The 114,010-nt window shown below is 53.5% G+C and carries 114 protein-coding genes and 1 pseudogene (1 of these 115 cut by a window edge); 84 read left to right on the top strand and 31 right to left on the bottom strand.

Annotation, left to right across the window (positions count from 1 at the left end):
- The 8 genes from rpoB to QN359_RS02995 all read left to right on the top strand — a co-directional run.
- Positions 1-128: the 3' portion of a DNA-directed RNA polymerase subunit beta gene (gene rpoB, locus QN359_RS03030; protein ID WP_322249962.1), read on the top strand. 3,979 nt of this gene lie to the left of the window's left edge; the window shows 128 of its 4,107 coding nt (coding positions 3,980-4,107); the start codon falls outside the window, past its left edge; the stop codon is at positions 126-128.
- Positions 129-357: 229 nt separating this feature from the next.
- A complete protein-coding gene (gene rpoC, locus QN359_RS03025; RefSeq protein WP_322249961.1) occupies positions 358-4,584 on the top strand; it encodes a DNA-directed RNA polymerase subunit beta' in 4,227 nt (1,408 codons plus the stop codon).
- Between the two features lie 90 nt (positions 4,585-4,674).
- Positions 4,675-5,493 carry a biotin--[acetyl-CoA-carboxylase] ligase gene (locus QN359_RS03020; RefSeq protein ID WP_322249960.1) on the top strand — a complete coding sequence of 273 codons (819 nt, stop codon included), beginning with the start codon at positions 4,675-4,677 and terminating at the stop codon, positions 5,491-5,493.
- A gap of 10 nt (positions 5,494-5,503) precedes the next feature.
- Positions 5,504-6,271 carry a type III pantothenate kinase gene (locus QN359_RS03015; protein ID WP_322249959.1) on the top strand — a complete coding sequence of 256 codons (768 nt, stop codon included), beginning with the start codon at positions 5,504-5,506 and terminating at the stop codon, positions 6,269-6,271.
- 17 nt (positions 6,272-6,288) lie between these two features.
- The gene (locus QN359_RS03010) at positions 6,289-6,966 is read left to right on the top strand and encodes an SPOR domain-containing protein (RefSeq protein WP_322249958.1); all 678 of its coding nucleotides are present in this window, start codon (positions 6,289-6,291) and stop codon (positions 6,964-6,966) included.
- 85 nt (positions 6,967-7,051) lie between these two features.
- On the top strand, positions 7,052-7,807 hold the full coding sequence (locus tag QN359_RS03005) for an IclR family transcriptional regulator (protein WP_322249957.1): 756 nt from the start codon (positions 7,052-7,054) through the stop codon (positions 7,805-7,807).
- 28 nt (positions 7,808-7,835) lie between these two features.
- Positions 7,836-8,627: an N-formylglutamate deformylase gene (gene hutG, locus QN359_RS03000; RefSeq protein WP_322249956.1), complete on the top strand. Its 792-nt coding sequence runs from the start codon at positions 7,836-7,838 to the stop codon at positions 8,625-8,627.
- On the top strand, positions 8,624-9,994 hold the full coding sequence (locus tag QN359_RS02995) for a formimidoylglutamate deiminase (protein WP_322249955.1): 1,371 nt from the start codon (positions 8,624-8,626) through the stop codon (positions 9,992-9,994). The genes hutG and QN359_RS02995 overlap by 4 nt, the downstream gene beginning before the upstream one ends.
- Here QN359_RS02995 and QN359_RS02990 read toward each other — a convergent pair.
- The gene (locus QN359_RS02990) at positions 9,971-11,041 is read right to left on the bottom strand and encodes a 3-deoxy-7-phosphoheptulonate synthase (RefSeq protein WP_322249954.1); all 1,071 of its coding nucleotides are present in this window, start codon (positions 11,039-11,041) and stop codon (positions 9,971-9,973) included. The genes QN359_RS02995 and QN359_RS02990 overlap by 24 nt on opposite strands.
- A 161-nt stretch (positions 11,042-11,202) precedes the next feature.
- On the opposite strand from QN359_RS02990, the gene QN359_RS02985 reads away from it, so the two are divergent.
- Together QN359_RS02985 and sodC are read left to right on the top strand one after the other, a co-directional pair.
- Positions 11,203-11,988 carry a phytanoyl-CoA dioxygenase family protein gene (locus QN359_RS02985; RefSeq protein ID WP_322249953.1) on the top strand — a complete coding sequence of 262 codons (786 nt, stop codon included), beginning with the start codon at positions 11,203-11,205 and terminating at the stop codon, positions 11,986-11,988.
- Between the two features lie 14 nt (positions 11,989-12,002).
- Positions 12,003-12,518, top strand: coding sequence for a superoxide dismutase [Cu-Zn] SodC (gene sodC, locus QN359_RS02980; RefSeq protein WP_322249952.1), 516 nt, complete (start codon positions 12,003-12,005; stop codon positions 12,516-12,518).
- 20 nt (positions 12,519-12,538) lie between these two features.
- Here the strand turns inward: sodC and lysA are convergent, their stop codons facing one another.
- Positions 12,539-13,780, bottom strand: coding sequence for a diaminopimelate decarboxylase (gene lysA / locus QN359_RS02975; protein ID WP_322249951.1), 1,242 nt, complete (start codon positions 13,778-13,780; stop codon positions 12,539-12,541).
- A gap of 130 nt (positions 13,781-13,910) precedes the next feature.
- Between lysA and QN359_RS02970 the strand changes: the two genes are divergently transcribed.
- Both QN359_RS02970 and QN359_RS02965 read left to right on the top strand, forming a co-directional pair.
- Positions 13,911-14,369 carry an Lrp/AsnC family transcriptional regulator gene (locus tag QN359_RS02970; RefSeq protein WP_322249950.1) on the top strand — a complete coding sequence of 153 codons (459 nt, stop codon included), beginning with the start codon at positions 13,911-13,913 and terminating at the stop codon, positions 14,367-14,369.
- A gap of 34 nt (positions 14,370-14,403) precedes the next feature.
- A complete protein-coding gene (locus QN359_RS02965) occupies positions 14,404-14,925 on the top strand; it encodes a TlpA disulfide reductase family protein (RefSeq protein ID WP_322249949.1) in 522 nt (173 codons plus the stop codon).
- 77 nt (positions 14,926-15,002) lie between these two features.
- Here the strand turns inward: QN359_RS02965 and QN359_RS02960 are convergent, their stop codons facing one another.
- Both QN359_RS02960 and QN359_RS02955 read right to left on the bottom strand, forming a co-directional pair.
- Entirely contained in the window at positions 15,003-16,127 is a 1,125-nt protein-coding gene (locus tag QN359_RS02960; RefSeq protein WP_322249947.1) for a beta-ketoacyl-ACP synthase III, read from the bottom strand.
- Between the two features lie 286 nt (positions 16,128-16,413).
- On the bottom strand, positions 16,414-17,520 hold the full coding sequence (locus QN359_RS02955; protein WP_322249946.1) for an S-(hydroxymethyl)glutathione dehydrogenase/class III alcohol dehydrogenase: 1,107 nt from the start codon (positions 17,518-17,520) through the stop codon (positions 16,414-16,416).
- A 175-nt stretch (positions 17,521-17,695) separates the two neighbouring features.
- On the opposite strand from QN359_RS02955, the gene QN359_RS02950 reads away from it, so the two are divergent.
- Positions 17,696-18,694 (top strand): GlxA family transcriptional regulator, encoded by a 999-nt coding sequence (locus QN359_RS02950; protein ID WP_322249945.1) that lies wholly within the window; start codon positions 17,696-17,698, stop codon positions 18,692-18,694.
- 5 nt (positions 18,695-18,699) lie between these two features.
- On the opposite strand, the gene QN359_RS02945 is transcribed toward QN359_RS02950, so the two are convergent.
- Together QN359_RS02945 and QN359_RS02940 are read right to left on the bottom strand one after the other, a co-directional pair.
- Entirely contained in the window at positions 18,700-19,329 is a 630-nt protein-coding gene (locus QN359_RS02945; protein ID WP_322249944.1) for a YitT family protein, read from the bottom strand.
- A gap of 126 nt (positions 19,330-19,455) precedes the next feature.
- Entirely contained in the window at positions 19,456-21,459 is a 2,004-nt protein-coding gene (locus tag QN359_RS02940; protein ID WP_322249943.1) for a site-specific recombinase, read from the bottom strand.
- A 249-nt stretch (positions 21,460-21,708) separates the two neighbouring features.
- On the opposite strand from QN359_RS02940, the gene QN359_RS02935 reads away from it, so the two are divergent.
- From QN359_RS02935 to QN359_RS02925, 3 genes are all read left to right on the top strand, one after another.
- The gene (locus QN359_RS02935; protein ID WP_322251037.1) at positions 21,709-23,007 is read left to right on the top strand and encodes a hemolysin family protein; all 1,299 of its coding nucleotides are present in this window, start codon (positions 21,709-21,711) and stop codon (positions 23,005-23,007) included.
- 68 nt (positions 23,008-23,075) lie between these two features.
- Positions 23,076-26,708 carry an EAL domain-containing protein gene (locus QN359_RS02930; protein WP_322249942.1) on the top strand — a complete coding sequence of 1,211 codons (3,633 nt, stop codon included), beginning with the start codon at positions 23,076-23,078 and terminating at the stop codon, positions 26,706-26,708.
- 174 nt (positions 26,709-26,882) lie between these two features.
- A complete protein-coding gene (locus QN359_RS02925; RefSeq protein ID WP_322249941.1) occupies positions 26,883-28,175 on the top strand; it encodes an HD-GYP domain-containing protein in 1,293 nt (430 codons plus the stop codon).
- A 5-nt stretch (positions 28,176-28,180) separates the two neighbouring features.
- On the opposite strand, the gene QN359_RS02920 is transcribed toward QN359_RS02925, so the two are convergent.
- A complete protein-coding gene (locus QN359_RS02920; protein WP_322249940.1) occupies positions 28,181-28,825 on the bottom strand; it encodes a GntR family transcriptional regulator in 645 nt (214 codons plus the stop codon).
- A 215-nt stretch (positions 28,826-29,040) separates the two neighbouring features.
- Between QN359_RS02920 and dctP the strand changes: the two genes are divergently transcribed.
- The 11 genes from dctP to QN359_RS02865 are packed head-to-tail and all read left to right on the top strand — an operon-like array spanning position 29,041 to position 38,823.
- Entirely contained in the window at positions 29,041-30,066 is a 1,026-nt protein-coding gene (gene dctP, locus QN359_RS02915; RefSeq protein ID WP_322249939.1) for a TRAP transporter substrate-binding protein DctP, read from the top strand.
- Positions 30,063-30,629 (top strand): TRAP transporter small permease, encoded by a 567-nt coding sequence (locus QN359_RS02910; RefSeq protein ID WP_322249938.1) that lies wholly within the window; start codon positions 30,063-30,065, stop codon positions 30,627-30,629. Before dctP ends, QN359_RS02910 begins: the two co-directional genes overlap by 4 nt.
- Complete coding sequence (locus QN359_RS02905) at positions 30,626-31,975, top strand: TRAP transporter large permease (protein ID WP_322249937.1); 1,350 nt, start codon at positions 30,626-30,628, stop codon at positions 31,973-31,975. The genes QN359_RS02910 and QN359_RS02905 overlap by 4 nt, the downstream gene beginning before the upstream one ends.
- Positions 31,975-33,639 (top strand): malonate decarboxylase subunit alpha, encoded by a 1,665-nt coding sequence (mdcA, locus tag QN359_RS02900; protein WP_322249936.1) that lies wholly within the window; start codon positions 31,975-31,977, stop codon positions 33,637-33,639. Before QN359_RS02905 ends, mdcA begins: the two co-directional genes overlap by 1 nt.
- A 10-nt stretch (positions 33,640-33,649) precedes the next feature.
- Positions 33,650-33,964, top strand: coding sequence for a malonate decarboxylase acyl carrier protein (gene mdcC / locus QN359_RS02895; protein WP_322249935.1), 315 nt, complete (start codon positions 33,650-33,652; stop codon positions 33,962-33,964).
- Entirely contained in the window at positions 33,961-34,857 is an 897-nt protein-coding gene (locus tag QN359_RS02890; RefSeq protein ID WP_322249934.1) for a biotin-independent malonate decarboxylase subunit beta, read from the top strand. Before mdcC ends, QN359_RS02890 begins: the two co-directional genes overlap by 4 nt.
- Positions 34,857-35,576 carry a biotin-independent malonate decarboxylase subunit gamma gene (mdcE, locus tag QN359_RS02885; RefSeq protein ID WP_322249933.1) on the top strand — a complete coding sequence of 240 codons (720 nt, stop codon included), beginning with the start codon at positions 34,857-34,859 and terminating at the stop codon, positions 35,574-35,576. The genes QN359_RS02890 and mdcE overlap by 1 nt, the downstream gene beginning before the upstream one ends.
- A 47-nt stretch (positions 35,577-35,623) precedes the next feature.
- Complete coding sequence (mdcG, locus tag QN359_RS02880; RefSeq protein ID WP_322249932.1) at positions 35,624-36,310, top strand: malonate decarboxylase holo-[acyl-carrier-protein] synthase; 687 nt, start codon at positions 35,624-35,626, stop codon at positions 36,308-36,310.
- Positions 36,310-37,230 (top strand): triphosphoribosyl-dephospho-CoA synthase MdcB, encoded by a 921-nt coding sequence (gene mdcB / locus QN359_RS02875; RefSeq protein ID WP_322249931.1) that lies wholly within the window; start codon positions 36,310-36,312, stop codon positions 37,228-37,230. The genes mdcG and mdcB overlap by 1 nt, the downstream gene beginning before the upstream one ends.
- Positions 37,223-38,170 (top strand): ACP S-malonyltransferase, encoded by a 948-nt coding sequence (locus QN359_RS02870; protein ID WP_322249930.1) that lies wholly within the window; start codon positions 37,223-37,225, stop codon positions 38,168-38,170. The genes mdcB and QN359_RS02870 overlap by 8 nt, the downstream gene beginning before the upstream one ends.
- A gap of 29 nt (positions 38,171-38,199) precedes the next feature.
- A complete protein-coding gene (locus QN359_RS02865) occupies positions 38,200-38,823 on the top strand; it encodes a carboxymuconolactone decarboxylase family protein (RefSeq protein ID WP_322249929.1) in 624 nt (207 codons plus the stop codon).
- Positions 38,824-38,910: 87 nt separating this feature from the next.
- Here the strand turns inward: QN359_RS02865 and infA (QN359_RS02860) are convergent, their stop codons facing one another.
- Entirely contained in the window at positions 38,911-39,174 is a 264-nt protein-coding gene (infA, locus tag QN359_RS02860) for a translation initiation factor IF-1 (RefSeq protein ID WP_322249928.1), read from the bottom strand.
- A 539-nt stretch (positions 39,175-39,713) separates the two neighbouring features.
- Here infA (QN359_RS02860) and QN359_RS02855 point away from each other — a divergent pair.
- From QN359_RS02855 to QN359_RS02840, 4 genes are all read left to right on the top strand, one after another.
- The gene (locus tag QN359_RS02855; protein ID WP_322249927.1) at positions 39,714-40,556 is read left to right on the top strand and encodes a creatininase family protein; all 843 of its coding nucleotides are present in this window, start codon (positions 39,714-39,716) and stop codon (positions 40,554-40,556) included.
- Between the two features lie 26 nt (positions 40,557-40,582).
- A complete protein-coding gene (locus tag QN359_RS02850; RefSeq protein WP_322249926.1) occupies positions 40,583-41,839 on the top strand; it encodes a YncE family protein in 1,257 nt (418 codons plus the stop codon).
- Positions 41,840-42,113: 274 nt separating this feature from the next.
- On the top strand, positions 42,114-45,254 hold the full coding sequence (locus tag QN359_RS02845) for an Ig-like domain-containing protein (protein ID WP_323493554.1): 3,141 nt from the start codon (positions 42,114-42,116) through the stop codon (positions 45,252-45,254).
- A 688-nt stretch (positions 45,255-45,942) separates the two neighbouring features.
- Positions 45,943-47,556 (top strand): methyl-accepting chemotaxis protein, encoded by a 1,614-nt coding sequence (locus tag QN359_RS02840; RefSeq protein ID WP_322249924.1) that lies wholly within the window; start codon positions 45,943-45,945, stop codon positions 47,554-47,556.
- On the opposite strand, the gene QN359_RS02835 is transcribed toward QN359_RS02840, so the two are convergent.
- The 4 genes from QN359_RS02835 to QN359_RS02820 form a co-directional block, all read right to left on the bottom strand.
- Positions 47,553-49,262: a DUF2339 domain-containing protein gene (locus QN359_RS02835; protein ID WP_322249923.1), complete on the bottom strand. Its 1,710-nt coding sequence runs from the start codon at positions 49,260-49,262 to the stop codon at positions 47,553-47,555. The genes QN359_RS02840 and QN359_RS02835 overlap by 4 nt on opposite strands.
- 533 nt (positions 49,263-49,795) lie before the next feature.
- Positions 49,796-50,791 carry a lipoyl synthase gene (gene lipA / locus QN359_RS02830; RefSeq protein WP_322249922.1) on the bottom strand — a complete coding sequence of 332 codons (996 nt, stop codon included), beginning with the start codon at positions 50,789-50,791 and terminating at the stop codon, positions 49,796-49,798.
- Positions 50,792-50,816: 25 nt separating this feature from the next.
- Positions 50,817-51,476 (bottom strand): lipoyl(octanoyl) transferase LipB, encoded by a 660-nt coding sequence (gene lipB / locus QN359_RS02825; RefSeq protein ID WP_322249921.1) that lies wholly within the window; start codon positions 51,474-51,476, stop codon positions 50,817-50,819.
- Between the two features lie 91 nt (positions 51,477-51,567).
- Entirely contained in the window at positions 51,568-51,879 is a 312-nt protein-coding gene (locus QN359_RS02820) for a DUF2917 domain-containing protein (protein WP_322249920.1), read from the bottom strand.
- A gap of 209 nt (positions 51,880-52,088) precedes the next feature.
- Here QN359_RS02820 and gcvA point away from each other — a divergent pair, with 209 nt between their 5' ends.
- Positions 52,089-53,024 (top strand): transcriptional regulator GcvA, encoded by a 936-nt coding sequence (gene gcvA / locus QN359_RS02815; RefSeq protein ID WP_322249919.1) that lies wholly within the window; start codon positions 52,089-52,091, stop codon positions 53,022-53,024.
- Positions 53,025-53,039: 15 nt separating this feature from the next.
- Here the strand turns inward: gcvA and QN359_RS02810 are convergent, their stop codons facing one another.
- A complete protein-coding gene (locus QN359_RS02810; RefSeq protein ID WP_322249918.1) occupies positions 53,040-53,834 on the bottom strand; it encodes a DeoR/GlpR family DNA-binding transcription regulator in 795 nt (264 codons plus the stop codon).
- Positions 53,835-54,007: 173 nt separating this feature from the next.
- On the opposite strand from QN359_RS02810, the gene glpD reads away from it, so the two are divergent.
- From glpD to QN359_RS02795, 3 genes are read left to right on the top strand one after another with little or no spacing between them, the layout of a single operon-like run.
- A complete protein-coding gene (gene glpD / locus QN359_RS02805) occupies positions 54,008-55,570 on the top strand; it encodes a glycerol-3-phosphate dehydrogenase (RefSeq protein WP_322249917.1) in 1,563 nt (520 codons plus the stop codon).
- Complete coding sequence (glpK, locus tag QN359_RS02800; RefSeq protein WP_322249916.1) at positions 55,548-57,062, top strand: glycerol kinase GlpK; 1,515 nt, start codon at positions 55,548-55,550, stop codon at positions 57,060-57,062. The genes glpD and glpK overlap by 23 nt, the downstream gene beginning before the upstream one ends.
- 23 nt (positions 57,063-57,085) lie before the next feature.
- On the top strand, positions 57,086-57,820 hold the full coding sequence (locus tag QN359_RS02795) for an MIP/aquaporin family protein (RefSeq protein ID WP_322249915.1): 735 nt from the start codon (positions 57,086-57,088) through the stop codon (positions 57,818-57,820).
- Here QN359_RS02795 and QN359_RS02790 read toward each other — a convergent pair.
- The 11 genes from QN359_RS02790 to QN359_RS02740 form a co-directional block, all read right to left on the bottom strand.
- Complete coding sequence (locus QN359_RS02790) at positions 57,813-58,088, bottom strand: DUF493 family protein (protein WP_322251036.1); 276 nt, start codon at positions 58,086-58,088, stop codon at positions 57,813-57,815. The two genes, QN359_RS02795 and QN359_RS02790, sit on opposite strands and share 8 nt — an antisense overlap.
- A gap of 71 nt (positions 58,089-58,159) precedes the next feature.
- Positions 58,160-59,005: a D-amino acid aminotransferase gene (locus tag QN359_RS02785; protein ID WP_322249914.1), complete on the bottom strand. Its 846-nt coding sequence runs from the start codon at positions 59,003-59,005 to the stop codon at positions 58,160-58,162.
- Positions 59,006-59,143: 138 nt separating this feature from the next.
- The gene (locus QN359_RS02780) at positions 59,144-60,292 is read right to left on the bottom strand and encodes a D-alanyl-D-alanine carboxypeptidase family protein (RefSeq protein ID WP_322249913.1); all 1,149 of its coding nucleotides are present in this window, start codon (positions 60,290-60,292) and stop codon (positions 59,144-59,146) included.
- A gap of 73 nt (positions 60,293-60,365) precedes the next feature.
- A complete protein-coding gene (locus QN359_RS02775) occupies positions 60,366-61,022 on the bottom strand; it encodes an alpha/beta hydrolase (protein WP_322249912.1) in 657 nt (218 codons plus the stop codon).
- A complete protein-coding gene (locus QN359_RS02770) occupies positions 61,019-61,345 on the bottom strand; it encodes a (2Fe-2S) ferredoxin domain-containing protein (protein WP_322249911.1) in 327 nt (108 codons plus the stop codon). Before QN359_RS02770 ends, QN359_RS02775 begins: the two co-directional genes overlap by 4 nt.
- A gap of 72 nt (positions 61,346-61,417) precedes the next feature.
- Entirely contained in the window at positions 61,418-62,566 is a 1,149-nt protein-coding gene (locus tag QN359_RS02765; RefSeq protein ID WP_322249910.1) for a VanZ family protein, read from the bottom strand.
- Complete coding sequence (locus QN359_RS02760; RefSeq protein ID WP_322249909.1) at positions 62,563-63,150, bottom strand: ABC-type transport auxiliary lipoprotein family protein; 588 nt, start codon at positions 63,148-63,150, stop codon at positions 62,563-62,565. Before QN359_RS02760 ends, QN359_RS02765 begins: the two co-directional genes overlap by 4 nt.
- Before the next feature lie 11 nt (positions 63,151-63,161).
- Positions 63,162-64,103 (bottom strand): MlaD family protein, encoded by a 942-nt coding sequence (locus tag QN359_RS02755; RefSeq protein WP_322249908.1) that lies wholly within the window; start codon positions 64,101-64,103, stop codon positions 63,162-63,164.
- A 7-nt stretch (positions 64,104-64,110) separates the two neighbouring features.
- Positions 64,111-64,905 carry an ABC transporter ATP-binding protein gene (locus QN359_RS02750; protein WP_322249907.1) on the bottom strand — a complete coding sequence of 265 codons (795 nt, stop codon included), beginning with the start codon at positions 64,903-64,905 and terminating at the stop codon, positions 64,111-64,113.
- Complete coding sequence (locus QN359_RS02745; protein WP_322249906.1) at positions 64,905-66,029, bottom strand: ABC transporter permease; 1,125 nt, start codon at positions 66,027-66,029, stop codon at positions 64,905-64,907. The genes QN359_RS02750 and QN359_RS02745 overlap by 1 nt, the downstream gene beginning before the upstream one ends.
- Before the next feature lie 59 nt (positions 66,030-66,088).
- Positions 66,089-67,894, bottom strand: a complete 1,806-nt coding sequence (locus QN359_RS02740) for a phosphoethanolamine transferase (RefSeq protein WP_322249905.1) — start codon at positions 67,892-67,894, stop codon at positions 66,089-66,091.
- Positions 67,895-68,358: 464 nt separating this feature from the next.
- On the opposite strand from QN359_RS02740, the gene rpsL reads away from it, so the two are divergent.
- From rpsL to QN359_RS02565, 35 genes and pseudogenes are all read left to right on the top strand, one after another.
- Positions 68,359-68,742, top strand: coding sequence for a 30S ribosomal protein S12 (gene rpsL / locus QN359_RS02735; protein ID WP_322251035.1), 384 nt, complete (start codon positions 68,359-68,361; stop codon positions 68,740-68,742).
- 143 nt (positions 68,743-68,885) lie between these two features.
- On the top strand, positions 68,886-69,356 hold the full coding sequence (gene rpsG, locus QN359_RS02730) for a 30S ribosomal protein S7 (protein ID WP_322249904.1): 471 nt from the start codon (positions 68,886-68,888) through the stop codon (positions 69,354-69,356).
- Between the two features lie 128 nt (positions 69,357-69,484).
- The gene (gene fusA, locus QN359_RS02725) at positions 69,485-71,590 is read left to right on the top strand and encodes an elongation factor G (RefSeq protein ID WP_322249903.1); all 2,106 of its coding nucleotides are present in this window, start codon (positions 69,485-69,487) and stop codon (positions 71,588-71,590) included.
- 73 nt (positions 71,591-71,663) lie between these two features.
- The gene (gene tuf, locus QN359_RS02720) at positions 71,664-72,854 is read left to right on the top strand and encodes an elongation factor Tu (RefSeq protein WP_322249902.1); all 1,191 of its coding nucleotides are present in this window, start codon (positions 71,664-71,666) and stop codon (positions 72,852-72,854) included.
- A gap of 127 nt (positions 72,855-72,981) precedes the next feature.
- Complete coding sequence (rpsJ, locus tag QN359_RS02715; RefSeq protein WP_183554295.1) at positions 72,982-73,296, top strand: 30S ribosomal protein S10; 315 nt, start codon at positions 72,982-72,984, stop codon at positions 73,294-73,296.
- Between the two features lie 198 nt (positions 73,297-73,494).
- Positions 73,495-74,151: a 50S ribosomal protein L3 gene (gene rplC, locus QN359_RS02710; RefSeq protein WP_322251034.1), complete on the top strand. Its 657-nt coding sequence runs from the start codon at positions 73,495-73,497 to the stop codon at positions 74,149-74,151.
- Positions 74,152-74,154: 3 nt separating this feature from the next.
- Positions 74,155-74,778 (top strand): 50S ribosomal protein L4, encoded by a 624-nt coding sequence (gene rplD / locus QN359_RS02705; RefSeq protein WP_322249901.1) that lies wholly within the window; start codon positions 74,155-74,157, stop codon positions 74,776-74,778.
- The gene (rplW, locus tag QN359_RS02700; RefSeq protein ID WP_322249900.1) at positions 74,775-75,089 is read left to right on the top strand and encodes a 50S ribosomal protein L23; all 315 of its coding nucleotides are present in this window, start codon (positions 74,775-74,777) and stop codon (positions 75,087-75,089) included. Before rplD ends, rplW begins: the two co-directional genes overlap by 4 nt.
- A gap of 2 nt (positions 75,090-75,091) precedes the next feature.
- Positions 75,092-75,919: a 50S ribosomal protein L2 gene (gene rplB / locus QN359_RS02695; protein ID WP_322249899.1), complete on the top strand. Its 828-nt coding sequence runs from the start codon at positions 75,092-75,094 to the stop codon at positions 75,917-75,919.
- 10 nt (positions 75,920-75,929) lie between these two features.
- On the top strand, positions 75,930-76,205 hold the full coding sequence (gene rpsS, locus QN359_RS02690) for a 30S ribosomal protein S19 (RefSeq protein ID WP_008113170.1): 276 nt from the start codon (positions 75,930-75,932) through the stop codon (positions 76,203-76,205).
- A 6-nt stretch (positions 76,206-76,211) separates the two neighbouring features.
- Positions 76,212-76,544: a 50S ribosomal protein L22 gene (rplV, locus tag QN359_RS02685; RefSeq protein ID WP_322249898.1), complete on the top strand. Its 333-nt coding sequence runs from the start codon at positions 76,212-76,214 to the stop codon at positions 76,542-76,544.
- A 9-nt stretch (positions 76,545-76,553) separates the two neighbouring features.
- A complete protein-coding gene (gene rpsC / locus QN359_RS02680; RefSeq protein ID WP_322249897.1) occupies positions 76,554-77,384 on the top strand; it encodes a 30S ribosomal protein S3 in 831 nt (276 codons plus the stop codon).
- Between the two features lie 2 nt (positions 77,385-77,386).
- Positions 77,387-77,806 carry a 50S ribosomal protein L16 gene (gene rplP, locus QN359_RS02675; RefSeq protein ID WP_322249896.1) on the top strand — a complete coding sequence of 140 codons (420 nt, stop codon included), beginning with the start codon at positions 77,387-77,389 and terminating at the stop codon, positions 77,804-77,806.
- 12 nt (positions 77,807-77,818) lie between these two features.
- On the top strand, positions 77,819-78,010 hold the full coding sequence (rpmC, locus tag QN359_RS02670) for a 50S ribosomal protein L29 (RefSeq protein ID WP_322249895.1): 192 nt from the start codon (positions 77,819-77,821) through the stop codon (positions 78,008-78,010).
- An 11-nt stretch (positions 78,011-78,021) separates the two neighbouring features.
- Positions 78,022-78,294 carry a 30S ribosomal protein S17 gene (rpsQ, locus tag QN359_RS02665; RefSeq protein WP_322251033.1) on the top strand — a complete coding sequence of 91 codons (273 nt, stop codon included), beginning with the start codon at positions 78,022-78,024 and terminating at the stop codon, positions 78,292-78,294.
- Positions 78,295-78,532: 238 nt separating this feature from the next.
- Positions 78,533-78,901, top strand: coding sequence for a 50S ribosomal protein L14 (gene rplN, locus QN359_RS02660; protein ID WP_016836029.1), 369 nt, complete (start codon positions 78,533-78,535; stop codon positions 78,899-78,901).
- Positions 78,902-78,910: 9 nt separating this feature from the next.
- Entirely contained in the window at positions 78,911-79,222 is a 312-nt protein-coding gene (gene rplX, locus QN359_RS02655; RefSeq protein ID WP_322249894.1) for a 50S ribosomal protein L24, read from the top strand.
- A gap of 4 nt (positions 79,223-79,226) precedes the next feature.
- Positions 79,227-79,766 (top strand): 50S ribosomal protein L5, encoded by a 540-nt coding sequence (gene rplE / locus QN359_RS02650; RefSeq protein WP_322249893.1) that lies wholly within the window; start codon positions 79,227-79,229, stop codon positions 79,764-79,766.
- A gap of 7 nt (positions 79,767-79,773) precedes the next feature.
- The gene (gene rpsN, locus QN359_RS02645; protein ID WP_322249892.1) at positions 79,774-80,079 is read left to right on the top strand and encodes a 30S ribosomal protein S14; all 306 of its coding nucleotides are present in this window, start codon (positions 79,774-79,776) and stop codon (positions 80,077-80,079) included.
- A gap of 14 nt (positions 80,080-80,093) precedes the next feature.
- Complete coding sequence (rpsH, locus tag QN359_RS02640; protein ID WP_322249891.1) at positions 80,094-80,489, top strand: 30S ribosomal protein S8; 396 nt, start codon at positions 80,094-80,096, stop codon at positions 80,487-80,489.
- Positions 80,490-80,501: 12 nt separating this feature from the next.
- A complete protein-coding gene (gene rplF, locus QN359_RS02635) occupies positions 80,502-81,035 on the top strand; it encodes a 50S ribosomal protein L6 (RefSeq protein WP_322249890.1) in 534 nt (177 codons plus the stop codon).
- A 12-nt stretch (positions 81,036-81,047) separates the two neighbouring features.
- Positions 81,048-81,410 (top strand): 50S ribosomal protein L18, encoded by a 363-nt coding sequence (rplR, locus tag QN359_RS02630; RefSeq protein ID WP_322249889.1) that lies wholly within the window; start codon positions 81,048-81,050, stop codon positions 81,408-81,410.
- Positions 81,411-81,422: 12 nt separating this feature from the next.
- Entirely contained in the window at positions 81,423-81,941 is a 519-nt protein-coding gene (gene rpsE, locus QN359_RS02625; protein ID WP_322249888.1) for a 30S ribosomal protein S5, read from the top strand.
- Between the two features lie 10 nt (positions 81,942-81,951).
- A complete protein-coding gene (gene rpmD, locus QN359_RS02620) occupies positions 81,952-82,134 on the top strand; it encodes a 50S ribosomal protein L30 (protein WP_322249887.1) in 183 nt (60 codons plus the stop codon).
- A gap of 28 nt (positions 82,135-82,162) precedes the next feature.
- Entirely contained in the window at positions 82,163-82,594 is a 432-nt protein-coding gene (gene rplO, locus QN359_RS02615; protein WP_322249886.1) for a 50S ribosomal protein L15, read from the top strand.
- A gap of 25 nt (positions 82,595-82,619) precedes the next feature.
- Complete coding sequence (secY, locus tag QN359_RS02610) at positions 82,620-83,957, top strand: preprotein translocase subunit SecY (RefSeq protein WP_322249885.1); 1,338 nt, start codon at positions 82,620-82,622, stop codon at positions 83,955-83,957.
- Between the two features lie 27 nt (positions 83,958-83,984).
- A pseudogene (infA, locus tag QN359_RS02605) lies at positions 83,985-84,202 on the top strand (translation initiation factor IF-1).
- Between the two features lie 32 nt (positions 84,203-84,234).
- A complete protein-coding gene (gene rpmJ, locus QN359_RS02600; RefSeq protein ID WP_014004415.1) occupies positions 84,235-84,348 on the top strand; it encodes a 50S ribosomal protein L36 in 114 nt (37 codons plus the stop codon).
- A gap of 28 nt (positions 84,349-84,376) precedes the next feature.
- Complete coding sequence (rpsM, locus tag QN359_RS02595; protein ID WP_322249884.1) at positions 84,377-84,742, top strand: 30S ribosomal protein S13; 366 nt, start codon at positions 84,377-84,379, stop codon at positions 84,740-84,742.
- A gap of 31 nt (positions 84,743-84,773) precedes the next feature.
- Positions 84,774-85,178 carry a 30S ribosomal protein S11 gene (gene rpsK, locus QN359_RS02590; RefSeq protein WP_110255932.1) on the top strand — a complete coding sequence of 135 codons (405 nt, stop codon included), beginning with the start codon at positions 84,774-84,776 and terminating at the stop codon, positions 85,176-85,178.
- Between the two features lie 208 nt (positions 85,179-85,386).
- Positions 85,387-86,010, top strand: a complete 624-nt coding sequence (gene rpsD / locus QN359_RS02585; RefSeq protein WP_322249883.1) for a 30S ribosomal protein S4 — start codon at positions 85,387-85,389, stop codon at positions 86,008-86,010.
- 102 nt (positions 86,011-86,112) lie between these two features.
- On the top strand, positions 86,113-87,090 hold the full coding sequence (locus QN359_RS02580) for a DNA-directed RNA polymerase subunit alpha (RefSeq protein WP_322249882.1): 978 nt from the start codon (positions 86,113-86,115) through the stop codon (positions 87,088-87,090).
- Between the two features lie 122 nt (positions 87,091-87,212).
- Complete coding sequence (gene rplQ / locus QN359_RS02575) at positions 87,213-87,608, top strand: 50S ribosomal protein L17 (RefSeq protein ID WP_322249881.1); 396 nt, start codon at positions 87,213-87,215, stop codon at positions 87,606-87,608.
- A gap of 259 nt (positions 87,609-87,867) precedes the next feature.
- Positions 87,868-89,673: a protein-disulfide reductase DsbD gene (gene dsbD / locus QN359_RS02570; RefSeq protein WP_322249880.1), complete on the top strand. Its 1,806-nt coding sequence runs from the start codon at positions 87,868-87,870 to the stop codon at positions 89,671-89,673.
- Between the two features lie 142 nt (positions 89,674-89,815).
- Complete coding sequence (locus QN359_RS02565; protein ID WP_322249879.1) at positions 89,816-90,454, top strand: peroxiredoxin; 639 nt, start codon at positions 89,816-89,818, stop codon at positions 90,452-90,454.
- A 67-nt stretch (positions 90,455-90,521) separates the two neighbouring features.
- Here QN359_RS02565 and QN359_RS02560 read toward each other — a convergent pair whose 3' ends face one another.
- The 5 genes from QN359_RS02560 to yihA all read right to left on the bottom strand — a co-directional run bounded on the left by QN359_RS02560 (position 90,522) and on the right by yihA (position 95,948).
- Positions 90,522-91,304 (bottom strand): hypothetical protein, encoded by a 783-nt coding sequence (locus QN359_RS02560; protein ID WP_322249878.1) that lies wholly within the window; start codon positions 91,302-91,304, stop codon positions 90,522-90,524.
- An 89-nt stretch (positions 91,305-91,393) separates the two neighbouring features.
- Positions 91,394-92,824 carry an exodeoxyribonuclease I gene (sbcB, locus tag QN359_RS02555; protein WP_322249877.1) on the bottom strand — a complete coding sequence of 477 codons (1,431 nt, stop codon included), beginning with the start codon at positions 92,822-92,824 and terminating at the stop codon, positions 91,394-91,396.
- A 45-nt stretch (positions 92,825-92,869) separates the two neighbouring features.
- Positions 92,870-93,973, bottom strand: coding sequence for a magnesium transporter CorA family protein (locus QN359_RS02550; protein ID WP_322249876.1), 1,104 nt, complete (start codon positions 93,971-93,973; stop codon positions 92,870-92,872).
- A gap of 50 nt (positions 93,974-94,023) precedes the next feature.
- Entirely contained in the window at positions 94,024-95,037 is a 1,014-nt protein-coding gene (gene hemB, locus QN359_RS02545) for a porphobilinogen synthase (protein ID WP_322249875.1), read from the bottom strand.
- Positions 95,038-95,210: 173 nt separating this feature from the next.
- Positions 95,211-95,948: a ribosome biogenesis GTP-binding protein YihA/YsxC gene (gene yihA / locus QN359_RS02540; protein WP_322249874.1), complete on the bottom strand. Its 738-nt coding sequence runs from the start codon at positions 95,946-95,948 to the stop codon at positions 95,211-95,213.
- A 216-nt stretch (positions 95,949-96,164) separates the two neighbouring features.
- Between yihA and QN359_RS02535 the strand changes: the two genes are divergently transcribed.
- From QN359_RS02535 to QN359_RS02515, 5 genes are all read left to right on the top strand, one after another.
- Entirely contained in the window at positions 96,165-96,833 is a 669-nt protein-coding gene (locus QN359_RS02535) for a c-type cytochrome (RefSeq protein ID WP_322249873.1), read from the top strand.
- Between the two features lie 80 nt (positions 96,834-96,913).
- The gene (locus QN359_RS02530) at positions 96,914-99,058 is read left to right on the top strand and encodes a cytochrome c biogenesis protein ResB (protein ID WP_322249872.1); all 2,145 of its coding nucleotides are present in this window, start codon (positions 96,914-96,916) and stop codon (positions 99,056-99,058) included.
- A gap of 52 nt (positions 99,059-99,110) precedes the next feature.
- On the top strand, positions 99,111-100,292 hold the full coding sequence (gene ccsB, locus QN359_RS02525) for a c-type cytochrome biogenesis protein CcsB (RefSeq protein ID WP_322249871.1): 1,182 nt from the start codon (positions 99,111-99,113) through the stop codon (positions 100,290-100,292).
- A gap of 111 nt (positions 100,293-100,403) precedes the next feature.
- A complete protein-coding gene (msrP, locus tag QN359_RS02520; RefSeq protein WP_322249870.1) occupies positions 100,404-101,384 on the top strand; it encodes a protein-methionine-sulfoxide reductase catalytic subunit MsrP in 981 nt (326 codons plus the stop codon).
- 34 nt (positions 101,385-101,418) lie between these two features.
- Positions 101,419-102,036, top strand: coding sequence for a protein-methionine-sulfoxide reductase heme-binding subunit MsrQ (locus QN359_RS02515; RefSeq protein WP_322249869.1), 618 nt, complete (start codon positions 101,419-101,421; stop codon positions 102,034-102,036).
- 7 nt (positions 102,037-102,043) lie between these two features.
- Here the strand turns inward: QN359_RS02515 and lptM are convergent, their stop codons facing one another.
- Positions 102,044-102,211: an LPS translocon maturation chaperone LptM gene (gene lptM / locus QN359_RS02510; RefSeq protein WP_322249868.1), complete on the bottom strand. Its 168-nt coding sequence runs from the start codon at positions 102,209-102,211 to the stop codon at positions 102,044-102,046.
- 65 nt (positions 102,212-102,276) lie between these two features.
- On the opposite strand from lptM, the gene cyaY reads away from it, so the two are divergent.
- Positions 102,277-102,588, top strand: a complete 312-nt coding sequence (gene cyaY, locus QN359_RS02505) for an iron donor protein CyaY (protein ID WP_322249867.1) — start codon at positions 102,277-102,279, stop codon at positions 102,586-102,588.
- A 1-nt stretch (position 102,589) separates the two neighbouring features.
- On the opposite strand, the gene QN359_RS02500 is transcribed toward cyaY, so the two are convergent.
- Entirely contained in the window at positions 102,590-104,905 is a 2,316-nt protein-coding gene (locus tag QN359_RS02500; protein WP_322249866.1) for a penicillin-binding protein 1A, read from the bottom strand.
- A gap of 357 nt (positions 104,906-105,262) precedes the next feature.
- Between QN359_RS02500 and QN359_RS02495 the strand changes: the two genes are divergently transcribed.
- The 8 genes from QN359_RS02495 to QN359_RS02460 all read left to right on the top strand — a co-directional run bounded on the left by QN359_RS02495 (position 105,263) and on the right by QN359_RS02460 (position 113,916).
- Complete coding sequence (locus QN359_RS02495; RefSeq protein WP_322249865.1) at positions 105,263-106,339, top strand: pilus assembly protein PilM; 1,077 nt, start codon at positions 105,263-105,265, stop codon at positions 106,337-106,339.
- On the top strand, positions 106,339-106,968 hold the full coding sequence (locus QN359_RS02490; protein WP_322249864.1) for a PilN domain-containing protein: 630 nt from the start codon (positions 106,339-106,341) through the stop codon (positions 106,966-106,968). Before QN359_RS02495 ends, QN359_RS02490 begins: the two co-directional genes overlap by 1 nt.
- A 23-nt stretch (positions 106,969-106,991) precedes the next feature.
- Positions 106,992-107,642 carry a type 4a pilus biogenesis protein PilO gene (locus tag QN359_RS02485; protein WP_322249863.1) on the top strand — a complete coding sequence of 217 codons (651 nt, stop codon included), beginning with the start codon at positions 106,992-106,994 and terminating at the stop codon, positions 107,640-107,642.
- Positions 107,639-108,178, top strand: coding sequence for a pilus assembly protein PilP (locus QN359_RS02480; RefSeq protein ID WP_322249862.1), 540 nt, complete (start codon positions 107,639-107,641; stop codon positions 108,176-108,178). Before QN359_RS02485 ends, QN359_RS02480 begins: the two co-directional genes overlap by 4 nt.
- Positions 108,179-108,210: 32 nt before the next feature.
- Positions 108,211-110,352, top strand: a complete 2,142-nt coding sequence (gene pilQ, locus QN359_RS02475) for a type IV pilus secretin PilQ (RefSeq protein ID WP_322249861.1) — start codon at positions 108,211-108,213, stop codon at positions 110,350-110,352.
- Between the two features lie 52 nt (positions 110,353-110,404).
- Complete coding sequence (locus QN359_RS02470) at positions 110,405-110,986, top strand: hypothetical protein (protein ID WP_322249859.1); 582 nt, start codon at positions 110,405-110,407, stop codon at positions 110,984-110,986.
- A gap of 126 nt (positions 110,987-111,112) precedes the next feature.
- Positions 111,113-112,765 carry a bifunctional shikimate kinase/3-dehydroquinate synthase AroKB gene (gene aroKB / locus QN359_RS02465; RefSeq protein WP_322249857.1) on the top strand — a complete coding sequence of 551 codons (1,653 nt, stop codon included), beginning with the start codon at positions 111,113-111,115 and terminating at the stop codon, positions 112,763-112,765.
- A 2-nt stretch (positions 112,766-112,767) separates the two neighbouring features.
- Complete coding sequence (locus QN359_RS02460; RefSeq protein ID WP_322249855.1) at positions 112,768-113,916, top strand: deoxyguanosinetriphosphate triphosphohydrolase; 1,149 nt, start codon at positions 112,768-112,770, stop codon at positions 113,914-113,916.
- Positions 113,917-114,010: the final 94 nt, after the last annotated feature.

Below are 114,010 nucleotides of genomic sequence, written 5' to 3'. Positions count from 1 at the left end.
GTACCAAAGTGTATGAAAACTTGGTCAAGGGCGACCATGTGATCGATGCCGGCATGCCGGAATCGTTCAACGTCCTGGTCAAGGAAATCCGTTCGCTCGGTATCGATATCGATCTCGAACGTAACTAAAGTAAAGGGGTGGCGTAAGCCACTCCAGCAGTACCCAGCCACCGCCCGAATTCGCTTCGGGCGTTGGTCATTAGGCCGGCAGTTTAGAAGCAGTTCTTCGTTCCCGGTATCAGCGGAACCAAGGTCATCCGACCTGGCTCTCCCGTTGATGCGAACAGGGTCAGACGAGAGCGTTTCTGTTGCAGCACCATAAAGTCAGCGTTTCACGACGCTTTACTGGAGTGAACCCATGAAAGCCCTGCTCGATTTATTCAAGCAAGTCCAACCGAACGAACAGTTTGACGCGATCAAAATCGGTCTGGCATCACCAGACAAGATCCGTTCGTGGTCCTACGGCGAAGTTAAAAAGCCGGAAACCATCAACTATCGTACTTTCAAACCTGAACGTGACGGCTTGTTCTGCGCCAAGATTTTTGGTCCTATCAAGGATTACGAATGCTTGTGCGGCAAATACAAGCGTCTCAAGCATCGCGGTGTGATCTGCGAAAAATGCGGCGTTGAAGTTACTCTGGCCAAAGTTCGTCGTGAGCGCATGGGTCATATTGAACTCGCTTCGCCAACTGCCCATATCTGGTTCCTCAAGTCGCTGCCATCGCGTCTTGGTATGGTGCTCGACATGACATTGCGCGATATTGAACGCGTACTGTACTTTGAAGCATATGTCGTCACCGATCCAGGCATGACTCCGTTGAAAAAATGCCAGATCATGTCGGAAGATGATTACGCTGCCAAATACGAAGAACATGGCGACGAATTCACTGCCTTCATGGGTGCCGAAGGTATCCGCGAATTGCTGCGTTCTATCGATATCGACCGCGATGCAGAAACTCTGCGCGTGGAATTGAAAGAATCGAAATCCGAAGCCAAGATCAAGAAATACGCCAAGCGCCTCAAAGTGCTGGAAGCCTTCCAACGTTCCGGCATCAAACCGGATTGGATGATCATGGAAGTCTTGCCGGTCTTGCCGCCGGAATTGCGTCCCTTGGTGCCACTCGATGGCGGCCGTTTCGCGACTTCCGATCTGAACGATCTGTATCGCCGCGTCATCAACCGTAACAATCGTCTCAAGCGTCTGATGGAATTGCGCGCACCGGAAATCATTACACGTAATGAAAAACGGATGCTGCAAGAAGCCGTCGATTCGCTGCTCGATAACGGTCGTCGTGGTAAGGCCATGACGGGCGCGAACAAGCGTCCGCTGAAATCGCTGGCTGAAATGATCAAAGGTAAGGGCGGCCGTTTCCGTCAAAACTTGTTGGGCAAACGCGTCGATTACTCGGGTCGTTCCGTGATCGTCGTGGGCCCGCAATTGAAATTGCATCAGTGCGGCTTGCCGAAACTGATGGCTTTGGAATTGTTTAAACCGTTTATTTTCAACAAGCTGGAATTGATGGGTCTGGCAACGACTATCAAGGCGGCGAAAAAACTGGTTGAGATTCAAGAGCCGGTAGTCTGGGATATTCTCGAGGAAGTCATCCGCGAACATCCGATTATGTTGAACCGCGCACCGACTTTGCATCGTCTTGGTATCCAAGCGTTTGAACCGGTATTGATCGAAGGTAAAGCGATTCAGCTGCATCCGCTGGTCTGCGCCGCTTTCAATGCCGACTTTGACGGCGATCAAATGGCGGTCCACGTTCCTCTGTCGATTGAAGCACAGATGGAAGCGCGCACCCTGATGCTGGCTTCGAACAATATTCTGTTCCCATCCAACGGCGAACCGTCGATTGTTCCATCGCAAGATATCGTCTTGGGTCTGTACTACGCTTCCCGTGAAAAAATCAACGGTAAGGGTGAAGGCATGATGTTCCCTGATGTGTCAGAAGCGATCCGCGCCTGGGACAACAAGGAAGTCGAACTGAGCACACGGATTACCGTGCGGATTACCGAGTTCCCGAAAGATTTGGAAACCGGCGAATTCGTTAAAACCATCAAGCGTTACGAAACCACGGTAGGCCGTGCGATTTTGTCGGAAATTCTGCCTAAGGGCTTGCCCTTCACCGTGCTTAACCGCGCCTTGAAGAAAAAAGAAATTTCGAAACTGATCGATACCTCGTTCCGTAAGTGCGGTCTGCGCGCCACGGTCGTGTTTGCCGATCAATTGATGCAAATGGGTTTCCGCCTCGCGACGCGCGCCGGTATCTCTATCTGTATCGATGACATGTTGGTACCGCCACAAAAAGTCACCTTGTTGGCTGCGGCCGAACACGAAGTCAAACAAATCGAACAGCAATATGCGTCCGGTTTGGTAACTGCCGGCGAGCGTTACAATAAAGTGGTCGATATCTGGGGCAAGACCGGTGATGAAGTCGGCAAGGCGATGATGGAACAACTCAAAGTTGAACCGGTCACCCGTCGTGACGGCAGCGTCGGCACACAAGAATCGTTCAATGCCATTTACATGATGGCCGACTCCGGCGCGCGCGGTTCCGCAGCGCAGATTCGTCAGCTCGCCGGTATGCGTGGTCTGATGGCGAAACCGGATGGTTCCATCATTGAAACGCCGATCACCGCGAACTTCCGCGAAGGTCTGAACGTGTTGCAGTACTTTATTTCCACGCATGGTGCGCGGAAAGGTCTGGCCGATACCGCGCTCAAAACCGCGAACTCCGGTTACCTGACGCGTCGCCTGGTCGATGTGACCCAAGATTTGGTGGTGATCGAGGATGACTGCGGCACTTCCAACGGTTCATCGATGAAAGCCATCGTCGAAGGCGGTGAAGTCAATGTACCTTTGCGCGAACTGATACTCGGTCGCGTTTCGGCCAATGACATCGTCAATCCGGAAACGCAAGAAACACTGTACGCAGCCGGTACTTTGCTCGATGAAAATTCGGTCGAAGAAATCGAACGCCTCGGCATCGATGAAGTCAAGGTCCGCACCCCGCTGACTTGCGATACACGCTACGGCCTGTGCGCCATGTGTTACGGTCGTGATCTCGGTCGCGGCTCGATGGTCAATGCCGGCGAAGCAGTCGGCGTGATCGCGGCGCAGTCGATCGGTGAACCAGGTACACAGCTGACTATGCGTACCTTCCATATCGGTGGTGCAGCGTCGCGTGCGGCAGTGGCCTCGTCGGTGGAAGCGAAATCCAATGGTGTCATCCGTTTCACGGCCACCATGCGTTACGTTACCAACGGCAAGGGCGACCAGATCGTTATTTCCCGTTCCGGTGAAGTGTTGATCACCGACGACCACGGTCGTGAACGTGAACGTCATAAAGTACCGTACGGTGCCATGTTGATCGTGAAAGATGGCATGGTCATCAAAGCCGGTTTTGCTTTGGCGACTTGGGATCCATTGACCCGTCCTATCATTACCGAATACACCGGTACCGTTAAATTCGAGAATGTCGAAGAAGGCGTGACGGTTGCCAAGCAGGTTGATGAAGTGACAGGCTTGTCCACTCTGGTGGCGATCGATGCGAAACGTCGCGGCAGCGCCGCAGGTAAAACCCTGCGTCCGCAAGTCAAATTGCTCAATGAGCAAGGCGAAGAAGTCAAGATTTCGGGTACCGAGCATGCGGTAACGATCGGCTTCCAAGTCGGCGCGCTGATCACCGTCAAAGATGGCCAGCAAGTGCACGTTGGTGAAGTCTTGGCGCGTATTCCTACCGAATCGCAAAAAACACGTGATATTACCGGTGGTTTGCCACGGGTTGCCGAGTTGTTTGAAGCGCGTTCGCCAAAAGACGCTGGTATGCTGGCGGAAGTGACTGGTACGGTTGCCTTCGGTAAAGAAACCAAGGGTAAGCAACGGCTGGAAATCACCGACATGGATGGCGAGAAGCATGAATTCTTGATCACCAAGGACAAGCAAGTCTTGGTTCATGATGGTCAAGTTGTTAACAAAGGTGAGATGATTGTCGACGGCCCGGCCGATCCGCAAGATATCTTGCGTTTGCTCGGTATCGAAGCTTTGGCGCGTTACATCGTTGACGAAGTGCAAGATGTATACCGTTTGCAAGGCGTGAAGATCAATGACAAGCACATTGAAGTGATCGTGCGTCAGATGTTGCGTCGCGTCGTCGTTGTCAATCCGGGTGATGCCAACTACATCGTCGGTGAACAGGTTGAGCGTTCGGAATTGCTTGATGAAAATGATCGCGTCGCTGCGGCCAACGGTATCCCTGCAACATATGAAAATATCTTGCTTGGTATTACCAAGGCTTCCTTGTCGACAGATTCCTTCATCTCTGCGGCATCGTTCCAAGAAACCACACGGGTTCTGACGGAAGCGGCGATCATGGGTAAAAAAGATGGCTTGCGCGGTTTGAAAGAAAACGTCATCGTCGGTCGTCTGATACCTGCTGGTACCGGTTTGGCCTTCCATCGTGCACGCAAGTTGAAAGAAACTTGGGAAGCCGATGAACGTTTGGCTATGCTCGAAGCTGAGAAAGCCATCTTCGCGCCTATGCCTGAAGTAGTCGCCAGCGACATCGAGGGTGATGCGTAAGCCTTGCTGAAATTTTCAGCAACGTAAGTAAGACGGCACCGTGGCAGTATTCGCGGTGCCGTTTTTTTTTGTGTTCAAACATAGTCCTCCATGTCCGAATTTCCTCCTCCTGTTCCTTCTGCCGCCTTAGGCGTGGCCGTGAATGCCGCCGCGATTGCGGCCTTGCTTCCCAGCGAGTTCCGAGCGCTGCAGATAGAAGTCGTCGCCAGTACCGGTTCGACCAACGCCGATTTGATGGCGCGCTTGCCCGAACTGGAGACTGCCGTTTTACGTTTGGCATTACAACAAACTGCCGGGCGCGGCCGCGCCGGTCGCAGTTGGCTCAGCGAGGGCGGTGAATTGTTGACCTTTTCACTGGCCTGGCGTATGCGCCAACCAGTGCATGGCTTGCTAGGCTTGCCCTTGGCAATCGGGGTCGCACTGGCCGAAGCCTTGATCGAACTCGATGTGCAGGTACAATTGAAATGGCCGAATGATGTGCTGCGCGAGCGAAAGAAGCTCGCCGGAATATTGATCGAAAGCACGCAGGCTGAAGGCGGCGGTAGTTGGGTCGTCGTTGGTATCGGCTTGAACTTGATCGTGCCGGATGAACTGGAAGCGCGCATTGGCAACGCGGTTGCCGACGCCCCGTGGTTAGCGCGGATGGATAGAAATGCACTGATGGCGCAACTGATTCGCCATCTGGCTGCTAGTTGCGAGCAATTTGATCTGCAAGGCTTTGCGCCGTTCTTGCCACGTTGGAATCGCTTGCATGCGTATGCGCAGGAAGCCGTACAGATCATCGATCATGGTCGGGTATTGCATCTAGGCATAGCGCTCGGGGTCGATTTGGCTGGCTGCTTGGTGTTGCAAACTGATAGTGGTCAAGTGACGGTCTGGGCCGGCGATGTGTCGCTGCGCCCTGTTTAAGAAAGTACTTATGTTATTAGTCATTGACGCTGGTAATACCCGTATCAAATGGGCTATCCCGAGTCCGACTGCGCAGCCTGATGTGGTGACGCTGTGGTTGGCGATGGATTCCTTGGCACACGCGGAGCTCGATAGCTTGCCGGCCGCCTTGGCGGCGTTCCCAGTTACGCGTATCTTGATTTCCAATGTGGCTGGCCGTGCGATCCAAGCGCGTCTGACCGATGTGCTCGGGCAAGCCTTTCCTGCGCTGACGCCGCACTGGTTTACCGCACAGGCGGCGTTGGCCGGGGTACGCAATTGTTATGATCATCCGACACAACTCGGCTGCGACCGCTTCGCTTCGGCACTGGCTGCGCGTGCGCTGTACCCGCGGCAGAATGTAGTGATTGCTACCTGCGGCACGGCGACCACGATCGATGCTTTGACGGCCGAAGCCGATTTTCTCGGTGGCATGATACTGCCGGGCTTGAAATTGATGGCTGAGTCGCTGGCTCACAATACGGCGCAATTGCCGCAGGTAGCCGAAAGCCTGAATGTGGCGCATTTATTTGCCAGCAATACCGCTGCGGCCATCGTCAGCGGCTGTATCCATGCCCAGGTTGGGGCCTTGAGTTTGGCGCGGCAAGCTTTGATCGCGCGTAGCGCTGGGCCAGTGATCTGTCTGATTTCCGGTGGTGCCGCAGGCTATCTGTTGCCGCATCTTGGTTTTGAATGTGAACACAGTGCTAATCTTGTATTGACCGGCCTGTTGGTCGTGGCACAATCGAGCCCGGACTGAATTGAAAGAGTTTCATCATGCTGCGATTTTTTTTCTGGGGCTTACTGGTATTGAATGCGTTTTTACTGGCATTCAACTTGGGTTATCTCGGCCATTGGTCGTGGGAGACGCATGAGCCGAGCCGCCTTAAAATGCAACACCACGTCGAGCAATTGCTGCCGTTGACGGCCGCTGCCGCGCTGGCGAGCGCGCCAGCGCCGGTGAAAAAGGCTGAGCTGATCGCTTGCCTCGAACTGGGGAATTTTTTACAGAGCGAGGCGGCAAAAGTTGAAGAGCAGTTGCAAACCTTGGCTTTGGGCGACCGCCAGTCGCGCCTCAACGTCAGTGATGTGGCTTCGCATATGGTCTATATTCCTTCGCAGGGTAGCAAAGAGGGCGCAGACAAAAAAGTGGCCGAATTGCGCCGCATCGGCGTGGCCGATTTTTTTGTGATGCAGGAAAATACCGCGCTGCGCTGGGGTATTTCGCTAGGCGTGTTCAAGTCTGAGGAAGCGGCTAAGCAGCATCTGCTTGCGCTCAGCAACAAAGGGGTGCATACCGCGCGTATTATGCCGCGCACGGCGGCGACCAGTAAGTTCGCCTACCAGCTGCGCGCACTCACGCAGGACGAGAAAGCGCGCTTCGATCTGATCACGGTGGCCTACCCAAACCAAGAAGTGCGCACTTGTCAGAATGCCGCCTACCGTAAAAACTGAGTCGTATTCTCACTGAGTGGGAATCATCGCTTGCAGATTCTCAGCTAAGTGCTAGCATGAAGTCTTTCCTGCTTAAGTTGGCGCGATGACTACTGCTCCCGTCCCTCAGAATGAACGCCAGTTACAGTTGCTGTCGTGCATAGCCCGCCACGGCCAAGCGCTGTCGGCGCGCGACTTGGCGGCGCAAACCGGGCAGCCTTTGAGCACCGTCTATCGGCAATTGCTGGCCTTAAAAAAATGGGGTTTGGTGCAGGAGCACCAGCACTCCGGTCATTACGAAGCCGGACCGCTGGCCTTGCAATTGGCCTGGAGTTACGATCAGCATTCTTGGCTTATTGCCGCGGCGCGTTCTGAAATCGATAGGCTGGTAGAGCGTTCCGGTGAGAGTGTGGGCTTACTATGTCATCTCAATGGCCAAGTAATGTGCATTGCCTTACAAGATAGTCCGCAGGCTTTACGCTGTTCGTTTGCCAAAGGGCGTGCGCATGTCACAGTGCGTGGCGCCTCGGCCAAAGCCTTGCTGGCTTACTTGCCAGCAGATTCGCAACAAGAGCTGATCACGGCCGATTTTCTCAGCCAAGTGCCGCAGAGCGCAGCGGCACTTGATGCGCTGCAGGCCCAGTTGCAGCAAATCCGTCTGCAGCGTTACGCCACCAGCGAAAGTGAAGTCGATGCCGGTATCTGGGGTGTCAGCGTACCGGTTTTTTCAGCGCATCAACAATTGCAAGCGACCCTGTCTTTGATGGCACCGCTACAGCGTAGCTTGGGCCGTCAGCCAGAATTAATCACGCTGACCTTGGCTGCGGCTGATCGCCTTAGCAGCCGCTTGCAGCAAACTTAATCTGTGTTTCTTTTCAGTGAGCCGACCGATGAACAGTTTTGAATTTCACCCAGGCAGTACCGCGTTGCTGATTTCCATGCCCCATGCCGGCACGGTGATCCCGCCCGAGATCGGCGCGCAGATGTTGCCAGTGGCTCAGCTCAAGGCTGATACCGATTGGCATTTGCCGCAGCTTTACCACATGGCGCAAGCGCTCGGAGCTTCTACCCTCAGCGCCAATTATTCACGCTATGTGATCGATCTCAACCGCGCGCCTGACGATGCCAATTTGTATCCGGGCCAAGATACCACCGGACTATGCCCAGTCGATACCTTTGACAAACAAGCCTTGTATGCGAAGGAAAACTTGCCGGATGAGCGAGAAGCAGCACAGCGCATCGCCACTTACTGGCAACCATATCACCGGCAATTACAAGCTGAGCTGGCCCGTTTGCTGGCCTTGCATGGTCGGGTAGTGTTGTGGGAAGCCCATTCGATTGCTTCGCAAGTACCACGGTTTTTCGCCGGCACCTTAGCGGATTTGAATTTCGGCACGGTCGATCAGCAATCGTGCGCAGCCGGGTTACAGCAAGCACTGGCCACTTGTCTGGAACAAGACGGCAGGTATAGCCACGTTTTCAATGGCCGCTTCAAGGGCGGTTACATCACGCGGCAATATGGCCAGCCTCAGAAGGGTATCCATGCGGTACAACTGGAGATGAGTCAGTGTGTTTATATGAATGAAACTGCGCCGTTCGCGTATCGTCCTGATTTGGCGGCACAAGTGCAGCCCTTGCTTGGTCGCTTACTGCGTGCGAGTTTGGATTGGGTGGGCGCATGAGACGCTTAGACAGTTTGTTTGCCCACGCCGCCTTGCTGCCGCAAGGCTGGACCGAACGGGTACGGCTGCAGTTTGATGCGGCCGGTGACATCGTGGCGCTGGAAACGGCAGCCACGCCACAGGATGGTGAGCGTCAGGCTGGGCTGGTGTTGCCTGGCATGACAAATTTACATTCGCATGCGTTTCAACGTGCTCTGGCCGGGATGACCGAAGTAGCCGCTACCGCGGGGGATAGTTTTTGGACTTGGCGTGACTTGATGTACCGCTATGCGCTGCAATTGACCCCGCAACAAATGCAGGCGATTGCGGCGCAAATTTACAGTGAATGCCTGCGCCATGGTTACACCTCGGTGTGTGAATTCCATTATTTGCATCGCGCGCCCGATGGCGCTTGGTATCCGGATCAGGCTGAAACGGCGCGCCGCGTGATTGCCGCGGCGGCAACGGCCGGCATCGGCATGACCATGCTGCCGGTATTGTACAGTCACGCCGATTTCGCCGATGTGCCCTTGCGTGCAGACCAGCGCCGCTTTGCCACCGAGGTCAGCGATGTGCTTGCTCTGGTGGCTGCACTGGAACCGTTGCGTAGTGCGGCGCTCGAAATCGGCGCAGCCCCCCATTCGCTACGGGCGGCGAATCTGGCACAAATCACCGAGCTGCATGCAGGCATGCCGGCGGGGCGACCGATTCATATTCATATCGCCGAGCAAACCAGGGAAGTCGATGCTTGTCTGCGTACGACTGGCAAGCGCCCGGTCGAGCTCTTGCTCGCGACGGGTTTGGTCGATCAGCATTGGTGTTTGGTACATGCCACGCACTTGAATGCGGACGAAGTCACGGCGCTGGCCGCCAGTGCTGCCGTGGCCGGTATTTGTCCGAGTACCGAGGGTAATCTCGGTGATGGTTTCTTTGATTTGCCTGCCTATCTGGCCGTCGGCGGTCGCTTTGGCATAGGCAGCGACAGCCATGTCTCGCATAGCCCGGTGGAAGAATTGCGCTGGCTCGAGTATGGTCAGCGCTTGCGCTTACAGCAAAGAAATATTGCCCGTGATGAAAAACAGCGCCGCGTCGGCGATTATTTATGGAATGCCGCGTTGCAAGGCGGGGCGCAAGCCAGCGGCCGTCGCGTTGGCCAACTACAGGTCGGCTGGCGTGCCGACTTGCTGGTGCTGGACGAGTGCCATCCGAATTTGGCTGGCTTAGCTCTGGACGATGTGCTCAATACCTGGTTGTTTTGCGGCAATGATAATCTGCTGCGCGATGTGATTGTCGGTGGCCAATTAGTGGTGGAAAACGGCCGCCACCATCAGCAAGCCGCCATCGCTGCCGATTACATTGCCTGCTTACAGAACCTGCGTGCGCTGTGAGCGCAGTCGATCGGCCGCACTGCGCAGCATCTGTTCCGTGCTCGACCAATCGACACAAGCATCAGTGACCGAGCAACCGTAGACCAATTGGCTCAAGTCGGCTGGAATCGCCTGATTGCCGGCCAGCAGATTCGATTCGATCATGACGCCGACGATGGCTTGGTTGCCGTTGACAATCTGATTGACCACATCGGCCATCACCAGCGGTTGCAACGCGGCTTTCTTGTAACTGTTGGCGTGCGAACAATCGATGACGATGTGCGGCGGTAATTTTGCCTTGATCAGTGCCTGCTGCGCCATCGCGACTGAAACGGTATCGTAATTCGGTCGGTCACCGCCGCCGCGCAAGACTACGTGGCCATGCTGATTGCCGCGGGTACGCACAATCGCGACACGACCTTGATCGTTGAGGCCGAGGAAGGAATGTGGATGCGAGGCTGATAAAATAGCATTGATGGCAATGCTGATATCGCCATCGGTACCATTCTTGAAACCGACCGGTGTCGATAAGCCTGACGACATTTCGCGGTGCGTTTGCGATTCAGTGGTGCGCGCACCGATGGCGGTCCAGGCGATCAGATCACCGAGATACTGGGGCGAGATCGGGTCGAGTGCTTCGGTACCGGTCGGCAGACCGAGTTCACAGACATCGAGCAGGAAACGGCGCGCTTTTTCCATGCCGACATCGACGCGGAAAGAATCATCCATGTCCGGGTCGTTGATGTAACCCTTCCAGCCGGTGGTGGTGCGCGGTTTTTCGAAATACACGCGCATCACCAGCAACATCACATCCTTGACTTCTTCTTGCAGTGCGACCAGGCGGCGTGCGTACTCGAGCCCAGCCAGCGGATCATGGATAGAGCAGGGGCCAACGACGACGAACAAGCGCTTATCCTGGCCTTCGAGGATGGCGCGCAGTGCTGCTCGGCTGTGCTCGACCGTGTCGGCAGCGCGCTCGCTCAGTGGCAGGCGGGCATGTAATTCGGCCGGCGTGGGCATGGTGTCGAAGGAACTGACGTTGATGTTTTCTAGAATGGCGAGTGTCATGGTGTTGTGAAAGTGAATTTGCTGCCATTATCGCGCAATTTGTCGACTTGCCGCAGGGCATAGATGGAATTGTTGTCGTCGGGTGTGGCGTGATCTGTATCGTTCGTGTTGCGGCAGACATGGCACAATAGTGTTTTGTGATTTTTTGAATGGCTCGTGTCATGCTCAGTTCTGCCCAATTGAATGATTTTCACACCCATGGTTTTCTGATACTGCGGCGGGCCGCCGATGCGGCATTCTGTCAATCTGTGATCGCGTATGCCGAGCACGAACTTGAACAAGCGCACGGGCCGCTGGAATTGGAAGTCGACACCGCCTACCCGGGCGCACCCAGCGCAGTCGATGCCGCCGGTGGCCACACGGTACGGCGCTTGTTGCAAGCCTATGCGCGTGCACCAATGCTACAGCAATGGGCCGACACCGCGCTGGCGGGGCCGCTGCAACAGTTGCTCGGACCAGGGGTGATGCTTTCGCAAGCGCATCACAATTGCATTATGACTAAGCAGCCACGCTATTCAAGCTTGACCGGCTGGCACCGCGACAGTCGCTACTGGCATTTTGCCCGCGCCGAGTTGGTGTCGACTTGGTTGGCCTTGCGCGATGAAACGCTGGAAAATGGTTGCTTGTCGGTGATCCCCGGCTCGCAGCGCTGGGAGTTGTCCGCGGAGCAAACCGATTCCGCGCAATTTTTACGCAGTGATTTTGCTGGAAATCAATCTTTGCTGGCGCAAGCGCACACCGTGCCTTTGCAGCAGGGCGATGCATTATTGTTTCACAGCAATTTGTTCCATGCCGCTGGCCGCAATCAAACTGCTGCCACCAAGTTTTCGTTGGTGTTCACTTACCGCGCACCCGACAATTTCCCCGTGGCGGGGTCGCGCTCGGCCAGTTTGCCGGAAATCCCGCTGTTTGAAAAAGCAGGTATAGTGGGCGGCCCTACAGCATAATTTTAGGAGTTACTATGTTAAAGAATTTGAAACTGGCTCTGGTAGCCTGCAGTTTGTTCGCCGGCCTGGCGCAAGCACAAACCGTTGCTTTGCAATTTGTCGATGCCAGCGGCAATCTCGGCCCAGCCGGCACGGTCACCTTGAGCGATACCCCTTACGGGCTCTTGATCACCCCAGCCTTGACCGGCTTGCCGGCCGGCGCACACGGTTTCCATGTGCACGTTAACGCCTCTTGCGCGCCTGCCGACAACAAAGGTGTGATGACGGCCGCCTTGGCAGCCGGCGGTCATTGGGATCCGGAAAAAACCGCTGTCCATCTCGGCCCTTATCAGAATGGTCATCGCGGTGATTTGCCGGCTCTGGTGGTCGCCGCCGATGGCACGGCCACTTATCCGCTGCTGGCACCGCGCCTGAAAGCGGCTGATTTGGTCGGCCATTCCCTGATGGTGCATGCCGGTGGTGATAACCACAGCGACCACCCGGCACCACTCGGTGGTGGCGGTGCGCGCATGGCTTGCGGCGTGGTGTAAACCAAGACAGGAGTGGCGCCTCAGAGTTCGAGCGCGATCAACTCCTGCACGGTCTGACGGCGGCGAATCTGTGTGATTTGCGCGCCGTCGACCAATACTTCCGGAATCAGCGGGCGCGAATTGTAATTCGACGACATGCTCGAACCATACGCGCCGGCATCATGAAATACGAATAAGTCACCAATTTCGCAGCTCGGCAGCGCCTGACTGCTGACCACGCCGCCTTCCTCTTGAGTAAATACATCACCTGATTCACACAAGGGGCCGGCCACCACGGTGGCCCGTAGCGTATTGCTGCGCGGCGTACCATCGGGCGCATGCGCGCTGATGCGATGGAAACTGCCATACATGGCGGGCCGCGCCAAATCATTAAAGCCGGCATCGACGAAACTGAAAAAATTACTGCCGACTTGTTTTTGCGCGCGTAATTCAGAAATCAACAAGCCTGATTGCGCCACCAAAAAACGTCCCGGTTCAATTTCCATGCTGATGCGATGGCCGAGATGCTCCTCGATGCGGCGACGGGCTTGCTCCCACATAGCAAAGTAATGCGCGGTATCGACTTCGGCTTCGCCACTTTGATATGGAATCGACAAACCGCCGCCGATGGAGATGGCTCGCAGGTCGCGTCCAGCGGTGTTAACTTGGGCGATCATGGCATCGCAGACACTTTGCAAGTGATCATAGTCGACACCGGAACCGATATGCATGTGCAAGCCGTGCAGTTGCAGACCGTATTGATCAATCAAGCGCAATGCCGCCGGTAATTCTTCAAACCAGATGCCGTGCTTGCTCTGCTCGCCGCCGGTATTGGTTTTGCGGCTGTGCCCGTGTCCGAAGCCGGGGTTAATCCGCAGCCAGACTTGATGGCCGGGGTGGGCTTGGCCCAATTGCTCCAGCATTTGCGGGGAACCGCAATTGACTGGAATATTGAGTTCGACCACGCGTTTGAGGGCATGGCGGTCGAGCAAATCGGCGGTAAACACGATCGGAGCATGTACCTGGTCCGAACCCGGTACATAGCCGGCCGCCAGCGCCCGTTCCACTTCACCGAGCGATACCGCGTCGACCAGCACGCCTTGTTCACGCATCAGGCGCAGCAGATGAATGTTGCTGGCGGCTTTTTGCGCAAAGCGGATCACATCGAATTGTTTGAGACGGGCGATTTGGGCGCGAATCGTGGCCGCATCGTAGGCCCAGCAAGGGGTGGCATAGTCTTGCGCAATCTGCGCGATTTGAGAATTGCTGATGTGATTGGCCATGAGTACGGTCGCTTCTGGGTTGATTAGTGTAAGCTCTACTTTAACAAGCTTGGTGCTTGAAATGAAGGTGCTTCCATAAGAGATATGCCTCCATGCAATTGAATTGAATCGAAAATAATGCGAAATGCTTATGAATTCTAAAATTGATCAGTTTGACCGTAAAATTTTGCTGCTGCTGCAGCAAGATGCACGTATCTCGCATGCACAAATCGGTCGTCAGGTTCACCTGAGCCAGCCGGCCGTTTCAGAACGGATCAAGCGACTCGAAGCAGCGCAGGTGATACGCGGCTATCGCGCCGATATCAATCCCAAGGCGCTCGGCTACCAGATGACGGCCATGATACGGCTATCGACGCAGCAAGGGCGGCCGTATGCCGACTATGTGGCAGCCTGTCCTGAGATCATCGATTGCTATACGGTGACCGGCGAAGACGGTGCCGTCATGCGTGTGCTGGCCACCGATGTCGAACATTTGCAGCGCATCATCAATGAACTCAACGCCTACGGTTCGACCTCGACCGCCATCGTATTGACCACGCATGTGGCTGGCAAGCCGATAGCCGCACCGGCGTGCTTAGAAAACGTATAATGGTGTTCGAATCTATTTTGCACTGGACAGTTTGATGTTGGCACCTTCTTCACCGCGTAAATTCCTGGCTTTCGCGCTGGTGGCCGCGCTCGCGCTGGCCGGCTTGGGCGGCTTGTTTTATCAATCGCTGGCGAGTAAAAACCACATGCCGCAGGTGGTATTTACCAACCTCAAGGGGGTAAAAATCGACAGCGCCAATTTGCGCGGCAAGGTAGTGATGGTCAACTTTTGGGCCACCTCTTGCACTACTTGTGTAGCTGAAATGCCGCGCATGGTCGAAACGTTTAATCAATACCACGCCCAAGGTTTGGAATATGTCGCCGTGGCGATGAGTTACGATAGACCCGATTACGTCGTCAATTTTGCCGAAACGCGACAGTTGCCCTTCCATGTGGCACTCGACCTCGATGGTAAGTTGGCGCGCGCCTTCGGTGAAGTCAAACTGACCCCGACCACGTATGTGATCGACAAGCAAGGCACTATACTCAAACGCTATATTGGCGAACCTTCGTTTGCTGAGTTGCATACTTTGTTGGAGCAAGCACTGGCGGCGTGACTGAGCGCATTGTCCAGCAAGAAAAAAACCTGCCCTGAGCAATTGCGGCAGGTTTTTTTTCGACTAGATCAGGTCTGTCAAGCGCGTTTTTTGACCACCACGCAGCCGATCGAATAGCCGGCACCGAACGAGCAAATCACGCCGACGGCACCGGCCGCCAAATCTTCCTGATGCTTGTGGAAGGCGATGATCGAACCAGCCGACGAGGTATTGGCGTAGGTGTCGAGAATGGTCGGTGATTCGGCCGCTGTGGCATCACGCCCGAGTATCAGGCGGGCAATCAACAAATTCATGTTCAAATTCGCTTGATGCAACCAGAAACGTTCGACCGCGGCAATCTCGATGCCAGCTGCTGCCACCGTGCTGCTGATCATGTTTGCCGCCATCGGGCAGACATCTTTGAAAACTTTGCGGCCCTGCTGGCGGAACAGTTTGTCGGCTTGGCCGATGCCGCTCTCGTCGGCACGGTTGAGGAAGCCGAAATTATTGCGGATATTATTGGAAAACTGGGTTTTTAATTTCAATCCGACGATTTCAAATTGGTGCGGTGAACTCGCGCAGTCGGCGCGTTCGAGCAGGATGGCGGTGCAGGCATCGCCAAAAATGAAATGGCTGTCGCGATCACGCCAGTTCAGATGGCCACTGGTGATTTCCGGACTCACGACCAGCACGGCGCGCGCCTGGCCGCTTTGAATCGCGCTGACCGCAGCTTGAATGCCGAAGGTAGCCGAAGAACAGGCCACATTCATATCAAAACCATAGCCATCGATCCCGAGCGCCGCTTGAATTTCCACGGCCATGGCCGGGTAAGCGCGCTGCATATTGCTGGCTGCGCAAATCACGGCATCGACATCGGCGACCGTGCGGCCGGCCCGTTCGAGTGCTTGACGCGCAGCCACCACGGCCATCTCGCACATCAGCGAGGCTTGCTCATCGGGGCGTTCGGCCAAGGTGGGCACCATGCGCGCAATGTCGAGCACGCCCGACTTGTTCATTACATAACGCGATTTGATGCCGGAAGCTTTTTCGATGAAGGCAACACTCGATTCTTCCAGCGCCGTGACGGTCGTTGCGGCAATCTCGGCGGCATGGTCGGTATTGAATTTTTGAACATAGGCGTTATAGCAGGCGATCAATTCTTCATTACTGATCGATTCCGTCGGCGTGTAGAGGCCGGTGCCGCTGATGACTACTTGGTGCATCGTTATCTTTCTTGTACCGGACAGCGCATGCGCTGTAGAGGGATGTCTGGTGAATGCGCTCAATGCGCGACTGTGTCCACCGATTCTACACAGAAACGCCACCACCGGACTGCCGTGGTTCAAGAAATAGAGTACTTATTCGGAAATTTTTAAATCGGCTCAGTAGCCGGCTTATTGATGATATTTCGCATGCTGATAAGAGCAAATAAGAACAAATAAGCAATCACATCGCGATTGCACTCATTTGGCAAGCGCGCTTGTCGCGCTTGCTATGGTGCTGCTCGCCTTAAAAAATCACTACTGAGCGTATTGATTCCCCGCTTTTCATCAAATCGAAACCTTCATTGATGCGCTCGAGCGGCAAGCGATGCGTGATCAGGTCATCGATGTTGAGCTTGCCTTCCATATACCAATCGACAATTTTCGGCACATCGGTGCGACCGCGTGCGCCACCGAATGCCGAGCCCTTCCACGAGCGACCGGTGACGAGTTGAAACGGCCGTGTGCTGATTTCTTCACCGGCGGCGGCGACCCCGATGATGAATGATTGGCCCCAACCTTTGTGGCAACATTCCAGTGCTTGCCGCATCACTTCGGTGTTGCCTATGCATTCGAAAGAATAGTCGGCACCGCCATCAGTCAGTTGCATGATGTGATCGACCACGTTGGCGTGCTCGCGTGGGTTGATGAAGTGCGTCATGCCGAAGCGCCGCGCCATCTCTTGGCGCTGCGGGTTGATGTCGACGCCGATGATTTTATCGGCGCCGACCATGCGCGCCGCTTGAATCACATTGAGGCCGATGCCGCCCAAGCCGAACACCACCACATTGGCACCGGCTTCCACCTTGGCGCTGAAGACGACCGCACCGACGCCGGTGGTGACGCCACAGCCGATGTAGCAAATTTTATCGAACGGTGCATCTTCGCGCACCTTGGCGACGGCAATTTCCGGCACCACGATGTAATTCGAGAAGGTTGAGGTGCCCATGTAATGAAACAGCGGGCTACCATCGAGCGAGAAGCGCGAGCTGGCGTCGGGCATCAGCCCACGTCCTTGGGTCGAGCGTATCGCCTGGCACAGATTGGTTTTGCGTGACAGGCAGTATTTACATTGGCGGCATTCCGGCGTGTAGAGCGGAATCACGTGGTCGCCGGCGCGTAAGCTGCTGACACCCGGTCCGGTGTCGACCACCACGCCGGCACCTTCATGGCCAAGAATGGCGGGAAATAAACCTTCAGGATCGGCACCCGAGAGCGTGTAGTAATCGGTATGGCAAATGCCGGTGGCTTTTATTTCTATCAAGACCTCGCCTTCGCGTGGCCCGGCCAGATCGACTTCTTCGATGCTCAACGGTGCTCCGGCTTTCCAGGCGACGGCGGCTTTGGTTTTCATATGCGCTTTCTTGATGTGACAGAGGTGAATGAGCTGATGCACGATTGTCTGTGATATAAGTGCTTCAAAGCACAATTGTCGAATTATTTGGCTGCATTCGCAGTAAAATTGGCCGCTTTTGTCGGCTATGGCGAAAGCGTCTATGATGCTGGAATATTGCTTTAAGGAGATTTTTATGTCAGCTACGTCGTTGCCCGCAGCACGCACGGTCGATCTGATCGTCTACCCCGGTTTCAAGGCGCTCGAGGCGATCGGGCCGATGTCGGTATTTGAATATGCCAACGTGCACCGCCGCCGGCAAGGTTTACCAGCGGCTTACGATGTTCGTATCGTCGCGCAACGTTGCGGCACTGTGGCTTCCGATACCCTGATGAGTTTGCAGGCTGATAAAGCCCTGTCTTTATTGGCCTTGCCCGATGATGCCATCATCGTCGGCTCGCGCCAGATTGCCAGCGCACTGAGCGATAATCCGGCACTCATCGATTGGTTGCGTGAAGCCGCCGGACGCATAGGACGACTGGCCGGCTTGTGTTCGGGAGCATTTTTTTTGGCCGAAGCCGGTTTGCTCAATGGACAGCCTGCGACCACACACTGGAGTGTGGCGCAACAGTTTGAGCAAGATTATCCGGCCGTCAAGGTCGATGCCGATGCGATTTTTATTCGTAGCGGCAATATTTGGACCTCGGCGGGCGTGACTGCCGCGATTGACTTGGCACTGGCCTTTGTCGAAGCCGACTGCGGTCACGCGCTCGCGCTCGAAGTGGCCAGTGATTTGGTGGTGTATCTGAAACGTCCGGGCGGACAATCGCAATTCAGCAGCCACTTGCTGAGTCAAAAAACCAGCCAGTGGCAAGTGCGTGATTTGCAGCAATGGATGTGTGCCAATCTACAGCACGATTTGTCGAATGCGCGCTTGGCGGCTTTGTTGGACATGAGCGTGCGCAATTTCAGTCGCCATTTTCTGGCCAAAACGGGAATGACACCGCAAGCCTTCGTCGACGATGCTCGCGTCGAATTGGCGCAACAATTGTTGGCCGCCGACGGCGCGCAAAAACTGGCACTCAAAGCCATCGCCGCACGCTGTGGTGTCGGCAGTGCCGACCAGTTACGACGTTTGCTGCAAAAGCACGGCCATCTGTCACCGCGCGCCTATCGGGCGGCACTGACCGGATAGCCGCGTCAAACCGCCACGTAACGGCCGGGACGGTGGTTGAGGCTGATGGCCAAGTTAAGCGCGAAGGCCCCGAGTATCGAGGCCCCGAGCGCGAGCGGCGAGACCACCGCCAGTGAGGCCAAGACGATGCAGAAATCGAGCCCCATTTGTAGTTTGCCGGCGCGAATGCCGCGGGTTTGTTGCAGGTACAAGGCGAGAATATTGATGCCGCCCAGACTGGCTTGATGACGGAACAAGACCACGAAACCCACCCCCATCATGATGCCGCCGACCACGGCAACATAAAACGGCGTGTACAGATTACCATCAATTAAATGGATTAATTTCGGGTGTATGCCCGAGAGCACAGATACCAAGGCGACTGCGCAAAAAGTCTTGAGCGTAAATTGCCAACCCATGCGTTTCCAGGCCAAGTAATAAAACGGCAAGTTGATCAGAAAAAATACGCTGCCGAACGACATGCCGCTGCGGTAATGCACCAGAAATGCCAAACCGGCCGTGCCACCCGTGAGTAAGCCGGCCTGATTGAATAAGGCAATGCCGAGTGAGACAAACAGCGTGCCGGTGAGGATGGCGAGGATGTCTTCGATCACGCTGTGGGCAAGATGGCGTTTGGACTGAACGGTGTGAGTCATGGCGTGGCAATCGATAAAGGGAGCCTATTTTACTGCGTGTCGGCGGGCAACAGTATGGCTCTGAGGGGTGCTTGATGTTAATTAACTTGGCCCCGCAGAAAATAAAGTAGTCGTGCTCTGGTGTAATTACTGCGTGGGCGGCTCTGCCTCTTTTTTTGCCGGTAAAAAGAAATCGCGTGTGCCGCCGCAAAAACGCCGCCACAGCAAACGGATCAAGGTGCCTCCATGCACAAAGCTGACGCGACGCGAGCGCAATGCAACCATCAAAGCCAAGCTGAAACTGACACCGAGATTGACCAAGCCTATGCATAAGATGCCGAACAGGCTGTAGAGCGCCGTTTGCCAAGGCATGACATTGTCGAGTGCCGCCAAGGAAAAGGCAAAATTGGCGCTGGAAAATGTGATGTGGCGTATGTCGACAGGTAAGCCGAAAAAGTTGCCGAATTGCCCGATTGAGCCGAGCATGATACCGAAAAAGAAATTCCCGGCCAGCGCGCCCAAATTATTGCCTATGTATTCAGTGACGTGCTGTAGTCTGGCTTGACCAAGCAAGCGTTTCAGCCATTTCAGTTGCCGCAAACGCGCCGGAATATTTGAATAACTGGCTTTGTTATCGTAGTAACCGGAAATCAAACCGGATAAAAACAGGCAGACGCCGGCAATCGCCGCATGCGGCAGCGCTAAGCTGCGCAAGGGGTCGAGGTCGTGCAGCAGGTGACCGGCCTTCTCGACCGTCACCAAATGATGACCGGTGATGCCGTACCAACTCCAAGCGATCACAAACGCCGTCGGCATGGCCACGCCGACATTACCGATGATGGCAATCCATTGGGAGCGAAACACCCGAACCACGAGTTCGGCGAGTTCGTCGAGCTGTTGCTTACCTTCATCAATGGCGCGCGCGATCAGGGCGGCCGTCATGGCCGGTTGCTTGGTAGCAATGGTCCAATGCAATACATGCACGAGCATGAACCCGGAGGAGTAATTGAGGCTGTACAAGAGCGCGTAACCGAACGGTGCCAGGGCGATGCCGCCCGCCAAGATTTTAATCAGCGCCATGAAGCCGACGATGAACCCGGCCCCCATCGCTGACTGCAACATGGCAAACCACTCGGCGCGCGTATTGGTGACGTAGTGTTCACCACTCTTGCCGGCGCGATCAGTGACCTGCAAGGACAATAATTCCGTACTGGTCTGCATCAATTCGCGCAAGCTGTGGCGTTGGTTGTCGGCGCTGACCAATTCTTTAAACAACTGTATCGTGATTTGCGCAGTTTCCCGCCAATTACGGCTATCCAACAAGCCCAGTAATTGACGCAGGCGCGTGATGCATTGTTTTAAACGCAGCAATAAGCGCGTCAGACTGACCGAGACACCGGAAACGGCGGCGGTGCGGCGGATGCGACTGGCGATCTCTTCGCATTGGCTGAGTAAAATATCGATGTGTTTGGCATCGTCGCGTGCCGAGTTGCGGTCCAGCATCCAGGCCCGATAGCTCGTCACATAGTCATTGATGGCATCGTTCTGGCGTAGAAACGGCGACTCGAATTTTTCTATATCGGGATGATTGCGCACCAATTCGGCTTCCAGACCAATGTTGGTGATACGGTAAGACAGTACCTGTAAGGCGCTCAGCAATTGCTGGGTGATCACGGCATGGGTATGGCGTGCTTTACGGGTGCGAAAACCTATGCTTTCGAACAGTTCTTGCCAAGCGCCATCTTCGACGGCGTTGACCCAGATGTAGTCTTGGTGGTGATCAAAAATTTGCCCGAACACATCTTTGATATAGTCATCGTTGACCAGTGGCGGCAGGAATTTGTTCATCAGTCGTTCTGCGCCGGCACCCCAGAAACCGTTGTTGAGCGTGATGCCGGTGTCGGTGAGCAAATGAACGAGTTGGCGGCTGACTAAGATTTGTATCAGGTAATGCCGCAGGGCTTGGCGCCAATCCGGATGGGTGTGCAGCACATAGCATAGCGCGCGCAGATTATCGGTGGCGCGTTGGCTGTCATGCGCTTGCTGTGGCCGTATGGCTGCTACCAAGTCGCGCAAGAGTGCGATATCGTTGCTGTGGGGCGCGGCGTGGGTACGTAATTGTATTTCTAATAATATCAAGTCTAATGACAAGGACTGCTCCTGGTTTTGCTTTGCTGTTAATCAGCAACATGTGTTGAGATCTGGTCTAGGCCCGAAAGTCGTGTTGCTTTTTGCGCGATGCGCTGTGTCGATTGCGACGGCAGTATGGCCGTGATGTACAATTTGATCATATACGACTTGCTCTGGTTCCCACATTTTTCTATTCTCTGCGCCAATCATGAGCACGACTGGTGAAAATTAGTCTAAAGTATGACGATCTCTACTACGAAGGTTGATGCGTTGGATAATTTTTTACTTGTTGTTGCCGCCTTGCTACTCGTGTTGTTAAACGGGTTTTTTGTGGCGGCCGAATTCGGTCTCGTTAAATTGCGCCAGACACGTGTCCGCAGTATCGCCAAGGTATCTGGATTACGCGGTCGCTTGCTCACAGAAGTACACCAGCATCTCGACACGTATTTGTCTGCTTGTCAGCTTGGCATTACTTTGGCTTCACTCGGTCTGGGCTGGATCGGTGAACCTGCATTTGCAAGCATATTGAAGCCGGTGTTCCCGCTGATCGGCGTCAGTTCTGCCGAAATCATACACGGCGTGTCGTTTTTCTTTGCATTTTTCGTCATTTCTTTTTTACATATCGTCATCGGCGAATTAGCCCCCAAGTCGATGGCTATTCGTATGCCGGAACGCGTGTCCTTGTGGACGGCCCCGGCACTGTACGGTTTTTATTGGCTTATGTTCCCGGCAATTTGGCTGCTCAATGCCAGTTCCAATAAAGTGTTGAAGTGGGTAGGGCTCGATGGCACGCATGGCAATGAAAATGCGTACTCCCATGAAGAGTTGAAGCTAATATTGCGTGGCAGCCATGGTAGCGGCAAAGAGTCGGGCGATGAATGGGGCATCATGGCCCAAGTACTGGATTTCGGCGGCTTGGAAATTTCTGACTTGATGCGGCCTATCAATGAAGTTGCTGCCATGTATAAAGACCGCAGTCTCGAAGAAAATATGGCAACGGCCGCACGCAATCGTTTCAGTCGCTATCCGTATTTTGATGAAGATGAAAAAACCGTACTCGGTATGTTACATCTGAAAGATTTGTTTCTGGCTCAGCAGGCCGGCAAACACCTCGACGATTTGAGCCATCATTTACGCCAGGTTGAATATGTGCCGCCGACCATGCCGGCACTCGAATTGTTTCGCCGTTTTCGTAAGGGTGCCCCGCATTTCGCGATTGTTGGCCATAAAGGCAGTAAGCCCTTGGGTTTTTTGACCTTGGATAATTTGCTCGGCGCCTTGATCGGACAAATTCGCGATGAATTCAGACAAAACGAAAATGACTGGACCTTGCTCGACGACGGTACCTTGATAGGCAAAGGAAGTTTGCCCTTGTACACCTTGGGGATGGCACTCGGGTTTGATCTCGATAATGATGAAGTCGAATCGATCGGCGGCTTGATCATGCAACAATTGGGTGATTTACCGAGTGAAGGGCAGAAGGTCGCATTCGATCAATTTGATGTGGTGGTGAAAAAAATGAATGGCCCGCGCATCGTGCTCGTGAGGGTATACCCGAAAAAACACTGAGCGCTTGGGCCAGGCAGCGTCATGCTTGGTCCTTGACGTGCCTTTAAAAAAAAGTTTGATAGGAATGTATGCGTTCGCACCGAAGCTTATCAACTTACTCGCGTAATTTTTCCCTGCTGCTGACGGCGGTATTGTCGTTCGGCTTGATTTTTGCATTTTATTTGCATTCCGAACGCGCACTCGAAATGGTGCGCGAACTGCGCACCATTTCGTACGCACTGTCAGATGAATTACGTCAGTCATCGGCCGATCTCACGCGCCTGGCACGCAGTTATGTCGCCACCGGAGATCCGGTCTACAAGCGCTCTTACCACGATATTCTGGCTATTCGCGAAGGCAAGCAGGCGCGCCCGGCTGAGGCGGTGCGCCTCGATGGCAAACGGATGACGCTGCCGAGTGCCGCGGCACCAAGCGACACCGTTACCGGGACGAAGATCGCGCTGCTTGATTTGATGCGCATGGCCGGTTTCAGCGATGCCGAGTTCGCCAAGCTGGTCGAAGCAAAAAATAATTCCGATACCCTGACCGCGACCGAATTGAGCGCCATGCATTTGATTGAAACTTCGGTCGATTACACTAGCTCGGATCGCGAAAAAGCCACGCGTATGTTGTTCGACGGACCTTATCTGAGTGCGAAAGCAGCGATAAAAAAGGCGATTGACGACACCTACATCTTGATGGACCAACGCACGGCACAACTGGTATTGCAAACCGAAAAACTCAATGAGTACTTGCGCGCCGGATTTATGTTCATTGGCATCCTGTTCCTGTTTCTGTTATGGCGCTCCTACCGCGCCTTGCTCACTACCATGGGTGCTCCGTTGGAGGAAATTTACTACTCGCTGACACAATTGGGTGGCGACAGTGCCTCCGATTCGTTTGTCGTGCAGCAAGAAACCGAAACCAGTATCAAAGCATGGATTGTTTTGGCGCAGAAAAAACTCGCCAAAACAGCCGCGGAAAATCAGGAAGTCCGCGCGAAAAACCTGCGCCTGACGCGGCTCTACACCATGTTGAGCCAATGTAATCAAGCGATCGTGCGCAGCCATAGCGAACAAGAATTGTTTGACATCATTTGTCGCGATGCCGTGGTGTTCGGCGGCATGAAAATGGCATGGATAGGCATGCAGGATGAGCAAAGTTTGGAATTCAAAGCCGTGGCGCATTTCGGCGAAGGCGCGCATTACATGGCGGAATTGACGATCTCGCACGAACCCAATGAACAGGGTGTGTTAGGGCCAATCAGCAATGTGCTGCAAACCGGCACCGCCTACTGGTGCCAAGACATTGCTAAAGATCAAATTTATGCGCATTGGCATCGTCGCAGTCTCGCTGCAGGTTGGCAGTCGATGGCGATTTTGCCACTGCACAGGCATGGAAAAACACTCGGGAGTTTTAATCTGTTTCTTGATCAAGTCGATGCCTTTGATGATGCTTCCTGTCATTTACTGTTGGAAATCGCGCTCGACATCAGTCATGCCTTGAATCGTTTTGAACTCGAAGAAAGCCGCCGCCTGTCCTTGCAAATGGAAGGCTTGCGTACCTATATGTTGGAGCGCATTACCAGCGCTTCGGCCTTGCCGGAAATCTTGCGCGATGTGGTGCTCAAGCTGGAATTGTTAATGCCCACGAGTATATGCTCGATCGTTTTAGTGGATAAGGATGGTCGCCATTTGCGTACCGGCGCGATGCCCAATGCGCCGGAGTTTTTTGTGAAAGCCATCGATGGAATCGAGATTGCTGCCGGCGTTGGTTCCTGCGGCAATGCCATCGCCACCGGTCAGCGCACCATCGCGGCCGATTTAAGTCAGCATCCGTTTTGGGTCAACTATACCAGTTTGACGGCGGCGGCCGGACTCGGTGCTTGCTGGTCGGAACCGATTTTCGCCGCCAACGGCCAAGTGCTTGGTGCTTTCGCGATTTATCATCGCCAGCCCGGCATGCCACAGGATATACATTTACATTTACTAGAAATGGCAGCGCATTTTATTGCCATCGTAGTTGAGCGCAAGCAATCTGAAGAGTCCTTGCGCAAACTGTCACAGGCGGTGGAGCAGAGCTCCAACGTCATCATCATTACCGACCAGCGCGCGCGCATCGAATATGTCAATGCTGCGTTCTTGCGCAACAGTGGCAAGGCGCTGCACGAAGTGCTGGGGAAACGGCCGATTCTGGGCTTGCCCGGCCGTTCGCTCTGGAGCACTTACAAGGAAATGTTTACCGAACTCAAACGCGGCCAGTCATGGCAGCGCGAGCTCAGCCATATCGATCAACTCGGTGTCGAACGTATCGATGCCATTGATGTCTCGCCGATTCGCGATGCCGCTGGCGGCATCACGCATTTCCTGTTCGTCGAGGAAGACATCACGGAAAAGAAACGCAGCGAAGAACGGATTCAATACCTCGCCCACTTCGACCCCTTGACCGGACTGGTCAATCGCAGTCTGCTCGAAGAGCGTGCGCGTCTGGCCATTGCCCACGCCGCCCGCGCCCAACAGCAGTTGGCCGTGCTGTTATTCGATCTCGATCACTTCAAGGATATCAACGATACGCTCGGGCACAGCAGTGGTGATGCTTTGCTGGTCGAATTGGCGAAGCGCTTGACGGCCAACTTCCGTAGCGAAGATACCATTGCCCGTCTTGGCGGCGATGAATTCGTCTTGATTTTGCCGGGTATTGATGGCAGCGGTGTCGAAGCGGTGTTGGAGAAATTAATGCCGGTCATCAGCGACACTTACCGTATTGGCGGGCACGAGCTCAACGTCACGACTTCGATCGGTATTGCGATTTATCCCGATGATGGGGGCGACCTCGAAACCCTGTCCAAAAATGCCGATGCTGCCATGTACCGCGCCAAGCGCGAAGGTCGCAATGCCTATCGTTTCTTTACTCAGGAAATGCAGGCACGTTCGGCGCGCCATCTCGATCTGGTCAACGCCATGCGGCATGCTTTGGCACGCGAACAGTTTTCATTACATTATCAACCGCAGCTGGCGATCGCCAGCGGTGCCGTGATCGGTGCCGAAGCGCTGCTGCGTTGGCAGCATCCTGCTTTGGGTATGATTGCGCCATCCGAGTTCATTCCCCTGGCCGAAGAAAATGGCATGATATTGGAGATCGGCGAGTGGGTCATACGCAGCGCGGTGTGGCAGCTTAAGGCTTGGCATGAACGCGGGTACAGACAACTGCGTATCGCAGTCAATTTGTCGGCGGTACAATTCCGTCATGCCGATTTACCTGCTTTGATTACCCGGATACTGCAGGCGGCACAATTAGCCCCGGAATTTCTCGAGCTCGAACTGACCGAAAGCGTCGCCATGCATGATCCTGACGGTGCCATCGCGATCATGAATAATCTCTCTGCGCGCGGCGTGCGCATGTCTATCGATGATTTCGGAACCGGCTATTCTTCACTCAGTTACCTGAAGAAATTCAAAGTCTACAAATTGAAAATCGATCGCAGTTTTGTACGCGATATTCATACCGATCCGGAAGACAAAGCCATCGTCAGCGCCGTCATCGGTATGGCGAAAAGTTTGGGTCTGACCACCATCGCCGAAGGCGTGGAAACCTCGGAACAACTCGATTTTCTGCGTCAGCAAGGCTGCTTGGAAGTGCAAGGGTATTTGTTCGCTCGCCCGATGGCGGCCGAAGCCTTCGAACAATTCATGGCAAGCCGTCGCGATCCGCAAGCCTTGTAAGCTTGCGCTGCGCGCTCAGAATTGATGGATAACAGTCTGTGTATGGCTGGTCTTGTTGGCCGTGACGGCCACTGCGCTGATATCGACCGGTCTCGCGTAGATCTTGATACCTGAATGCAGTCGGCGACGCTGTCGTGCTGTTAAAATGCAGGGTCTTTTTTTACAATTACTCTTATGTGCTCAACAGCCGTCACCATCGATGTCCCATTAGCGCAATTGTGTGTGGGCTTGTATGTGCATCTGGATTTGTCATGGCTCGATCATTCCTTTGCATTGAACAGTTTCAAGATCAAGTCGGAACAGGAATTATCGGCGCTGCGCCAGCTTGGCCTCAGCACTATTCGCGTCAATCCGGCCAAATCGGATTGTCGTCCACTTACCCCGCAGGCAGTGCAGGCACGGGCTGTCGAGGCCGTGCCGGAGTTGGCCCAGTCCAGCGCGGAAGAGCAGGCCACGATACGCGAAAAACGCCAACGCATCGAGCGCATGCTCAAAGAGCGTGCCGCTATTTCTCATTGTGAGAAACAATTGCTCAAAGCGGCAGGCACGCTGAAAAGCATTAATCGTAATTTATTTTCCCGGCCCCAAGACGCACTGCGCCAAGCCGATGAAATGATAGAGCAAATGCTCAGTTCTCTGCTCATCGACAAAGATATCGCGATTCACTTGATGAACGATAAAATCGTCGGCGAAGAAACCTACTACCACTCACTCAATACCGCCGTGTTGACCATGATGCTGGCCAAGGCACTCGGTTTTCCGCCGGGCGACATCAAGTTGCTCGGTATGGGCTGCGTGTTTCATGACATCGGCAAGATAGAAATTCCTGATCGCATCGTCAATAAAGGCAGCGACTTGACGCGAGCCGAACAAAACTTACTGCAGCAGCATGGCCATTACGGCTTGCAGATCGCCGACAAACTCGGCTTGCCGAAAGCGGTTCGAGACATCATCGCTCAGCATCACGAATATGCCGATGGCAGCGGTTATCCGCTGGGCTTGAAGAGCGAACAAACGTCCGCGCTCGCACGTATCGTCGTCATTACCAATACCTACGATAATTTATGTAATCGCCCGAATCCGGCCGACTCGATGAGCCCGCACGAAGCGATGTCACATATGTTTGGCAAAATGCGCAAGCAATTCGATGCTGCCGCGCTCGCCTTGTTTATTCGTTGTATGGGTATTTATCCACCGGGGACGCTGGTCAAATTATCCGACGGCAGCTTGGGCATGGTGATAGCGGTCAATTCCGGGCGGCCGTTACGGCCCAGTGTCTTGATTTACGATCCGGCCGTGCCTGTTGCTGAAGCCATCATTCTCGATTTGGAACACGAGCCGCTGCTCGAGATCAGTGCCAGCCTGAAACCGGCACAACTGAGCCCGGAAGTGTATGCCTACCTGAGTCCGCGCAAACGCACCACCTACTTTTATGATGATGCCAAGCCGAGCTTGAAGTCATCCTGAGATTGTCAGCGTGGCAGCGCCGCGATCAGGTCGGCGAAACGTTCACCCTGAATCGTGATGTGCGCACGCAGCAGCAGTGCGGCGCGATCGGCATCACCAGCTAAAATCGCCTGCACCACCTCGTCATGTTCGTGAAACGAGGTGTTGACGCGGTCACGCACGCGCAGTTGCAAGCGTCGGTAAGGGCGCAAACGCCGATGCAGATTATTGGCTTGCGAGGCGAGAAAGCTGTTGTGGCTGCCACTGTAAATCAGGCTGTGAAAAATTTCGTTCTGATAAAAATAGGCATCGGCATCGGCCGAATCGGCCGCCTCCTGGCAGGCTTGATGGGCCTCTTTGAGTGCCAGTTGTTCCGGCTTGGACATGCGGCGCGCCGCCATGCGACCGCACATTGCTTCAAACTCCGCCATCACCTCAAACATTTCCACCAATTGCCCGGCATCGACGGTGGCCACGTAGGCACCGCGCCGTGGGCGCATGTCGACCAAGCCCATCGACGCCAGTTGGATCAAGGCTTCGCGTATCGGTGTGCGCGACACGCCGAATAAGCCGGCCAATTCGGTTTCATCGAGGTGCTGGCCAGGCGGTAGCTTGCCCATGGCGATCATTTCTTCGATTTCTTCGCGCAGGGTGGTGGAGCGGTTCTTCATGGTTTGTTGTTCTGGATGGAGTGGTTATTTTGTCTAAGTATATATCACTCTTGACTTTGAATGCAAAATAGCAGATCTTGTATACAAGAATAGAAATAAACGACGGGGCGCGCCTATTTTTTTATGTAAACTAACCGTCACATGCAGAGCTCTTCAGTCGGCAAGATAGCCGACGGTGAGCAATCTGATTCATTCCAGCCCGTCCAGGAGACACCATGAACGACACCACCCGCAGAACCCTGCTGCAAGCACTCGCTGCCGCCCCATTTTTGTCACTGCTATCGCCGGCTGCTCAGGCCGAGGCGCTGACTTTAAAAATTTCCCATCAATTTCCCGGCGGTACAGTCGACAGCGGCGATTTTCGTGATCGCCTGTGTCGCCTGTTTGCGGCCGAGGTGCAGAAGCGCAGCAATGGCGGCATGAAGTTCGAAATTTACCCGGGTTCCTCGCTGATGAAGACGAATGCCCAGTTCTCGGCCATGCGCAAGGGTGCACTCGACTTGTCCTTGGTACCCTTGTCGTACGCCGGTGGGGAAGTACCGGAGGTGAATATCGGCCTCATGCCCGGACTGGTCCCCTCGTATGAAATCGGGGCGGCTTGGAAGACGGCCGAAGTCGGCAAAGAACTCAACCGCATTTTGCTGGAAAAAGGCATCGTCATCGTCAGCTGGATTTGGCAAGCCGGCGGCGTCGCTTCCCGCTCCAAGGCGGTGATCGACCCTGAAGATGTCAAGGGGATGAAAATCCGCGGCGGTTCGCGCGAAGTTGATTTGGTACTCAAAGCTGCCGGTGCGGCGGTGGTGTCCTTGCCATCGAATGAGATTTACGCCGCCATGCAAACCGGCGCGATGGAAGCGGCCATGACTTCCTCGACTTCTTTGATTTCTTTCCGACTCGAAGAAGTCTCGAAGTTCCTCACCAGTGGCCGTGGTCAGAGTTACTGGTATATGTTTGAACCTTTGATGATGTCGAAAGCAATTTTCGATAAACTCAGCCGCGAGCAGCAAAGCTTGATCATGACAGTCGGTGCCGAGCTCGAACAATTCGCCATCAAGGCCGCCAAACAAGATGATCTGGCAGTGGCGACCGTGTATGAAAAGAAGGGCGCGAAAGTCGTCGATTTGAGCCCGGCCAGCGTGAAAAAATGGCAGGCCATCGCGCGTACGACGGCGTGGAAAGACTATTCAGACCGCAATGAAAGCTGCGCCAAACTGATGAAACTGGCGGAGAAACTGCTATGAGTCATGGCTTTGAATTCGGCCCTGCCAATGCGCTACAGTTACCGGCACAACCGCTGTTGCGCGCCTTGGTACAAGCGCAGCAGTGGCTCAACCGGCAAATCGTGCGCCTCAGTATGTTTGCCATGTTACTGACCGCGCTCATTCTCAGCTATTCGGTGGTGAGCCGGTATTTGTTCAACGTCCCCACCGATTGGCAAGATGAAGCGGCGGTCTTTATGCTCATCGGTGTGAGCTTTTTCACGGCCGCGTATGTGCAGTCTTTACGTGGACACATAGGCATTGAAGTGCTGTCGGCGATCTTGCCGGCGCGGATAGATCGTTGGCGGCGTTGGTCGGTAGACTTGATCAGCCTGGCATTCTGTGCTTTTTTCTCATGGAAATCTTGGACCCTGTTTCATGAAGCCTGGGTAGAAGGGCAAACCACTTCCTCGACTTTCGCACCGCCATTGTGGATTCCCTATGCCATGATGGCCGCTGGCATGACGCTATTGGCGCTGCAAATCCTACTACAATTGTTGTGCGCCTTGAGTGCGCCACCGGCAGCCGCAAAGGAGCTCACATGAGTCCGCTCACACTTGGTGTCTTGTACGGCATCGTTACTTTGGTGGTGATGTTTTCCGGTATGCCGATCGCGTTTGCGCTCGGCGTGGTCGCCACCAGCTTCATGTATCTGTTCATGCCGGCGGCTTCGCTCGATACGATTACCCAGAACGTTTATGAAGAAATGGCTTCGATCACGCTGCTATCGATTCCGCTGTTTATTCTCAAAGGTGCGGCCATCGGCAAGTCACCGGCCGGGCGCGATCTGTATTCGGCGATTCACGCATGGTTGCATAAAGTACCGGGCGGCTTAGGCATTGCCAACGTCTTTGCCTGTGCCATGTTTGCTGCTATGGCGGGCTCCTCGCCGGCGACTTGTTCGGCCATCGGCTCGGCCGGTATTCCGGAAATGCGTCGACGCGGCTATTCTCCCGGTTTCGCTGCCGGCATCATCGCTGCTGGCGGCACCTTGGGTATTTTACTGCCGCCTTCGATCACCATGATTTTATACGCGGTGGCGGCGGAACAATCGCTGGGAAGATTATTCCTCGCCGGCATCGGCCCTGGTGTGCTGCTGGTGCTGCTGTTTTCCGGCTATGCCATGTATCGTGCCCGCCGCGAATACCAACTCGCTTACCGCGCTTATGAAAACCATGGCACGGCTTCGGCCTATTTGGAAACCGAGCACTTTACGCTGCTGCAAAAAGTGGAAATGCTACCGCGTGTGCTGCCTTTCGTGATTCTGCTGATCGGTGTGATGGTGGCGCTCTATGGTGGTTATGCTACGCCGTCGGAAACCGCCGGTCTCGGTGCCTTGTTGGCGATGCTGTTGATCGCGGTGGTGTATGGGGTATGGCGGCCGCGTGATATTGCGCCATTTATTTCTGCCACCATCAAAGAATCGACCATGCTGCTGTTTATTATCGGTATGTCGCTGCTGTATTCCTATGTGATGAGTTATTTGCATATCAGTCAGTCCGCTGCTTTGTGGGTAGTCGATCTGCAGTTAAGTAAATGGATGCTGCTCGCAGTGATTCTGTTGATGGTCATCGTCTTCGGTTTTTTCTTGCCGCCGGTATCGATTATTTTGATGATGTGCCCGATTATTCTGCCTCCGCTGAAAGAGGCCGGTTTCGATTTGATCTGGTTCGGCGTCGTCATGACCATCGTCATGGAAATGGGCCTGATCCATCCACCGGTAGGTTTGAATATTTTTGTCATCAAAAATATTGCGCCCGATATAAGTCTGCGTGAAATTATTATCGGCGTGCTGCCGTTCTTGCTACTGATGTTGGTGGCGGTGCTGTTGTTGTGCGTCTTTCCACAGATCGTCACCGCCTTTCCCGACCGTTTGATGGGAGTGAAATAATGAGCTCGACGCCGCAGTGGAACCGCTTGCAAACCAATCGAGCGCAGCGCTTGGCACGCGTGCAGGCAGTGTTAGGTAATGATTTGCACGGGAAAATCTTTCCGCACGCACGCATCGCCGACGCCTTGCATGCCGTGCTGGAAGTGGGCGACCGGGTTTGCTTGGAAGGGAATAACCAAAAGCAAGCCGACTTTTTAGCGCGCGCTTTGTGCGCGCTTGATGCCAGCCGTGTGCATGATTTACACATGCTGCAATCGGTGCTGGCGCTGCCGTCCCATTTGGATGTGTTTGAAAAAGGCATCGCCAGCAAACTCGATTTTTCGTTTTCCGGGCCACAGGCGGCGCGGCTGGCACAATTGCTCGCAGCCGGCAAACTTCAAATTGGTGCGATTCATACCTATCTGGAATTGTATGCGCGTTATTTCGTCGACCTCACGCCGCGGGTAGCGCTGGTGGCTGCGCAAGCGGCCGACCGCCATGGCAATTTGTACACCGGACCGAATACCGAAGACACGCCGGTCATCATCGAAGCGACCGCGTTCAAATCCGGCATCGTGGTAGCGCAAGTAAATCAAATTCTCGACGTTCTGCCGCGCATCGATATTCCTGCTGACTGGGTCGATCTGGTGGTTGCGGCACCGACGCCGCATTATATCGAACCCTTGTTCACGCGCGATCCTGCGCTGATCTCGGAAGTGCAGATATTGATGGCGATGATGGCGATCAAAGGTCTCTACGCCGAATACGGCGTGCAACGCCTCAATCACGGCATAGGCTTCGACACTGCTGCGATTGAGCTGTTGTTGCCGACCTATGCCGCCAGCCTCGGTTTGCGTGGCAAGATCGCCACCCACTGGGCCTTGAATCCGCATCCGGCCTTGATCCCGGCGATTGAAGCCGGCTTTGTCGAATCGGTGCATTCGTTTGGCTCCGAACTCGGCATGGAAAATTACATTCGTGCCCGCCCCGATATCTTTTTCGTCGGTGCCGATGGCTCGATGCGCAGCAATCGTGCACTCAGCCAGGCCGCCGGCCATTACGCCTGCGACATGTTCATCGGCTCGACGCTGCAAATCGATTTGCAGGGTAATTCTTCTACGGCCACCTTGGGTCGCATCGCCGGTTTCGGCGGCGCACCGAATATGGGGGCTGATGCGCGTGGTCGCCGCCATGCCAGCCCAGCTTGGTTGAAAGCCGGTGCCGAAGCACGCGCCGGAAAAAACACCATGCCACGCGGGAAAAAATTGGTGGTGCAGATGGTGGAAAGTTTTCGCGAACATATGCAGCCGGCGTTTGTTGAGACGCTCGATGCCTGGCAATTGGCCGAACAAGCCGGTATGGCGCTGCCACCGGTGATGATCTACGGCGACGATGTCACACATATTCTCAGCGAAGAGGGGATTGCCAATCTGCTGCTATGTCGCAGCGAAGAAGAGCGTGAACAAGCGATCCGCGGCGTGGCTGGCTATACCCCGGTCGGCTTGGCACGCGATGCGCGCATGGTGGAAAATTTGCGCGATCGCGGCATTATCCGACGCGCCGAAGATATGGGAATCGACAAGCGGCTGGCAACGCGTGATTTGTTGGCAGCGAAAAATATGAAAGATTTGGTGCGCGCTTCGGGCGGTTTGTATCAAGCACCGAAACGCTTCCGTAACTGGTGAGGAATCGACGATGGAAACTCTGTTGTTTCGTTTTGAGAATGGCCAGCCCCGGCCCGCTGCCGCGACCAAATTGGTCGGCGTGGTCAGCTCCGGCAATCTGGAAGTATTAGTCAGTACCCAGGATCTTGGTGCCGCTTGTGAGATCGAAATCTGTACCGCCGCACGCGGCTTTGCACCGATCTGGCAAGCGGTGATGCGGGACTTTCAACAGCGCTGGCAACTCGCTGATATCCGCATCGCCATCAACGATATGGGGGCCACGCCGGCGGTGGTCAGCTTGCGTTTGGATCAGGCGATGGAAAGCTTTCTGGAGCGTACACCATGAGCAGCTATTTCGAAGCCACGGCACGCCAGCGCATCGCCGCCATCGTCAGCCAGTTTCAAGAAATTTTGCCACCATCGGCACGTTGGACCAGCCCGCATCTGCCGCAGCTTGACGCCCCGGTTTCCTTCGACGACGGAGTCATCATCGGCTATGGGAAGTTGGCTGGTCAGCGCGTGTTTGCCGCTGCACAGGAAGGCGGATTCATGGGTGGTGCCGTCGGTGAAGTACACGGTGCCAAGTTGGTCGGTTTGATGCGCAAAGCCTTGATTGAACGGCCGGCAGCACTGATCCTGTTACTCGAATCGGGTGGGGTGCGCTTACATGAAGCCAATGCCGGTTTGATCGCCGTCTCGGAAGTCATGCGGGCGCTGTTGGCGGTGCGCGCGGCCGGCATTGCTGTGATCGTCGCCATTGGTGGCAGTAACGGCTGTTTCGGCGGTATCGGCATCGTCGCCCGTTGTGCCAATGTGGTGATCATGTCGGAAACGGCACGCTTGGCCATGTCTGGGCCGGAAGTGATAGAAACCGCCAGCGGCGTGGAAGAATTCGATTCGACCGACCGCGCTCTGGTATGGCGCACCACCGGTGGTAAACATCGTTATTTGCTGGGCGACTGTCAGATGCTGGTCGATGATCGCTGCAGCGCTTTCGTGGCAGCCATCGCCAGCGCCATCGAACAAGTCGGCAGCGCGGCGGCACTCAACGAGCGCGGTTTGCTGGCGGAACAACAGATGCTGAGCGAACGCTTGGCGCGTTTCGGCACGCTGCGCGAGCCGCAACAAATCTGGACCGCGCTCGGCGTGGCAGATGTGGAGCGTATCGCGATGATGGAAACCGCAGAATTTTTACAACTGGTGCAGGACTTGCCGGCGCGTACTTTGGGAGTCGCATAATGGAATGGCAAACTGTCGCCGCCGCCCTGTTTCCGCTCGGGCACAACATCACCGAACAGGCGGCTCTGCTGCGTGGCAGCGCGCAGTTGGAGGCCGGCACGATTGAAGTCATCGGCACCTGTGAACACACCGCCATCGGTGTTGAAATCGCCTTGGCGCAGGCGCAGGCTGTGTTGGCGACGCTGCGCGATTATCCGCAACGGCCTATCCTGTTATTGGTCGACACCCAAGGACAGCGCCTGCGGCATCGCGATGAGATGTTGGGTATCAACAGCTATATGGCCCATCTGGGAAAGTGCATCGAGTATGCGCGCCAATGCGGCCACCCGGTACTGGCGCTGGTGTATGACCAAGCACTGTCGGGCGGTTTCATTACCAGCGGCATGATGGCCGATGCTTGTTATGCTTTGCCCGAGGCGACCATACGGGTGATGGGCTTGCCGGCGATGGCACGTATTACCAAAGTGCCGCAAGCGCGTTTGACTGAGCTGGCCGTGGACAATCCGGTGTTCGCGCCGGGCCCGCAGAATTATCAACGCATGGGCGCGATTGCACAGATTTGGCAGGGCGATTTGTCGCAAGCGCTGGGCGCGGCCTTGGCCGCCGTCGATACGCAGGACCATCGCATTACCAGCGGTGCCACACGCGGCGGACGGAAGATGGCGCAAACCGTAGTCGATGCCGTATTATCTGAAACGATCGATTGGCATGGGGACTGATCGGCGCTGAGGAAAGTTTTCCTCTTGAGAACGAAGATGGGAATCAATTGGATCCGCTAGAACAATTTCAACGCCATGATTTGGTCTGGCTCTCGGCGTCAGGCTGGGATGCGCTGTGCGCTGCCCAGCCGCTGGCCTTGTTGCCAGCCTTGCGTCATTGGCAACAGCAAGAGTGGCCTTGCGTGGTCAGACGCAGCGATACCGACGCCGCTGCCGATGAAGTTTGTATTGGTATCGCCTTCGCACCACAAGACGGACACAAACTGCGCATCGCCGCACGCGTGCGTTGCGATCAGGTGATCGAGCATCAGCCCGGTTTGGCACTGGCGACCGTGCTGCCCTTGGTGAGTGCAGTGTGGCAGCCGCCTTTGCGGGCACTGCAAGTGGCAGCGAGTACGGTGGGTCTGCGCTTTCGCGTTTATGGTTCGCTCGCTTATGAATTTTTGACCGGGGAAACGTATTTGACGCCCGACTCCGATATCGATGTGCTGTTTCGTCCCGCCGATGCGGTGCAGTTGCAGGCCGGCCTGGCCTTGTTACAGCACTATCAGCAGCAACTGCCGCTCGATGGCGAAGTGATTTTTCCCGGCGCTCAGGCGGTGGCATGGAAGGAATGGTTGTTGGCCGACTCGGTGAGCGAGACCGACTATGCCGCACGGGTATTGGTAAAAGATTTGCGGCAGGTCAGATTACTGCGCAAAACCGACTTATTGCAAAGCTTACAGGCGACTTAATGCACTTATCCGACTATGGCCGGCGCAAACGCGTATCCATTGGTGCTAACTGGCTGCCAATGCAGAGTGCACTGACAGCGCGGCAAATTGCCGTGCTGGCGGTGCGCAGCTTGCATGCCGAATTGTGTCTCTATCCTAAGCCCGGCTTGGTTTCTCTGCGCGACAATGGTAGTCACAGCGATATGCATCCGGCGCTGTTCATGCGCAGCCTGTTCTCCTTGCGCCACTATTTCAAACACATGGCGCGGCTCGGTATGCGTGTGGCTGCATTTACTGAGCTCAAACAAGCCGGTATGTTGGCGGAACAGCAGATGCTGCGGGCGACTGCCCAAGTCAATACCCATCGCGGCGCGATTTTTGCGCTCGGCATGCTGTGTGCAGCCATCGGTGCCTGTGTCGCCCAGTCGCGCGCGCTTGCGGCGGCAGAAGTACGGCGCGTGCTGCAGCAAAATTGGGGCAGCGCTTTGCAACTGCATGCCGCCGTCGTGGCCGTCGTAGCCGACAGCCATGGTCAAGCAGCGGCGCAGCGCTATGCCGTCAGTGGCGCGCGCGAAGAAGCCGCGCTCGGCTTTCCCAGCGTGTTTGAAATCGCCTTGCCGCTGCTGCAGCACAGGCTGGCACAGGGAGGCTCGGCGCAGCAAGCCCGCGTCGATTGCTTGTTTTCCCTCATTGCCGGCCTCAGCGATACCAATCTCTATCATCGTGGTGGGGCGGCCGGAGCGGCGTATGCACGCGCCGCTGCCGCCGAATTTTTAGCCGCCGGCGGCAGCGCGCAGCCGGCTTGGTTTGAGCAGGCACAGACTTGCCATCGGCAATTCGTGGCGCGGCGCTTGTCGCCGGGCGGAGCGGCTGATTTGCTGGCGGCGTGCTGCTTGCTGCAGCAATTGGAACAGTTCAGCGCGGGTGCGCTGGATGGCTGAATTTGCGCTGCTGTGTCCTGGTCAGGGTGCTCAGCATGCCGAGATGTTGGCGCTGGCCGCCGACGACAGCGCTGCCAGCGCGTTCTTGAACGACTGTGAGCAGCGCGGCGAATTCGGCATGCCACTGGCGCAAGCGCTGCACACACCGGCGCACTTGTTTGCCAATCGGTATGCACAACCCTTGATCGTCGCGGCCAGTCTGGCCAATTTCAGTGCAGTGCGCGCCCATTTGCCGGCGATCGATCTGGTCGCTGGTTACAGCATCGGCGAAGTGACGGCACAAGCGTTGGCCGGTGCCTGCAGTTGGCCCGCTGCGGTTGCGTTGGCACGTCAGCGTGCACTGGCTATGGAGTCGTGTTGTGCTGCCGATGCGCCACAGGCGATGCTGGCGGTCGGTGGCGTCGCCATTGCCGAGTTGGCTGAATTCTGCCGCCAACAACACAGTGCCATCGCGCTGGCCATCATCACCGCAGAAAATCAAGCCATCCTGGCCGGCCCGGCGGCGGCTATCGTGCGCGCCGAGCTAGCCTTGCAAGCGCTGCCCAATCGACACCTGAGCCTGAGCACGCTGCCAGTTCACATTGCCTCACACACGCCCTTGATGAGCGCTGCCACGCCGCTGTTGGCCGCCGCCTTGGCGCAGATGACTTGGCACGACAGTGATGTGCCGGTACTGGCTGGGCTGGACGGCCGTATCAGCTTCGTCGCCGCAGAGCTGCAGCAAAATTTGTTGGCGCAATTGAGTCATACCATACGCTGGCACGACTGCATGGATGCGCTCAATGAAGCTGGCGTCCGCGTGGCGCTGGAACTCGGCCCCGGAGCGGCGCTGTCGCGCATGCTACGAGCGCGCCATCGGCACATCGCGGTGCGTTCGGTCAGTGAGTTTCGTAGCATACAAGGGGTAGCACAATGGTTGCAGCGACAAGTCGCTGACTGAACCTAAGATTTTTTCACCAGGAGACCAGCATGAAGCAGTTCATTACCAGGGGCATCGCCATGTGCATCATCAGTACGGTTCAACTCGCTGCCAGCGCGGCGGAACGCTTGCCCACCATCGCGCCGTCACAGTACACGGAGGAGCAGAAGTTGGCTGCCGACGAGTTTTTAAAAACCCGGAAAGTACCGGTGTTCGGCCCGTTCGAATCACTCATGTACAGCCCGCAAGTGATGAGCCAGGCCCGTGCCATGGGCGATTATCTGCGCTACCAATCGGCACTCGGTACCACCTTGAGCGAACTGGTGATCCTGATTACGGCGCGCGAATGGAGCCAAGATTATGAATGGTATGTGCATCATCCGCTGGCCCTCAAAGCCGGTATCGCACCAGCCTTGGCGGCCGCGATTGCCGATGGTCGACGGCCGGAAAAGATGTCGGAAGACGAAGCCATCGTATACGATTTTTCTATCGAATTACATCGTAACAAGCGCGTGTCCGATACCCTGTATGCGCGTGCCGAGCAGCGCTTCGGACGTAAAGGCGTGGTTGATCTGACCGGTATCAATGCCTATTACACTTTGTTGGCGATGCAGATGAACGTGGCGCAGTATCAGTTGCCGGCTGATGGCAAACCGCTGCCGCGCTTTCCGTAAGGCTGGACTACAAAGAAAAAACAAAAGCGAGGAAAATCCTCGCTTTTTTCAATGGCAGCCTGCATTCAAGCGGCTGATCGGCAGCGCTTAATAGCGACGACGAGGCTGGCCGGAATTGCCGCCATTGTGCTTTTCGATATGGCGGAAAGTGATACGGCCTTTGCTCAAATCGTAAGGCGACATTTCTAATGTCACTTTATCACCCGCAAGAATGCGGATGTGATGCTGACGCATTTTGCCGGAAGTGTAAGCGATCAATTGATGACCGTTTTCCAGATTCACGCGAAAGCGGGAATCCGGCAACACTTCTTCTACCATTCCGCTCATTTCTAAAAGTTCTTCTTTTGCCATTGTATATTCACATTCATAAAAGGATAGGTACAGCCAGTTTTTGGCGGTACATGTCGGCCAACGAACCAGATCGCCGGCCGGACGTTTGCAGTTGTTGTTAGCAGTGCGACAGACTGCCAGACGCACCTTGATTTGCACTGTCTGTGCAATCGCGCAAAATTAAGGCATTGTGCAGGCTGGTTTTGCGATGCTCAATCGGTAGCAAGCAAAGACAGTGGGCGTGATTGAAACGAGCTCAAGGTCACCACGACATACAACACAAGGGGTGTCCAAAAATATCACAGAGGCAAGATCATCTGTTTGAACAAAAGAAAACCGGGCTACAAGCGAGGATTATACCCCGATGCGCCGGCTTGCCCGAAAATCTTGCAGGTTTTTTGCTGAAAAAATAGGCTTTCGTGTTTTTTTGTGTAAGATTTTGTCTAATTGTCATGATGCTCAGAGTAATCTCAGCGCGAAATTGCTTGGCATGGTCTTTTTTTACAAAAAAAACCGCGTACTGCGTTTCCGTTCATGCTTTCCGGGAGGATAATCCTTGCATGAATTCTTATTTTACAATGATCGCGCACCAAACGCGCGCTGTCCGCGGCGTGCTGCTGTGCTCCGCTGCCTTGCTGCTCTCGCTACACACGCCCTTACAGGCGGCCGAAACCGAGCTGGAAAAACTGACTGCAACGGAGCTGCGCAGCCGCGTTGCGGCCGGTACCAGCACCATCCTCATTCCGATCGGCGGCACCGAACAAAGTGGGCCGTATCTGGCACTCGGCAAGCATAATCTACGCGGCCAAGTACTGGCACAGCGGATTGCACAAAGCTTGGGCAATGCCGTGGTCGCGCCGGTATTGGCGTATGTGCCGGAGGGGGCGATTCATCCGCCGACCGGGCATATGCGCTTTGCCGGCACGATCTCGATTCCTGAGGCCGCCTTCGAAGCCTTGCTGGAAGGCGTGGCACGCAGTTTCAAGCAGCACGGCTTTCATGATGTGGTATTGCTTGGCGATCACGGTGGCTACCAGAAAAATCTCGAGCATGTCGCCAGCCGTCTCAACCGCGAATGGGCGCACGATCCGCAAACTCGTGTGCATGCGCTGCCTGAGTACTATCAGGCGGTTTCCGTGAGCTACGTCAATACCCTGCGCCAGCGCGGGTTTAGTATGGCCGAAATCGGTACACATGCCGGCTTGGCCGATACCGCCGTCACGCTGGCGCTGGTGCCTGAGCTGGTGCGCAGTGCAGCGCTCGCGCATGCGGGCAAACCGAGTGAGAGCGAGGGCGTGTATGGCGATCCGCGCCGCGCCACGGACGAGCTCGGGCAACTGGCCGTGAAACAAATTATAGAAACCAGCGTGGCGGCGATCAAACGCGCCACCGTGGTCCGATAACGCAGTCTTTTGTAAGAATAGTCAACATGCATTTTAAAACGAATTACCTCGCGCTCGGCGCGCTCATCGCTAGCTTAGGCCTGTGCGGTTTTCAATTGCTCAGCGTGGCGGCCGTGCCGGCAGCGGCTGCAGCCAGTGCCATCAAGACCGTGGCCGGCATGCCGCCAGTACTTGATGCGCACAATCTTTACAGCGCCACCAACAGCAATCAAATCAGCGCTGCTCTGAAAGGCGATTTGGAGCGTGTGTACGTGCCGAATTTGCGCTCCAACGATGTGACGGTGATCGATCCGCTGACCCTTAAAGTGGTCGATAAATTCAAAGTCGGCAAGGCCCCGCAACATATCGTGCCATCGTGGGATTTGCGCACCTTATGGGTGGCTAATAATGCCGAACGCTCTGACTTTGGCAGCCTGACCCCGGTCGATCCGCGCACCGGTAAACCGGGCACGGCGATTCCGGTCGACGACCCGTATAATCTGTATTTCACCCCGGATGGAAAATCGGCCATCGTCGTCGCCGAAGCCAAGCACAGGCTCGATTTCCGCGATCCGCACACGCTCGCGCTGCAATATGCGATCGCCACGCCGCAGTGCGGCGGTATCAATCATGCCGACTTTTCCATCGATGGCAGTTATGCCATCTTCACCTGCGAATTCGATGGCAGTATCGTCAAAATCGATCTGCAAAAACGCAGTGTGCTGGCGTATTTGAAGCTCGCCATGCCGGCTACCCGCTTTAAAGATGTACCGGCTTTAACTGGGCCGACCGCGACAGAAATTTGCTCTTCCAAAAAAGGCATGCCGCAAGATATACGCGTTTCACCCGATGGCAAGCGCTTCTACGTCGCCGATATGGAAGCCGATGGCGTGCATGTCATCGATGGTGATGCCTTCAAAGAAGTCGGCTTCATCGCCACCGGCGTGGCTGCGCATGGCCTGTACCCGAGCCGCGATCACACTAAGCTCTATGTCGCCAACCGCGGCTCACATCGTATTCATGGCGGCAGAAACGGTAAAGGCAGCGTCTCGGTGATCGATTTCGCCAGCGAAAAAGTGGTCGCGCAATGGCCGGTACCCGGTGGCGGCAGTCCCGATATGGGCAATGTCAGCGCCGATGGCAAGTTCTTATGGCTCTCGGGCCGCTTCGATGATGTGGTCTATCGCATCGACACCAGCAGTGGTGTCATGAACAAGATCGCCGTTGGCCAAGAGCCGCACGGCTTGACAGTCTGGCCGCAACCGGGCCGTTACTCACTCGGGCATACCGGGAACTTACGTTGACCTAGCGAAGCGAAGTAAAGCAAAAAAAAACCGGCACAAGAGGCCGGTTTTTTTCGTCTGGCATTGCTCCTCAGTGCTTTTTAAAATGCTGACTAATTGCAACAAAATGAAAAGAAGTGACGATTAAGCATCTATTTTGCCGTAGAGTACACAGTGTTGCGCATTGGCCATGATGCCGCCTGTTTTGGGCCTGCTTCGTTCTTTGCTGCGGCTACTCTTTTTCCCGGAAAGTAAGATGAAATTCAAACGCACTATACTTTGTTTGCTGAGCACCATGTCATTGCTGTTAGCCGGATGTGGCGGTGGTGGTGGCAGTACCAGCAGTACCAGCAGTACCAGCAGTACCAGCAGTTCCCCCACCGCTGCCAGTCCGCCGGCCGCGGTCAGTTCAGTGGCGCTGCAAGCGAGCTCCGACACCAGCGTCAACCTGAGCTGGCCGATTGCTGCCGGTGCCAGTTATTATGAAGTTTGGCGCAGCAATGGCGGCGGCACTTTCGCTTTGCTCGGTCACGTATCGCTCACCGGGTATACCGACAGCGGCTTGAGTGCCGCGAGCACCTATACCTACCGCGTGGTGGCGTGCTCGAGCAGCGCCTGTGCCAGCGGCTATGAAATTTCGGCCACTACCAAAGCCAGCACCAGTTTGGCGATTCCGGCGCAGCCGGCCATGCCGACAACGAGTGCGATCGCGAGTGAGCAGATCAGCTTGGCTTGGGCCGCAGTCGATGGTGCTGCTTACTATCAATTGCAACGCAGTACTTGGGTCGTCGGCAATGGTGCGCAAATCAGCGCGCTCAGCTATATCGATTCCGGCCTGACTGCTGCGACCAGCTACAGTTATCAGGTGCGCGCCTGTAACGCCAGTGGCTGTTCGGGCTGGAGTGCCGCAGCTGCGTTTGTAACCTTGACCTTGCCAGTTGTTCCTCCCGTGGTTCCACCGGTCGTTCCACCCGTGGTTCCACCGGTCGTTCCGCCAGCAGTCCCGGCAGCGGCCACGGCAGTTGTCGTCAACAGCAGTAGCATCACCGTCTCTTGGGCCAGCGTTACTGGCGCGCTGCGCTATGTGTTAACACGCGATGGCATCGATATCGGCGGCACCACACTGACTAGCTTGAGTAAAATTGATACCGGTTTGGCGCAGAACAGTAGTCACAGCTATCAAGTGCAAGCCTGTAATGCCAGTGTTTGCTCCAGCGCCAGTACTGCGACGCTGGCGACCACCAGAGCGATTGACAATATCTTGCTCAATGTCAGTGGTTTTGACAATACTTCGGGTGCCAGCATCATCCTGCGTGTCAACGGTGCCAATGATAGCGGCGGCGTTTATGGCTTGCAGTCGCTGTATAGCAACGGCGTGACAACGAGCTTCATACCAACCCAGAGCGGCCGAAGTTACAGCGCGACGATAGCGACCCAAGCAAACAATGGCCAGATCTGTAGCGTCAGTTCGGCTTTGGTCGGGGTGCCGGCGGCCTTGGTCGATGTCACCATCAATGTGAATTGTTTGAGTCCAGCCATGCTGAGTTTTGCCAATATTAATGCGAGTACCGTAGTCGGCGTCAGTGGCAATATAATACAGGTAGCACTGGCCCAATCTTTGGCCGGTGTGACTTTGCCTACCAAAGCCGTGCGTTACAGCAGCAGTAATCCGCTGGTGGCGAGCGTTGACAGCATCAGTGGTGCGGTCACAGCGCTGAGTGTTGGTAACGCGACAATCTCGGCCGCTTTGCCGGCCGATCAATACACGGCTACTCCGGCCAGCTATCGCCTGACGGTTGGGGCGAATAGCGCGGCCACCCGTCTGGCCCATGTGGAAGTAGCGCAAAGTTTGGCGCAACGGCCGGGTAGTCTGTATCAAATCCTGACGCCGGGTTGCGATGCCTTGGTGCGCGTGTATCTGTATGCCAGCGCCAGCGGCCCTGTCAGTGTGCCGGCCGTGTCGATGCGGGTGCGCGGCAGCAGTAGCGCCATCACGCTGACTTGTCCGACCAGCTTGCCGCTCTACGATGGTGACGTCAATCTTTCTTATAGCCTGAGCGGCACCTGCTATGGCACGCTACCGGGTAGCTTGGTCAATCCTGGTCTGGTGCTCGATATCGCCACCACCGATGCGCAGACCATGGCAGCGGCACCGAATGTCAATACCAGCGATACGCTTAATCTGATGTTGGTGCCACTGACCATCAATGCCTACACGGCGACACTGCCGACCAATGCGCAGGTCATGGCCGTCTTCAAACGCATCATGCCGCTGGGTAATGTGGTCGTCACCGTGCATGCGCCGTGGACGCCGGTCGGCAGCTTCGCCGACTCCTTGACCGGCACCGGTCAGTACGGCAATGTACTCAGTCAAGTCGACCAATTGCGCGTGGCTGAAAACAGTCAGAAGCATTATTTCGGCATGATCCCTGCGGTTGCCGCCAATGGCACGGCCGGCCTCGGTTACGTGCCCGGCTTGACAGCCATCGGCAATGACATGCGTGGTGGTGCTTACTCACTCAATAATGTGCTGGTGCATGAAGTAGGCCACAATCTGAGCCTGTTACACGCGCCTTGCGGTGGTCCCACCGGCACCGATCCCTATTTCTCGACGCTGCCTTTGCCTTGGTTCGGCGCCGACGGTGCCAAACTGAGCGATGTGCCCTTGTTCGATCAAGGCAGTAATCTCTTGAGTTCACCCGTGGTCAGCGGTGCAAAATTGACCGATTTGATGGCGTATTGCAGTGGTACTTGGCTGTCCGAGTACAGTTACCAAAAAGTGGCGCTTTACATCCGTGGCCGTACCAATTACCAAACTGTGTTGGCGGCCGACCACGCCGCGCTGCAGAGCCAGACTGCGAGTGTGCCAATGATGCTCGTTTCCGGCGTCATCTCTGCCGATGCCCATGTCACACTCAACCCGGTGCAGTCGCTCATTGGCACGTATGTTGATGCGCCGGAAGGCGGCCGTTACCAATTGCGCATAGTCAGTAACGATGGCAAGACCACTTACCGCAGCTTCCAAGTACAAGAAGTCGATCACCTGGCGGAGCTGCATTTTAACCTTGTGATGCCGGCGATTTCAGGCATCGTCAGCATCATGGTGCAAAAGGATGCGCAGCCGCTCGCTACCGGCATGCTGCCGGCCCCAAGCGTGCGCAACATGGGTGTGAGTGCCTTGTCCGCAGCCGCGCGCCCTGAGCTGGCCGACATCAAACAAGTCGGCAAGCAATTGCAAGTCAGTTGGAACAATACGCGTTATCCGTGGCTAAGCGTGATGTTGATGAGCAAGGGCGGCAGCCGTCAAGCGCTGGCGATGAATGCCGTCGGTGGCAATCTGAACCTTGACCTGAGCACTGCCGCGGCTGGCGATACGCTGCAGATCTCAGTCAGTGATGGTTTGAACAGTTTGTTGAAAACCGTGCTCGTGCAGTAATTGCAGGGCGGCCTGATGGTGGGCGCTGCTTTGCAAGCGGCAACTGAGCGCTCATGCGCTCGCTTAATCTGTTGAAATGTGAAATTTGTCGAGCTGATGTAATCGGGCCTCTTTCGAGGCTCGATTCCGTTTTGTCGCTCAGGCTCCTGGGAGTCGAAAGCTTATCCTCAATCTGATAACTGAAATAAGCTCGCGCAGATGGTTTGGGACGCACAGAGCGGCAAAGCGCTTGAATCTTTAGCGCGGTCATATTCGCTGCCGGGAGATTGTTCGGCTGTTCTGAGCGTTAATTTTTCTCCACCCAAAGACCCAGCGGACGAGCTTGCCTACCCAGAAGGCTATACCTATACATGGGCAATTTTGGCACCAGGAAAGCTTCCTCAGTTGCGCGCTGAAGTTCGCGCTTCCTGGGCGCAATGCCGATATCTGCGCCTTGTTCGTAATGGCGACAGCTGCCTCAGAACCGACACCAAAGCGTGTCGGTTTTTTTATGCCTTGCTCCGGTGTTTCTAATTTCCGACATTGTCGATTCAGATGATGAACAATGGTCACAATATCAACATTTCTTACAAATTCAGAAATGGGTTCATTTAAAGTGAACAAGCGCACATTGCTTCGTGACGCGCAGACCCGCCTGCTTTACTTGCAAAATTGGGCATACTCTAGATGCAGTTAACCAAGGTTGAATATGAACACAAGAAATCTGAAAATCGGTGCTCGCCTCGGCATCGGTTATGCCATCCTGCTGTTCTTGTTATTGAGTATAGCTGCCTTGGGTTTGAACGGGATGGCGCGCTCCAACCAAGCCTTGCACCGTATCGTCGATGTCAATGTGCAAAAGATGAATTTACTCAACGATATGTCTGGCTCACTGAATGTCGTTTCGCGGATATTGCGGACGCTGGCGCTGTTGTCGACCGACACGCAGATTGCGGCGGAAAACAAGATTTTGCTCGATGCCAGGGTGAAATACGATGGCGCCACCGAACACTTACGGCAATTGCCGCTGGATCAAGCCGATCAAGCGATGCTGGCTAAAATCGATGCCAACCGCAAGCGTGCGCGTGACATTAATAACCACTATATTGATTTGGTAAAGACGAATAAAGGCGCCGCCATCGACGTCTTACTCAAGGAGGTGGTGCCCATGAATGCCATCAGATTGGCCAGATTGGATGAATTCATTGATTTGCAAAAAGAAAAAAATAAAACAGATATTGCCTTGGCTGAACAGGTATATCGACAAGCGCTCACTCTGACACTCGCTTTGAGTAGTCTCGCACTGATCTTGGGCGTCTTGATTGCTTACTTCAGCACGCGTGCCATCGTCGGCCCCATCACTATTGCTGTACGGGTAGCCGAAACCATTGCGGCAGGCGACCTGTCACTGCAAATTGCCAGCGAGCGTAGCGATGAAACCGGGCAATTGTTGAATGCCTTGAAATTGATGAACGCCAATTTGCTTGCTATCGTCAAACAAGTGCGTGGCGGTACGGACGCGATTGCCACTGCCTCGTCACAGATTGCCACTGGTAATTTGGATTTATCTTCACGTACCGAGCAACAAGCCAGTTCGCTCGAAGAGACCGCCTCGTCGATGGAAGAGTTGACCAGCACGGTAAAACACAATGCCGATAATGCGCACCAAGCCAAGCAGTTGGCCATTTCCGCATCGAGCGCCGCGGCACAGGGTGGGGTGGTGGTCGCGCAGGTCGTTGATACGATGGGAGGCATCCATACCTCATCGAGAAAAATTGTCGACATCATCAGTGTCATCGAGGGCATCGCGTTTCAAACCAATATCTTGGCACTCAATGCGGCAGTCGAAGCGGCGCGCGCTGGCGAGCAGGGGCGTGGGTTCGCGGTGGTGGCAGCGGAAGTGCGTAATTTGGCGCAGCGCTCGGCGCTGGCAGCCAAGGAAATTAAAACTTTGATCGACGATTCGGTGGAAAAAGTGGAGGTAGGATCACGCTTGGTGAGTCAGGCTGGCCAGACCATGCAGTCGGTGGTCAGTAGCATCCAAAGTGTGACCGATATCATGGCCGAAATCAGCGCCGCCAATCATGAGCAGAGTTCCGGAATAGAACAAATTAATCAAGCCATCACCCAGATGGATGAAGTCACGCAGCAAAATGCGGCGCTGGTAGAGCAAGCCGCCGCCGCCGCGGCAGCGCTCGAAACAGAGGCTGGCAGCTTGAGTCAAGTGGTGGCCGTGTTTCACATCGGTGCTGCCAATGCGGCGGCCTTGGTATCGGCAGCAGCACCGGCGCAGCCGTGGCGGACGCGGCAGATACTTGGTTAAGGCCGCTCGGCTGAAACAATGTCACCCACGCTGTTGCCAAGCGCATCGACCTTCTTATACATCCAGCCGCCCACGTAAAGCGTGCCACCGAGGATAAGCAGGGAGCCGATACGCAGCAAGGGGCTTGCGCTGGAAAGATCGAATAGCATGACCTTCGCGCAAGAAGCAGCAAAGATCAGCAGCGAAGACTGACCAAGCAATTTGTCGCGACGGCTGAATGCGAGCGCTAAGCAGATAAACGCAATCGCACTCCAGGCGAGCGATACTTGCAGGCGTCCGTCCAAGATTCTGGTCGCCGCAGCGAGCAAAGCGATGTGCGCCGCGAACAATGCGAAGGAAGACAAGTTTGCAATTGCCTTGACGCCTCGCGAGAGGGCATAGGCAACGTAAAGCTCGGCGGCGTAGAGCAGGGCGAGCACCTGATTGCCGGCGACATGTTCGAGTGAACTCGCTTCAATCACGCGCAAAAAATTGATGGCGAAGATGACGCCGATCAGTACTTTATACGGCAACAGGGCCGCTGATTCGTCCTTGTTCCAGCGCGTAAATAAGGCAAATGCTGGCAGTATCAACAGCGCGACCCAAGGCCCCAGTTCATCAGGCACTAATTCAATGTAGCCGGCATGAAACAGAACCAGAGAAACGTAAGTGCCAACCAAGACATTGCTCGCGGCAGTGGCTTGTTTTATGACTCTGCGCGCGACCAAGTGGGCCAAGAGCAATACGGCTGCGCTGGCTAGCGCGATCCAGGGGGCAATTGTCGGCACGTGTTCGTGCAGTAGCGCATATTGCAAGAAATAAAAGATCAGTAATAATGGTAAGTGGGCGATCGCCTCGGCGGCGGCCATTGCTCGTTTTTGATGGATGGAAAAAGCAAGGGTGCCACAAACAAAAATCAAAAATTGTATCGTTTGAAAAGCGAACAGGCTGCTCCATGAGTTCGCAGTCAATCCGGCAGCTGCAATATGAAATCCGATGAAGGCCATATATCCGGCCAGTAAATAGGGGCGGCGATTGCCGATCCAAGCCGAATGCGCGCAATACACGACACTCCATCCCGAAAAATAGACGATTAAATCGGTCACCGAATCGCCTAGGGTGGGCAATAGCAACGGGGCGGAGTAAGAACCAATCACGGCAAACAGCGCGTACATTTCATTGTCAAACTGACGCCCAAGCCACAGCGTGAACAGGCAGATGGCGATCACCGCGTTGGTCGCGACAGTGGCACCAATGAGATGATAGTAAAGATGCGCGCCGTACACCGCAGAAAACAGCACGACGACGCCAGCGGCAGGCAGCAGGCTGGCATACTCCAAATCAATCTTGCGCAATCGCAGGCCAACTGCAATCAAAGCAAAACTGCCAATCAAGGCCAAACCAATTTGGCGCTCCGGTGTCAACCACCCGGCATCGAGCACCAGACGAATCAAAAATACGGCGGCCAGCACCAAGGCGGTCGCACCAGTCCAGCCGAGCACTTGGGTGACCGTCACTGGATGAGATGGCGGCGCATTGTTACTGACTGGCCGTGGCTTGACGTGGCGCTGCGCCGCCGATGATTGTGAGCTCAGCGTTGATGCCAGCGTCGCCGCTTCCGGCGACGTCGCGGGACCTGTATTGGATTGCAACTGCAGGCGCAGTAATTGTTCAATACGATCCAAGCGCTGTTCCAACAGTGCTATGCGTTCTTCGGTAACGGCCATCAGGTATTCCTAGTGTGTTTGCTGCGTACAGATTCGATGCGACGCGCATCGCGCGTTATGGCGTCGAGCAATCAAGATGGAGTAACTGCGCGGATTGGATAGTGTATCGTGTTTACTTATTGACGATACAAGTTTGCTTCATCCGATGCAGCGATGGACACCAGCTTGGGCATGAAGCCAAACGACACGAGATTTCTGCCACAGGCATGCTGATCGTTACCCGCAAATCAGGTCAATTGCGCATTGCGCTAATCGCCCAATTCGTCATTGCCGCGTCAGCGCCTGTTATCTCTGTGCGTCGGATGCCCAGCGGGTATCCTCATTTTGCAGCGGAAAAAATGTATCCGTGATTGACTTGTTCACCCTGAAGGCACGGTCGTGCCACTGGATTCCCGCCAAAAACACGCGGGAATGACGAGGCTGTGGCATACGGGAATGACGAGGTATGCGGTGTTTCAGATATAAAAAGCGTCCATCAGGCTTTTGCGATAGCCTCTGAAGGCCGGGGTTTCAAACCCCGGTCAGATTTTTGATCAAGCTATCCCATGCGCCTGCTGATCAGCATGGTAGCTCGATCGCACCATGGCGCCGACGGCAGCGTGGGCAAAGCCCATTTTGTAGGCTTCTTCTTCATACATTTTGAAGACATCCGGATGAACATAGCGGCGTACCGGCAAATGGTGGCCGCTCGGTGACAGATACTGGCCTATCGTCAGCATGTCGACGTTGTGCGCGCGCATATCGCGCATGACTTGCAAGACTTCTTCATCGGTTTCACCCAAGCCGACCATGATGCCGGATTTAGTCGGCGTGTTCGGGTGCATTTCTTTGAAGCGTTTGAGTAAGTTGAGCGAGTATTCATAATCGGATCCTGGGCGCGCTTCTTTGTACAGGCGCGGCGCGGTTTCGAGATTATGGTTCATCACATCGGGCGGTGCCAGATTGAGAATTTCCAGCGCACGGTCCATGCGGCCACGGAAGTCAGGCGTGAGAATTTCTATGCGCGTGCTCGGCGAGAGTTCACGGATTTTGCTGATGCACTCGGCGAAGTGGGCGGCACCACCGTCACGTAAATCGTCGCGGTCGACCGAGGTGATGACGACATAACTGAGACGCAAGTCGGCGATGGTCTTGGCCAAATTAGCCGGTTCATCGGCGTCAAGCGGATCAGGACGGCCGTGGCCGACGTCGCAGAAGGGGCAGCGGCGCGTACATTTGTCACCCATGATCATGAAGGTCGCAGTACCTTTGCCGAAGCATTCGCCAATATTCGGGCACGAAGCTTCTTCACAGACTGTCACGAGTTTATTGGCGCGCAAAATATCTTTGATTTCATAGAAACGCGTGGTCGGTGAACCGGCCTTGACACGTATCCAGTCCGGCTTGGGCAAGCGCTCCATCGGCACGATCTTGATTGGAATACGCGCGGTTTTGCTGGCGCCTTTTTGTTTTTCAGTCGGATCGTAAGCGGCTGCAGCGACATCGGTCGATACAGCAGGGGGCAGAACAGGAGTATTTTCGGTTGTCATGATATGAAGCGGTGTCGAAAAAAAATCAGGAGGCAGTCAAAAGGAGTTGCAAATGCTCAGATAGCGCGGTCTGGACTGCGGCCAAGCTCGCCGTCACGCCCAGGGTACGCATATCGACCGTCGCCAGTCCGGCATAGCCACACGGGTTAATCCAGGAAAACGGTGTCAGATCCATGTCGACATTGAGCGACACGCCATGGTAAGTGCAGCCGTTGCCGCGTACTTTCAGCCCAAGTGCGGCAATTTTCGCACCCTGCCATGCACCAGTGCTGACGTAAATACCGGGCGCACCGTCTTTGCGGTTGCCGGCCAGATTATACGCTGCCAAGGTGTCGATCACCGCTTGTTCTATTTTATGCACGAATTCGCGCGCGAATAAACGGGCTTTCGGATGGCTGCGGCGCAGATCCATCATTAAGTAGATCACCACTTGGCCCGGCCCGTGGTAGGTGACTTCACCACCGCGGTCGGTGGCGATCACCGGTATCTCATGGGGAGCGAGCACGTGGCTGTGGTCGGCACCGAGTCCGAGCGTGAAAACCGGAGGGTGTTCAACGATCCAAAATTCGTTCGCTGTCGTCGCCGTACGGGCATCGGTAAATGCGCGCATGGCGTCGAAGGTGGTCGCATACGGCTCAATGCCGCGGCGGCGTATCAGGGGAGTGGTAGAGGAGGCGTCTGGCATAAGCCGCTAGTGTAACATTGCCAGCGCCGCTGCCGCGAACTTCTGCGCGGCGGCAGCGTCCTTGGCAGCAGCGGTGTCGGAAACTCAGGCTTTAAGCCAGTGCCGCGTTGAAGCGCTGGGTGAGTTTTTGGAAGTAGCCAGCCGTGGGCGCGGTCGTTTGACGCTGCGCCGCGCCGCTGAGTTCCACCAAGCTGGCTTGCTGATCGGCTTCGATAACAATCAGGCGGCCAGCCGGCAAGTTCATCGATTCACCGGCAGCGAGCCAGTAGTCTTCATCGTAGCCAGCTATGGTCAGCCAAACGCGACCACAGGCGATCTGAATTTGTTTTGCTTCGTCACTGACGTAGGAAACCGTTTTTCCAGCACTGATTGTGTGCGATTGGTTTGTGAAATTATTTGTCATTTCTGATTACCTCATTATGTGGAAGCATCAAATGAATATATCGTGATGCTTGGTAACAGCCATTGATTTTCAAGGGAAAAATCTAATTTGCTGTTACGATGTGCTTATTGTAGTAGTTGCTACGCAATATGCAAAACGAGTAATTTTTGCTTTGCTTGCGCATTTAATTCACATTATTATGCGTTTTTTTGATGACGGATATATGCAAAATGGATATCAGGAAACTGCCTAACTTGGCGGCCTTGCGTGCTTTCGAAGCCGCCGCCAGGCATCAGAATTTTTCTCGTGCGGCCGAGGAAATTCACCTCACCCATGGAGCGGTCAGCCATCAGGTACGGGCGCTGGAAGAAGAACTCGGCGTTGAACTCTTCACTCGCCATGGCAAACGCATCGCCCTCAACAGCGCCGGCGAGCGGTATGCCCATGCCATTCGCATGGCTTTGCACAGTTTGGTTGAAGCGACTGAGCAGCTACAGCGCTGGCATCAGCAAAAGCGCCTCGGCATTACCTCTTTGCCCTCGTTTGCGGCACGCTGGCTGTCGCCGCGTTTGGGGCGTTTCATTGAGCACCATCCTGGTCTCGAAGTCAGCCTGCATTCGAGTAATCATCTGGTCGACTTTTCGCGCGAGTCTATCGATATCGGCATACGTTTCGGTTTTGGTAATTATCCGGGTTTAGTCAGTGAGTTTTTGATGGGTGACTATTACTATCCAGTCGTCAGCCCGCGTTATCAGGGCGGCCGCTTGCCGACCACCCCGGCCGAATTGGCGGCATCGAATTTATTGCGATGTGAAGAAGAACCGTGGGAGCCTTGGTTTCGCGCCGCCGGTCTGAATAATAAAGAGCCGACCCATGGCTTGGTGTTTCAAGACGCCTCGATCTTGGCGCGCGCGGCGGTCGATGGTCAGGGTATTGCGCTCGGCCGTCACGCCATCGTGCAGTCGGATATCGAGAGCGGGCAGTTGGTGCGCCTGTTTGATGTCGACATTCCCAGTCCGGTCTCTTACCACTTGGTCTACGTTGAGCAAGCCTTGGAAAAACCCGAGGTCAGGGCGTTTCGGCTGTGGTTGCTCAACGAAGTCGCGCAAGCATCACTCGGCGTGCCAGCGGCAGAAGCGAGTACACCTTTAATTTATCCAGTCTGAGCGCGCAGCACCGTTCTATTTAGCCACCAGCACCCGTGTGCTGACAGTGTTGAGCGTGGCGCGCAAGGCCTCGGGCGGCTCGCGATCGGTAAACAGACTGTCAATCTGTGCCAAGTGGCCCAGCCGTACTAGCGCCGGGCGGTCGAATTTGGAATGGTCGGCGGCCAGAAAGACGGTGCGCGAATGTTTGATAATCGCTTCCGACACCCGCACTTCGCGGTAATCAAATTCGCGCAGCGTACCATCATTTTCTATCCCGGAAATACCAATGATGCCGAAATCAACCTGAAACCGGTTGATGAAATCGATCGCCGCCTCACCGGTCAGGCCGCCGTCACGCGCGCGCATGATGCCGCCAGTAACAATCACTTCTATCCCCGCATAATTACTCATGATGGAAGCAACATGCATGTTGTTGGTAATGACGCGCAGATTGCGATGCTGCGCCAGCGCCCGTGCCACTTCTTCGGTCGTGGTCCCTAAGTTGATGAACAGACTCGCGCCGTCCGGAATATGCTGTGCCAGCAAAGCGGCGATGCGGCGTTTTTGTTCCGGGAAAAAACCTTGACGCGCCGGGTAGGCGGAATTTTCTGCATTAGAGTACAGCCCAACGCCGCCGTGAAAGCGCCGCAGTAAATTGTCGTCAGTCAAAAGCTTGATGTCGCGCCGTATCGTCTGCGGCGTGACGCGGAACTGCGCGGACAACTGTTCGACCGTGGCAAAGCCGGCGCGCTGAATGGCCGTCAGCAATTCCTTCTGACGCACATTGAGGGTGGTGTTGAGGGGCGATGGCAGGTGCAAACGATCCATGGGCGGCATAGCGAAGTTGGTCAATAGGGCAGAAGATAGTAACTGATCTTGCTTATATTCACTATACTATGTTCTAATTAGAACTTGAAATTGTTCATTTGGTGATTTATGATCGAATCCAAACTTTACTCTATCGACTCTATGACTGACTTTCCTGTCGCTACGGTGGCTGTATGAATGCCGATTCTCCCTATGATTTACTGGTTGTCGGCGGTGGTATCAATGGTGTCGGGATCGCCCGTGACGCTGCCGGGCGCGGACTGCGCGTGTTGTTATGCGAACAGGATGATCTGGCTTCCCATACTTCCTCGGCCAGCACCAAGCTCATCCATGGTGGGCTGCGGTATCTCGAATATTACGAATTTGGCTTGGTGCGCAAAGCGCTGCGCGAACGCGAACTGCTGTTACGCGCGGCGCCGCATTTGATTTCACCACTGCGTTTTGTCATGCCGCATGTACCGCATTTGCGGCCAGCTTGGATGATACGCGCCGGTCTGTTCCTGTACGATCACTTGAGTCGGCGTGAATTGCTGCCGGCTTCGAGCGGGGTGAATTTGCGCACCCATGCCGTCGGCGTGCCGCTACAGAAGAGCATGACGCGTGGCTTTCTCTATTCTGACGCCTGGGTCGACGATGCCCGTTTGGTGGTTGCCAATGCCCAAGATGCGCGCGAGCGCGGTGCCGTGATTCTGACCCGAACCCGGCTGGAAAGCGCGCAGCGCAGCGGCGGCCTATGGCAAGCCAGCTTGCGCTCCACCGGCGGCGACACCGCAGGTGCGCTGCAGCAGGTGCAGGCGCGTGCCTTGGTGAATGCCGCCGGACCATGGGTGGCGCAGGTATTGCATGAACAATTAGGTCAAACGCAAGAGCATAGTCTGCGCTTGATCAAAGGCAGTCATTTGGTCGTGAAAAAAATGTTCGAACACGATCATGCCTATATTTTTCAAAATCCCGATGGGCGCATTATTTTTGCCATTCCCTATCAAGAGCAATTCACCCTCATCGGCACCACGGACCTTGAATATCATGGCGATCCGGCAGCAGTGCGCATCGATGCCGCCGAGGTGGCCTATCTGTGTAAATCGGTGAATCGGTATTTCTTACAAAGTATCAGCCCGGCTGATGTGGTGGCCAGCTACTCCGGGGTGCGTCCGCTGCTCGATCAAGGTGCGGGGGACGATCCGTCCGCCGTCACGCGTGACTACCACTTGGAACTGTCACATGTGCCGCAACAAGCGGCGCTGCTGACCGTGTTCGGTGGCAAAATCACCACCTATCGCCGCCTCGCTGAAGAAGCCCTCGACTTGCTTGGCGTGCCGCTGGCATGCGCCGAACCCGCTTGGACTGCGCATGCAACACTGCCCGGCGGCGATATTCCGGCGGCTGATTTTGCCGCTTTCTCACGCCAGTTCCAAACGCGCTTTCCATGGTTGCCGGCGGCGTTGGCGCTGCGCTATGCCCGCTCTTACGGCACGCGGGCCGAGCTGCTCATTGGTGCACGTACCAGTGTGGCAGAACTCGGCATCCAATTCTGCAGCGACTTGCACGAAGCTGAAGTGATGTATCTGCAAGAATACGAATGGGCCGTTACGGCTGACGATATCCTTTGGCGTCGCACTAAGCTCGGTTTGCATGCGACGCCGGACCAGCAGAGCGAGCTTGCCGTTTATTTGGCACGCGCGCCTGCACACATAATAAAACCAGGAGATGACGATGCACAAGGAAACGTCCGGTAGTCAATATATTCTCGCGCTTGATCAAGGCACCACCAGTTCGCGAGCGGTATTGTTCGATAAGCGCGGTGCCGTAGTGGCCGTCGCCCAGAAAGAATTTGCACAAATTTATCCGCAACCGGGTTGGGTCGAGCACGACCCGCAGGAAATCTGGTCAACCCAGGCCGGTGTCGCAGCCCAAGTACTGGCTCACGCCGGCTTGAACGGCGACGCTATTGCCGCCATTGGCATCACCAATCAGCGCGAAACGACCATCGTCTGGGATCGTGCCAGCGGCCGGCCTATCTATCCCGCCATCGTCTGGCAAGACCGCCGTACCGCCGACTACTGCGATGCGCTCAAAGCCCGTGGGCTAGAGGATATGGTGAGGGCTAAAACCGGTTTGCCGGTCGATGCCTATTTTTCCGCTACCAAGATCAATTGGATTCTCGATCATGTGGAAGGGGCACGCGCGCAAGCGGAAGCGGGAAAATTGGCGTTCGGCACGGTTGACAGTTGGTTAGTTTGGAATTTTTCTCAGCAAAAACTGCATGTCACCGATGTCACGAATGCCTCGCGCACCATGCTCTTTAATATACACAGCTTGGAATGGGATGAAGAACTGCTCGAACTGTTCACTATCCCACGCAGTATGTTGCCGCAAGTACGCTCGTGTTCTGAAGTGTATGGCCACACTGGCCGCAGTTTGTTCGGCCATGAAATTCCTCTGGCCGGCATCGCTGGCGATCAGCATGCGGCCTTGTTCGGTCAAATGTGCGTCACTCCCGGCATGGTGAAAAACACTTATGGTACCGGTTGTTTTCTGGTGATGAATACGGGCACCTCACCAGTGGAATCGAAAAATAATTTGGTTACCACTATTGCTTGGCAAATCGGCGATCAAGTCAATTACGCGCTTGAAGGCAGTATCTTTATAGGTGGAGCGGTGGTGCAGTGGTTGCGCGATGGTTTAGGTCTCGTTCGCAGTGCCGGCGAGATCGAAACGCTGGCCAGATCGGTGCCCGACAGCGATGGCGTTTACATGGTGCCAGCCTTTGCCGGACTCGGCGCGCCGCACTGGAATCCGCGCGTGCGCGGCAGTGTATTTGGCGTCACCCGTGGTAGTACCGCCGGGCATATTGCGCGCGCTGCGCTCGATAGTATCGCCTACCAGTCGGTGGATGTCATGCGTGCCATGGAAGCCGATCTCGGCGGCCCGATTGCCGAATTACGCGTCGATGGCGGCGCGGTCGCGAATGATTTACTCATGCAATTTCAAGCCGATTTGCTCGGCGTCGATGTCGTGCGTCCGCAGATCACTGAAACCACCGCGCTGGGCGCGGCCTATCTGGCCGGTTTAGCAGTCGGTTATTGGAAAGACTTGAGCGAGATTCAAAGCCAGTGGCAACTCGACCGCCGCTTTCATCCGGCCATGCCGGCCGCCGCCGTGGTCAACTGCATGAAATCTTGGCAGCGCGCGCTCAAAGCCAGTATCGCGTGGGCTGACGAAAGCTGAGCGTACTCACCGGAGAACTTCTCATGCATCCTTTATTAGCGGAATTCATCGGCACAGCCCTGTTGGTTTTGCTCGGTGATGGCGTGGTTGCCAATGTCTTGTTAACAAAAACCAAGGGCCACGACAGTGGCTTGATTGTCATCGCGATCGGTTGGGGTATGGCGGTGTTTATTGCCGTGTTTTGCAGCGCGGCCGCCAGTGGCGGACATTTGAATCCGGCTGTCACTTTGGCGCTGGCGCTGGCCGATAAATTCCCTTGGGGGCAAGTGCTCGGCTATGTGACGGCGCAAATGGCCGGCGGTCTGTGCGGTGCCTTGCTGGTCTGGGTTATGTATCGTCAGCACTTCGACGCCACCACCGATGCCGATGCCAAACTCGCCGTATTTTGTACTGGCCCGGCAATACGCCATCCGTTTACGAATGTGGTATCGGAAGTCATCGCCACCTTTGTGTTGGTGTTTGCGGTGTTAAACATGGCGCAATCGCATGTCGGTCTTGGTGCTATCAATGCGCTGCCAGTTGGCTTACTGGTGTTGGGTATCGGCGTTTCACTCGGCGGCACCACCGGCTATGCGATGAGCCCGGCACGCGACTTGGCACCGCGCATCATGCATGCCTTGCTACCTATTGCTGGTAAGCGAGACAGTGACTGGGCTTATGCCTGGGTGCCGGTAGTCGGACCGCTGCTCGGTGCCGCCGCCGCCGCGTTCTTGTATAACGCCGTAACCGCAGTGGCGCGCACCGCGCCGCTTACATAACGATCTTGACCATAGGATGGGCCGACAGTTCGCGATACAGATTATCAAGCTGTTCGCGGCTGGTGGCCCAAACCGTCACGGTGATTGCCAGATAGCTGCCTTTACTCGAGAGCCGCATATCCATTTTCCCGGTATGAAAACTGGGATCATGGATGGTCACAATATCGACCATGGTTTGGGCAAAAGTTTCATGTCGCGCTCCCATGATCTTGATCGGGAAGTCGCTCGGGTACTCGATCAGACTTTGTTCCGGTGGGATAGGTTTCATTTCCATAAAGCATTCCATTTCTTTATCTGAGGCAGACCGTCAACAGCCATCAAAAGAAATGGCCGTTACGCTTATCCTGCTTTGGCTAACTGATAGGCGGCATACAACTTGTCGTAGATGGGGCCAGGTTTGCCGTTTCCAATAGTTTTCCCGTCGAGCTCTACGACGGCAAGCACTTCTTTTGTCGCCGAAGAGAGCATAATTTCGTCGGCGCAAAAAACTTCGGCGCGACTGATGCGCCGTACTTGCATAGGAATATTCTGTGCGGCACAAAGTTCCTCAATCAGCGCATAGCGTATGCCCTCGAGGATAAGATTATCTTTGGGTGGTCCCATCACGATGCCATCTTTGACTATCCACACATTCGAGGCTGAGGCTTCGGTCAAAAAATCATCGCGGAACTGGATACTTTCTGCGACGTTGTGCTCGGCCGCATTTTGCGCAGCCAATATATTGCCGAGCAAAGAGATCGATTTGATTTCACAATGCAACCAACGCCGGTCTTCCATGCTGACACAGGCTACGCCATGTTCGCGCGCGCTCTCAGTTGGTAACACAATCGGGTTGCTCATGATGAAGACCGTCGGGGTCGATACCGCAGGAAATGCGTGCGCACGTTTGGCTACGCCGCGCGTGACTTGCAAATACACCATTTGATCGTCGGCAGGGTGGGCATCCATCACCTCGGTGATGCGCTCCAGCCATTCTTCTTTGGTGTACGGATTGCTGATGCTGATGGCAGCAAGACTGCGGAACAAACGCGCCAGATGCTGATCGGAGCGAAACATTTTGCGTTGATAAACAGGGATCACTTCATAAATGCCGTCGCCGAAAATAAAACCGCGATCAAGCACAGGAATTTTTGCTTCCGATAAAGGAGTCAGCGCACCGTTGAGGAAAACTAAAGGATCTTGCATGATGTATTTGCCCCGAGAAAAGTAAACACTGATTTTCACACAGATTGCTATTTAAGTTTATGCAAATAATGCATATCCTTGCAGTCAAAAAAAATGCCACGCAGCGCGTGGCATGATCATTCTAAGCAGCGCGACTGCTTACTTGAACATCAAGCGTACGGAATCCCAAGCGCGGCCGAAAATACTGGCTTGCTCAACTTGCTCCAAAGCAAATACAGGAAATTCAGCGGCAACTTTGCCATCCAGCATCATCTTCATCGTCCCGACTTTACTGTTTTTGGCTATCGGTGCAACCAGAGGATCTTTGCGCTCCAAGCTAGGTTTCAGTTTGGCCGCAGCGCCTTTGGGCAAGGTCACGTACAGATCGCGATCGAAGCCGATCTTGACTTGGGCTTGTGCACCTTTCCATACCTGTGGTGATTCCAGCGCTTGACCCTTGGCATAGAGCTTGATGGTGTCAAAATTCAGAAAGCCCCAGTTGAGCAATTTCAAACTTTCTTGGGCGCGAATCTGATCGCTGTCGGCACCGGTGACGATGGAAATCAAGCGCCGTTGGCCGCTGCCATTCGGACGATTCGCCGAAGAAATCAAGCAATACTTAGCCGTCTCGGTATGACCGGTTTTCATGCCGTCGACGGTTGGATCCAGCCACAGCAGCCGATTGCGATTAGGTTGGGTGATTTTGTTATAGGTGTAGCTCTTGGTGCTGTAATAGGTTTTGTAAAAATCAGGGAAATCACTGATCAAACGGGAGGCCAAAGTTGCCAGATCGCGAGCGCTGACATAGTTTTCCGGGCTGGGCAAGCCATGTGGATTGGCGAAATGGCTGGCGCTCATGCCGAGTCGTTCGGCTTCGCGGTTCATCTGCACGACAAACGCTTCTTCACTACCGGCGACAGCTTCCGACAAGGCCACTGCGGCATCGTTGCCAGATTGGACGATCAAACCATAGAGCAATTCATTGATCGTTACCGGTTTATTCGGTTCGATGAACATCTTCGAGCTGCTGGCATCAACTTTCCACGCGCGCGTGGAAACATTGACGCTCTGTTCGAGCGCAAGTTTTTTTTCTTTAATAGCCGAAAATACCAGATACGCCGTCATGATCTTGGTCAGCGAAGCTGGTTCGATGCGCATATCCGGTTCTTGTGCGGCGATGACTTGGCTGCTGGTAGCGTCGAGCAATAACCAAGAGCGCGCGGCGATAGTGGGGGCCGGCAGGGTTTGAGCGAACGCAGCTGACATAGTCAGCAAGGACGCGGCGAGGGAAACGAAGAATTTTTTCATTGAGTCAGGCTTAAAAAAACAAAGAACAAAGAACAAAAAATAACATCAGACGTCAGCTTGGCAGAGGCAGCGTTCAGCCGACCAGCGCTGGCGAGGCGGGCCGCCACATACTGCTGACGATCTGTTTGATATGATGCAGGCGGCGATGGAAAAAATGGTCAGCCCCGGGAATTACCGTGACCGCAATATCTTGAGGCCGCAACCAATCGAGTACCGCCGCCAGCGGAATAGTCTCGTCGCACTCGCCGTGTATCAGTATGGTATGGGCCTCGATATCAGGCATGGCCCATTTGCCGGCGGCGGCACCGACCAGCACCAGCCGCTCGGCAGGCTGGCCTTGCTGCAGCAATTGTTGCTGCAGACAGGCTTGCACGAAGGTACCGAAAGAAAATCCGGCCAAGGCGACTGGCAGTTGCGGAAAACGTGCGCGCATGGCCGTCAGCAGCAGTGCCATATCGGCCGTTTCACCGAGGCCGGCATCATGCGTGCCTTCCGACTGGCCGACGCCACGGAAATTCATCCGCACCGCCGCATAGCCGAGACCGCAAAAGGTCCGCGCCAGCGTCTGCGCGACCTTGTTATCCATGGTGCCACCGTACAGAGGATGCGGATGCGCAACCAGTGCCAGTCCGCGCAGCGCCGCACCGGTTTCTGGATCGGGCAAGTCTAAGGCGCACTGCAATTGGCCGACTTGGCCGGCGATGAAGAAATGTTCGGTTTGCGCGTTCATGTGTTGGGCAACCTTAAACGTTCGACGATGCCGCCGCCGATCAGGTCGACATCGATGATTTCATCGATGTCGCTGTGATCGATGAAGGTGTACCAAGTGCCTTGTGGGTAGACCACCATCACCGGGCCTTGCTCGCAGCGGTCCAAACAAGCGGATTTATTGATGCGTATCTTGCCATGGCCATTCATGTCGAGTTCACGGATGCGCCGTTTTGCATGTTCTTGCGCACTCTGCGCACCGCGCTCATGGCAGCACGGCCGCCCATCGTCGCGTTGGTTCATACAGAAAAAGACATGCTTTTGAAAATACAGTGGTTCAGACATGAGGAAGATTCTTTCACCGGTACCTGACTCGTCGTCAGTCCAGGTACCTGCTTGGCAATGGTTGGGAAGCCTCTATGATACTGCAACTTTGATATCGGCTGCCTTTGGTTTCAGTAACAAAATCCATAAAGCCAAGAATGGCCATGACAAGGATAAGAACTGTGCTGCCCCATTAAAGTTCAAAAATTTTCCCTGTATCCAGGTTTGCATGGTGGCGGCGAAGTAAGGATTGTCTGGTACCAGATTGAGTACCACCAGCGAAATCGACAAGAGTAAGAAGGCCAGTCGCCGTTGCACGTGCAGTGGCGCAAAGGAAAAACCGTACAGCATGATCAGGCTGATCAGCAGCCCGCCACGTGCGCCTGGAGTGAGCCAGGCAAAGGCATAATCGGGGTTGAGCAGTAAGGCACTGGCCAGTGATTTGCCGGTCAGAGCGAACAGCAGCAAGAGTGCAGAGATGCGCAATTTCGGCGCGCGCGGCGTGAGCAGCGACAAGCTGAGCAAAATTGCCCCGCTGCAGCCGCAAGCGGTGATAAAGGTTTCCGCCAGCAGATAGGCATCGGCATTGAATTCCCAGCCATGCAAAATCAAGCTGCCGAGGTCGATGTCGAACTCGAAGATATCGCTCAAGTGTTGCGACAGAATAGGGAAAATCTGACCCAATCCGAACAGATAAGCTTGCGGATACAGTTGCGCCATCGGCCACAAGCCGAGCAACACCACTTCCCAGCTCGCTTCGCGATAGGTCCATTGCTTGCGTAATAATTGTAATCGACCTTTTTCCAGCACCAAGGGCGTCAGCAAGGCCGCACTGAGCGCGCCAAGCAAGCCGCCGCTGGCATTGGTGAGAAAATCGAGCAAGGAAGTCACCCGGCTCGGTAAAAAATATTGCACCAGCTCGGCACTGGCGGATACCACGACGGCACCGACGGCACCCAGCAGCACCGCTTGCCAGCCGACGCGGCGTGGATAGAGCGCAAAGACGATCAACATCCCGAAAGGTATATAGCCGACCACATTGATGCCGGCATCGAACAGGGTCCAGTAGCGTGGCCACTGACGAATGACAGCCGGCAGGGCTGACAGATTATTCGCTTGCCAACCGGTAAACGGATACCAGCTCGCATACAAGATCAAAATCAGATAGGCCAGCAAGCTGGCGCGGGCAAACGGCGAGCTGTGCCGCAATGGTGTCATTGGCGGCGTGTCGGGCTCACTCATGGATGGCTACTATCGGCTTGGCCTATCCATGCATTGAGTTCAGCAATGAAGTTATCGGCCGCAGTTTGCATGGCGTTGGCACCACCGCGGGCATCGGCTGTGGTGGTGGCGGCCGTGAGGGTAAAGCGCCGTTGTGCCAAGATGTTTTTTCCTTGCCGCAGGCTGGCGCGGACACTGATGTGCGCATGGCTTTGCTGTGGTGCGGTGAAAATCTGTGAAAATTCGTCCAATTCGAGTTGCAACACCCGGCCATCGATACCCGTACTGCTGCCGTTTTGCAGCTTCACGCGTTGCATCAGCAATTGTGCCGGCGGCATGGTCCAGCGTGCTTGTGCGTAGGCTTTCAGTTGGCGTGGGTCGTCATAGGCGAGGCGATACAGCATGGCATTGCTGTCGAGGGCAGCGCTGGTGAGGATCTCACTCATGGCTGGCATGGTGTGCCGTGCCGTGGCGCTGCTGACTTGCGCCGTTGGACCGAAATCGTATTGTTGCGGCACTGGTGAGACCGTGTTCACGCAAGCGCTGAGCAAGGCCAGCGCAGTCAGGCAGCCGGTCAGACGGAGGGAGCGAAGCAGTATCGACATGGGTGGGTTCCTTATTTCGGCGTGATAAAGCCGGCTTCGCCCGGACCTGGCATTGCTGCCGGTTTGCCGAACAAAATGCTTTGTGGACTATCGTTGAGGGTCTCGCTGGTGCGCTTGAGCGCACGCATGCTGGTACCGGCTTCAGTGCTCAGTGTTTGCAGGCGTGGCAGGGTATCGAGCAAGACGCTGTCACTGAGCGCATCGAGGCTATGACTCAAGCGGGCGATCGGGCCGTCGCGTGATTGTAAGTCACTGCTGAGTTGGTTCATGTTGCGGGTAAATTGGCGCGCATCGGCCGATAGGGCTGAGACGGCATTGAGGGTGGTTTCAGTTTGAGCGATCAGGTTTGGCAGTTTGTTGAGCGCCGGCGTTAATTTCGCCGGCACGGCCTGCCACGCCTGCGCTACGTCGTTGATACTGCTTACGGTATGCACCAAAGACTGGGCGTTGGCTGGATCGAGCAGGGAATTCATCCGTTTGGTTAATTCTTCAGTCTGGCTCAGTATTGCCAAGCCGCGCTGCTCTATCGTTTGCAAGGTACTGGCGTGCAGCGGAATGCGCGGCAGGGTAGTGCCGCTTTGCGTAGCCAATAAGGGTTGCGCCGATGATTGATCATCATCGAGCTGAACAAAGGCAATCCCGGTCACGCCTTGGTAAGCCAAGGTCGCGTAGGTCGACGCCGTAATCGGGGTGGTCGGAATCACTTCCAGGCGCATCACAATCTGGCCGTTAACCGTGGTATCGAAATCGATATCGGTAACGCTGCCGACCTTGAGCCCCTTGTAGCGCACCGCAGCTTGCAAGTTCAGGCCGGAGACCGCGCTTTGGGTGACGATCTCATAGGGGATACGTTGAATTTTATCGCGTCCTAGCCAAATAGCGAGCAAACTCGCAATGATCAGTAAGGCAATTGTGAAGAAGCCGGCAATAAGGGCATGCGAACGGTTTTCCATGGGACTCCTAGGGTGAAGCAGATTGCATGACTTCCATTGCGCGCCGCCCGCGGCCGCCGAGGAAGAAACTATGTATGAACGGATGTTCGTAACGCACCACCTCAGCCGGCGTGCCTATCACGATGACTTTTTTTTCTGCTAACACCGCGATGCGGGTCGAGAGGGCGAACAAACTATCCAAATCATGGGTGACCATGACGACGGTCAATCCCAATTGTTGATGTAGCGATAGTATCAGTTCGACAAAACTATCGGAGCGGTCTGGGTCGAGTCCGGCCGTTGGTTCGTCGAGAAACAGTAATTCCGGGTCGAGCGCCAGCGCGCGCGCCAAAGCGATGCGTTTAATCATGCCGCCGGACAAGTCGGATGGCATTTTACGTGCGTGCTCGAAACCAATATTTACCATTTGCAGCTTCAGATACACCAAATCGGTAATGAGTTCCTCAGACAAACGACCGATTTCACGCATGGGCTGGGCAACATTGTCAAAAACACTGAAGGCTGAGTAGAGGGCGCCTTGCTGAAACAACATGCCGGAACGCTGGCGCAGATACGCCAGATGGCGCTGATCTTGCGAGTGAATATCTTCACCGAAGACGGCAATACGGCCGCGCCGTGGTCGTTCCAAGCCCAGCATTTGCCGGAGTAAGACGGTTTTTCCCGTGCCGGAACCGCCGACGATAGACAGAATTTCACCGCGCTGCACCGACAATTCTAAATTGTCATGTACCAGCGTGCGCCCGAATTGCGTGCGCAAGCCGCTGATCTCGATGATTGCTTCCTTGTTTGCTGAACTGTACATCAATACCCCAGCTTACTGAAAATAATGGCATAAACGGCATCGGCAATGATGACGACGGTAATGGCTACGACCACCGAATTGGTGGTGCCGCGGCCCAGGCTTTCGGTATTAGGCTCGATACGCAAACCGTAATGACATGACACTAACGCAATCAGCATGCCGAAGCTGGTGCCTTTCAGTAAGCCTATCCAATAATTAATCAAAGGCACCGCTTCCGGTAATTTGTAGAGAAAGAACGCCGGGGTCATGCCCAGCAGTGCTTGGGCCGAGATCATGCCGCCGGCGATGGCCATGATATCGGTCCAAATCACCAGCAAGGGCATGGCGATGGCCAGTGCCAAGACCTTGGGCATGATCAGTCGGAATCCATGTGGAATGCCCATCACGCTCATGGCATCGAGTTCTTCCGTTACGCGCATGACACCAAGCTGTGCCGTGATGGCTGAGCCGGAGCGTCCGGCCACTAAAATGGCTGCCAGCATAGGGCCAAGCTCTCGGATAATACTCATGCCGAGGATATTGACGATGTAGAGATCGCCACCAAAGGTGCGTAATTGCTGTGCCGATAAATACGACAACACGATGCCGATCAAGATGCCGACCAAGGCGGTGATGCCCAGGGCTTGTGCTCCCATACGATACAAATTGGCCGACAGTTCTTTCCATGGCCCGCGTAGCGGGTGGCGCGCGAAGCGCAGCAAGTCGAGCATTAATTGCCCGAGTAAGGCCGTGAAGCTTTGTATGTGTTCAAAGAACGCCAGCACCCGTGAACCTAGCAGCATGACGCCACTCAGGCGCGGCTTGGGTGGTGCCGGCACGGCGAGCTTGCCGACTTCTTCCAGACGCGCGAAAATCCCCTCGTGCGCTTGAAGTAACTGCAACTGCGCCGGACGCCGTTTGCCCCAGGCACGCCAGAGGGTGAGGGCACCGACATGGTCGAGTGCGCTGATGTCACGCAAGTCCCAGTGTAGTTTCGGTTGCTGTGCGAACGCCTGCAATTTGCCGCTCAAATCGTCAATGCGCTTGTCTTTCGCCAAGGCATGCACCAGCCAAGCACCACTGATCGTGACGGTGCTGTCGGCGTGCTCGCTTAGCTTCAAAGTAGGGAGAATATCGGTATGCATGCGCGCAGTGTAAGCGTTTCGAAATAAGCTTGCAATGGACTCCCGTAGCACATTTTTGCTTACTTTCTTTGCGGCAAAGGCTTTTTCTTGTCGATCACTTCACGGCAGTCGCCCTTGAAGTTTGCATTATCGTAATTAGTCCAGCCATAGCTGTCGACATAGCGGGTATGCACCTTGAACGCGGCGCTGACGAAGCTGCGGTCGAGTTGCTCGCCGGGATAACGGATGTCGGCCATATCGAGCAAACTGTGAAACACGTTTTCGGTCGACAAGCGCGCCTTCTGGTGCTTCTTGAGTTGTGCGACCTTGTCCGGGTATTGCTCGCGGTAGGCGTCCGAGTACCAGACCAAGGCGGGAATATGAAATTCAAACTGCGTGTTGTGGCCATGAAATGCCAGCTTGCAACTGCCATCGTACAAAGTCTGGCCATGATCGGAGACGTACAGCATCGAGGTGATTTCGGTACGCCCCTTCAATTGCTCGATGAAACTGGCCAATATCGCGTCGGTATAGAGTATCGAATTATCATAGCTGTTATTGAGGGCCGGTTTGTTATCGAGATCGGTGTAGGCCGGATTATCGATGCCGTACAGCGATGGTTGCCAGCGATCGAATTCGGCCGGATAGCGATGACTATAGTTCCAATGATTGCCTAGGGTATGCAGCACAATGAGCTTTTTCGGGCTGGCATCGGCCAGCGCACGTTGCAAAGGCGCTTGCAGTACAGAATCCAAACTGGAATTATTGGTAAAGCCGCCGAGATTGAGGAATTCTGTCACGTCGGCCTCTTTGGCAAATACCGACACCGGCGTGTCGAAGCTGCCGAAACTCATTTGGTTTGAGAGCCAGAAAGTCTTGAAGCCGGCTTCTTTGTAAGCGCTGAGGAAAGACTTCTCGGAAAATCCGGCTTGCAAACCCATCGTCGCCGGTTTGCGCGACACAATAATGGGAACCGACAAGCGGGTCGCCGATACGGCCGTGATCATATCGCGCAAGCTGATCAAATTACTCTCTTGCGCCAGCAGTGGGTTAGTCGGGCGGCGATAGCCGTTGAGGCTCCAGCGATCATAGCGCGACGACTCCCCGATTACCATCAGCACTGTCTGCGTAGCGGGGGCATCGGCCGCTTGGCTGGCCTGAAAGCGGAAGTTGCGGCTTTTTTCCGCCAACTTTTGCAAGTACTGACGCTCATTCCAAAAATCGACCACATGCATGGCCAAGCCGAACGGCCAACTGCTGCTCAACACGCTTTGCTCAACTGGCGGCATGGCCCAGGCCGGCAGCTTGCCGGGCCAGCGTAGCAAGCTCGCGCGCATACTTTCCGCGCGCGGATCGGATAAGGCCGTGCCGCTGGCTTGCCCGGCAACGCCGACACAATTACCGTAAGCGAAGCAACCACACAGCAGGGCTAAAATTGCCACCACCCAGGGGCGGCTAAGGTGACGCCAGCGCAGGCCAGGGTACTTATACGCAATCCTTAACAATCGCCACCACCAATAAATAATTGCGACCACTAAGCCGAGCAGGAGCCAGATCTTGGTGCCGAGAAACTCCAGCGCTTCCTTCGGGCTGGTTTCGGCAATCACGCCCAGATGATGGGTCGAGATGCCTTGCGAAAAATACAGGCGCAAGTAGACTTCCACTGGTATTGCCAGCATGGCTGGCAGCAACAGCCAGTGAAAGCGCTGCGGCCCTTGGCCGAGCGCCCACAGCAGCAACCAACTCAAGAGACCGAGACCAGCCAACTGCCATGGCTGATCCAAGGTTTGCCCTAGCGCCAGTGGTAAAAATGGCACGGTGGACATCAGGATGTAGCTCAGAATTAAAAACGTCGGGCCGCGCGGCGGCATGGATGGCAGGTTCATTGCTTAAGATCGGAAAAAAGGGTGCGCAAGGCTCGACAATATAAAGGATTTACTCGTGGAGCAGGGGCGGGGCGCTGCTTTTGTCTGGCTGGCGCACGCAAAACAGGGAGCGAGGCTGGCTTTTTTGCATAAATTCACTATCCTGTAACAGCGCTTGCCTGGTCTTCCGACTGGTGTCTTGACAATAAAAGCGTTGACAGTCATTGCCAATGGCGCATAAAATTGCGAGTTCTCGATTTTGGATTCATTGTATTTGGCCCTGTGTGTTATCTGGCAGGAGCAAGCGGCGTCGTCAGTGCCACGTAATTCGGCATGATGCGGTGCTCAAGCTGTACCAAAGTAAGTCAAAATCGGGCTCGTCTGGAAAACTTGATTGCATCAAGCAGACGTAAAAAATGATTTTAGCTCCCGGGCAACCGTTTCCGGGTTTGTGTTTAACGTTGTATTTTGTTGGATTAAAAACGATGCCAACCATCAATCAACTGATTCGCCAACCACGTGTTTCAGCACGTGTAAAGAGCAAATCGCCGGCGCTGGAAAACAGCCCGCAGAAACGTGGCGTTTGCACCCGCGTTTACACGACAACTCCAAAAAAGCCTAACTCGGCTTTGCGTAAAGTTGCCAAAGTACGTTTGACCAATGGTTTCGAAGTCATTTCGTATATCGGCGGTGAAGGCCATAACTTGCAAGAACATAGCGTGGTACTGCTGCGCGGTGGTCGTGTAAAAGATTTGCCGGGTGTACGTTACCATATGGTTCGCGGTGCTTTGGATACTCAAGGCGTCAAAGACCGTAAGCAATCTCGTTCGAAATATGGTACTAAACGCGCTAAGGCCGTTAAGAAGTAATAATCTCGTAACTTAATCTCCGTAAGCTATTACGGATCAGTGTCGGTTCGGATTGAGCCGAGTAAGTGACTGACTATGATGGTGAGTCGCGAGTGCCGGTAAGTTGTTATCTGGTACTCAACTGAAGATTGAAAGGAATTGAAATGCCACGTCGTCGTGAGGTCCCGAAACGGGACGTATTGCCGGATCCAAAATTCGGTAATGTAGAAGTAGCAAAATTTGTCAACGTATTGATGTTGTCCGGCAAGAAGTCTGTTGCTGAAGGCATAATCTACGGTGCGTTCGATCACATCCAGCAAAAATCTGGTAAAGATCCTTTGGAAGTGTTTGCTCTGGCAATCGGTAATGCCAAGCCACTGGTTGAAGTTAAATCGCGTCGCGTCGGCGGTGCCAACTACCAGGTGCCTGTTGAAGTGCGTCCGGTACGTCGTTTGGCTTTGTCTATGCGTTGGTTGCGTGAAGCAGCGAACAAGCGCAGCGAAAAATCCATGCCACAACGTTTGGGCGGCGAATTGCTCGAAGCGTCTGAAGGCCGTGGCGGTGCGATGAAGAAACGTGATGAAGTCCATCGTATGGCTGAAGCCAACAAGGCCTTCTCTCACTTCCGCTTCTAAGAGTAAGAGAACGGTGTCCTTGTATGATTTTCATGCAAAGGCATTGGCAAGTATTTTGAATCAGGCCGGGCGCGATTTTCACGAAAAATTGCGCTCGGTTTTGTCCATTAAAAGATTTAGGATTATCTATGGCCCGTAAGACCCCCATTGAGCGCTACCGCAATATCGGTATCTCGGCTCACATTGATGCTGGTAAAACAACGACAACTGAACGCGTTCTGTTCTACACCGGTGTCAACCACAAAATCGGTGAAGTGCATGATGGCGCCGCCACCATGGATTGGATGGAGCAAGAGCAGGAACGCGGCATTACCATTACTTCCGCGGCGACGACATGCTTCTGGAAGGGCATGGCGAACAATTTCCCTGAGCATCATATCAACATCATTGATACCCCAGGTCACGTCGATTTCACGATCGAAGTAGAACGCTCGATGCGCGTGCTCGATGGTGCTTGCATGGTTTACTGTGCAGTCGGCGGCGTTCAGCCACAGTCTGAAACAGTATGGCGTCAAGCTAACAAGTACAAAGTCCCACGTTTGGCGTTCGTCAATAAAATGGACCGTACCGGTGCGAACTTCTTCAAAGTCTACGAGCAAATGCGTTCACGCCTGAAGGCTAATCCGATTTTGATTCAAATTCCTATCGGCGCGGAAGAAAACTTCCTCGGCGTAGTCGATCTGGTCAAAATGAAAGCTATTTTCTGGGATGAAGCATCGCAAGGTATGAAATTCGATTACCGCGATATCCCTGAAGAATTGCAAGCGCAAGCAGCTGAGTGGCGTGAAAAGATGGTTGAAGCCGCTGCTGAGTACACTGAAGAACTGATGAACAAATACCTCGATGAAGGTGATTTGACTGAGGAAGAAATCAAAGGTGCTTTGCGCGCGCGTACTATCGCGGCTGAAATCGTTCCGATGATGTGCGGCACTGCGTTCAAAAACAAGGGCGTACAAGCCATGTTGGATGCGGTCATTGAATACCTGCCATCGCCAGTCGATATTCCGCCTGTCACCGGTTTGGATGAATACGAAGAGCCAACTTCGCGTAAAGCGGAAGATACAGAGAAATTCTCTGCCTTGGCATTCAAAATCATGACTGATCCATTCGTTGGTCAATTGATTTTCTTCCGCGTCTATTCGGGTATGGTCAAGTCGGGCGATACCGTCTACAACCCGAACAAGAACAAGAAAGAACGTCTCGGCCGTATTCTGCAAATGCATGCTAACCAACGTGAAGAAATCAAAGAAGTTCACGCTGGCGACATCGCCGCTGCAGTTGGTTTGAAAGATGCGACGACCGGCGAAACCTTGTGCGATCCAGCAGCAATCATCACGCTCGAACGCATGATTTTCCCAGAACCGGTTATTTCTCAGGCAGTTGAGCCTAAGACTAAGGCCGATCAGGAAAGAATGGGTCTGGCATTGAATCGTTTGGCACAGGAAGATCCTTCGTTCCGCGTGAAAACGGATGAAGAATCGGGTCAAACCATCATCGGTGGTATGGGCGAGTTGCATCTGGAAATTATCGTCGATCGTATGAAGCGTGAATTCAACGTTGAAGCGACTGTTGGTAAGCCACAAGTTGCTTACCGCGAAACTATTCGCAAAACTTGCGAAGAAATCGAAGGTAAATTCGTTAAGCAATCCGGTGGTCGTGGTCAGTACGGTCACGTGGTTCTGAAAATCGAACCGCAAGAACCAGGTAAAGGTTTTGAATTCGTCGACGCCATCAAAGGCGGTACCGTTCCACGCGAATACATTCCTGCGGTAGAAAAAGGCGTGATCGAAACATTGACTTCGGGCGTATTGGCCGGTTATCCAGTTGTTGACGTTAAAGTCACTCTGTTCTTCGGTTCATACCATGACGTCGATTCGAATGAAAACGCGTTCCGCATGGCTGCATCGATGGCATTTAAAGATGGCTGCCGTAAAGCAAGTCCGGTCATCCTCGAGCCAATGATGGCGGTGGAAGTGGAAACGCCGGAAGATTACGCTGGTACGGTCATGGGCGATTTGTCTTCACGTCGCGGTATGGTTCAGGGTATGGACGAGATTCCTGGTGGCGGCGGTAAGATCATCAAAGCCGAAGTGCCATTGTCTGAAATGTTCGGTTATTCGACTTCCCTGCGTTCCGCAACGCAAGGTCGTGCGACTTACTCGATGGAATTCAAGCACTACGCTGAAGCACCGAAAAACGTCATCGACGCCATCGTCACTGCAAAATCCAAGTAATAGATCAGCGACCTGCTCCTTGCCGGAGCGGGTCGCCCTTGTTAAAAATCGTTCTTTTTGAAGGAAGAATAAAATGGCAAAAGGTAAGTTCGAACGCACCAAGCCGCACGTCAACGTCGGCACAATTGGTCACGTTGATCACGGTAAAACTACACTGACAGCAGCGATTGCCACCGTCTTGTCGAAAAAATTCGGCGGCGAAGCAAAAGCCTACGACCAGATCGATGCAGCACCGGAAGAAAAAGCACGCGGTATTACGATCAATACTGCTCACGTCGAATACGAAACAGCTGCGCGTCACTATGCGCACGTTGATTGCCCAGGCCATGCCGATTATGTTAAAAACATGATCACCGGCGCGGCACAGATGGATGGCGCGATCTTGGTTTGTTCGGCAGCAGATGGTCCTATGCCACAAACACGCGAACACATCTTGTTGGCTCGTCAAGTTGGCGTTCCATACATCATCGTATTCCTGAACAAATGCGACATGGTTGATGATGCAGAATTGCTCGAATTGGTAGAGATGGAAGTGCGCGAGTTACTGGTGAAGTATGACTTCCCAGGCGACGACGTGCCTATCATCCAAGGTTCGGCTAAATTGGCACTCGAAGGCGACACGGGCCCATTGGGCGAAGAAGCCATCATGAAATTGGCGAATGCACTCGATACTTACATCCCTACACCGGAACGTGCCATCGACGGCGCTTTCTTGTTGCCAGTGGAAGATGTATTCTCGATCTCCGGTCGCGGTACAGTGGTAACCGGTCGTATCGAACGCGGTATCGTTAAAGTCGGCGAAGAAATCGAAATCATCGGTATCAAAGACACAGTCAAGACAACTTGTACTGGCGTTGAAATGTTCCGTAAATTGCTCGACCAAGGTCAAGCTGGCGATAACGTCGGTGTTCTGTTGCGCGGTACTAAGCGTGAAGATATCCAACGTGGTCAAGTGTTGGCAAAACCAGGTTCGATCAAACCGCATGCACATTTCACAGGCGAGATCTATGTCCTGTCGAAAGATGAAGGCGGCCGTCATACACCATTCTTCAACAACTATCGTCCACAGTTCTACTTCCGTACTACGGACGTCACTGGTTCGATCGAGTTGCCAGCGGATAAAGAAATGGTTATGCCAGGCGACAACGTGTCGATCACAGTAAAATTGATCAACCCGATTGCGATGGAAGAAGGCTTGCGCTTCGCTATCCGTGAAGGTGGCCGTACTGTTGGTGCTGGCGTCGTTGCAAAAATCATCGAGTAATTTGTAATTCTGTAGTACACTAGTCGGCTGTCGCATTTTAGGATGCGGCAGCCGCTTTTTTTTATTCGCTCTTTATAAAATTGCCACGCTCTGTTGAGTCGGTGGCGCGTTCTTTACAGGAAATACCATGTCTGCAAATCAAAAAATCCGCATCCGTCTGAAAGCATTCGATTACAAATTGATCGATCAATCAGCTCTGGAAATCGTCGAAACTGCCAAGCGCACTGGCGCCGTTGTCAAAGGTCCGGTTCCTTTGCCTACACGTATACAGCGTTTTGACGTATTGCGTTCCCCGCACGTGAACAAAACTTCGCGTGATCAGTTCGAAATCCGTACTCACCAGCGTTTGATGGACATCGTTGATCCTACCGACAAAACTGTCGATGCATTGATGAAGCTTGACCTGCCAGCTGGCGTGGACGTCGAAATCAAACTGCAATAATTTATTCCTGCTCCGTTTGGGGAATTAATAAAATCCGACATACCACAATTTGCCGGATTTTGAAATAATTTAGCTTGTAAGTAAAAAATTTGCGAGCTATAATCGAAGGCTTAGATGAAGGTCGGCATTGTCTGACCTATTCGTTTAAGTTTTTTAAACATCAGCCTCACCCAATCGTAGGTGAGAATGGAGAAAATAATGAGCTTGGGCCTAGTTGGTCGCAAGGTTGGTATGATGCGCATCTTTACAGATGACGGGGATTCGATTCCAGTCACTGTGCTGGACGTGTCCAACAACCGCGTGACGCAAGTCAAAACTCCTGAAACAGACGGTTACTCCGCTGTTCAGGTTACTTACGGTCAGCGCCGTGCATCCCGCGTAACAAAAGCGGCTGCCGGTCACCTTGCAAAAGCAGGTGTTGAAGCTGGTACCGTTCTGAAAGAATTCCGCATTGGTACAGAGCAAGCTTCAGAATTGAAAGCTGGCGATGTCATCCCTGTCGGTATGTTTGAAGTTGGTCAAAAAGTTGACGTGCAAGGTGTCACGATTGGTAAAGGCTATGCCGGTACCATCAAGCGCCATCACTTCGCTTCCGGTCGTGCTTCTCACGGTAACTCCCGTTCGCATAATGTCCCAGGTTCCATCGGTATGGCACAAGATCCAGGTCGCGTTTTCCCTGGTAAGCGCATGACCGGTCACCTTGGTGATGCAACACGTACTGTGCAAAATCTGGAAATCGCTCGCGTCGATGCAGAGCGTCAGTTATTGCTCGTTAAGGGTGCTGTGCCAGGTGCAAAAAATGGTCGGGTGGTTGTTTCGCCTGCTGTTAAAGTCAAAGTTAAGAAGGGGGCCTGATCCATGGAACTGAAGCTCCTAAACGAACAAGGTCAACCGGCATCGAATGTTGCTGCTGCTGACACTATCTTTGGTCGTGATTACAACGAAGCCTTGATTCATCAAGTTGTCGTTGCATTCCAAGCCAATGCTCGTAGCGGTAACCGCAAACAAAAAGATCGTGAAGAAGTTCATCACACAACCAAGAAGCCTTGGCGTCAAAAAGGTACTGGTCGTGCACGTGCCGGTATGTCTTCCTCGCCTTTGTGGCGCGGCGGCGGTCGTATATTCCCGAACTCGCCGGACGAAAACTTCTCGCACAAAATCAACAAAAAGATGTATCGCGCAGGTATCTGCTCGATTCTGTCTCAGTTGGCTCGTGAAGGTCGTTTGTGTGTGGTTGATGACGTCACTGTTGACGCTCCTAAGACAAAATTATTGTCTGAAAAGCTCAAAACTATGGGTTGCCTCGATTCCGTTTTGATCATCACTGATGAATTCAACGAAAATCTGATGTTGGCAGCACGTAATCTGGCTAACGTTTTGGTTGTTGAACCACGTTATGCTGATCCGGTTTCTTTGGTGTTCTACAAGAAAGTGTTGATCACTAAGCCAGCACTGGCAAAGATCGAGGAGATGCTGGCATGAGCGCAGTAATCAAACATAGCGAAGAACGCCTGATGAAGGTGTTGCTGGCTCCTGTGATTTCTGAAAAGGCAACGATGGTTGCTGAGAAGAATGAACAAGTGGTTTTCCTGGTTATGCCAGATGCAACCAAGCCAGAAATCAAAGCCGCCGTCGAATTGCTCTTCAAGGTTCAAGTTGAATCTGTCCAAGTTGCAAATCGTCAAGGTAAACAGAAACGTACCGGTAAATTTAATGGCCGCCGCAATCATACAAGACGCGCTTTTGTATGCTTGAAGCCTGGTCAGGAAATTAACTTCACTGAGGGGGCATAAGCATGGCACTCGTTAAGATGAAGCCAACCTCACCAGGTCGTCGTGGTATGGTGAAAGTAGTGACAGAGGGCCTGCATAAAGGTCGTCCGTTCGCTGCACTGTTGGAAAAGAAATCAAAAACTGCTGGCCGTAATAACAACGGTCACATCACTACTCGTCACATCGGTGGTGGTCATAAGCAGCATTATCGTCTGGTTGACTTCAAACGCATCAAAGATGGTATTCCTGCAAAAGTAGAACGTATTGAATACGATCCTAACCGTACCGCACACATTGCATTGTTGTGCTACGCGGATGGTGAACGTGCTTATATCATCGCTCCTAAAGGTATGGCTGCCGGTGACCAGGTTATGAATGGTGCGCAAGCTCCGATCAAATCCGGTAACTGCTTGCCTATCCGTAACATCCCAGTCGGCACCACCATGCATTGCGTGGAAATGCTGCCAGGTAAAGGCGCGCAAATCGCCCGTACCGCCGGCGCTGGTGTGGTATTGATGGCGCGTGAAGGCACTTACGCTCAGGTTCGTCTGCGCTCCGGTGAAGTGCGTCGCATTCATGTTGAATGCCGCGCAACAATCGGTGAAGTGGGTAACGGCGAGCACAATCTGCGTAAGATTGGTAAAGCTGGTGCGATGCGTTGGCGTGGTGTTCGTCCTACCGTCCGCGGTGTGGTTATGAATCCGGTCGATCACCCGCACGGTGGTGGTGAAGGTAAAACCGCAGCAGGTCGTCATCCAGTTTCTCCATGGGGTCAACAGACCAAGGGCAAGAAGACACGTCGCAACAAGCGTACTACTTCCATGATCGTCTCACGCCGTGGCAAGAAATAAGGGATAAAACATGACACGTTCATTGAAAAAAGGGCCGTTCTGCGACGCCCATCTGGTGAAGAAAGTCGAAACTGCGCAAGCAATTAAAGACAAAAAGCCAATCAAGACTTGGTCCCGTCGTTCGACAATTATGCCGGACTTCATCGGTTTGACCATTGCGGTTCATAACGGTAAGCAACACGTACCAGTTTATGTTTCCGAAAACATGGTTGGTCACAAGCTCGGCGAATTCGCGCTGACCCGGACGTTCAAGGGTCACGCTGCCGATAAAAAGGCTAAGAAATAAGGACCGATGATGGAAACTAAAGCTAATCTTCGCGGTGTGCGTCTGTCTGAGCAAAAAGGTCGTCTCGTAGCTGACCTTATTCGCGGTAAAAAAGTAGATCAGGCATTGAATATCCTGGCTTTCAGCCCTAAAAAAGGTGCTGCAATCATTAAGAAAGTGTTGGAGTCTGCAATTGCAAACGCCGAGCACAACGATGGTGCAGATATCGATGAGCTGACAGTAAAGACTATCTATGTCGAAAAAGGTTCGATCTTGAAGCGCTTCACAGCACGCGCCAAGGGTCGTGGTGATCGTATCTCTAAACAATCCTGTCACATTTATGTGACTGTCGGTAACTAAGGAGTCACGATGGGACAGAAGATACATCCAACCGGTTTTCGTCTTGCGGTTACACGTAACTGGTCTTCACGTTGGTATGCTGGCAATGGTAACTTTGCCACTATGCTCAACGAAGATCTGAAGGTACGTGAATACCTGAAGAAAAAACTGAAAAACGCTTCGGTAGGTCGCGTCATCATTGAGCGCCCGGCGAAAAACGCACGTATTACTATTTACAGCTCCCGTCCGGGCGTTGTAATCGGTAAAAAAGGCGAAGATATTGAAGTATTGAAAGCTGACTTGTCGAAAATGATGGGCGTGCCAGTTCACGTCAACATCGAAGAAATTCGCAAGCCGGAAATCGATGCGCAATTGATCGCTGATTCGATCTCGCAACAGCTTGAAAAACGCATCATGTTCCGCCGCGCGATGAAACGTGCGATGCAGAATGCTATGCGTCTCGGTGCCCTCGGCATCAAGATCATGTCTGGCGGTCGTTTGAACGGTATTGAAATCGCTCGTAACGAGTGGTATCGCGAAGGCCGCGTGCCTCTGCATACCCTGCGCGCCGATATCGACTACGGTACCAGCGAAGCATCCACTACTTACGGCATCATTGGTGTCAAAGTATGGGTCTACAAAGGCGACCGTTTGCCGAATGGCGATGCTCCTGTCATTGAATCGACACCGGAAGACGACAAAAAACGTCGTGGTCCACGTCGTGATGATGGTAAGCCAAGCAGCCGTCCACGTGCTAAGCGTCCTGAAGGACAAACTACCCCTGGTGCAGCAGCGCCGGCAGTCAAGCGCGTACGCGCTGCAGCTCCCGCCGCCGCCCCAGCTGAGAAAGCAGGAGAATAATCATGCTGCAACCAGCACGCAGAAAATACCGCAAGGAGCAAAAAGGCCGTAACAAGGGGATCTCGCATTCCCGTGGTACAGCTGTCTCCTTCGGTGAGTTTGGCTTGAAAGCGGTTGGCCGTGGTCGTATCACAGCGCGTCAGATCGAAGCGGCGCGTCGTGCAATGACACGTCACATCAAGCGCGGTGGCCGTATCTGGATCCGCATTTTCCCGGACAAACCGATTTCGCAGAAACCAGCGGAAGTTCGTATGGGTAATGGTAAGGGTAATCCTGAGTACTACGTTGCCGAGATTCAACCAGGCAAAATGTTGTACGAAATGGATGGCGTCGATGAAACGTTGGCACGTGAAGCGTTCCGCTTGGCTGCCGCTAAATTGCCGTTACTGACCACATTCGTCGTCCGTCAAGTCGGCCAATAATAGGAGTTGTAAATGAACGTATCTGAACTCCAAGGTAAAGATCACGCTGCTTTGACTAAAGAACTGAATGATCTGTTGAAGGCCCAATTCAGTCTGCGTATGCAAATTGCTACGCAGCAACTGACTAACACTTCGCAGTTGAAAAAAGTTCGTCGTGACATCGCACGTGTTAAAACCGTCATGAACCAGAAGGATGCCAAATAATGAACGATCAAGTGAATGTTCAAGTTAAAGTGGCATTGAAGCGCACATTAATTGGCAAAGTTGTGTCAGACAAGATGAACAAGACCGTTACAGTGGTCGTTGAGCGTCACGTCAAGCATCCTTTGTATGGCAAGATCATCGTCCGTAGTGCGAAGTACCATGCACATGACGAAGCGAACCAGGCAAAAGAAGGCGACACAGTTGAGATCCAAGAAGGTCGTCCGATCTCCAAGACTAAAGCTTGGACCGTGACACGTGTAATTCAAGTGGCACAAGTCGTATAAACTTATTGCACTAAGCTTTAAATGGTGTAATAATGATGGGCTGTCATTTGCAATACATGCAGATGACAGCCTAAATGTCTTTCGCAACACCCTTCGTTGTGAAAGTGGTTAAAAAATCGTCCACCTAATCAGTTGGCTCGTGCATTGTAGGTTATGTAGGGGTTGGCTGGCGGGACCAAGACTGACTACAAACTTGCATTGCGTAAGTTATGTGGATTAAGTTGGGAAAGAGAACATTATGATTCAAACAGAAAGCCGGCTGGAAGTGGCTGACAATACTGGTGCACGCGAAGTTTTGTGCATTAAGGTGTTGGGCGGCTCCAAGCGTCGTTATGCGGGTATCGGTGATGTAATTAAAGTCACTGTGAAATCTGCTGCACCACGCGGTCGTGTAAAAAAAGGTGAAATTTACAACGCCGTAGTTGTGAGAACAGCTAAGGGTGTTCGTCGTCAAGATGGCTCGTTGGTCAAATTTGATAGCAATGCTGCAGTATTGTTGAATGCAAAACTAGAGCCAATCGGCACGCGCATTTTCGGCCCAGTCACACGCGAACTGCGTACTGAGCGCTTCATGAAAATCGTGTCCTTAGCTCCAGAAGTGCTGTAAGGAGTCGTAATGAATAAAATTCGTAAAAACGACGAAGTCATCGTCTTGACGGGTAAAGACAAAGGTAAGCGCGGCGTGGTGCAAGCCATGGGCGAAAATACCGTTGTTGTTGCAGGTATTAACATTGCTAAAAAAGCAGTTAAGCCTAACCCAATGACTGGCGCAGTAGGTGGCATCGTGGATAAAGTGATGCCGATTCATGTGTCGAACGTTGCATTGTTTAATGCAGCTTCCGGCAAAGCAGACCGTGTTGGTTTCAAGGTAGTGGATGGTAAGAAAGTCCGTATCTTCAAATCGACTGGCGAAGTTGTGAAGGCATAACATCATGGCCCGTCTACAAGCATTATATAAAGAGAAAATCGTTGGCGACCTGACTGCTAAGTTTTCGTACAAAACAGTTATGGAAGTTCCGCGTATTTTGAAGATCACCCTGAATATGGGTTTGTCTGAAGCAATTGCAGACAAAAAGATCATCGAACACGCAGTGGGTGACCTGACTAAAATCGCCGGCCAAAAGCCAGTGGTAACGAAGGCTCGCAAAGCGATTGCTGGTTTCAAAATCCGTGAAGGTTATCCAATTGGTTGTATGGTAACTTTACGTGGCGCTCAGATGTATGAATTCCTGGATCGTTTCATCACCGTGGCTCTGCCGCGTGTACGTGACTTCCGTGGTGTTTCGGGTCGTGCGTTTGATGGTCGTGGTAACTACAATATCGGTGTCAAGGAACAGATTATTTTCCCTGAAATCGAGTACGACAAGATCGACGTATTGCGTGGTATGAACATCAGTATCACGACAACCGCAAAGACCGACGACGAAGCGAAAGCACTCCTCGCCGCATTTAAATTTCCGTTCAGAAACTGAGGCTGCCATGGCAAAATTGGCACTGATTAATCGTGAGCAAAAGCGTGCAGACCTGGTGAAGAAATTCGCCGGCAAGCGCGCCGAATTGAAGGCCATCATTGATGACCAATCAAAAACCGAAGAAGAGCGTTATATCGCCCGTCTGAAGTTGCAGGCTTTGCCACGTAATTCTAATCCGACCCGCCAGCGTAATCGTTGCGCTTTGACAGGTCGTCCGCGTGGCACATTCCGTAAGTTCGGTTTGGGCCGTATTAAACTCCGTGAAGTCGCCATGCGTGGTGAAGTTCCCGGTATGACTAAAGCCAGCTGGTAATAGGAGAATAAGCAATGAGTATGAGCGATCCTATCGCCGATATGCTGACCCGCATCCGTAACGCACAAGTTGTTCATAAAACTGTCGTTGCAATGCCGTCTTCCAAAGTTAAAATTGCTATCGCAATGGTACTTAAAGACGAAGGTTACATTGAAGATTTCGCAGTTTTGGAAACTGCAGGTAAGTCCGAATTAAAAATCGGCTTGAAATATTATGCAGGACGTCCTGTTATTGAGCGTTTGGAGCGTGTTTCACGCCCAGGTCTCCGTATTTACAAAGGTAAAGACGAGATTCCAAATGTGATGAACGGTTTGGGCGTGGCCATTGTGTCCACACCAAAAGGCGTCATGACTGACCGCAAAGCGCGCGCAACCGGTGTCGGTGGCGAAGTTATTTGCTACGTCGCCTAAGGGGAGTGAAAGATGTCTCGAGTAGGTAAGATGCCAATCGCTTTGCCGGCCGGTGCAGAAGTTGCAATTTCAGCAGAGCAGATTACAGTAAAAGGCCCTATGGGCGTGTTGACACAAAGCTTAAACGGCTTGGTGACAATTATAGACAACAGCGGCATTTTGAGTTTTGCGCCAGCTAATGAATCCCGTGAAGCCAATGCAATGACAGGCACCCTGCGTGCCCTCGTCAATAACATGGTCAGCGGTGTGACAAAAGGCTTCGAACGCAAACTGAATTTGGTCGGCGTTGGTTATAAAGCACAAGCCCAAGGTGACAAATTGAATTTGTCTTTAGGTTTTTCACATCCAGTCGTACATCAAATGCCAGAAGGCGTTTCCTGTGCTACGCCAACACCTACTGAAATCCTGATCAAAGGGGTTAATAAGCAGCAAGTAGGTCAAGTGGCAGCTGAAGTCCGTGCATACCGCAGCCCAGAGCCCTACAAAGGCAAGGGTGTCCGTTATTCGGACGAAGTGGTTGTGATTAAAGAAACCAAGAAGAAGTAATAGGGGTTGACGATGGACAAGAAACAATCACGTCTGCGCCGCGCACGTCAAACCCGTGCCAAGATCGCAGAACTCAAAGTGAATCGCCTGGCCGTGCATCGTACCAACCTGCACATCTATGCCAACATCATTGGCCCAGATGCCAAAGTGTTGGCTTCGGCTTCGACCTTAGAGGCCGAAGTACGTGCAGAGTTGGCTGGCAAGTCCGGCGCGGGTGGCAACACCTCCGCCGCAAGCTTGATCGGCAAGCGAGTAGCAGAGAAGGCAATCAAAGCAGGGGTTACCGAAGTTGCGTTTGATCGCTCCGGTTTCCGTTACCATGGCCGCATCAAGGCGCTTGCAGAAGCTGCCCGCGAAGCTGGCCTGAAGTTCTAAGGAAAATTTGTCATGGCAAAAATGCAAGCAAAAACAGCAGCCGACAAGCCGGACGATGGCATGCGCGAGAAAATGATCGCGATCAACCGTGTAACCAAAGTGGTTAAGGGTGGTCGTATCATGGGCTTCGCAGCGCTGACAGTCGTAGGTGACGGCGATGGCCGTATCGGTATGGGCAAAGGGAAGTCGAAAGAAGTTCCTGTTGCCGTACAAAAAGCGATGGAAGAAGCACGTCGTAAGATGATCAAAGTGACTTTGAAGAACGGTACTCTGCAACACACCGTTACTGGCAAGCACGGCGCATCTTCCGTCATGATTTCTCCAGCAAAAGAAGGTACTGGCGTTATCGCCGGTGGTCCAATGCGCGCGATTTTTGAAGTAATGGGTATTGTGAACGTCGTTGCTAAATCCAACGGCTCCACAAATCCTTACAACATGGTTCGTGCAACTTTAAACGGTCTGGCCAAGATGAGTACTCCATCTGAAATCGCTGCAAAGCGTGGCAAGAGCGTTGAAGAAATCCTCGGTTAAGGAGAGCGCGATGACTACTAAGACAGTTAAAGTGCAATTGGTCAAAGGTCTGATCGGCACACGCCAGGATCACCGTGCAACCGTACGTGGTTTGGGTCTGCGTCGTGTCAATTCAGTCTCTGAATTGGAAGACACGCCAGCAGTACGCGGCATGATCAACAAAGTCTCGTATCTTGTGAAGGTTGTAGCGTAAGTCGTAAGGCTTATGTTCGGAGCAAATTATGGAATTGAATAACATACAACCTGCTGATGGCGCAAAACACTACAAACGTCGTGTTGGTCGCGGTATCGGTTCAGGTATGGGTAAGACAGCGGGTCGCGGTCATAAAGGCCAAAAATCCCGTTCGGGCGGCTTTCATAAAGTCGGTTTCGAAGGCGGTCAAATGCCTCTGCAACGTCGTTTGCCTAAACGTGGTTTTAAATCACTGGCAACGCCGTTTAAAGCAGAAGTTCGTCTGACTGATCTCGAAAATCTGCCAGTCACTGAAATTGATATTTTGGCTTTGAAACAAGCCGGTGTCGTTTCTGAGCTCGCACGTGTAGTTCGTGTGATCTTGTCTGGTGCGATTTCCAAGAAAGTTACTTTGAACGGCTTGATCGTCACTAAAGGCGCTAAGGCAGCAATCGAAGCAGCTGGTGGTACGATCGCTTAATTCAGTGCAAATACCGGAGCAATAATTGGCAACATCTCCTCAACAAGCTAAAAGTGCAGCAAGCGGATTTCCTTGGTCTCGGCTTTGGTTCTTGCTCGCCGCACTCGTGGTCTACAGGATTGGTGCTCATGTACCAGTTCCTGGTATAGATCCGAATGCATTGACAGACCTGTTCAAACAAAACCAAGGCGGTATTTTGGGTATGTTTAACATGTTCTCCGGCGGTGCTTTATCACGGTTCGCCGTGTTCGCACTCGGGATTACGCCGTATATTTCGGCGTCGATCATCATGCAGTTGATGTCGATCGTCTCTCCGCAACTGGAAACGCTGAAGAAAGAAGGCGAATCCGGGCGCAGAAAGATTACTCAATATACGCGGTACGGCACTTTGCTTCTGGCAACGGTGCAGGCATATTTCATTGCCTTTGGTTTGGAAGCGCAGCCTGGTCTGGTTATCGACCCGGGGATGGCTTTCCGCCTGACTACTGTAGTAACGTTGGTAACGGGAACGATGTTTCTGATGTGGCTGGGCGAGCAGATTACCGAACGTGGTCTTGGTAATGGTATATCCATTATCATTTTCGCCGGTATCGCTGCTGGTTTGCCCAATGCCTTAGGCAGCCTGTTTGAGCTGGTTCGCACCGGCTCTATGCATCCGGCCTCGGTCTTGTTGATTTGTGTGATTGCAGCGGCTGTGACGTTCCTGGTGGTATTCGTGGAACGTGGCCAACGCAAGATCCTGGTCAATTATGCGAAGCGTCAGGTTGGAAATAAAGTGTATGGTGGGCAGAGCAGTCATTTGCCTTTGAAGTTGAATATGGCGGGTGTTATTCCTCCAATTTTTGCTTCTTCCATCATCTTGTTTCCAGCGACAATTACTAGCTGGTTTGCGAAGGGTGCAGAGTCTTCGACGAGTGGTTTTATTACCTTCCTCAAAGATCTTGCCGCTTCGATGGCACCAGGCGAGCCGATTCATGCTTTATTGTATGCAGCTGCCATTATTTTCTTCTGCTTCTTTTATACCGCTTTGGTATTCAACAGCAAAGAGACAGCTGATAACTTGAAGAAGAGCGGTGCGTTTGTACCCGGTATTCGACCAGGTGATCAAACGGCGCGTTATATCGATAAGATATTGATGCGTCTGACACTGGCAGGTGCCGTGTATATTACGCTGGTTTGTCTGTTGCCGGAATTCTTGATTGCCAAGTGGAAAGTTCCATTTTATTTCGGTGGCACATCGCTGCTGATTATTGTGGTCGTTACCATGGATTTCATGGCGCAAGTTCAGAACTATGTAATGTCTCAGCAGTATGACTCACTTCTTCGCAAAGCGAATTTTAAAGGCGGGATCCCTACGCGGTAATACCGTTTTGTGGGGGCAGCAGTAAAAATAGCCAAAGACGACGTTATTCAGATGCAGGGCGAGGTTCTCGAGAATCTTCCGAATGCAACATTTCGAGTTAAGTTGGAAAACGGGCATGTTGTACTAGGCCATATTTCAGGGAAGATGCGAACGAAACTGTTCGCATTCTTCCAGGCGATAAGGTGACAGTGGAACTGACGCCTTACGATTTGAGCCGGGCGCGTATCGTGTTCCGAACCAAGTAAATTAAAAGTGAACAAGAAGGGAAGAGGGCAATATGAAAGTTCTCGCATCAGTTAAGCGGATTTGCCGCAATTGCAAAATCATCAAGCGCAAAGGTGTTGTTCGTGTTATTTGCACAGAACCACGCCATAAACAGCGCCAAGGTTAATTTAACGTTATTGAACGAGGAATAACGAATGGCACGTATCGCAGGGGTTAATATCCCAAATCATCAGCATACCGTAATCGGCTTAACAGCTATCTATGGTATTGGCCGTCCACGCTCACAGAAAATCTGTGAAGCTACAGGTGTTTTGACAAGTAAAAAAGTCAAGGATCTGGATGACAACGAACTCGAGAAGCTTCGCGACGAAATCGGTAAATTTATCGTCGAAGGCGACTTGCGTCGTGAATTGTCCATTAACATCAAACGCTTGATGGACTTAGGTTGCTACCGTGGCATGCGCCATCGTAAAGGCTTACCTTGCCGTGGTCAACGTACACGTACTAACGCACGTACACGCAAAGGCCCACGGAAAGCAGCTCAATCTCTGAAGAAATAATCTGGGCTAGCCCGGATCCAAGGAAATTATTATGGCAAAAGCACAAAATAACGCAGCAGCAGCACGTGCTCGTAAGAAAGTTAAAAAGAACGTTGCAGAAGGTATCGCACACGTTCATGCTTCTTTCAATAACACCATCATCACGATCACTGATCGTCAAGGCAATGCGCTTTCATGGGCAACTGCTGGCGGTGCTGGTTTTAAAGGCTCACGTAAATCGACACCTTTCGCCGCGCAGGTTGCAGCGGAAGCGGCCGGTAAAGTTGCTGTTGAATGCGGTATCAAGAATCTGGAAGTTCGCATCAAGGGCCCAGGCCCAGGTCGTGAATCTTCGGTTCGCGCATTGAACAATCTCGGCATCAAGATTTCCTTGATCCAGGACGTCACACCAGTACCACATAACGGCTGCCGCCCTCCAAAGCGTCGTCGTATCTAAGCAATATCAAGCGGCAGCATTTGCTGCTGGCATTCTCACGCGTTTCGCGTTAGAATGCAGACCCGCCATTTCGTTGGCGGGTTTTGTGTTGTGAACTTTTTATTCAGGTAGACAGCCCAGGCTGTAGACTGAGATAAGACCACTGTCTGGTTGCAAGCAGATCAGACTAGCGCAGCTTGTTCTGCGTCATTTATAAAAGGAAAATACTGTGGCACGTTACATCGGACCTAAAGCAAAATTATCCCGCCGCGAAGGCACGGATCTGTTTCTGAAAAGCGCACGTCGCTCATTGGATTCAAAATGTAAGTTAGATGCAAAACCAGGTCAGCATGGTCGCACTTCCGGTGCTCGTACCTCTGATTACGGTAATCAATTGCGCGAAAAGCAAAAAGTTAAACGTATGTACGGCATTTTGGAACGTCAGTTCCGCCGCTACTTCGCTGAAGCTGATCGTCAAAAAGGCAATACCGGCGAAACACTGTTGAAATTGTTGGAATCCCGTCTCGACAACGTTGCTTACCGCATGGGCTTCGGCTCGACACGCGCTGAAGCACGTCAGTTGGTGAGCCACAAGGCTTTCACAGTCAACGGTACTGTTGTCAACATCGCTTCGTTCCAAGTTAAAGCTGGTGACGTTGTTGCTGTTCGTGAAAAAGCTAAAAAACAAGTTCGTATCGCTGAAGCGCTGTCGTTGGCAGAGCAATCGGGTATGCCAACTTGGGTTGCAGTTGATGCTAAGAAACTGGAAGGCACATTCAAAGCCATGCCAGATCGTAGCGACATCTGCCACGATGTCAACGAATCGCTGATCGTTGAATTGTACTCCCGTTAATATTCGTATCTTGACCTGCCTGTTTTACGACAGGCAGGTTTTTTCTTTAGTGCCATCAGCCTTATCGGTGTAATGAACCGAGGGTATTGAAAAGGACATTGCATGCAAAATAATCTCTTGAAACCACGTATCATCGACGTTGAAATGCTCGGCCCTGGCCATGCAAAAGTTGTGATGGAACCGTTTGAGCGTGGCTATGGCCATACACTCGGGAATGCTTTGCGCCGTGTATTGCTGTCGACAATGACAGGTTATGCGCCGACGGAAGTCACCATTGCCGGCGTGGTTCATGAATATTCTTCACTCGATGGCGTGCAAGAAGACGTCGTAGATATTTTGTTGAACTTGAAAGGCGTTGTCTTCAAGTTGCATAGCCGTGATGAAGTTACCTTGACTTTGAAGAAAGATGGCGAAGGCGCAGTGTTGGCTTCCGATATCGATTTGCCGCATGATGTTGAACTGATCAATCCTGAGCACGTCATTGCCAATCTGACTGCCGGCGGTAAGCTCGACATGCAGATCAAGGTTGAAAAAGGTCGCGGTTATGTACCGGGTAACGTCCGTCGTTTGTCGGAAGATGCTAACAAAACCATCGGTCGTATGATTTTGGATGCATCGTTTTCGCCAGTGCGTCGCGTATCGTATTCGGTTGAGTCGGCGCGCGTCGAACAACGTACCGATCTCGACAAGCTCATCATCAATATCGAAACCAACGGTGTCATCACACCGGAAGAAGCGATCCGTCAATCGGCACGCGTCTTGGTTGATCAATTGAATGTCTTCGCTGCACTCGAAGGTACCGAAGCTGCTGCTGAAGCGCCATCGCGCGCACCGGCCGTTGATCCGGTATTGTTGCGTCCGGTTGATGATTTGGAATTGACAGTCCGCTCGGCGAACTGCCTCAAAGCAGAAAATATTTACTACATCGGCGATTTGATACAGCGCAGCGAAAACGAGCTGTTGAAGACACCGAACTTGGGTCGCAAATCTTTGAACGAAATCAAAGAAGTATTGGCTTCCCGTGGTTTGTCTTTGGGCATGAAGCTGGAAAACTGGCCACCTGCTGGCTTGGAAAAGTAATTTAGTCTGATCGCCGGGCCAAGTGGCGCGGCGGTTTTTTATTGTTGTCCCCATTATTTACCGGCCCGCGGCAAGATGTTTGTCGATAGAAGAGCTGGCAATGAAATCTGAAAGGAAATACCATGCGTCATCGTCACGGCTTACGTAAGCTTAATCGTACTTCATCCCACCGTTTGGCTATGCTGCGCAACATGACAGTTTCTCTGTTGCGTCACGAAGCAATCAAAACAACTTTGCCAAAAGCTAAAGAATTGCGTCGCGTTATCGAACCGATTCTGACTTTGGGTAAAACAGACACATTGGCAAACAAACGTTTGGCTTTCTCGCGTCTGCGCGATCGTGAAATGGTGTTGAAATTGTTCGCTGAACTCGGCCCACGTTACGCTAATCGTAACGGTGGTTACCTGCGTATCCTGAAAATGGGTTTCCGCGTTGGTGACAATGCGCCTATGGCGTATGTCGAACTGATGGATCGTCCGGACGTTTCGGATGTAGAAGATGCACCGACTGCAGAGTAATTTGCGCAGCTTGTGTTCTTGAATGAAAAAACCGCCCTCGTGGCGGTTTTTTTTCGTCTCGGCGATTGTGGCAGCACAAGCTGGCGCGCCGCCCGCTGTGCAGGTTAGTGGCAAGCTTGTTAGAATAGCGGCGGCAGGCGGGCAGCGGCGCACGGTATCGAACGCGCAAACCGGCTCACACGTATGTTACATTTGAAATCATGCCACCTCTGGGTTTGCTGCTTAGCTTGCAGCCGCCGGTGGACTACACAGGAACACCATGACACAGCTGCGCAATGCCGCGTCCTCATACGCACAACAGACTCTGTTGCCCTTACTTACTTACTTGGCATGGGCTTTCTGCTTGGGTTTGGCATCTTTCGCGCATGCCGACGACTTCCTCGATCCGGAAGTCGCGTTCACCGCCGAGGCGAAAATGCTGACGCCAAGCATGGCCGAGGTGACGCTGCATATTGCCGACGGCTATTATTTATACCGCGAACGTTTGAAGTTCACTTCGGATGACGCGCAACTCGGTGCGCCGGAACTGCCTAAGGGCAAGATCAAGTTTGACGAAACCTTCCAGAAAGAAGTTGAAACCTATCGCCATTCTTTGATCGTGCATGTTCCTGTGCAGGCAGGCGGCGAATTTACTCTCAAGGTCGGGCGCCAAGGCTGTGCCGATCAAGGTTTATGTTATCCACCGATGGAGAGCGTCCATAAATTGCTGCCACCGAGTTTGCCCGCCGCCACTGCGGCTGCCGTTGACTCGCCGGAGTCAGGCGCTGGCACAGCGGCGGCACCGGCTGATGAAGCCGGCTCGCTCAGCTCGGCCTTGAAGAGCGGCAAGATGTTGGTGATCCTACCCTTATTCTTTCTGTTGGGCTTAGGTCTGTCGTTGACGCCTTGCGTGTTGCCTATGGTACCGATTCTGTCGTTTATCATCGTCGGCGAAGGGGCTGGCATCAGTCGGGTGCGCGGCTTCGTGCTCTCGATCGCGTATGTGCTTGGTATGGCCTTGGTTTACACCGGCATAGGGGTGGCTGCCGGCTTGGCTGGTGAAGGCTTGGCAGCGAGCTTGCAGAACCCTTGGGTGCTGTCGGCATTTGCCCTGCTGATGGTCGGCTTGGCGCTGTCGATGTTCAATGTGTATCAGTTGCAAATGCCGGCGGCCTTGCAAACGCGGCTGACGCTGGTTTCTGAAGGTCAACGCAACAGCAAGTTTGGTAAATTATTCGGGGTCTTTTTGATGGGGGCGATTTCGGCCTTGATCGTCGGCCCCTGCGTCACCGGCCCCTTGCTCGGTGCCTTGGTGTATATTAGCCAAACCCGCGATGTCGTCGTCGGTGCGGCTGCCATGTTCGCCATTGCGCTCGGTATGGGCGTACCCTTGTTGATACTCGGTTTGTCGGCCGGCAGCTTGTTGCCGCGCGCCGGGGTGTGGATGGAGAGTATCAAGCGCTTTTTCGGCGTCTTGATGTTGGCCATGGCTTTGTGGATGATCTCGCCGGTGATACCGGTGGCGGCACAAATGGCTGCTTGGGCGGTGATTTTGCTCGGATATGCAGGCTATCAACTATTTTTCCATCGCGCCGGCAAACCGGCGAAAGCCTTTGCCTTCGCACTTGGTTTGCTCGGTTTGGCGCAATTGGTCGGCGTACTCAGTGGTGGGCGTGATGTCATCTCGCCCTTGGCACATCTGTACGGTGCCGCACCGCATACTACCCATTTTCAGCGCATACGTAGCGTAGCGGAGCTTGATGCAGCTTTGGCGCAAAACAAAGGCAAGCTCGCCATGCTCGACTTCTATGCCGACTGGTGCGTGTCTTGTAAAGAGATGGAAAAACTCAGCTTCAGCGACGAACGCGTCAAAGCCCGCATGGATACGATGTTGCTGCTGCAAGCTGATGTGACCGCCAATAATGCCGAAGATAAAGCATTGTTGAAACGCTTTGGTTTGTTCGGGCCGCCTGGCATTATTTTCTTTGATCCGGCTACGATGACAGAAATTCCGGATAGCCGCGTGGTCGGCTACCAAAATGCACCAATATTTTTACAATCGCTGCAGAAATTGGATGCGCGCTAAACCTCCTTACTGTTTGAGGCACGCGCGGTCGGCAGCATCGCCGCACGCTTATATGAGCGCTTGTATAAGCTTGCAACTTCTCTGTTGTTGAGATCGAAACACGCTGGCTATATAGTCAGAGTTCGCTAATTTGGAGAGAAACATGACTTTACGTTTAGGTGATATTGCCCCCGATTTTGAGCAAGATTCTTCCGTCGGTCCTTTGAGTTTCCATCAGTGGGCCGGTGATTCCTGGGTCGTTTTATTTTCTCATCCGGCCGATTTCACGCCGGTCTGCACCACGGAGCTGGGCCTGACAGCCAAGCTCAAACCATCTTTCGATGCACGCAATGTGAAGGCCATCGCGCTCTCGGTCGATGGCGCAGACTCGCATCGCGCTTGGATTAAAGATATCGAAGAGACGCAGCATACCGTGGTCGGCTTTCCTATCATTGCCGATGCCGACCGCAAGGTTGCCACGCTGTTTGACATGATTCATCCGCATCAGTCGGAAACCTTGACGGTGCGCTCGCTGTTTGTCATCGACCCGAACAAAAAGATACGCTTGATCATCACTTACCCGCTCAGTACCGGGCGCAATTTTGATGAGGTCTTGCGCGTGATCGATGCCTTGCAATTGACTGATGCCTACACGGTAGCGACGCCCGGTAACTGGCGCGATGGCGACGATGTCATCATTCCTTTGTCGGTCAAGGATGAGGACGTGATCAAGCAAAAATATCCGAAAGGATATACTGCCGTGCGCCCATATTTACGTGTGACGCCGCAGCCGAATAAGTAATCGTCTTCCGTATCATTGAAAAAACCGCCTTGAACGGCGGTTTTTTTTTGATCGCACGCTGCACACATTAATAATGTTGTACCAAGCCTCGCTCTGTCGCGCAGTAGCCGTTCCAACAGGCCCGTAAATCGGATTGGGCGGCATCGAGCGTCGCCAGGCATTGTATGTGGCCTTTTAATACGGCTTGGCCTGGTCCTATCGGACTGGATTGAGTCCAAGTGCAAGGTGTGGTTTCGTACACCGTCGCGACCGCACTCCCTTGTTGGGTAGATGGCATGGAGAAAAATTCGGCATAGCCATTGTTCCAATAATTGAAACCTTTTCTTGACATGCCGTTCGGCGGATGCCGAATAATCAGCGGTAGCGGTGCGACGCACGACTCTGGCTGTGGCACAGGTCTTTTCGCTTTTTTTATGATCCGACCGGTTTGATAGTCATAATTCGGAATCGGCACATAAATGCGTCCGGTACCGGTACCCGGCGACTCAGTGACGTTGGTATTCCTTTCCTCGGTATCGGGCGGCAGTGAGCAACTGACGATGTAACCGACCTGACCACTGATCGTATGCTCCATCTCATTGGTCTTGTCGACGCCGCCCAAAGCTTCGCAAAATTGACGGTTGATTTCGTTTGCTTCCGGCACTTGTTGGCCGGGGTGTATCGTCAGACTGCCGTCGGGGTTTTTAATCGCATTTTTAAATACGTCTACGCCTTTTGGCACCAGGAAAACCCCCGGGTAGCGCGGCGCATCGTCGTCGGGATCAACGGCGCTTGTCGCGGTTTGCGCGCTGCTGTTACTGATGGCCAGCAGCGGGGCGCCGGCCATGCATATGGCGGAAATGTTTTTCATGTCTGACCTGGTGCAGGGAAAAGTGACGGATAGTCATCGTGTGAACTAAAATATCCGTCATCCACCGTCAATCAGACGAGTACGGTTTTTCAGCGCGCCGGGGTGATGTGTTCGGCGTAGTCGTAGAGCGCACCGAGTATTTCTTCGGCGCGTACGTCGGCCTCTTCCGAGCACTGGTCGATGATTTCGAAATAGCGTTCTACCGTCAGGGCATTGCCGGCACCTTCGTGCAGGCGCGCGCTGCGATGCGTTTCCCAACGCTGTTGTTCGGTCGCTGACAAACTGTCGGGGTAGTTGCGTGCACGGTAACGGAATAAGAGTTCTGTCAGGCGCGAGTCTTGAAAATCGGGTTGCGCTTGCGCTAATGCTGCGGGTGGAAGTTGTCGTACTTCATTGAGTAAGCGACGATCTTCTTTGCCGATGAAGCCATTATATAAATCTTCATCGACATCATTGCCGGCTAGTGCAGGGCGGGCAAACACGGCGTCCCAGATGGGTGTCATATCGGGCGCGGTCGCGGCGGCTTGCGCGTGCAATTGCGCTTGTGCCATATCGATGCCCCAGTGGGCGGCACGCTCGGCACTGAGAGTTTTTAAATTGCTGATGACAATCGGCGATTTATTAATGTGTATGGTTTTCAGTGGTAAGCGTGTGACGCCTTCCGGCAGATCGGCGGCTTTGGAAAACATGCGTAACTGAATTTCTTCTACACTCAATTCGAACAGCTGGCGCGGATCGTGTTCGAGGTCCCAGACGATCAATTCGTTTTTATTGGTAGGGTGAAAGGCTAACGGCCATACCACGGCGAGGCAGCCGCGTTCGGCCGGCACCATGCCGGTGATGTGCAGCAAAGGCTTTTTGCGTGGCCAGCCGATTTCTTCCATCACGCGATCTTTTTTTCGCAAGCCCAAGCAAAAGTCGAACAGCTTTTGATTTTTTTCGCGCAGCAAGCGGGCGAAGGCAATGGTGGCACGGACATCGGATAAGGCATCATGCGCCGCCGCGTGCGTCAGTCCGTTGGCGGTGGTCAAATGTTCGAGGCGGAAGCTGGCCTTGCCATCTGGATTGCGTGGCCACTGTATGCCATCTGGGCGCAGCGCATAGGCGGTGCGGGCGACGTCGAGCAAATCCCAGCGGCTGCAATTGTTTTGCCATTCACGCGCATACGGATCGATCAGGTTGCGCCAGAATAAAAAGCGCGTGACTTCATCATCGAAACGGATGCTGTTGTAGCCGACGCCGACCGTGCCCGGCGTCGCGAAGGCTGCTTCTATCGTGCTGGCGAAGGCGCGCTCTGTTACGCCACGCTCGAGGCAAAGCTGGGGCGTGATGCCGGTAATTAAACAAGCTTGCGGTTCGGGTAAAAAGTCCGGCGCGGGCTGGCAATAGAGCATGAGTTCGCTGCCGATTTCATTGAGTTCGGCATCGGTGCGAATGGCGGCAAATTGGGCCGGCCGATCGCGTCGTGGTACGGCACCGAAGGTTTCGTAGTCGTGCCAGAGAAAGCTGATGTCTTGCATAATTGGAATTCGAAAGTGAAAGTAGTGAGCCAGCGCAGCGCTAAATTAACGGCGCGCGCTGCGTTCGCTCAGATAGCGTTGACGGTAAAAGTAGAACAACAAGCCGAGCACTATGGCGAGCATGCTGCCCATAATAATCCAGAATCCGGCCACCTGTTTCAACAGCGGCATCACTTCAAAGTTCATGCCGAAGATACCGGTGATCAGAGTCAAGGGCATGAAGATGGCCGTGATCACGGTCAGCACCCGCATGATTTCACTGGTTCGGTGTGCCATGGCGGCAAAGTGAATCTGTACCGCCGATTCGAGTGAGGCTTCGAGACGGCGCGCATGGTTGAGCACGCGGTTGATGTGTTCGATCACGTCGTTGATGCGCACGAGTAGCAAATCATTGCGCGTGCCTTCATGGGGGTGCGTCAAGTCATGGGTATCGATCAAGTGATCGCGCAATTCTTGCATGGCGTCGTGTTGTTCTTCACACAGATGATCGAGCTTGCGCAGTTCGAGTCGGGCATCGAGCAAGGCTAACCAATTATTGAATGGACGACGCGGATCGAGCAGGGCGTGCTGCCAACGGTCCAGTTGTTGCGTCAGCGGTTGGCGTAATTCCAAGTATTGATCGACCATGCCATTGAGCAGGCGCAGCATTAAATCGGCCGGCGATTCTGGCAGGCGGCTGCTATACATGCTCGCGCCATCACTTTTGAGTTTGTAATTGAGCAGACGCGTGCGCGCTTGTTCTATGGTGCGGCTGTGCTGCGGGCCAACGCTCACGAGGCAGCGGCCGATGAGAAAAAAACTGACCGGGGCGGTGACGAGTTTGTGCAGCGCTGCCGGGATATGCAGTTTCGCCGTTGCAGCAGGCGGGGTCTCGGTTGGCTTGTTGGTTTGTAAGGCGAGTTGCCGAAACACCAGCATGCGGTAGTCGTCGGTGTCTTCAAAATACGAAGGGTGGCTAAGGTTGAGGGCATCTTTGAGATGCAGCTCATGCAGATGCCCGCCACTTAGTTGCGCGACGCGCTCGCACCATGCCGCGCTGTCGGCTGCAACCTCATCATGGCTGGCGTCGAGCCAGAGAAAACCGGTGCTACTGTTCAGTGCCGTGGCATCCGCGCAGACGCCGGCGGCATCGATGTGAAAAATATGCATGTCAGGAAGCGAAAAAGGCGCACCTTCTCAGAAGGCACGCCGTGCCGAATTTAGCCGGCGTGTTGCAACAGGCGCGCGATGTCGCGCGCGAAATACGTCAGCACCCCATCGGCACCGGCACGTTTGAAGGCCATCATGGCTTCCATCATGGTTTTATTATGATCGAGCCAGCCGTTTTCGGCGGCCGCTTTGATCATCGCATATTCGCCGCTGACTTGGTAAGCGAAGGTCGGGACTTTGAATTCGTCTTTGACGCGACGCACGATGTCGAGGTAGGGCATGCCCGGTTTGACCATCACCATGTCGGCACCTTCAGCGAGGTCGAGCGCTACTTCACGCAGGGCTTCGTCGCTGTTGGCCGGATCCATTTGGTAATTGGCTTTATCGCTTTTCCCAAGGTTGCCGGCCGAACCGACTGCATCACGGAACGGGCCATAGAAGGCCGATGCATATTTGGCCGAGTAAGCCATGATGCGGGTATGGATGAAATTGTTCGCTTCGAGGGCGTGGCGGATCGCGCCGATACGACCATCCATCATGTCGCTGGGAGCGACGATGTCGGCACCGGCATGCGCATGCGTGAGGGCTTGTCGCACCAGCACGGTGGTGGTTTCATCGTTGAGTATGTAGCCATTGGCATCGAGCAATCCGTCTTGACCGTGGCTGGTATAGGGGTCGAGTGCGACGTCAGTCAAAATGCCCAGTTCGGGGAAGCGGCTTTTGAGCTCACGGATCGCGCGCGGAATCAAACCATCGGGGTTGCAGGCTTCGATGCCATCGGCTGTTTTTAAACTGGCGTGGATGGCCGGGAATAAAGCCATTACCGGAATCCCGAGCGCCACGCAATCTTCCGCCACGCCCATGAGCACATCGATACTGACACGTTCCACGCCCGGCATGGAAGCGACTTTTTCCGATAAGTTGACACCATCAATGACGAACACCGGGTAAATCAGGTCGGCCGTGGTAATGGTGTTTTCACGCATCATTGCGCGTGAAAAAACATCTTTGCGCATGCGGCGCATGCGCACGGCGGGAAACAGATTGGCTTTGTATGTGGACATAGTAAAATCTTTTAACAGGTTAAATGAAACTTTCTGCCGCTTTGCGTCTCATAGCAACAGGTTGGATATTTTTCCATGCCTACCGCTGTTCTTCCCTGAGCGGGCACCGTTCGTCCCTGTTCGAATCGGTGTTATTTGCCCCGGTATATATCCATATATACCGGGGCTTTTTTTTACTCAGTCGTGCCGGCTTGTGCGGCTTGATCCAGCTGGGCCATACCGTCTTCGGTCGGTGTTTGCACCGGTTCGATATCGAGTCCGACCAGATGTTGAATTACAGCATCCGCTTCTTCCAAGCCTATGCGTTTGAGCGCAGAGAACAGTTGTATCGTAAATGGAAACATCGGACCTTCATTATCGACATAGGTCGATAACACTTCTTTGGCTTGGCGCAAAGCATTGGTACATTCATTGCGGTTTAATTTGTCTGCTTTCGTCAAAATGCAATGAATTGGTCGGCCGGTCGGGGCAAACCATTCCAGCATTTGGATATCGAGATCAGTAAACGGGCGGCGCGCATCCATGATGAGCACCAGTGCCGCCAACTGAGTACGACGTTGCACGTAAGCACCAAGTAATTGATTCCAGTGGTTTTTTGCCGCGCCAGGTACTTGGGCGTAGCCGTAGCCGGGTAAGTCGACGATCATCGCGCGAATTTCATCGACGCGGGTTTCGTCCTTGCGATGCTGGCCTACATGGGCCCCACCGATAGAAAAATAGTTAATATGCTGGGTACGACCGGGAGTTTTTGATGCAAAACAAAGTTTCTTTTGATTGCATAGTGTATTAATGGCAGTCGATTTGCCAGCATTGGAACGACCGGCGAATGCAATTTCCGGTACGTGCGTGTTCGGTAAGTCACGTAAGTGATTAACCGTGGTAAAGAAGCGGGCTTGCCAGAGGATGGACATAGAAGAAAGGAAAGATTGAAAAATGCAACAGTCAGCGGAACAACGCTTAAAAGCTATTGTACAATAAGGGGTTAGATATGGGCAGCAGTAATATGGGTAGCGGTAAACCGATCCGGTCCTACTCTGGAGTTGAGTACTGCTTTGATGTTTGTCGTGCCATTTCCCAAGGTCGCGCCATCAGGGCAGATTTCTTTTATTTAGTCTCAGGGTGTATGAATGAACCGTGCTTTCTTGCCATTATTTAAGTCCCTCAGCATCGCCGTTTTGGCCTTGTCTTCTTTCGCTTCCGTCGCTTATGCCAACGCCGAAGTCCAGTCGGCCAAAGCTGACCCGGCCAAGGGCGAGGCACTGTTTGTCAATGGTGACGCGGCACGCGGGATTATCGCCTGTATCTCATGTCATGGCGCTGCTGGCAATTCGACCATCAGCGTGAACCCGAAATTATCGGCCCAGCATGATGCCTATATTGTTAAACAGCTCAGCAATTTTGCCGGTCCGGATAGAGTTAATCCTATCATGAGCACGTTTGCCAAAGCGCTCACCCCGGAAGATATGAAAAATCTGGGCGCTTACTTGTCAATGCAGAAGTCCACCCCGGGTGCAGCAAAAAATGCCCAGATCGTTGAACTTGGCAAGCAAATTTATCGCGGTGGTATCGCCGAGAAGAATGTACCGGCTTGCGCCGGCTGTCATAGCCCTAACGGTGCCGGTATCCCGGCGCAATTCCCGCGTATCGCTGGTCAGCATCAAGATTACACGCTCGCACAATTGACCAATTTCCGTACCGGTGCACGCAAAAACAGCGCGCAAATGCTGAGCATCGCCAAGAAAATGTCGGATGATGAAATGAAGGCCGTGGCTGATTACATCGCCGGATTGAAATAATTTAACTCAGTCAGCGCAGCGAATGAACGGAGGGAGTGGCGCGTGCCATTCCCTTTTTTTTTAAGTATTTTCGGAGCAGTATGGATAACAACACCGATCCCGAGTTGATCACAGATACAGGCGGCGTGGAGCTGAAAACGCGTCGTGTTTGGCTGGCCGATGCCGTGGAATTATTATCCTCCATGCGCTTTGCCATCAGCTTACTCAGTCTCATTGCCATTGCTTCCGTGATCGGCACCGTGCTCAAGCAAAACGAGCCTATGCCGAATTATGTCAATCAATTCGGTCCGTTTTGGTTCGAGGTATTCAAAAGCTTGAGTCTCTATGGCCTGTATTCGTCTTGGTGGTTTTTACTGATCATGGCGTTTTTGGTGCTGTCGACGAGTTTGTGTCTGATACGCAATACACCGAAAATGCTCAAAGATATGCGCAGTTGGCGTGAAAACGTGCGTGAGCAATCACTGCGTAATTTTCGGCATAAGGATGCCTGGCGTAGTGAACATAGCCGTACCCAGGTGTTGGCGCGCTTGACCGCGCATTTGACGCGCGTCGGTTACCGTAGCAAGATTGTCGACAAAGATGGGGCGAGCTTGATTGCTGCCAAACAGGGTGCGGCGAATAAATGGGGTTATATTTTTGCGCATAGCGCGATTGTCATCATTTGCGTTGGCGGCATGCTCGATTCCGAAATGCCTATCCGTTTTCAGCAATGGTTCATGGGCAAGGTACCGTTTGATGGCAATGGCATTATCGCGGACATACCGGCCAAGCATCGTTTAGCGCTGTCCAATCCTACCTTTCGTGGCAATACCATGATACCGGAAGGGGCCAGCAGCAATACGGCTATCATCGCTCAACAGAGCGGGGTCTTCATTCAGGATTTGCCGTTTACCATCAAACTGAAAAAATTCACCATCGATTTTTACAGCACCGGCATGCCCAAATTATTCGCCAGCGATGTGGAAATTCTCGATCATGCAAGCGGTAAGAGCTTTTCTTCTACCATTGAAGTCAATCATCCGCTGATCTACAAAGGCGTGGCACTGTATCAGTCCAGCTTTGAAGACGGTGGCAGTCGCCTCAAATTGGCCGCTTTTCCAATGACGGGTACGGCCTTACAAGCGACGCCAGTACGTGGCGAAGTCGGCGGCAGTACACCGTTTCCGGGACAGAATGGCCAGGACTTGACGATAGAGTGGTCCGGTTTTCGACCATTTAATGTGGAGAATATGGCAAGAAATGGCGCCGATGTACGCGCCGTGAATAGCGGCAAAAGCTTCAATCAACAGTTGAGCACGGATTTGCAACGCCATCTCGGTTCGGCCGCGAAGAATGCCAACAACAAGGAATTGAAAAACGTCGGTGCCAGCGTGCAGTACAAATTGCGTGATAAAACTGGGCAGGCACGCGAATTCAATAATTACATGCAGTCCATGCTGATCGACGGTGAGTACATGTTCCTGGCCGGCACGCGTGATTCACCGGCCGATGCCTTCCGTTATCTGCGGATTCCGGCCGATGATAAGGATAGTGTGCAAGAGTGGATGCGTTTGCGTGCGGCGCTGATGCAAGCAACTTGGCGTGCCGAAGCCGCGCATCGCTATGCCTTGCGGGCGATGTCGAACAGCACTCCTGCCGCAGCGCAATTGCAGGCACAACTGGCAGAATCGGCAGAAAAGAGTCTGGCTATTTTTGCCGGGACTGGCCAAGTGGCTGGATTTGTCGCGATTTCGCAGTTTCTGGAAAAAATTCCAGCCGCCGAGCAAGGCAAGGCAGCCGATGTGTTCATGAAAATATTCAACGGCAGTCTGTGGGACTTGTGGATGGTGGCGCGCGAACACGATCATTTGCCGGCACTGGAACTGTCTGAAAAACATGGCCGCTTCTTGCAATTGGCCACAGCGGCGCTGTCGGACGCGTATTTTTATGGCGCGCCGGTGTACCTGCAATTGCAGCAATATGAAGAGATCAAGGCCTCGGTATTGCAGGTGACGCGTTCGCCGGGCAAGAATGTGGTCTACTTCGGGTGCTTGTTGTTGGTGCTTGGTGTCTTTTCCATGTTTTACATCCGCGAGCGGCGCTTATGGATTTGGCTCAAAGATGATGGCGAGGGGACGCAACTCATGATGGCCTTGAGTTCACAGCGTAAAACGCTCGATTTTGAAAAAGAATTCGCCCAGTTGAGACTGCAATTGAGGCAACTCACCGGCTCGGCCCAGCCTTGATTTGGCATGGCAGAATATTAATCGTGCGCCCTCACGGGCACAGGGGATGAAAATGCAAGTCACACATGAAGTAATACAGGATGTAACACCGGAAGCCACACCCGAATACACGCCGTACCAGAGTTTTTTTCAGCGTCTGACGGTGCTCGACTGGCTGTATGCGGTAGTGCTCAGCATGGCGGCGCTGTTTGCACTGAACCGTTTCGGTACGCATATGGATGTCTATGAACAAGCGATACTGCTGCTGGCCGCGCCCACCTTTGCTTGCTTGGGCTGGTATTGGAAGCCGGTACGTTGGCTCATCGCGGTCTTGGCGCTCACCAGTCTGTATGCCATCCACCTATATGGCGGTTCTTTAGACGCTGCGAACCAAAAGTTTCTTCTCAAGTATCTGTTGTCGAGCCAGTCGGCGATACTGTGGATGAGCCTGCTGTTTTTTCTGGCGACCATCTTTTATTGGGGCGGCTTGCTCAGACGCTCAGATTTCGGTACCTCGATCGGGTCGCTGCTATGCTGGGCCGCGGTGATCATGGGCTTTACCGGCATGCTGGTGCGTTGGTATGAGTCGTATCTGGTGGGTGCCGACGTCGGCCATATTCCGGTGTCGAACCTGTATGAAGTGTTCATTCTGTTCTCGATGATCACGGCATTGTTCTACTTGTATTACGAGCAACAATATGCCACGCGCCAGCTTGGTGCTTTTGTCTTGCTGGTCATTTCGGCTGCCGTCGCTTTTTTGTTGTGGTACACGGTGTCGCGCGATGCCGCCGAAATTCAACCGCTGGTGCCGGCCTTGCAAAGCTGGTGGATGAAGATTCACGTGCCGGCCAATTTCATCGGCTACGGTACTTTTTCGCTGGCGGCTATGGTCGGGGTGGCCTACCTGCTCAAGGATAAAGGTTATCTGGCCGATCGTTTGCCATCGCTCGAAGTACTCGATGATGTGATGTACAAGGCCATCGCGGTCGGCTTTGCCTTTTTCACCATCGCCACCATACTCGGCGCGCTGTGGGCGGCTGACGCCTGGGGCGGCTATTGGTCGTGGGATCCGAAAGAGACCTGGGCTTTGATTGTCTGGCTCAACTATGCCGCTTGGTTGCATATGCGTTTGATGAAGGGTTTGCGTGGGCAAGTGGCGGCTTGGTGGGCACTGGTCGGTTTGCTGGTGACCAGCTTCGCTTTCTTGGGGGTCAATATGTTTTTGTCTGGTTTGCACTCTTACGGCACCTTATAATTCCGCCGCGCGTGTAAGGATCAGCAGGTTTGTGCGACTCATGAGAAACTGACGGCTATATCGCCGAGCGTCGCTCCGATATTTACCCTCACGCTCACCAAGGAGTTACGTATGCTGATCAAAACCACTGCCGCTGACCAGGCGACCCCGCTGTCTTCTGAAATCACGCCGCGCGCCGTGTTTGAAGGTCGGCGCGACTTCATCCGCCAGATCGCGCTTGGGTCTATCGCCAGCGCTGCAGTACTGGAAATGGCGAATCGCGAAGCCTTCGCGCAGAGTGCCACAGCGCGCAAGCTGGCCGCGCTCGGCAACCCGGCCTATGCGCTGATGGAGCAAAAAACGCCGTACAAAGACGCCACCACCTATAATAATTTTTACGAATTCGGCACCGACAAGGCCGACCCGGCGCAAACCGCCGGTTCCCTGCGCACCCATCCGTGGATGGTCAGCATAGAAGGGGAAGTCAAAAAACCGATGGTGCTCGATCTCGACAGCTTGCTCAAGCTGGCCCCGCTGGAAGAGCGCGTGTATCGTTTGCGCTGTGTGGAAGGCTGGTCGATGGTGATTCCGTGGATAGGCTATTCCTTGGCCAATTTGATCAAGAAAGTCGAACCGACCGGGAATGCCCGGTATGTGGAATTCATTTCGCTCGAAGATAAGAAACAGATGCCGGGGCAGCGCAGTCCGGTGCTGGAATGGCCATATGTTGAAGGTTTACGGCTCGATGAGGCGATGCATCCGCTGGCGCTGCTGAGTTTCGGCATGTATGGCGAGGTTTTGCCGAACCAGAATGGCGCACCGGTACGCATGGTCTTGCCTTGGAAATACGGCTTCAAGTCAGCCAAGTCGATTGTTAAAATCCGCTTCACGCGTGATCAACCGCGCACGGCATGGAATCTGACGGCGCCGAACGAATACGGCTTTTATTCCAACGTTAATCCCAGCGTCGATCATCCGCGCTGGTCGCAGGCGAGCGAGCGACGCATAGGCGAAGATGGTTTGTTCGCACGCAAACGCAAAACACTGATGTTCAACGGTTATCCTGAGGTGGCATCCCTGTATACCGGGATGGACTTGAAAAAATTCTTTTAATTGACCGCCCGCGCAGGCACGGCGGGAACATTCCATGCATCTCACTCAACAACACCAAAAGCGCTTGAAGTTGGCGCTGTTTTTTCTGGCACTCTTGCCCTTCGTGCGTCTCGTGGCGTTTGCCTTGCAGGGCCGCTTAGGTGCCAATCCGGTCGAATTCATTACCCGTAACAGCGGTGATTGGACCTTGTATTTTCTGTGCTTTACCTTGGCCATCACCCCCTTGCGCAAATTGTCGGGGTGGAATTGGCTGATAGGCTGGCGTCGTATGCTGGGTTTGTATACTTTTTCTTACGCCAGTCTGCATTTCCTGACATTTTTTTGGTTCGATCACTTCTTTGATATCGAAGAGATGTGGGCCGATGTCGTCAAACGGCCATTCATCACAGTCGGGTTTCTGGCTTTCGTCGCACTGCTGCCCTTGGCCGCGACCAGCACCAATGGCATGATCAAACGCCTCGGCGGCAAGCGCTGGCAGTGGCTGCATAAGTTGATTTATCCGATCAGCCTGCTGGCAGTGCTGCATTTTTACTGGATGAAAGCTGGCAAACACGATCTGGTGCAACCGCTCTTGTTTGCGCTGCTGGTGCTGAGCTTGCTGGCACTGCGGCTGTGGTGGAAGTGGCGCTCAGGTCATAGACTTGCTGCTTGAGTCTTGACTATTTTGTCAGCGTATCGGGCACGGCGGCAGCCGGCGTGGCAGCTTTGGCAGCGGGCGGCGTGGTAGGCGTGGCGGCCGGTGGAATTTTCGGCAGGAACAAGGGGCTTTTTTGGCCGCAAGCGGACAGTAGGGCCAGCAACAGCAGGGTGGAAATCAGTGTACGCATCTTGGATTAGGTAAACACCGTATAGAATGGCGTTTTTAGTGTGAATCAATGCCAAGGAGTGTAGCATGACTGAATCCGAATTCATGGTCCTTGCCGAGACTTGTCTCGCGCAGGTACAAGAAATATTTGAAACCGCATTCGACAACGATGAACTCGATGTCGAATGCAGCCGCAGTGGCAATGTCTTGACGATAGAATTTGTCAATAATGGCTCGAAAATGATCGTCAACAGCCAAGCGCCTATGCAGGAAATGTGGCTGGCTGCGCGCAGCGGCGGTTTCCATTATAAATACGATGGTCTGCACTGGAACAATACGCGCGACGGCAGTGAACTGTTTGCGACCTTGGCGACGCTGGGTGCCGAACAAGGCCGCTGAGCTATTCGTCGATCATGCTCGCCGGTGCCGCCAGCAGATCGGTCACACCGGTACCGGGTGGGTTTTCCACGTAGTAAAAATCACCGCCGGCAGACATGATGCCGCTAGGTACAGGCCGTTCTTCTATCGGTAAATCTTTCAAGGCTTTTTGCATATACCCGATCCAGATCGGCAGCGCCAAACCGCCGCCGGTCTCGCGATTACCGAGATTGCGCGGTTGATCAAATCCTATCCAAGCAATGGCCACCAGTTTGGCTTGATAGCCGGCGAACCAGGCATCGAAGGAGTCATTGGTGGTGCCGGTCTTGCCGGCCAGATCCGGACGCTTGAGTACCATGGCTTTGGCCGCCGTACCGGAACGCACTACATCCTTGAGCATGCTGTCCATGAGGAAGGCATTGCGCTCATCGATCACGCGGTTGCTTTCATTGCCGGCCTGTTCAGGTGTGGCGCGTACCAAGACTTGGCCATTGGTTTCGGTAATTTTACTGATCAGGTAGGGGTTGATTTTGTAACCACCGTTGGCAAACACCGCATAGGCACCGGCCATCTGCAGCGGCGTGGTAGCACCGGCACCGAGAGCCAGCGTCAAGTAGGGCGGATTTTTCTCTGGCAGAAAACCGAAACGGGTGGTGTATTCCTGACCATATTTGGCACCGATTTTATGCAAGATACGAATCGAAATCATATTTTTTGATTTCATCAAACCTCGGCGCATGGTCATCGGACCATCGTATTTGCCGTCGTAATTCTTTGGTTCCCAAGCTTGACCACCGGTTTGTCCGGCATCGAACCTGATTGGCTCATCGTTGATGATGGTCGATGGCGACAAGCCTTTTTCCAGTGAAGCGGAATAAATGAAAGGCTTGAAGCTCGAACCCGGCTGACGCCATGCTTGGGTGACGTGATTGAACTTGTTGAGGTTGTAATCGAAGCCGCCAACCAGTGCCTTGATGGCACCGTCGGTCGTGCTGGCTGAAACGAAGGCCGATTGGACTTCCGGCATTTGGGTGATGATCCAGTTCTTCCCTTCCAGCATGACCCGTATCACTGCGCCACGCTGGATGCGTTTGTTGGCCGGGGTTTTCGCCGATAAGCCGCTGCTGACAAAACTCACGCCGGTTTCACCGATGGCGATTTCTTCGCCGTCAGCCAGCACCGCACGCACTGCCTTGGGGCTCGCTTCGAGCACCATCGCGACTTGCAGATCGTCGCTGTTGCTGCGCTCAGCCAGTGCTTTTTCTATTGCATCGTCGGCCGCTTCTTTCCCTTCCGGGATATCGATGATGGCTTCCGGGCCGCGATAGCCATGGCGCTTTTCATATTCCATCACGCCGCGTCGTAATGACAGGTAGGCGGCATCTTGGTCGGCTTTGGTGATGGTGGTGTAGACGTTGAGGCCGCGCGTATACGTCTCTTCCTTAAATTGTTCGTAGACCAACTGACGTGCCATCTCCGACACATATTCGGCATGGATGCCGAAGGCGCTGCTGTCGGTTTTGGTATGCAGTTCTTCGTTTTTGGCTTGCTCGAACTGCTCTGTGGTGATGTAACGGAGTTGATGCATGCGTTGCAGGATGTATTGCTGACGCACGGCTGCACGTTTCGGATTGGCCACCGGATTGTAGGCTGAAGGCGCTTTTGGTAGGCCGGCCAACATAGCGGCTTCGGCAATCGTCAGATCTTTGATGTTTTTACCAAAGTAAATCTGCGCGGCCGAGGCGAAACCATAGGCGCGCTGACCGAGGTAAATTTGATTCATATATACTTCGAGGATCTGGTCTTTATTGAGATTTTTCTCAATTTTCCAAGCCAGCAAGATTTCATAAATCTTGCGTTTGAAGGTTTGTTCGCTGGACAGAAAGAAGTTGCGTGCCACTTGCTGGGTAATGGTGGAGGCGCCTTGCTTGGCCCCGCCGGTCAGATTGTGCAGTACCGCGCGGGTAATACCGAGATAATCGACGCCGCCATGTTCGTAAAAACGGTCATCCTCAATGGCCAACACGGCTTTCTTCATGATTTCCGGAATTTGATCGAGACGCACGACATTGCGGCGCTCTTCACCGAATTCGCCGATGAGTACATTGTCAGCGGTAAAAATGCGCAAGGGCATTTTCGGTTTGTAGCTGGTGATCGAATCGAGTTCCGGCAGGTTCGGGTAAGCCATCGTCAGCGCGAAGCCGATGATCAGGGCCGCGGCCACGCCGAGACCGAACAGCACGCCGCAAGTAGCGAGCAAAAAACGCTTGAGCGGGCTGGCTTTGGTCGCTGTCGGGTGTTTGGATTTCGAAGCTGCTGGGTTTTCTTTATCGGACATGGTTTCATTCTGTAACAATCGCAAGCCGCATTATACCGGTGTGTGCCACTGGATTTTCTGCTTGCGCACAAAAGCTTGCGTAGCCTGAAACATTGAATTCAGGAGGTCAAATTACTTATAAGTCAACTTATCGATGGAAATGTCGCAAGAGTGGAGATTTGGCAACGTTATCTGAATGTGCTCCAAGGAAATTCCTTTACCAAAGCAGTTGAAGTTGCTAGCATTTCATGTAAGCTTGGATCATTGTCTCGTAAATAGCGGTTTTTAAAGAGATTTTTTTAAATTTAGTGCTTTAGGTAAAGCACTTTGTTTCAATTTGTAAGCAGAACACACTGGCGTGTTTATGAGGGGATATTCTTGGCTATCGATTTTGCATCACTGCTGGGCAGAAAAAACCCGCCTCTTATCGGTTTGGACATCAGTTCGTTCGATATTAAGCTGGTGGAATTGTCTGAAGGCAGTAATAAGGCATACCGACTGGAACGCTACGCGTCCGAACCATTGCCTAAAGGTGCGATTCAAGATGGTAACATCGAAAATATCGACCAAGTTTCTGAAGCGATACGAAAATTACTCAAAAAGAGTGGTGCCACTGCAAAAAATGTCGCACTCGCCATGCCTGCCGCCGCGGTGATTACCAAGAAAATATTTTTATCGGCCGCCTTGAGCGAGCAATCGCTGGAAGTGCAGGTGGAGTCGGAAGCGAGTCAGTATATTCCCTTTTCCATGGATGAGGTCAGCCTCGATTTCTGCGTTATTGGTCCGGCGCTTAATCCGGAAGATGTAGAAGTCATGCTGGCGGCCTCGCGCAAAGAAAAAATTGAAGACCGCGTCGCGGTAGCGCAGGCTTCTGGTTTGCAAGCCAAGGTCATGGATGTGGAATCGTATGCTGCCCGCTCGGCTATGCAGCGCCTGATAGAAAAGCAAGCCAACGGCGGCCGCGAACAGATTTATGCGATCTTTCAGATCGGCGCAAAACGCACTTACATCTATATCATGCTCAACGGTGAAGTCATTTATGAGCGCGAGCAGCAATTCGGCGGTAGCCAGTTGACTCAAGATATCGTCCGCAATTACGGTTTGTCACAGGAAGAAGCGGAATTGAAAAAGAAAAACGGTGAGCTGCCGGACAGTTACGAGATGGAGTTGCTCGAACCGTTTCTGGAAAACGCCGCGCTCGAAGTCACGCGCGCCATACAATTCTTCTTTACTTCCACGCCCTACACGCGCGTCGACCAGATTTTTCTGACCGGCGGCTGTGCCGTTCTGACTGGCTTGGTTGATATCGTCGCTGAACGCACCAAGATTTCCACCGCCGTGCTCAGTCCCTTCAAGGGCATGGAGTTGGCCCCGGGTGTCAATGAAAAGGCTTTGCGCAATGATGCGACGGCCTATACGGTCGCTTGTGGCCTGGCATTGCGGAGATTCGGCTGATGATAAAAATTAATCTGCTGCCGCATCGGGAAGAAAAGCGTAAGCAACTGATCAAAAATTTTTACTCTTTGCTGCTGCTGGCATCGATAGTCGGTGCTTTGCTCATTGTCGTCATCGGTGCCATCAATGCGCGCGAAATCGCGCTGCAAACTGATCGCGTCAACTACATCAAGGCGGCCAACGATAAGCTCGATGAAAAAATCAAAGAAATTGCCAATTTGCGGCAAGAAATCGCTTCTCTGAAAGCACGTCAACAAGCGGTCGAAGATTTGCAGGGTGATCGTAACCAGCCGGTATTTTTGCTTGATGAATTGGTCAAGTACACCCCGGAAGGCGTGTATCTGCGCTCGCTCAAGCAAGATGGACAAAGGGTGACCTTGAATGGCTATGCGCAGTCACAAGAGCGCGTGGCGGAATTCATTCGCAACCTCGGCAATAAATCGGAGTGGATGGTCAAGCCCGACTTGATCGATATCCATTCGGCCGGTATCGGTCAGGGTCGCGATTCCAAGAAGGTGTCGGATTTCTCTATCAATGTCGGTATCAAGCGTCCGCGTGAAAAAGATGAAGCTGCTTCGGCGACTGCAGAAACCGGTAAGCCGGCCAAGACTGTGCCTGCGGCTAATTAAGATTAAAAACGAGAAGGTCGGGAATGGCAATTAACGTGCAGGAAGTGTTTGACGATATCAGCGGACAGTTTCGTGACTTGAACGGACTGCACCCTGGACTGTGGCCGATTGCGCCGCGCGCTGCTGCGGCCTTGCTGGTCTTGGTGGTCGTGCTCATCGCCGGCTGGTTTGTGTATTGGGATGGGCAAACCGACGAGATCAATCAAAAAGTACAAGAAGAAGTCAAGCTCAAGCAGGATTACAAAGACAAGATGCAGCAAGCGATTAATCTCGATGCCCTCATTGATCAGCGTGGCTTGGTGCAGCAATACGTGGCGACGATGGAAAAGCAATTGCCAAGCAAAGCCGAGATGGATGCCTTGTTATCGGACATCAATCAAGCCGGTACCGGCCGTGGTTTACAATTTGACTCGTTCAAACCGGGTGGGGCGATCGTTAAAGATTACTATGCCGAGTTGCCGATTGAAATTAAACTTAATGGCAGCTACCACGATCTTGGTGAGTTCGTCGCCGATATCGCCAAATTGCCGCGGATTGTGACGCTCAATAATTTGAGCGTTTCGACCAATAAAGACGGTTTGCTCACACTCGACGTGGTCGCCAAGACTTTTCGCTATCTGGATAAAGATGAAGTACTGGCTCAAGCGAATTTGAAAAAGGCTGTGAAGAAATGATATTCAACTTTTCAAGAATAGCCTGTCTGCTCATTGCGCTTGGCGTGCTGTCGGCTTGTTCCGACAATAGCAGTGCCGAATTGGCTGAATGGATGGCGACGGTCAAGAAAGACACCAAGCTCTCCATCCCCAAGCTGGTGCCGCCGAAAATTTATGTGCCGGTGTCGTATCAAGGCAAGGATCAGATCGATCCTTTCAATGCCGACAAATTGCTGGTGGTGTTGGCGCGTATAAAAAACGACAATAGCAACGGTTTGCGGCCCGATATGGATCGCCGACGCGAAGCCCTTGAGGCGTTTCCGCTCGATACGCTGAAAATGGTTGGTACGGTAGAAAAGGCCGGGTTGCGAATCGGCCTGGTGCAGTCGGATAAAACGGTGTATCAAGCCAAGGCGCGTGGCTATATCGGTCAAAATTTCGGTTTGATCACGCAAATCACTGATTCGGCAATTGAAATCAAAGAAATCGTTCAAGACGCGGCCGGCGAGTGGGTCGAGCGTAATGTCAAGCTTGAGTTGCAGGAGAGTACGAAATGAATGCGTTGATAACTACAATTAAAAGGGGCGTCATGTTTTTATTCACCGGTTTCAGAGCAGGGCTGATCAGCTGTGCACTGCTTATTCTGGCACTCACGCAGTCCGCCTACGCCGAGTCCAATAGTATCGAATCGGTGGTCGCTTATCAGCAGGGTGCGAATGTCATCGTCAAGGTCGGCTTGCACACGGCACTGAGCAAAATGCCAGTCGGTTTCTCCATCGCCAGCCCAGCCCGGATCGCCCTTGATTTTCCTGAAACGGTGAATCAAACCGGCAAGACCAGCGTTGACATCAATATCGGTGATGTCCGTTCGGCCACCTTGGTCGAGGCCAGCGGTCGCTCGCGCATGATCTTCAACATGAGTAAGCCGCTCAATTATGCTTCCACGATTGAAGGCAAATATCTGATCATCACCATCGATGGTTCTGGCGGTGTGGCAACAGCGGTCAGCTCGCAAGGCTTGCCAGTGCAGAGCGAGAGCGCGGTACCGACGAGTGGCAAAGCCATGTTGCGTGATATCGATTTCCGCCGCGGTATCGCTGGCGAAGGAAGAATTGTCGTCGATTTGCCATTCAATCAAATTGCGGTTGATGTGCGCCAACAAGGGCAAAAGATCTTTGTCAATTTCCTTAAAGTCGGCTTGCCGGAAGTCTTGCGGAAAAAATTGGATGTGGCCGATTTCGGTTCGCCCGTGCAAACCGTGACAACCACGCCGTCCGGTGAAAATGTGCAGATGCTGGTTGAGCCTAAGGGTTTGTGGGAGCAAAGCTCGTATCAGAGCGATACCCAATTTATCTTGGAAGTGAAACCGATCAAAGAAGATTTGAATAAGTTGACGCAAGGTACACAAGGCTATCGCGGTGAGCGTTTGTCATTCAACTTCCAAAATATCGAAGTACGCGCCATCTTACAAATTATTGCCGAAGTCAGCGGTTTGAATGTCATCGCCAGCGACTCGGTGGTCGGTACGATTACTTTGCGTTTGAAAGATGTGCCATGGGATCAGGCGCTCGATAACATCATGCAAATCAAGGGCTTGGACATGCGCAAAAATGGCAATGTCATTTGGATCGCCCCGAAAGATGAATTGTTGACCAAAGAGAAGTTGGAGTTGGAGCAAAAAGCCCAGATCGCCGAACTCGAGCCTTTGAGAACGGAATCATTTCAGCTCAATTACCAGAAAGCTGAAGCATTCAAGCAAGTGTTCGGGGTCGATGGCTCCTCGACCAATCGCTTGCTGTCGAAGCGCGGCAGCGCCGTGATCGAGCCGCGTACCAATCAATTGTTCATCACCGATATTCCTTCGAAAATTGAAGAAGTTCGCAAGCTGATACAAAAGACTGATATCGCCTCCAAGCAGGTGTTGATTGAAGCCCGTATCGTCGAAGCCGATGATACCTTCAGTAAAAATCTTGGTGCCAAACTCGGTTTCACCGATTTGCGCGGGGTAAATGGTGGGAATGCCGGTTACAGTGTGGCGGGAAATACACGGGTTGGTTTGACTGGAAACTATCAGGGTGTTGGTGAGCAAACCGGGCAAGCGGCGTTGACCAGCAGCAGTTACACACCGAATTCTCAATTCGTTAATTTACCGGCAACCGGCATCGGCGGTTTGAGTCCAGGCAGCGTCGCGGTCAGTTTGTTCTCTTCCGCTGCCAACCGTTTCCTCAACCTTGAGTTGTCGGCACTCGAAGCCGATGGCAAGGGTAAGATTATTTCCAGTCCGCGCGTCGTTACGGCCGATCAATTGAAAGCCTTGATTGAACAAGGTACAGAATTGCCTTATCAAGTAGCAACGTCCAGCGGTGCGACCTCGATCGCCTTCCGTAAGGCAACTCTGCGCCTCGAAGTGACGCCGCAAATTACGCCAGATGGCAACGTCATTCTCGATGTGGAAGTGCATAAAGACAGCGTCGGCCAACAAACCACGATGGGCTTTGCCATCGATACCAAGGAAGTCAAGACCATGGTCTTGGTAGAAAACGGCGGCACCGTGGTGCTTGGTGGTATCTATCAACAGACCGAATCCGATAATGTGACCAAGATCCCATTTTTCGGTGATTTGCCCGTGCTTGGCAACTTATTCAAGACTACCGGTCGTATCAATAACAAGACGGAATTGTTGATTTTCATTACACCGAAAATCATGACCGATCGCTTCGGTGCCAAGTAAGACGGCAGCGAGTATTTATTTTTTATTAAAACTGTACTTAGAATAGGTGTTGATGATGACGTATTTTCGGGTCTTGATGAGCTTGCTGGTCCTTTCCTTGCTTACTGCCTGCGGCGGCGGTGGTGGTTCACCCGGTGCGACGTCGCCGAAAGCACCGTTGTATACGACGGCGGCGGCGAATGTGACAATCTTGCCTGGGACGAGTCAGTCCTATATCATAGGCGGTGGCGTGAGCCCGTATTTTGTCAGCAGCAGCACCGGTGCGGCGACGGTGACGCTCACAGGTAACGGTACGAACATGACGATCAATGCGGTCGGCACCGGTAGTTCGCAAATTACCGTGACTGACTCAGCCGGTACGAAACTGACTATCAATGCCACACTTAGTACCGGTTTGCCTTTGAGCAGTAATTTGGTGGCGTCGGTCTTGCCAATCGGTACTATTTCGCAAAAGTATTATGCCAGCGGCGGCACCGGACAGTATGCTGTGGTCAGTAGCAACACCAGTGTTGTCAGCGTGGTGTTCAATTCCGATGGTAGTTTCCAACTGCAGGCCTTAGCGGTCGGTACGGCCAATATTCAAGTGTCGGATGGTATTACTAATCTGGTCGCTGTCGCCATCACGGTACAGTAAGCCGCTGATTGTTGCAGCTTGCTGCAGATCGCCAAGCCCGCGCCCAGGCTTGGCGGTATCATTGCTATCACGGCGATTTTCTCGGTGATGAGTCGCTTCAATTTTTTTACCCGGGATTTTTTTGAAATGTCTGGCAATATTTTTTTAGTTGGTTTGATGGGCTCCGGCAAGACAACCGTCGGGCGCGCACTGGCCAGAAAGCTCAATAAACGATTTTTCGATTCTGACCACGAAATCGAGGCGCGCACCGGCGTGAGTATTCCGGTGATTTTCGAAATCGAAGGCGAGGCCAGTTTTCGTCAGCGCGAAGCCGAAGTCATCCGTGATTTGACGGCGCAGGACGATATCGTGCTGGCCACCGGCGGTGGCGCGGTACTCGACCCTGACAGTCGGCGTTATTTGCATGAACGCGGTACCGTCGTCTACTTGCGTGCCGGCATTAACAGTATCTTGCAGCGTACCCGCAACGATAAAAACCGTCCCTTATTACGTACCGCCGATCCGCGCAAAAAGCTCGAAGAACTCGAAGCCCAACGCCATCCCTTATACCAACAAGCGGCCCATCTGATCATCGAAACCGGTCGTCCTAATGTTCAGTACTTGGTACAGAATATTGTCGACAAGTTACCGAAATCGCATGAACAGGCCGCGTTTGAAACTTACACTCAGCGTATGCACTCTGTCGGCCCCCAATCCTGTCAACACCTCCACGTCGATCTTGCCGAGCGCAGCTATCCCATTGTGATCGGCCCGGCCCTGCTCGATGATGTGGCCGTGTTGGCACATAAAATCAGCGCTAGCCGCATCGTCATCGTGACGAATACCGTGGTTGCACCTTTGTATCTGGCGCGCCTCAGTAGTGCCTTGAAGCAAATTGGAAAAGAAGTCAGCGCAGTGATTTTACCCGATGGCGAAGCCTATAAAACTTGGGATAGCCTGAATTTGATTTTTGATCATTTGCTCACGCATAAGTGCGACCGCAAAACCACTTTGCTCGCGCTCGGTGGCGGCGTGGTCGGCGACATGACTGGCTTTGCCGCGGCGACTTATATGCGCGGCGTGCCATTTGTGCAAATGCCCACGACTTTACTCTCACAAGTGGATTCCTCGGTCGGTGGAAAAACCGGTATCAATCATCCGCTTGGTAAGAACATGATAGGGGCGTTTTATCAACCGCAGGCAGTCATCGCCGATATCAGCAGCCTCAACAGTTTGCCCGATGCCGAATTGTCGGCCGGTTTGGCCGAAGTCATCAAGCATGGGGCGATCATCGATCTGGCCTTCTTTGCTTGGCTGGAAGAAAACATGGTGCAATTGCGCGCCAAAGATCCGCAGGCGCTGGCCCATGTGGTGGTGCGTTCCTGCGAAATCAAAGCCGATGTAGTGCGGCAAGATGAGCGTGAAGGTGGCTTACGTGCGATTTTGAATTTCGGCCACACCTTCGGTCATGCCATCGAGTCTGGCCTCGGCTACGGTGCCTGGTTACATGGTGCCGCGGTTGGTTGCGGCATGGTGATGGCGGCGGAATTGTCATTTCGCTTAGGCCACCTCGATTACGTCAGCAAAACCCGCTTGAAGCAATTGGTCGAAGCGGCTGGCTTGCCGGTGATCGCACCAGACCTCGGCCCGCAGCGTTGGTTAGAGTTGATGGAAGTCGATAAAAAAAACGAGGGGGGGCAAATCAAATTCATCTTGCTCAAACCGTTGGGTACGGCCATTATCAGTCATGTACCGGAAAAAATTCTCTTAGAAACCATACAACACTGTATCTCACCTTAGCAATGCGCCTCTCTGACCAACATTTGGCACCCTATGCCGCCCAATCTGCGAGTTCGCGAGGGCGGCTTTTTCTTGAGCCGGCCCCGGCCACGCGCAGCGAATTTCAACGTGACCGTGACCGCATCATTCATAGTTCAGCGTTTCGTCGCCTCGAATATAAAACCCAAGTCTTCGTCAACCATGAGGGCGACTTGTTTCGTACTCGCCTCACGCATAGCTTGGAAGTTGCACAAATCGGCCGTTCGGTCGCGCGCACTCTGCGTTTGAACGAAGATTTGGTGGAAGCGATCGCCTTAGCCCATGACCTTGGCCACACCCCGTTCGGCCATGCCGGTCAAGATGCCCTCAATGCCTGTATGCAGCCGTATGGCGGCTTCGAACATAATTTGCAGAGTCTAAGGGTGGTCGATCAGCTCGAAGAGCGTTACGCCGCCTTTGATGGCCTCAATCTGTGCTTTGAGACGCGCGAAGGGATACTCAAACACTGCGCGCTGGCGCATGCGGCCGCCCTCGGTACGGTCGGCCAGCGCTTCATCGACAAAACCCAGCCCAGTCTGGAAGCGCAGTTATGCAATCTGGCCGATGAGATCGCCTACAACAACCACGATATCGATGATGGCTTGCGTTCCGGCTTGATCAGCGAAGCGCAATTGATGGAAGTCGATTTTTTTGCGCGGCACCGCCATCAAGTCGAACAGGCCTATCCCGGTTTGCAAGGGCGGCGTGCGATTGCCGAAACCATACGGCGCATGATCAATACCCTCATCAGCGATTTAACGCGTACCTCCTCGGCGCGGCTTGCCGCCGCCGCGCCTGCCAGCATCGACGCCGTGCGCGGCATGGGCAAGCTGATTGCTTTTTCTGAGCAGCAGTATGCGGATGCGAAACTTCTCAAGCAGTTTCTGCATCAAAACCTGTATCGGCATTACCAAGTCAATCGCATGACTTCGAAAGCGCGCCGTATCGTGCATGAATTATTCGCAGCCATGATCGCTGAACCGATCTTGTTACCGCCCGATTACCAGATACGCGGCCATGCTGATGCTGGGCCGCAGTTACAGGCCAGAAAGATCGCCGACTACATCGCCGGGATGACCGATCGCTATGCGATACGCGAGCACAGTCGTTTGTTTTCCATGGCGGAAATGTAGTCTCGATCGTCTTATTGATCAAAAATCTGACTAGGGTTTGAAACCCCGGCCTTCAGAGGCTGTCGCAAAAGGGTAGTGAGTCGGTATCATTACC

The organism is Undibacterium sp. 5I2 (genome assembly GCF_035019605.1).
Lineage (GTDB): Bacteria > Pseudomonadota > Gammaproteobacteria > Burkholderiales > Burkholderiaceae_D > Undibacterium.
Note: the sequence above shows the minus strand (reverse complement) of the source record. Positions and strands in the feature narration are given on the sequence as shown.

What these genes read in the sequence shown, in the direction of transcription:
- rpoC (WP_322249961.1), top strand. Translation starts at nt 358, where the DNA reads ATGAAAGCCCTGCTCGATTTATTCAAGCAAGTCCAACCGAACGAACAG.
- QN359_RS03020 (WP_322249960.1), top strand. Translation starts at nt 4,675, where the DNA reads ATGTCCGAATTTCCTCCTCCTGTTCCTTCTGCCGCCTTAGGCGTGGCC.
- QN359_RS03015 (WP_322249959.1), top strand. Translation starts at nt 5,504, where the DNA reads ATGTTATTAGTCATTGACGCTGGTAATACCCGTATCAAATGGGCTATC.
- QN359_RS03010 (WP_322249958.1), top strand. Translation starts at nt 6,289, where the DNA reads ATGCTGCGATTTTTTTTCTGGGGCTTACTGGTATTGAATGCGTTTTTA.
- QN359_RS03005 (WP_322249957.1), top strand. Translation starts at nt 7,052, where the DNA reads ATGACTACTGCTCCCGTCCCTCAGAATGAACGCCAGTTACAGTTGCTG.
- hutG (WP_322249956.1), top strand. Translation starts at nt 7,836, where the DNA reads ATGAACAGTTTTGAATTTCACCCAGGCAGTACCGCGTTGCTGATTTCC.
- QN359_RS02995 (WP_322249955.1), top strand. Translation starts at nt 8,624, where the DNA reads ATGAGACGCTTAGACAGTTTGTTTGCCCACGCCGCCTTGCTGCCGCAA.
- QN359_RS02990 (WP_322249954.1), bottom strand. Translation starts at nt 11,041, where the DNA reads ATGACACTCGCCATTCTAGAAAACATCAACGTCAGTTCCTTCGACACC.
- QN359_RS02985 (WP_322249953.1), top strand. Translation starts at nt 11,203, where the DNA reads ATGCTCAGTTCTGCCCAATTGAATGATTTTCACACCCATGGTTTTCTG.
- sodC (WP_322249952.1), top strand. Translation starts at nt 12,003, where the DNA reads ATGTTAAAGAATTTGAAACTGGCTCTGGTAGCCTGCAGTTTGTTCGCC.
- lysA (WP_322249951.1), bottom strand. Translation starts at nt 13,780, where the DNA reads ATGGCCAATCACATCAGCAATTCTCAAATCGCGCAGATTGCGCAAGAC.
- QN359_RS02970 (WP_322249950.1), top strand. Translation starts at nt 13,911, where the DNA reads ATGAATTCTAAAATTGATCAGTTTGACCGTAAAATTTTGCTGCTGCTG.
- QN359_RS02965 (WP_322249949.1), top strand. Translation starts at nt 14,404, where the DNA reads ATGTTGGCACCTTCTTCACCGCGTAAATTCCTGGCTTTCGCGCTGGTG.
- QN359_RS02960 (WP_322249947.1), bottom strand. Translation starts at nt 16,127, where the DNA reads ATGCACCAAGTAGTCATCAGCGGCACCGGCCTCTACACGCCGACGGAA.
- QN359_RS02955 (WP_322249946.1), bottom strand. Translation starts at nt 17,520, where the DNA reads ATGAAAACCAAAGCCGCCGTCGCCTGGAAAGCCGGAGCACCGTTGAGC.
- QN359_RS02950 (WP_322249945.1), top strand. Translation starts at nt 17,696, where the DNA reads ATGTCAGCTACGTCGTTGCCCGCAGCACGCACGGTCGATCTGATCGTC.
- QN359_RS02945 (WP_322249944.1), bottom strand. Translation starts at nt 19,329, where the DNA reads ATGACTCACACCGTTCAGTCCAAACGCCATCTTGCCCACAGCGTGATC.
- QN359_RS02930 (WP_322249942.1), top strand. Translation starts at nt 23,076, where the DNA reads ATGCGTTCGCACCGAAGCTTATCAACTTACTCGCGTAATTTTTCCCTG.
- QN359_RS02925 (WP_322249941.1), top strand. Translation starts at nt 26,883, where the DNA reads ATGTGCTCAACAGCCGTCACCATCGATGTCCCATTAGCGCAATTGTGT.
- QN359_RS02920 (WP_322249940.1), bottom strand. Translation starts at nt 28,825, where the DNA reads ATGAAGAACCGCTCCACCACCCTGCGCGAAGAAATCGAAGAAATGATC.
- dctP (WP_322249939.1), top strand. Translation starts at nt 29,041, where the DNA reads ATGAACGACACCACCCGCAGAACCCTGCTGCAAGCACTCGCTGCCGCC.
- QN359_RS02910 (WP_322249938.1), top strand. Translation starts at nt 30,063, where the DNA reads ATGAGTCATGGCTTTGAATTCGGCCCTGCCAATGCGCTACAGTTACCG.
- QN359_RS02905 (WP_322249937.1), top strand. Translation starts at nt 30,626, where the DNA reads ATGAGTCCGCTCACACTTGGTGTCTTGTACGGCATCGTTACTTTGGTG.
- mdcA (WP_322249936.1), top strand. Translation starts at nt 31,975, where the DNA reads ATGAGCTCGACGCCGCAGTGGAACCGCTTGCAAACCAATCGAGCGCAG.
- mdcC (WP_322249935.1), top strand. Translation starts at nt 33,650, where the DNA reads ATGGAAACTCTGTTGTTTCGTTTTGAGAATGGCCAGCCCCGGCCCGCT.
- QN359_RS02890 (WP_322249934.1), top strand. Translation starts at nt 33,961, where the DNA reads ATGAGCAGCTATTTCGAAGCCACGGCACGCCAGCGCATCGCCGCCATC.
- mdcE (WP_322249933.1), top strand. Translation starts at nt 34,857, where the DNA reads ATGGAATGGCAAACTGTCGCCGCCGCCCTGTTTCCGCTCGGGCACAAC.
- mdcB (WP_322249931.1), top strand. Translation starts at nt 36,310, where the DNA reads ATGCACTTATCCGACTATGGCCGGCGCAAACGCGTATCCATTGGTGCT.
- QN359_RS02870 (WP_322249930.1), top strand. Translation starts at nt 37,223, where the DNA reads ATGGCTGAATTTGCGCTGCTGTGTCCTGGTCAGGGTGCTCAGCATGCC.
- QN359_RS02865 (WP_322249929.1), top strand. Translation starts at nt 38,200, where the DNA reads ATGAAGCAGTTCATTACCAGGGGCATCGCCATGTGCATCATCAGTACG.
- infA (WP_322249928.1), bottom strand. Translation starts at nt 39,174, where the DNA reads ATGGCAAAAGAAGAACTTTTAGAAATGAGCGGAATGGTAGAAGAAGTG.
- QN359_RS02855 (WP_322249927.1), top strand. Translation starts at nt 39,714, where the DNA reads ATGAATTCTTATTTTACAATGATCGCGCACCAAACGCGCGCTGTCCGC.
- QN359_RS02850 (WP_322249926.1), top strand. Translation starts at nt 40,583, where the DNA reads ATGCATTTTAAAACGAATTACCTCGCGCTCGGCGCGCTCATCGCTAGC.
- QN359_RS02845 (WP_323493554.1), top strand. Translation starts at nt 42,114, where the DNA reads ATGTCATTGCTGTTAGCCGGATGTGGCGGTGGTGGTGGCAGTACCAGC.
- QN359_RS02840 (WP_322249924.1), top strand. Translation starts at nt 45,943, where the DNA reads ATGAACACAAGAAATCTGAAAATCGGTGCTCGCCTCGGCATCGGTTAT.
- QN359_RS02835 (WP_322249923.1), bottom strand. Translation starts at nt 49,262, where the DNA reads ATGGCCGTTACCGAAGAACGCATAGCACTGTTGGAACAGCGCTTGGAT.
- lipA (WP_322249922.1), bottom strand. Translation starts at nt 50,791, where the DNA reads ATGACAACCGAAAATACTCCTGTTCTGCCCCCTGCTGTATCGACCGAT.
- lipB (WP_322249921.1), bottom strand. Translation starts at nt 51,476, where the DNA reads ATGCCAGACGCCTCCTCTACCACTCCCCTGATACGCCGCCGCGGCATT.
- QN359_RS02820 (WP_322249920.1), bottom strand. Translation starts at nt 51,879, where the DNA reads ATGACAAATAATTTCACAAACCAATCGCACACAATCAGTGCTGGAAAA.
- gcvA (WP_322249919.1), top strand. Translation starts at nt 52,089, where the DNA reads ATGGATATCAGGAAACTGCCTAACTTGGCGGCCTTGCGTGCTTTCGAA.
- QN359_RS02810 (WP_322249918.1), bottom strand. Translation starts at nt 53,834, where the DNA reads ATGGATCGTTTGCACCTGCCATCGCCCCTCAACACCACCCTCAATGTG.
- glpD (WP_322249917.1), top strand. Translation starts at nt 54,008, where the DNA reads ATGAATGCCGATTCTCCCTATGATTTACTGGTTGTCGGCGGTGGTATC.
- glpK (WP_322249916.1), top strand. Translation starts at nt 55,548, where the DNA reads ATGCACAAGGAAACGTCCGGTAGTCAATATATTCTCGCGCTTGATCAA.
- QN359_RS02795 (WP_322249915.1), top strand. Translation starts at nt 57,086, where the DNA reads ATGCATCCTTTATTAGCGGAATTCATCGGCACAGCCCTGTTGGTTTTG.
- QN359_RS02790 (WP_322251036.1), bottom strand. Translation starts at nt 58,088, where the DNA reads ATGAAACCTATCCCACCGGAACAAAGTCTGATCGAGTACCCGAGCGAC.
- QN359_RS02785 (WP_322249914.1), bottom strand. Translation starts at nt 59,005, where the DNA reads ATGCAAGATCCTTTAGTTTTCCTCAACGGTGCGCTGACTCCTTTATCG.
- QN359_RS02780 (WP_322249913.1), bottom strand. Translation starts at nt 60,292, where the DNA reads ATGAAAAAATTCTTCGTTTCCCTCGCCGCGTCCTTGCTGACTATGTCA.
- QN359_RS02775 (WP_322249912.1), bottom strand. Translation starts at nt 61,022, where the DNA reads ATGAACGCGCAAACCGAACATTTCTTCATCGCCGGCCAAGTCGGCCAA.
- QN359_RS02770 (WP_322249911.1), bottom strand. Translation starts at nt 61,345, where the DNA reads ATGTCTGAACCACTGTATTTTCAAAAGCATGTCTTTTTCTGTATGAAC.
- QN359_RS02765 (WP_322249910.1), bottom strand. Translation starts at nt 62,566, where the DNA reads ATGAGTGAGCCCGACACGCCGCCAATGACACCATTGCGGCACAGCTCG.
- QN359_RS02760 (WP_322249909.1), bottom strand. Translation starts at nt 63,150, where the DNA reads ATGTCGATACTGCTTCGCTCCCTCCGTCTGACCGGCTGCCTGACTGCG.
- QN359_RS02755 (WP_322249908.1), bottom strand. Translation starts at nt 64,103, where the DNA reads ATGGAAAACCGTTCGCATGCCCTTATTGCCGGCTTCTTCACAATTGCC.
- QN359_RS02750 (WP_322249907.1), bottom strand. Translation starts at nt 64,905, where the DNA reads ATGTACAGTTCAGCAAACAAGGAAGCAATCATCGAGATCAGCGGCTTG.
- QN359_RS02745 (WP_322249906.1), bottom strand. Translation starts at nt 66,029, where the DNA reads ATGCATACCGATATTCTCCCTACTTTGAAGCTAAGCGAGCACGCCGAC.
- QN359_RS02740 (WP_322249905.1), bottom strand. Translation starts at nt 67,894, where the DNA reads ATGAACCTGCCATCCATGCCGCCGCGCGGCCCGACGTTTTTAATTCTG.
- rpsL (WP_322251035.1), top strand. Translation starts at nt 68,359, where the DNA reads ATGCCAACCATCAATCAACTGATTCGCCAACCACGTGTTTCAGCACGT.
- rpsG (WP_322249904.1), top strand. Translation starts at nt 68,886, where the DNA reads ATGCCACGTCGTCGTGAGGTCCCGAAACGGGACGTATTGCCGGATCCA.
- fusA (WP_322249903.1), top strand. Translation starts at nt 69,485, where the DNA reads ATGGCCCGTAAGACCCCCATTGAGCGCTACCGCAATATCGGTATCTCG.
- tuf (WP_322249902.1), top strand. Translation starts at nt 71,664, where the DNA reads ATGGCAAAAGGTAAGTTCGAACGCACCAAGCCGCACGTCAACGTCGGC.
- rpsJ (WP_183554295.1), top strand. Translation starts at nt 72,982, where the DNA reads ATGTCTGCAAATCAAAAAATCCGCATCCGTCTGAAAGCATTCGATTAC.
- rplC (WP_322251034.1), top strand. Translation starts at nt 73,495, where the DNA reads ATGAGCTTGGGCCTAGTTGGTCGCAAGGTTGGTATGATGCGCATCTTT.
- rplD (WP_322249901.1), top strand. Translation starts at nt 74,155, where the DNA reads ATGGAACTGAAGCTCCTAAACGAACAAGGTCAACCGGCATCGAATGTT.
- rplW (WP_322249900.1), top strand. Translation starts at nt 74,775, where the DNA reads ATGAGCGCAGTAATCAAACATAGCGAAGAACGCCTGATGAAGGTGTTG.
- rplB (WP_322249899.1), top strand. Translation starts at nt 75,092, where the DNA reads ATGGCACTCGTTAAGATGAAGCCAACCTCACCAGGTCGTCGTGGTATG.
- rpsS (WP_008113170.1), top strand. Translation starts at nt 75,930, where the DNA reads ATGACACGTTCATTGAAAAAAGGGCCGTTCTGCGACGCCCATCTGGTG.
- rplV (WP_322249898.1), top strand. Translation starts at nt 76,212, where the DNA reads ATGATGGAAACTAAAGCTAATCTTCGCGGTGTGCGTCTGTCTGAGCAA.
- rpsC (WP_322249897.1), top strand. Translation starts at nt 76,554, where the DNA reads ATGGGACAGAAGATACATCCAACCGGTTTTCGTCTTGCGGTTACACGT.
- rplP (WP_322249896.1), top strand. Translation starts at nt 77,387, where the DNA reads ATGCTGCAACCAGCACGCAGAAAATACCGCAAGGAGCAAAAAGGCCGT.
- rpmC (WP_322249895.1), top strand. Translation starts at nt 77,819, where the DNA reads ATGAACGTATCTGAACTCCAAGGTAAAGATCACGCTGCTTTGACTAAA.
- rplN (WP_016836029.1), top strand. Translation starts at nt 78,533, where the DNA reads ATGATTCAAACAGAAAGCCGGCTGGAAGTGGCTGACAATACTGGTGCA.
- rplX (WP_322249894.1), top strand. Translation starts at nt 78,911, where the DNA reads ATGAATAAAATTCGTAAAAACGACGAAGTCATCGTCTTGACGGGTAAA.
- rplE (WP_322249893.1), top strand. Translation starts at nt 79,227, where the DNA reads ATGGCCCGTCTACAAGCATTATATAAAGAGAAAATCGTTGGCGACCTG.
- rpsN (WP_322249892.1), top strand. Translation starts at nt 79,774, where the DNA reads ATGGCAAAATTGGCACTGATTAATCGTGAGCAAAAGCGTGCAGACCTG.
- rpsH (WP_322249891.1), top strand. Translation starts at nt 80,094, where the DNA reads ATGAGTATGAGCGATCCTATCGCCGATATGCTGACCCGCATCCGTAAC.
- rplF (WP_322249890.1), top strand. Translation starts at nt 80,502, where the DNA reads ATGTCTCGAGTAGGTAAGATGCCAATCGCTTTGCCGGCCGGTGCAGAA.
- rplR (WP_322249889.1), top strand. Translation starts at nt 81,048, where the DNA reads ATGGACAAGAAACAATCACGTCTGCGCCGCGCACGTCAAACCCGTGCC.
- rpsE (WP_322249888.1), top strand. Translation starts at nt 81,423, where the DNA reads ATGGCAAAAATGCAAGCAAAAACAGCAGCCGACAAGCCGGACGATGGC.
- rpmD (WP_322249887.1), top strand. Translation starts at nt 81,952, where the DNA reads ATGACTACTAAGACAGTTAAAGTGCAATTGGTCAAAGGTCTGATCGGC.
- rplO (WP_322249886.1), top strand. Translation starts at nt 82,163, where the DNA reads ATGGAATTGAATAACATACAACCTGCTGATGGCGCAAAACACTACAAA.
- rpmJ (WP_014004415.1), top strand. Translation starts at nt 84,235, where the DNA reads ATGAAAGTTCTCGCATCAGTTAAGCGGATTTGCCGCAATTGCAAAATC.
- rpsM (WP_322249884.1), top strand. Translation starts at nt 84,377, where the DNA reads ATGGCACGTATCGCAGGGGTTAATATCCCAAATCATCAGCATACCGTA.
- rpsK (WP_110255932.1), top strand. Translation starts at nt 84,774, where the DNA reads ATGGCAAAAGCACAAAATAACGCAGCAGCAGCACGTGCTCGTAAGAAA.
- QN359_RS02580 (WP_322249882.1), top strand. Translation starts at nt 86,113, where the DNA reads ATGCAAAATAATCTCTTGAAACCACGTATCATCGACGTTGAAATGCTC.
- rplQ (WP_322249881.1), top strand. Translation starts at nt 87,213, where the DNA reads ATGCGTCATCGTCACGGCTTACGTAAGCTTAATCGTACTTCATCCCAC.
- dsbD (WP_322249880.1), top strand. Translation starts at nt 87,868, where the DNA reads ATGACACAGCTGCGCAATGCCGCGTCCTCATACGCACAACAGACTCTG.
- QN359_RS02565 (WP_322249879.1), top strand. Translation starts at nt 89,816, where the DNA reads ATGACTTTACGTTTAGGTGATATTGCCCCCGATTTTGAGCAAGATTCT.
- QN359_RS02560 (WP_322249878.1), bottom strand. Translation starts at nt 91,304, where the DNA reads ATGAAAAACATTTCCGCCATATGCATGGCCGGCGCCCCGCTGCTGGCC.
- sbcB (WP_322249877.1), bottom strand. Translation starts at nt 92,824, where the DNA reads ATGCAAGACATCAGCTTTCTCTGGCACGACTACGAAACCTTCGGTGCC.
- QN359_RS02550 (WP_322249876.1), bottom strand. Translation starts at nt 93,973, where the DNA reads ATGCATATTTTTCACATCGATGCCGCCGGCGTCTGCGCGGATGCCACG.
- hemB (WP_322249875.1), bottom strand. Translation starts at nt 95,037, where the DNA reads ATGTCCACATACAAAGCCAATCTGTTTCCCGCCGTGCGCATGCGCCGC.
- yihA (WP_322249874.1), bottom strand. Translation starts at nt 95,948, where the DNA reads ATGTCCATCCTCTGGCAAGCCCGCTTCTTTACCACGGTTAATCACTTA.
- QN359_RS02535 (WP_322249873.1), top strand. Translation starts at nt 96,165, where the DNA reads ATGAACCGTGCTTTCTTGCCATTATTTAAGTCCCTCAGCATCGCCGTT.
- QN359_RS02530 (WP_322249872.1), top strand. Translation starts at nt 96,914, where the DNA reads ATGGATAACAACACCGATCCCGAGTTGATCACAGATACAGGCGGCGTG.
- ccsB (WP_322249871.1), top strand. Translation starts at nt 99,111, where the DNA reads ATGCAAGTCACACATGAAGTAATACAGGATGTAACACCGGAAGCCACA.
- msrP (WP_322249870.1), top strand. Translation starts at nt 100,404, where the DNA reads ATGCTGATCAAAACCACTGCCGCTGACCAGGCGACCCCGCTGTCTTCT.
- QN359_RS02515 (WP_322249869.1), top strand. Translation starts at nt 101,419, where the DNA reads ATGCATCTCACTCAACAACACCAAAAGCGCTTGAAGTTGGCGCTGTTT.
- lptM (WP_322249868.1), bottom strand. Translation starts at nt 102,211, where the DNA reads ATGCGTACACTGATTTCCACCCTGCTGTTGCTGGCCCTACTGTCCGCT.
- cyaY (WP_322249867.1), top strand. Translation starts at nt 102,277, where the DNA reads ATGACTGAATCCGAATTCATGGTCCTTGCCGAGACTTGTCTCGCGCAG.
- QN359_RS02500 (WP_322249866.1), bottom strand. Translation starts at nt 104,905, where the DNA reads ATGTCCGATAAAGAAAACCCAGCAGCTTCGAAATCCAAACACCCGACA.
- QN359_RS02490 (WP_322249864.1), top strand. Translation starts at nt 106,339, where the DNA reads ATGATAAAAATTAATCTGCTGCCGCATCGGGAAGAAAAGCGTAAGCAA.
- QN359_RS02485 (WP_322249863.1), top strand. Translation starts at nt 106,992, where the DNA reads ATGGCAATTAACGTGCAGGAAGTGTTTGACGATATCAGCGGACAGTTT.
- QN359_RS02480 (WP_322249862.1), top strand. Translation starts at nt 107,639, where the DNA reads ATGATATTCAACTTTTCAAGAATAGCCTGTCTGCTCATTGCGCTTGGC.
- pilQ (WP_322249861.1), top strand. Translation starts at nt 108,211, where the DNA reads ATGTTTTTATTCACCGGTTTCAGAGCAGGGCTGATCAGCTGTGCACTG.
- QN359_RS02470 (WP_322249859.1), top strand. Translation starts at nt 110,405, where the DNA reads ATGATGACGTATTTTCGGGTCTTGATGAGCTTGCTGGTCCTTTCCTTG.
- aroKB (WP_322249857.1), top strand. Translation starts at nt 111,113, where the DNA reads ATGTCTGGCAATATTTTTTTAGTTGGTTTGATGGGCTCCGGCAAGACA.
- QN359_RS02460 (WP_322249855.1), top strand. Translation starts at nt 112,768, where the DNA reads ATGCGCCTCTCTGACCAACATTTGGCACCCTATGCCGCCCAATCTGCG.